General features: G+C 44.9%; 111 protein-coding genes and 2 rRNA genes (1 of these 113 running past the window's edge). 80 read left to right on the top strand and 33 right to left on the bottom strand.

The features are described 5' to 3' along the window. Nucleotides 1-189 precede the first annotated feature (189 nt). Together rrf (MHN30_RS02185) and rrf (MHN30_RS02190) are read left to right on the top strand one after the other, a co-directional pair. Nucleotides 190-303 (top strand): 5S ribosomal RNA (rrf, locus tag MHN30_RS02185). A 41-nt stretch (nucleotides 304-344) separates the two neighbouring features. Continuing rightward, nucleotides 345-458, top strand: a 5S ribosomal RNA gene (gene rrf / locus MHN30_RS02190). A 351-nt stretch (nucleotides 459-809) separates the two neighbouring features. On the opposite strand, the gene MHN30_RS02195 is transcribed toward rrf (MHN30_RS02190), so the two are convergent. The 11 genes from MHN30_RS02195 to ettA all read right to left on the bottom strand — a co-directional run bounded on the left by MHN30_RS02195 (nucleotide 810) and on the right by ettA (nucleotide 12,993). Then, complete coding sequence (locus MHN30_RS02195; protein WP_239357713.1) at nucleotides 810-1,721, bottom strand: hypothetical protein; 912 nt, start codon at nucleotides 1,719-1,721, stop codon at nucleotides 810-812. Between the two features lie 175 nt (nucleotides 1,722-1,896). Next, nucleotides 1,897-3,360, bottom strand: a complete 1,464-nt coding sequence (locus MHN30_RS02200) for a HAMP domain-containing sensor histidine kinase (RefSeq protein ID WP_130164618.1) — start codon at nucleotides 3,358-3,360, stop codon at nucleotides 1,897-1,899. Then, nucleotides 3,357-4,088, bottom strand: a complete 732-nt coding sequence (locus MHN30_RS02205) for a response regulator transcription factor (protein WP_130164617.1) — start codon at nucleotides 4,086-4,088, stop codon at nucleotides 3,357-3,359. Before MHN30_RS02205 ends, MHN30_RS02200 begins: the two co-directional genes overlap by 4 nt. A 52-nt stretch (nucleotides 4,089-4,140) precedes the next feature. Continuing rightward, complete coding sequence (locus MHN30_RS02210) at nucleotides 4,141-4,848, bottom strand: spondin domain-containing protein (protein WP_039496099.1); 708 nt, start codon at nucleotides 4,846-4,848, stop codon at nucleotides 4,141-4,143. Nucleotides 4,849-4,857: 9 nt separating this feature from the next. Next, nucleotides 4,858-5,556 (bottom strand): spondin domain-containing protein, encoded by a 699-nt coding sequence (locus MHN30_RS02215; RefSeq protein ID WP_130164616.1) that lies wholly within the window; start codon nucleotides 5,554-5,556, stop codon nucleotides 4,858-4,860. A gap of 244 nt (nucleotides 5,557-5,800) precedes the next feature. Continuing rightward, entirely contained in the window at nucleotides 5,801-7,768 is a 1,968-nt protein-coding gene (locus tag MHN30_RS02220) for an FAD-dependent L-amino acid oxidase (protein ID WP_239357716.1), read from the bottom strand. Between the two features lie 364 nt (nucleotides 7,769-8,132). Then, on the bottom strand, nucleotides 8,133-9,302 hold the full coding sequence (locus MHN30_RS02225) for a glutathionylspermidine synthase family protein (protein ID WP_130164614.1): 1,170 nt from the start codon (nucleotides 9,300-9,302) through the stop codon (nucleotides 8,133-8,135). Nucleotides 9,303-9,415: 113 nt separating this feature from the next. Beyond that, nucleotides 9,416-10,012, bottom strand: a complete 597-nt coding sequence (locus MHN30_RS02230; protein WP_130164613.1) for a DUF1190 domain-containing protein — start codon at nucleotides 10,010-10,012, stop codon at nucleotides 9,416-9,418. Nucleotides 10,013-10,021: 9 nt separating this feature from the next. Further along, nucleotides 10,022-10,426 carry a DUF350 domain-containing protein gene (locus MHN30_RS02235; protein WP_010378315.1) on the bottom strand — a complete coding sequence of 135 codons (405 nt, stop codon included), beginning with the start codon at nucleotides 10,424-10,426 and terminating at the stop codon, nucleotides 10,022-10,024. Between the two features lie 44 nt (nucleotides 10,427-10,470). Next, a complete protein-coding gene (locus MHN30_RS02240; protein ID WP_010378318.1) occupies nucleotides 10,471-10,836 on the bottom strand; it encodes a PilZ domain-containing protein in 366 nt (121 codons plus the stop codon). 492 nt (nucleotides 10,837-11,328) lie between these two features. After that, nucleotides 11,329-12,993: an energy-dependent translational throttle protein EttA gene (gene ettA / locus MHN30_RS02245; protein ID WP_010604458.1), complete on the bottom strand. Its 1,665-nt coding sequence runs from the start codon at nucleotides 12,991-12,993 to the stop codon at nucleotides 11,329-11,331. 424 nt (nucleotides 12,994-13,417) lie between these two features. On the opposite strand from ettA, the gene MHN30_RS02250 reads away from it, so the two are divergent. The 50 genes from MHN30_RS02250 to MHN30_RS02485 all read left to right on the top strand — a co-directional run bounded on the left by MHN30_RS02250 (nucleotide 13,418) and on the right by MHN30_RS02485 (nucleotide 54,897). Beyond that, complete coding sequence (locus MHN30_RS02250) at nucleotides 13,418-13,696, top strand: helix-turn-helix transcriptional regulator (protein ID WP_010378322.1); 279 nt, start codon at nucleotides 13,418-13,420, stop codon at nucleotides 13,694-13,696. Next, on the top strand, nucleotides 13,671-14,033 hold the full coding sequence (locus MHN30_RS02255; RefSeq protein WP_039496108.1) for a hypothetical protein: 363 nt from the start codon (nucleotides 13,671-13,673) through the stop codon (nucleotides 14,031-14,033). The genes MHN30_RS02250 and MHN30_RS02255 overlap by 26 nt, the downstream gene beginning before the upstream one ends. A gap of 20 nt (nucleotides 14,034-14,053) precedes the next feature. Then, complete coding sequence (locus MHN30_RS02260) at nucleotides 14,054-14,473, top strand: glycoside hydrolase family protein (RefSeq protein ID WP_017218911.1); 420 nt, start codon at nucleotides 14,054-14,056, stop codon at nucleotides 14,471-14,473. Continuing rightward, nucleotides 14,470-14,868, top strand: a complete 399-nt coding sequence (locus tag MHN30_RS02265) for a 3TM-type holin (RefSeq protein WP_010378328.1) — start codon at nucleotides 14,470-14,472, stop codon at nucleotides 14,866-14,868. Before MHN30_RS02260 ends, MHN30_RS02265 begins: the two co-directional genes overlap by 4 nt. Further along, the gene (locus MHN30_RS02270; protein WP_010378331.1) at nucleotides 14,865-15,113 is read left to right on the top strand and encodes a hypothetical protein; all 249 of its coding nucleotides are present in this window, start codon (nucleotides 14,865-14,867) and stop codon (nucleotides 15,111-15,113) included. The genes MHN30_RS02265 and MHN30_RS02270 overlap by 4 nt, the downstream gene beginning before the upstream one ends. 60 nt (nucleotides 15,114-15,173) lie before the next feature. Further along, the gene (locus tag MHN30_RS02275; protein ID WP_239357721.1) at nucleotides 15,174-16,016 is read left to right on the top strand and encodes a baseplate J/gp47 family protein; all 843 of its coding nucleotides are present in this window, start codon (nucleotides 15,174-15,176) and stop codon (nucleotides 16,014-16,016) included. 8 nt (nucleotides 16,017-16,024) lie between these two features. Next, nucleotides 16,025-16,936 (top strand): phage tail protein I, encoded by a 912-nt coding sequence (locus MHN30_RS02280; protein WP_239357723.1) that lies wholly within the window; start codon nucleotides 16,025-16,027, stop codon nucleotides 16,934-16,936. Nucleotides 16,937-17,291: 355 nt separating this feature from the next. After that, nucleotides 17,292-17,837, top strand: a complete 546-nt coding sequence (locus MHN30_RS02285; protein WP_239357725.1) for a phage tail protein — start codon at nucleotides 17,292-17,294, stop codon at nucleotides 17,835-17,837. A 9-nt stretch (nucleotides 17,838-17,846) separates the two neighbouring features. Further along, the gene (locus MHN30_RS02290; protein ID WP_239357727.1) at nucleotides 17,847-18,623 is read left to right on the top strand and encodes a phage tail protein; all 777 of its coding nucleotides are present in this window, start codon (nucleotides 17,847-17,849) and stop codon (nucleotides 18,621-18,623) included. 10 nt (nucleotides 18,624-18,633) lie between these two features. After that, entirely contained in the window at nucleotides 18,634-18,948 is a 315-nt protein-coding gene (locus MHN30_RS02295; RefSeq protein ID WP_130164609.1) for a hypothetical protein, read from the top strand. Nucleotides 18,949-19,076: 128 nt separating this feature from the next. Then, nucleotides 19,077-19,847 carry a hypothetical protein gene (locus MHN30_RS02300; protein WP_130164608.1) on the top strand — a complete coding sequence of 257 codons (771 nt, stop codon included), beginning with the start codon at nucleotides 19,077-19,079 and terminating at the stop codon, nucleotides 19,845-19,847. A gap of 11 nt (nucleotides 19,848-19,858) precedes the next feature. Next, a complete protein-coding gene (locus MHN30_RS02305; RefSeq protein ID WP_039496121.1) occupies nucleotides 19,859-20,323 on the top strand; it encodes a hypothetical protein in 465 nt (154 codons plus the stop codon). Between the two features lie 59 nt (nucleotides 20,324-20,382). Continuing rightward, nucleotides 20,383-21,339, top strand: a complete 957-nt coding sequence (locus MHN30_RS02310; RefSeq protein ID WP_239357731.1) for a baseplate J/gp47 family protein — start codon at nucleotides 20,383-20,385, stop codon at nucleotides 21,337-21,339. After that, complete coding sequence (locus MHN30_RS02315; protein ID WP_239357732.1) at nucleotides 21,320-22,066, top strand: phage tail protein I; 747 nt, start codon at nucleotides 21,320-21,322, stop codon at nucleotides 22,064-22,066. Before MHN30_RS02310 ends, MHN30_RS02315 begins: the two co-directional genes overlap by 20 nt. 62 nt (nucleotides 22,067-22,128) lie before the next feature. After that, nucleotides 22,129-22,260, top strand: a complete 132-nt coding sequence (locus tag MHN30_RS23775) for a hypothetical protein (protein ID WP_275446458.1) — start codon at nucleotides 22,129-22,131, stop codon at nucleotides 22,258-22,260. Nucleotides 22,261-22,287: 27 nt separating this feature from the next. Next, a complete protein-coding gene (locus MHN30_RS02320) occupies nucleotides 22,288-22,665 on the top strand; it encodes a phage tail protein (protein ID WP_239357733.1) in 378 nt (125 codons plus the stop codon). A gap of 1 nt (nucleotide 22,666) precedes the next feature. After that, nucleotides 22,667-23,425, top strand: a complete 759-nt coding sequence (locus MHN30_RS02325; protein ID WP_239357734.1) for a hypothetical protein — start codon at nucleotides 22,667-22,669, stop codon at nucleotides 23,423-23,425. 2 nt (nucleotides 23,426-23,427) lie between these two features. Then, a complete protein-coding gene (locus MHN30_RS02330; protein ID WP_239357736.1) occupies nucleotides 23,428-23,796 on the top strand; it encodes a hypothetical protein in 369 nt (122 codons plus the stop codon). An 8-nt stretch (nucleotides 23,797-23,804) separates the two neighbouring features. Beyond that, a complete protein-coding gene (locus MHN30_RS02335; protein ID WP_039496136.1) occupies nucleotides 23,805-24,647 on the top strand; it encodes a baseplate J/gp47 family protein in 843 nt (280 codons plus the stop codon). Nucleotide 24,648: 1 nt separating this feature from the next. After that, complete coding sequence (locus tag MHN30_RS02340; RefSeq protein ID WP_239357738.1) at nucleotides 24,649-25,575, top strand: phage tail protein; 927 nt, start codon at nucleotides 24,649-24,651, stop codon at nucleotides 25,573-25,575. A 26-nt stretch (nucleotides 25,576-25,601) separates the two neighbouring features. After that, the gene (locus MHN30_RS02345; protein WP_128728022.1) at nucleotides 25,602-26,150 is read left to right on the top strand and encodes a hypothetical protein; all 549 of its coding nucleotides are present in this window, start codon (nucleotides 25,602-25,604) and stop codon (nucleotides 26,148-26,150) included. A gap of 3 nt (nucleotides 26,151-26,153) precedes the next feature. Further along, complete coding sequence (locus tag MHN30_RS02350) at nucleotides 26,154-28,937, top strand: hypothetical protein (protein ID WP_239357740.1); 2,784 nt, start codon at nucleotides 26,154-26,156, stop codon at nucleotides 28,935-28,937. Between the two features lie 10 nt (nucleotides 28,938-28,947). Next, a complete protein-coding gene (locus MHN30_RS02355) occupies nucleotides 28,948-29,652 on the top strand; it encodes a hypothetical protein (RefSeq protein ID WP_239357741.1) in 705 nt (234 codons plus the stop codon). Between the two features lie 60 nt (nucleotides 29,653-29,712). Beyond that, on the top strand, nucleotides 29,713-30,195 hold the full coding sequence (locus MHN30_RS02360) for a hypothetical protein (RefSeq protein ID WP_138581748.1): 483 nt from the start codon (nucleotides 29,713-29,715) through the stop codon (nucleotides 30,193-30,195). Between the two features lie 10 nt (nucleotides 30,196-30,205). Next, nucleotides 30,206-32,170 carry a DUF4815 domain-containing protein gene (locus MHN30_RS02365; protein ID WP_239357742.1) on the top strand — a complete coding sequence of 655 codons (1,965 nt, stop codon included), beginning with the start codon at nucleotides 30,206-30,208 and terminating at the stop codon, nucleotides 32,168-32,170. Then, nucleotides 32,167-33,363 carry a hypothetical protein gene (locus tag MHN30_RS02370; RefSeq protein WP_239357743.1) on the top strand — a complete coding sequence of 399 codons (1,197 nt, stop codon included), beginning with the start codon at nucleotides 32,167-32,169 and terminating at the stop codon, nucleotides 33,361-33,363. Before MHN30_RS02365 ends, MHN30_RS02370 begins: the two co-directional genes overlap by 4 nt. Before the next feature lie 8 nt (nucleotides 33,364-33,371). Next, nucleotides 33,372-33,593, top strand: coding sequence for a hypothetical protein (locus MHN30_RS02375; RefSeq protein ID WP_130164598.1), 222 nt, complete (start codon nucleotides 33,372-33,374; stop codon nucleotides 33,591-33,593). 20 nt (nucleotides 33,594-33,613) lie between these two features. Then, nucleotides 33,614-35,095, top strand: a complete 1,482-nt coding sequence (locus tag MHN30_RS02380; RefSeq protein ID WP_239357744.1) for a hypothetical protein — start codon at nucleotides 33,614-33,616, stop codon at nucleotides 35,093-35,095. Between the two features lie 9 nt (nucleotides 35,096-35,104). After that, nucleotides 35,105-35,524, top strand: a complete 420-nt coding sequence (locus tag MHN30_RS02385) for a hypothetical protein (RefSeq protein ID WP_239357746.1) — start codon at nucleotides 35,105-35,107, stop codon at nucleotides 35,522-35,524. A 249-nt stretch (nucleotides 35,525-35,773) separates the two neighbouring features. Next, nucleotides 35,774-37,171, top strand: a complete 1,398-nt coding sequence (locus tag MHN30_RS02390; protein WP_239357747.1) for a hypothetical protein — start codon at nucleotides 35,774-35,776, stop codon at nucleotides 37,169-37,171. Nucleotides 37,172-37,325: 154 nt separating this feature from the next. Further along, nucleotides 37,326-38,234, top strand: coding sequence for a baseplate J/gp47 family protein (locus MHN30_RS02395; RefSeq protein WP_239357752.1), 909 nt, complete (start codon nucleotides 37,326-37,328; stop codon nucleotides 38,232-38,234). Then, nucleotides 38,227-39,336: a phage tail protein I gene (locus MHN30_RS02400; RefSeq protein ID WP_239357753.1), complete on the top strand. Its 1,110-nt coding sequence runs from the start codon at nucleotides 38,227-38,229 to the stop codon at nucleotides 39,334-39,336. The genes MHN30_RS02395 and MHN30_RS02400 overlap by 8 nt, the downstream gene beginning before the upstream one ends. Further along, on the top strand, nucleotides 39,336-40,088 hold the full coding sequence (locus tag MHN30_RS02405; RefSeq protein ID WP_239357754.1) for a phage tail protein: 753 nt from the start codon (nucleotides 39,336-39,338) through the stop codon (nucleotides 40,086-40,088). Before MHN30_RS02400 ends, MHN30_RS02405 begins: the two co-directional genes overlap by 1 nt. A gap of 9 nt (nucleotides 40,089-40,097) precedes the next feature. Beyond that, nucleotides 40,098-40,925, top strand: coding sequence for a hypothetical protein (locus MHN30_RS02410; protein ID WP_239357755.1), 828 nt, complete (start codon nucleotides 40,098-40,100; stop codon nucleotides 40,923-40,925). 2 nt (nucleotides 40,926-40,927) lie between these two features. Then, the gene (locus MHN30_RS02415) at nucleotides 40,928-41,155 is read left to right on the top strand and encodes a phage tail assembly chaperone (protein ID WP_239357757.1); all 228 of its coding nucleotides are present in this window, start codon (nucleotides 40,928-40,930) and stop codon (nucleotides 41,153-41,155) included. 78 nt (nucleotides 41,156-41,233) lie between these two features. After that, nucleotides 41,234-41,812 carry a hypothetical protein gene (locus MHN30_RS02420; protein ID WP_239357758.1) on the top strand — a complete coding sequence of 193 codons (579 nt, stop codon included), beginning with the start codon at nucleotides 41,234-41,236 and terminating at the stop codon, nucleotides 41,810-41,812. Next, on the top strand, nucleotides 41,809-42,546 hold the full coding sequence (locus MHN30_RS02425; RefSeq protein WP_239357764.1) for a phage baseplate assembly protein V: 738 nt from the start codon (nucleotides 41,809-41,811) through the stop codon (nucleotides 42,544-42,546). The genes MHN30_RS02420 and MHN30_RS02425 overlap by 4 nt, the downstream gene beginning before the upstream one ends. A gap of 6 nt (nucleotides 42,547-42,552) precedes the next feature. Next, complete coding sequence (locus MHN30_RS02430) at nucleotides 42,553-42,855, top strand: PAAR domain-containing protein (RefSeq protein WP_239357766.1); 303 nt, start codon at nucleotides 42,553-42,555, stop codon at nucleotides 42,853-42,855. Nucleotides 42,856-42,861: 6 nt separating this feature from the next. Next, complete coding sequence (locus tag MHN30_RS02435) at nucleotides 42,862-43,197, top strand: GPW/gp25 family protein (protein WP_017218947.1); 336 nt, start codon at nucleotides 42,862-42,864, stop codon at nucleotides 43,195-43,197. 116 nt (nucleotides 43,198-43,313) lie between these two features. Continuing rightward, entirely contained in the window at nucleotides 43,314-44,477 is a 1,164-nt protein-coding gene (locus tag MHN30_RS02440) for a phage tail sheath subtilisin-like domain-containing protein (RefSeq protein WP_045988655.1), read from the top strand. Continuing rightward, a complete protein-coding gene (locus MHN30_RS02445; protein WP_010378397.1) occupies nucleotides 44,477-44,986 on the top strand; it encodes a phage major tail tube protein in 510 nt (169 codons plus the stop codon). Before MHN30_RS02440 ends, MHN30_RS02445 begins: the two co-directional genes overlap by 1 nt. A 3-nt stretch (nucleotides 44,987-44,989) precedes the next feature. Next, nucleotides 44,990-45,247, top strand: a complete 258-nt coding sequence (locus MHN30_RS02450; protein WP_010378399.1) for a phage tail assembly protein — start codon at nucleotides 44,990-44,992, stop codon at nucleotides 45,245-45,247. A 5-nt stretch (nucleotides 45,248-45,252) separates the two neighbouring features. Next, nucleotides 45,253-45,378, top strand: a complete 126-nt coding sequence (locus tag MHN30_RS23780; RefSeq protein ID WP_017218950.1) for a hypothetical protein — start codon at nucleotides 45,253-45,255, stop codon at nucleotides 45,376-45,378. A 124-nt stretch (nucleotides 45,379-45,502) separates the two neighbouring features. Next, a complete protein-coding gene (locus MHN30_RS02455; RefSeq protein WP_239357768.1) occupies nucleotides 45,503-48,661 on the top strand; it encodes a phage tail protein in 3,159 nt (1,052 codons plus the stop codon). A 14-nt stretch (nucleotides 48,662-48,675) separates the two neighbouring features. Further along, on the top strand, nucleotides 48,676-49,107 hold the full coding sequence (locus MHN30_RS02460; RefSeq protein WP_010378403.1) for a phage tail protein: 432 nt from the start codon (nucleotides 48,676-48,678) through the stop codon (nucleotides 49,105-49,107). 25 nt (nucleotides 49,108-49,132) lie between these two features. Beyond that, a complete protein-coding gene (locus tag MHN30_RS02465) occupies nucleotides 49,133-49,348 on the top strand; it encodes a tail protein X (protein ID WP_128728003.1) in 216 nt (71 codons plus the stop codon). A gap of 1 nt (nucleotide 49,349) precedes the next feature. Further along, the gene (locus MHN30_RS02470; RefSeq protein ID WP_239357770.1) at nucleotides 49,350-50,360 is read left to right on the top strand and encodes a contractile injection system protein, VgrG/Pvc8 family; all 1,011 of its coding nucleotides are present in this window, start codon (nucleotides 49,350-49,352) and stop codon (nucleotides 50,358-50,360) included. Between the two features lie 272 nt (nucleotides 50,361-50,632). Further along, entirely contained in the window at nucleotides 50,633-52,561 is a 1,929-nt protein-coding gene (locus MHN30_RS02475) for a LodA/GoxA family CTQ-dependent oxidase (RefSeq protein ID WP_239357779.1), read from the top strand. Between the two features lie 11 nt (nucleotides 52,562-52,572). Then, entirely contained in the window at nucleotides 52,573-53,652 is a 1,080-nt protein-coding gene (locus MHN30_RS02480; RefSeq protein WP_239357788.1) for a tryptophan 7-halogenase, read from the top strand. A gap of 105 nt (nucleotides 53,653-53,757) precedes the next feature. Then, nucleotides 53,758-54,897, top strand: coding sequence for a PAS domain S-box protein (locus MHN30_RS02485; protein ID WP_069020233.1), 1,140 nt, complete (start codon nucleotides 53,758-53,760; stop codon nucleotides 54,895-54,897). Between the two features lie 27 nt (nucleotides 54,898-54,924). On the opposite strand, the gene MHN30_RS02490 is transcribed toward MHN30_RS02485, so the two are convergent. From MHN30_RS02490 to MHN30_RS02530, 9 genes are all read right to left on the bottom strand, one after another. Next, a complete protein-coding gene (locus MHN30_RS02490; protein ID WP_239357798.1) occupies nucleotides 54,925-56,220 on the bottom strand; it encodes an ATP-binding protein in 1,296 nt (431 codons plus the stop codon). An 8-nt stretch (nucleotides 56,221-56,228) separates the two neighbouring features. Then, nucleotides 56,229-57,599 carry a sigma-54 dependent transcriptional regulator gene (locus MHN30_RS02495; protein WP_239357806.1) on the bottom strand — a complete coding sequence of 457 codons (1,371 nt, stop codon included), beginning with the start codon at nucleotides 57,597-57,599 and terminating at the stop codon, nucleotides 56,229-56,231. Nucleotides 57,600-57,667: 68 nt separating this feature from the next. After that, on the bottom strand, nucleotides 57,668-60,055 hold the full coding sequence (locus MHN30_RS02500) for an FtsX-like permease family protein (protein ID WP_239357816.1): 2,388 nt from the start codon (nucleotides 60,053-60,055) through the stop codon (nucleotides 57,668-57,670). Further along, nucleotides 60,052-60,759: an ABC transporter ATP-binding protein gene (locus MHN30_RS02505; protein WP_039491072.1), complete on the bottom strand. Its 708-nt coding sequence runs from the start codon at nucleotides 60,757-60,759 to the stop codon at nucleotides 60,052-60,054. The genes MHN30_RS02500 and MHN30_RS02505 overlap by 4 nt, the downstream gene beginning before the upstream one ends. Before the next feature lie 18 nt (nucleotides 60,760-60,777). After that, nucleotides 60,778-62,025: an HlyD family efflux transporter periplasmic adaptor subunit gene (locus MHN30_RS02510; RefSeq protein WP_239357825.1), complete on the bottom strand. Its 1,248-nt coding sequence runs from the start codon at nucleotides 62,023-62,025 to the stop codon at nucleotides 60,778-60,780. A 235-nt stretch (nucleotides 62,026-62,260) separates the two neighbouring features. Further along, complete coding sequence (locus MHN30_RS02515) at nucleotides 62,261-63,199, bottom strand: polysaccharide deacetylase family protein (protein WP_239357843.1); 939 nt, start codon at nucleotides 63,197-63,199, stop codon at nucleotides 62,261-62,263. 2 nt (nucleotides 63,200-63,201) lie between these two features. Next, entirely contained in the window at nucleotides 63,202-63,753 is a 552-nt protein-coding gene (locus MHN30_RS02520; RefSeq protein WP_239357845.1) for a YbhB/YbcL family Raf kinase inhibitor-like protein, read from the bottom strand. Continuing rightward, entirely contained in the window at nucleotides 63,750-64,871 is a 1,122-nt protein-coding gene (locus MHN30_RS02525) for an alkene reductase (protein ID WP_239357847.1), read from the bottom strand. Before MHN30_RS02525 ends, MHN30_RS02520 begins: the two co-directional genes overlap by 4 nt. A gap of 13 nt (nucleotides 64,872-64,884) precedes the next feature. Continuing rightward, complete coding sequence (locus MHN30_RS02530; RefSeq protein WP_039491082.1) at nucleotides 64,885-65,304, bottom strand: lactoylglutathione lyase; 420 nt, start codon at nucleotides 65,302-65,304, stop codon at nucleotides 64,885-64,887. 112 nt (nucleotides 65,305-65,416) lie between these two features. Between MHN30_RS02530 and MHN30_RS02535 the strand changes: the two genes are divergently transcribed. Together MHN30_RS02535 and MHN30_RS02540 are read left to right on the top strand one after the other, a co-directional pair. After that, nucleotides 65,417-66,343, top strand: coding sequence for a LysR family transcriptional regulator (locus tag MHN30_RS02535; RefSeq protein ID WP_239357857.1), 927 nt, complete (start codon nucleotides 65,417-65,419; stop codon nucleotides 66,341-66,343). Between the two features lie 96 nt (nucleotides 66,344-66,439). After that, complete coding sequence (locus tag MHN30_RS02540; protein ID WP_130164574.1) at nucleotides 66,440-67,057, top strand: HAD family phosphatase; 618 nt, start codon at nucleotides 66,440-66,442, stop codon at nucleotides 67,055-67,057. Between the two features lie 46 nt (nucleotides 67,058-67,103). On the opposite strand, the gene MHN30_RS02545 is transcribed toward MHN30_RS02540, so the two are convergent. Beyond that, nucleotides 67,104-67,316 carry a hypothetical protein gene (locus tag MHN30_RS02545; protein ID WP_069022722.1) on the bottom strand — a complete coding sequence of 71 codons (213 nt, stop codon included), beginning with the start codon at nucleotides 67,314-67,316 and terminating at the stop codon, nucleotides 67,104-67,106. A gap of 32 nt (nucleotides 67,317-67,348) precedes the next feature. Next, on the bottom strand, nucleotides 67,349-67,531 hold the full coding sequence (locus MHN30_RS02550) for a hypothetical protein (RefSeq protein WP_130164573.1): 183 nt from the start codon (nucleotides 67,529-67,531) through the stop codon (nucleotides 67,349-67,351). Between the two features lie 304 nt (nucleotides 67,532-67,835). Between MHN30_RS02550 and ggt the strand changes: the two genes are divergently transcribed. Further along, on the top strand, nucleotides 67,836-69,578 hold the full coding sequence (gene ggt, locus MHN30_RS02555) for a gamma-glutamyltransferase (RefSeq protein WP_239357859.1): 1,743 nt from the start codon (nucleotides 67,836-67,838) through the stop codon (nucleotides 69,576-69,578). Between the two features lie 226 nt (nucleotides 69,579-69,804). Here the strand turns inward: ggt and MHN30_RS02560 are convergent, their stop codons facing one another. Both MHN30_RS02560 and MHN30_RS02565 read right to left on the bottom strand, forming a co-directional pair. Beyond that, a complete protein-coding gene (locus MHN30_RS02560) occupies nucleotides 69,805-70,278 on the bottom strand; it encodes a hypothetical protein (protein ID WP_239357861.1) in 474 nt (157 codons plus the stop codon). Between the two features lie 6 nt (nucleotides 70,279-70,284). After that, the gene (locus tag MHN30_RS02565) at nucleotides 70,285-71,439 is read right to left on the bottom strand and encodes a PepSY-associated TM helix domain-containing protein (protein WP_239357863.1); all 1,155 of its coding nucleotides are present in this window, start codon (nucleotides 71,437-71,439) and stop codon (nucleotides 70,285-70,287) included. Nucleotides 71,440-71,766: 327 nt separating this feature from the next. Between MHN30_RS02565 and MHN30_RS02570 the strand changes: the two genes are divergently transcribed. The 5 genes from MHN30_RS02570 (at nucleotide 71,767) to MHN30_RS02590 (ending at nucleotide 76,615) form a co-directional block, all read left to right on the top strand. Next, nucleotides 71,767-73,893 (top strand): TonB-dependent siderophore receptor, encoded by a 2,127-nt coding sequence (locus tag MHN30_RS02570; RefSeq protein WP_239357865.1) that lies wholly within the window; start codon nucleotides 71,767-71,769, stop codon nucleotides 73,891-73,893. Between the two features lie 106 nt (nucleotides 73,894-73,999). Beyond that, nucleotides 74,000-74,581 (top strand): hypothetical protein, encoded by a 582-nt coding sequence (locus MHN30_RS02575; protein ID WP_130164568.1) that lies wholly within the window; start codon nucleotides 74,000-74,002, stop codon nucleotides 74,579-74,581. Between the two features lie 206 nt (nucleotides 74,582-74,787). Further along, entirely contained in the window at nucleotides 74,788-75,396 is a 609-nt protein-coding gene (locus MHN30_RS02580) for a hypothetical protein (RefSeq protein ID WP_130164567.1), read from the top strand. A gap of 79 nt (nucleotides 75,397-75,475) precedes the next feature. After that, the gene (locus MHN30_RS02585) at nucleotides 75,476-76,060 is read left to right on the top strand and encodes a hypothetical protein (RefSeq protein ID WP_130164566.1); all 585 of its coding nucleotides are present in this window, start codon (nucleotides 75,476-75,478) and stop codon (nucleotides 76,058-76,060) included. A gap of 12 nt (nucleotides 76,061-76,072) precedes the next feature. Then, nucleotides 76,073-76,615, top strand: coding sequence for a hypothetical protein (locus tag MHN30_RS02590; RefSeq protein WP_130164565.1), 543 nt, complete (start codon nucleotides 76,073-76,075; stop codon nucleotides 76,613-76,615). Between the two features lie 29 nt (nucleotides 76,616-76,644). On the opposite strand, the gene MHN30_RS02595 is transcribed toward MHN30_RS02590, so the two are convergent. Beyond that, entirely contained in the window at nucleotides 76,645-77,223 is a 579-nt protein-coding gene (locus tag MHN30_RS02595) for a TetR/AcrR family transcriptional regulator (protein WP_130164564.1), read from the bottom strand. 108 nt (nucleotides 77,224-77,331) lie between these two features. Here MHN30_RS02595 and MHN30_RS02600 point away from each other — a divergent pair, with 108 nt between their 5' ends. Continuing rightward, nucleotides 77,332-78,531 (top strand): MFS transporter, encoded by a 1,200-nt coding sequence (locus tag MHN30_RS02600; protein WP_239357866.1) that lies wholly within the window; start codon nucleotides 77,332-77,334, stop codon nucleotides 78,529-78,531. 16 nt (nucleotides 78,532-78,547) lie between these two features. Here the strand turns inward: MHN30_RS02600 and MHN30_RS02605 are convergent, their stop codons facing one another. From MHN30_RS02605 to MHN30_RS02615, 3 genes are all read right to left on the bottom strand, one after another. Beyond that, the gene (locus tag MHN30_RS02605) at nucleotides 78,548-79,993 is read right to left on the bottom strand and encodes a metallophosphoesterase (RefSeq protein WP_239357875.1); all 1,446 of its coding nucleotides are present in this window, start codon (nucleotides 79,991-79,993) and stop codon (nucleotides 78,548-78,550) included. A 91-nt stretch (nucleotides 79,994-80,084) separates the two neighbouring features. After that, nucleotides 80,085-82,073 (bottom strand): hypothetical protein, encoded by a 1,989-nt coding sequence (locus tag MHN30_RS02610; RefSeq protein ID WP_239357886.1) that lies wholly within the window; start codon nucleotides 82,071-82,073, stop codon nucleotides 80,085-80,087. Nucleotides 82,074-82,123: 50 nt separating this feature from the next. Beyond that, complete coding sequence (locus MHN30_RS02615) at nucleotides 82,124-83,725, bottom strand: hypothetical protein (protein WP_130164560.1); 1,602 nt, start codon at nucleotides 83,723-83,725, stop codon at nucleotides 82,124-82,126. Nucleotides 83,726-84,093: 368 nt separating this feature from the next. On the opposite strand from MHN30_RS02615, the gene MHN30_RS02620 reads away from it, so the two are divergent. Beyond that, nucleotides 84,094-84,564: a hypothetical protein gene (locus MHN30_RS02620; RefSeq protein ID WP_039491112.1), complete on the top strand. Its 471-nt coding sequence runs from the start codon at nucleotides 84,094-84,096 to the stop codon at nucleotides 84,562-84,564. A gap of 45 nt (nucleotides 84,565-84,609) precedes the next feature. Here the strand turns inward: MHN30_RS02620 and MHN30_RS02625 are convergent, their stop codons facing one another. After that, entirely contained in the window at nucleotides 84,610-86,217 is a 1,608-nt protein-coding gene (locus MHN30_RS02625) for a tetratricopeptide repeat protein (RefSeq protein ID WP_130164559.1), read from the bottom strand. 250 nt (nucleotides 86,218-86,467) lie between these two features. On the opposite strand from MHN30_RS02625, the gene MHN30_RS02630 reads away from it, so the two are divergent. After that, complete coding sequence (locus MHN30_RS02630; RefSeq protein ID WP_130164558.1) at nucleotides 86,468-87,199, top strand: Ig-like domain-containing protein; 732 nt, start codon at nucleotides 86,468-86,470, stop codon at nucleotides 87,197-87,199. Between the two features lie 46 nt (nucleotides 87,200-87,245). On the opposite strand, the gene MHN30_RS02635 is transcribed toward MHN30_RS02630, so the two are convergent. Next, nucleotides 87,246-88,136, bottom strand: a complete 891-nt coding sequence (locus tag MHN30_RS02635) for a DMT family transporter (protein WP_039491119.1) — start codon at nucleotides 88,134-88,136, stop codon at nucleotides 87,246-87,248. 177 nt (nucleotides 88,137-88,313) lie between these two features. Between MHN30_RS02635 and metA the strand changes: the two genes are divergently transcribed. From metA to MHN30_RS02700, 13 genes are all read left to right on the top strand, one after another. Then, entirely contained in the window at nucleotides 88,314-89,261 is a 948-nt protein-coding gene (gene metA / locus MHN30_RS02640) for a homoserine O-succinyltransferase (RefSeq protein WP_045961525.1), read from the top strand. Further along, complete coding sequence (locus tag MHN30_RS02645; RefSeq protein WP_130164556.1) at nucleotides 89,251-90,330, top strand: homocysteine S-methyltransferase family protein; 1,080 nt, start codon at nucleotides 89,251-89,253, stop codon at nucleotides 90,328-90,330. Before metA ends, MHN30_RS02645 begins: the two co-directional genes overlap by 11 nt. A gap of 9 nt (nucleotides 90,331-90,339) precedes the next feature. Then, on the top strand, nucleotides 90,340-92,967 hold the full coding sequence (metH, locus tag MHN30_RS02650; RefSeq protein ID WP_239357897.1) for a methionine synthase: 2,628 nt from the start codon (nucleotides 90,340-90,342) through the stop codon (nucleotides 92,965-92,967). A gap of 475 nt (nucleotides 92,968-93,442) precedes the next feature. After that, nucleotides 93,443-94,327 carry a hypothetical protein gene (locus MHN30_RS02655; protein ID WP_069022693.1) on the top strand — a complete coding sequence of 295 codons (885 nt, stop codon included), beginning with the start codon at nucleotides 93,443-93,445 and terminating at the stop codon, nucleotides 94,325-94,327. Beyond that, complete coding sequence (locus tag MHN30_RS02660; protein ID WP_239357907.1) at nucleotides 94,327-96,195, top strand: GGDEF domain-containing protein; 1,869 nt, start codon at nucleotides 94,327-94,329, stop codon at nucleotides 96,193-96,195. The genes MHN30_RS02655 and MHN30_RS02660 overlap by 1 nt, the downstream gene beginning before the upstream one ends. Before the next feature lie 76 nt (nucleotides 96,196-96,271). Further along, nucleotides 96,272-98,782 (top strand): ATP-dependent helicase HrpB, encoded by a 2,511-nt coding sequence (gene hrpB / locus MHN30_RS02665; protein ID WP_239357909.1) that lies wholly within the window; start codon nucleotides 96,272-96,274, stop codon nucleotides 98,780-98,782. A gap of 76 nt (nucleotides 98,783-98,858) precedes the next feature. Then, nucleotides 98,859-99,662, top strand: a complete 804-nt coding sequence (locus MHN30_RS02670) for an MBL fold metallo-hydrolase (RefSeq protein WP_130164552.1) — start codon at nucleotides 98,859-98,861, stop codon at nucleotides 99,660-99,662. 64 nt (nucleotides 99,663-99,726) lie between these two features. Next, nucleotides 99,727-100,830, top strand: coding sequence for a hypothetical protein (locus MHN30_RS02675; protein ID WP_130164551.1), 1,104 nt, complete (start codon nucleotides 99,727-99,729; stop codon nucleotides 100,828-100,830). 174 nt (nucleotides 100,831-101,004) lie between these two features. Then, nucleotides 101,005-102,261 (top strand): HlyD family efflux transporter periplasmic adaptor subunit, encoded by a 1,257-nt coding sequence (locus tag MHN30_RS02680; RefSeq protein WP_239357911.1) that lies wholly within the window; start codon nucleotides 101,005-101,007, stop codon nucleotides 102,259-102,261. Nucleotides 102,262-102,272: 11 nt separating this feature from the next. Then, nucleotides 102,273-102,995: an ABC transporter ATP-binding protein gene (locus tag MHN30_RS02685; protein ID WP_045988311.1), complete on the top strand. Its 723-nt coding sequence runs from the start codon at nucleotides 102,273-102,275 to the stop codon at nucleotides 102,993-102,995. After that, nucleotides 102,995-105,421 carry an ABC transporter permease gene (locus tag MHN30_RS02690; RefSeq protein ID WP_239357920.1) on the top strand — a complete coding sequence of 809 codons (2,427 nt, stop codon included), beginning with the start codon at nucleotides 102,995-102,997 and terminating at the stop codon, nucleotides 105,419-105,421. The genes MHN30_RS02685 and MHN30_RS02690 overlap by 1 nt, the downstream gene beginning before the upstream one ends. A 40-nt stretch (nucleotides 105,422-105,461) precedes the next feature. Then, nucleotides 105,462-106,796, top strand: a complete 1,335-nt coding sequence (locus tag MHN30_RS02695) for a sigma-54 dependent transcriptional regulator (RefSeq protein ID WP_239357922.1) — start codon at nucleotides 105,462-105,464, stop codon at nucleotides 106,794-106,796. Next, nucleotides 106,789-108,060, top strand: coding sequence for an ATP-binding protein (locus tag MHN30_RS02700; protein WP_130164547.1), 1,272 nt, complete (start codon nucleotides 106,789-106,791; stop codon nucleotides 108,058-108,060). Before MHN30_RS02695 ends, MHN30_RS02700 begins: the two co-directional genes overlap by 8 nt. A 43-nt stretch (nucleotides 108,061-108,103) precedes the next feature. Here the strand turns inward: MHN30_RS02700 and MHN30_RS02705 are convergent, their stop codons facing one another. Beyond that, a complete protein-coding gene (locus MHN30_RS02705; protein WP_239357924.1) occupies nucleotides 108,104-109,558 on the bottom strand; it encodes a hypothetical protein in 1,455 nt (484 codons plus the stop codon). A 237-nt stretch (nucleotides 109,559-109,795) separates the two neighbouring features. On the opposite strand from MHN30_RS02705, the gene MHN30_RS02710 reads away from it, so the two are divergent. From MHN30_RS02710 to MHN30_RS02720, 3 genes are all read left to right on the top strand, one after another. Next, on the top strand, nucleotides 109,796-111,169 hold the full coding sequence (locus tag MHN30_RS02710) for an MATE family efflux transporter (RefSeq protein WP_239357926.1): 1,374 nt from the start codon (nucleotides 109,796-109,798) through the stop codon (nucleotides 111,167-111,169). After that, nucleotides 111,153-112,118: a helix-turn-helix domain-containing protein gene (locus tag MHN30_RS02715; protein ID WP_130164544.1), complete on the top strand. Its 966-nt coding sequence runs from the start codon at nucleotides 111,153-111,155 to the stop codon at nucleotides 112,116-112,118. The genes MHN30_RS02710 and MHN30_RS02715 overlap by 17 nt, the downstream gene beginning before the upstream one ends. Before the next feature lie 103 nt (nucleotides 112,119-112,221). Next, the gene (locus MHN30_RS02720) at nucleotides 112,222-112,632 is read left to right on the top strand and encodes a GNAT family N-acetyltransferase (protein WP_239357928.1); all 411 of its coding nucleotides are present in this window, start codon (nucleotides 112,222-112,224) and stop codon (nucleotides 112,630-112,632) included. Here MHN30_RS02720 and MHN30_RS02725 read toward each other — a convergent pair. Continuing rightward, nucleotides 112,629-113,081 carry a pyridoxamine 5'-phosphate oxidase family protein gene (locus MHN30_RS02725; RefSeq protein ID WP_039491160.1) on the bottom strand — a complete coding sequence of 151 codons (453 nt, stop codon included), beginning with the start codon at nucleotides 113,079-113,081 and terminating at the stop codon, nucleotides 112,629-112,631. The two genes, MHN30_RS02720 and MHN30_RS02725, sit on opposite strands and share 4 nt — an antisense overlap. A gap of 199 nt (nucleotides 113,082-113,280) precedes the next feature. On the opposite strand from MHN30_RS02725, the gene MHN30_RS02730 reads away from it, so the two are divergent. After that, a complete protein-coding gene (locus MHN30_RS02730; RefSeq protein WP_239357930.1) occupies nucleotides 113,281-115,305 on the top strand; it encodes a methyl-accepting chemotaxis protein in 2,025 nt (674 codons plus the stop codon). Between the two features lie 15 nt (nucleotides 115,306-115,320). Here the strand turns inward: MHN30_RS02730 and MHN30_RS02735 are convergent, their stop codons facing one another. Beyond that, nucleotides 115,321-115,343, bottom strand: partial view of a YbaN family protein gene (locus tag MHN30_RS02735; protein WP_239357949.1) — the 3' end only. It continues 367 nt past the right edge of the window; only the last 23 of its 390 coding nucleotides appear in the window; its start codon lies beyond the right edge, outside the window — the gene reads right to left on this strand; its stop codon occupies nucleotides 115,321-115,323.

Consider the following 115,343-nt stretch of genomic DNA (forward strand, 5'->3'; position numbering starts at 1 on the left):
TTGATAGGCGAGATGTGGAAGTGCTGTGAGGCATTAAGCTAACTCGTACTAATTACCCGTGAGGCTTAACCATACAACGCCAAAGTGGTTTATAAGCGACAGAAGTTAATAGACTAAAGTAGACAAAGAATTTAATAGCTTTTTCCGGATTTACATTGATGAGGGAGACTTCATTGATGAACAGAATTTCCTGGTGACTATAGCGTTTTGGACCCACCTGACCCCATGCCGAACTCAGAAGTGAAACAAAACAGCGTCGATGATAGTGTGGATTACCCATGTGAAAGTAGAACATCGCCAGGGCCAAATTTAATATAAAAATAAGAACTAAAAAACAGTATTTTCCTGATGACCATAGCGTTTTGGAACCACCTGACCCCATGCCGAACTCAGAAGTGAAACAAAACAGCGTCGATGATAGTGTGGATTACCCATGTGAAAGTAGAACATCGTCAGGGCCTAATTAAAAAAACCCGTTACAGCAATGTAACGGGTTTTTTGTATCTGGGGTTCAGTACATCGCGAGATAAACTTGCCCTCACCAAAGCATAATACCAATCCGCCTTAATATTTGCTCAATTTGAAGGAGCAAATCTGACGCTAACCGCGTTAAAAATTTCTCATTTAGAGCAACTAAATAGCAAAATTTTCGCCTTGCCTACATAGATGTAGGTACCTTGGCGATAGCAGGACGCGGTAGCGGTGTTATCGACCAGGTTCTCTCGCCTCAAAATAGATCACTTAATTAAGCGAATTGGTATTACTTTAATATTGCGTTAGCGCCTTTCCATCTACGTAATGTCTCATCACTATGAGCCGTCGGCGATCACCCTTATCTCACGTTGTCTGTTCATAGAGTTATGCGATGTAGCTCCTCGTGATGGGAGTCTATTTAAAGTAGCCAATGGTGCATTCCCTAGTGCGATTTCTACCTCAAAGTGATATGCGTTAGGATTTTCTGGTGCATAGTTTTGTTTAGAGAAGAAAAAGCAAGGATCACCACTCACCCCCCATCGGACACCTTTTTTCAAAATATATGAAGCGCCAGGAATATTCTGCCACTGCCGGCCGGGTTGTTTGTATTGATAGCGCTGACGGATATCAATGGTTCTTCCCATGGTTAGCGGGCGTCTCACAATATAATCAGGATTGAATGTTGAGTGATCGTCAGTTACGGAGGCGCTTTGAGAACCATTTTGAGGCATAAAAAAACTTTGTGGTACTCTGCTTAATAGTTGGTTAAAAGGTGGATCATAAGCCCTAGCGGTAGGGTACCAGACATGCTCTCTAGTTAGGCAGTGTGTAAAGGTGTTAACATCACCATTAGTGCTGTCAAATGTGAATTGATGCTTAAAAATATACCTAGCATTATCAATCCTTATCAAGCCATGGGTGGGATCTCGAAATTGATACCATTGCAACTCAAAACCATGAAAAGCCATGTTGTAATTCGTTGGACGGGCAAAGCTATCGATATTTAATGCGTTGCCTAAATACACTAATGCAGTTTGATATTTTAGAAGTTTATCAACTGGCAGGCCGTGGATCTCGCCCTCTATATTTTCGGCCGTCCGATTATTGATATTTCGATTATTGGGGCTGTTTTGCGCATTACCACCTAGCAATAGAATAATATTGTTCAGCGAGGAAGCATTCTGGCGAAAGCTATCATTGGCAGTTCCAATGTGGTTCATAAAGTTACGCATAGAGACGACTGGCATAGCAAACTTTCCGTATTATGTTGCAACTAATTAGCGTGTTATTTTACTTTTAATTAAAATATAGTTTACTTGAGTAGAAAGCCAGAAAATATTTACATTGAAAATATATTGAAAGTGTACCTTAAGTAAAAGCCCAGACTAGTAGATGCCTAATTGGAGCTAGTTACTCCGAGTTTTATTTGTTCAAAGGTAAAATGACGGTGAATTGGCTGCCTTCATTGAGTGCACTTGCTACACTGATCCGTCCTTTAAGTATTTTGATAAGCTCACTGGTAATCGCAAGACCAAGACCCGCATTAAATTTACGATTACTATTACTATTTTTGGCTTGAAAGCTTGCTTCAAAAATATGTTGTAGGTCCAGCTCACTGATCCCAATACCCGTATCATTTACCTTAATATGTGCATAACCCTCATGTTCTTCTAGTACCAAACTAATTACTCCGCTAGCCTCTGTGTGTCTAATTGCATTATCTATTAAGTTTGACAACACTCTATCTAATTTCCCTATGTCACTGGTAATCACCAATGTACTTTGGGGTGGGGATATGGCTATCTGTAACTGGTTGGCTTCAGCTTTCAACTTGAACTTAGCTGCAACGTCATACATAAGTTCAAGTAGATTAAAGGGCTCAATATGAAGTTTGGTATGTCCAGCTTCTAGATGGGCGAGTTCAAAAATTTGTGCAATAAGATGATTGAGCTGATTTATATTTTTGCTGGCAATTTCGATGTGCGAAACGATATTTTTGTCACTCGTTTGTTTTTCTATCAGTTCAATGTAACCTTTAAGCGAGGCAAGTGGTGTGCGGAGATCGTGGCTTAGCTGTGAAAGTAGTTCTTTCCTTTGTTCATCTTTGAGGTTAAGTGTGGTTAATTGCTGCTGAATTTTATCCAGCATAGCATTGACGCTGCGACCCAGCTGATGGATCTCATCATGTTCTTCGGGCCAATTTATTTGGGCATCACGACTAATATTAAACTGGTTTTGGCTGACTTGATCTATATATTGAGTCAGTCTGGACACGGGCTTAGTGATTTTATTAAGCAGTAGTAGGACGACAACCAGCAAAAAGAACAAAGTGCCTAATAACCAACTTACCCCAAGCATTACCTTGTCTGAATTTTTTAGTTGCTCAATAATGCTATCGTATTTTGACGAGCCGATGATGATATATAGATAACCCTGCAAAAGATCTTGATTAAATACAGGAGCTACAGAGAAAATTTTACTGCCGTTAACACTCCTAGGATCGTCACCAAATACAGGTAGTTGGCTATCGCTCTTTAGGAGTTTTTTTAACGGGGTAACATCAATTTGCTGACGTTTAACCTCTCCAGGGGCTGCAGAGTAAGTTAATAGCTTACCTTCAGGGGAGACAAAGTAAAACTCGAATGAAGGGCCTAGGATCATCAAGGTGTGAAATAGATTACTCAAACCATCATAGTCGTACACTCCCTCTTTTATCAGGGGGTTATCGTCAACAAGATGGGTCGCAAGTGCGAGGTGTAATTGTTGTTCTGCTTGAGATTTAGAGACTTGAGATAGCGCTTGAGTCCACCACACAAAAATCGCTGCTATGACAACGAAAGTGACAAATAAGGTCAGTGCGAGTTTTTTGTAGAGTGAGAGCTTCATACGCTTTGCCCGTTAAGAGAGGCTGAATTTAATTTATAACCAACGCCCCATACTGTTTCTATCACCGTATTATTTGAAATAGCTTCAAGCTTTGCCCTCAGACGATTAATATGGGAGTTAACGGTATGCTCGTATCCTGAGTGTTGGTAGCCCCATACTGATTCTAATAACTGGGTTCGAGAAAACACGTGATTTGGGTGTTTAGCAAAAAACTGCAGCAGCTCAAATTCGGTTGCGGTAAGGTCTAATCTAACATTAGCCAACGAAATTTCATGACAACAGGCATCGATAACTAGGCTCCCAACTGCAATTTTATTGTTCGGGAAGTCCGCATTTTCAGTCTGCATTGGTTGCTTAAGTTGTCTGACATGGCGTAGCTGCGCTTTCACTCTTGCTTGCAACTCTCTCGTATTAAAAGGCTTGCATATATAGTCATCCGCACCAACTTCTAGTCCAATGATCCTATCGATATCGCTACTTTTTGAGGTGACGATGATGACACTACTCATAGGGTAAAGCGTCTTAAGCTCTCGACAAAGGGTTAGTCCATCCATATTAGGTAGCATTAAATCCAGTAAAATCACGGCAAAATCGTTCGCTTTAGCAGCCGACAATACTTGACTGCCGTCGGCAACATGCGTGACCTCTAAAGCTAACTCCTCTAAATGCACTTGGAGTAATCTCGCTATGTCTAAGTCATCTTCAACTAGCAACACGTTTTCTAACATAAATAGCCCTTTATGAAAGCGCAAACGCCTATGGCAGACGTTTGCGCATAGGCTATTTAACTCTCTCGATAGTGACTGCAAGCAGTGGGTTATCAAATTTATGGACACTAGTGAGCGTTGAACTTTGGAGTCCATCATCACTACCAACTACACCACTGTGCATCGTCACCATGTTGTGATTATCGTTGCGCTCTGCGTTAAAGCCCTCACCGCTATCTGCTGGGCCTGGTATGGTTCCCGCGGCTTCGCTATTCAGCTCAGTGCCAGCATCGTAGGCAAGTGTTCGATACATTTGCATCTCGCCTACTGGCAGCGCAGAGACGTCTATAGCATTTAGACCGGAGAATCCATCATTGGTATTCACCATCATGGTTAATAGCGATAACTTAAGCTCAGAAAGGTCTGTAGTTTTGATGGAAAGGTTGGTTGTCGCACCGGGGCCTAAAGGTCCATCCGTTGAGACGGATGCTTGTGTCATCTCTTCGGCTATGATGTCGCTGTTATTTCCGCCCTCTGCAAGTTGCTCTAATGCTTCACTCGCTGGCATGCCGACAGTAAAGTAATGACCAGACTGATGAAGCAGCGCTGCAATTGGTGACATAGGCTGTGCATGTGTAAGGTTCGTGATAGTGATGGCAAACTCATACTCAACTGGCTCTGGCTCAACCGGAGGCTCTGGCATCACCATATTATTGTCATTGTCTCCACATGCACTGAGCAGGAGCGCAGACATGGCAATTAATGCTAATTTCGCTTTCATAGCTCCCCCTTATTTTACGGTTACTGTTACTTTAGCTACGGGATTTAACCAACGGTGCACGGTGTTATGCAGATCGCTATTACCGCCGACTTGCTCGTCGTCACCTACGTTGCCTCTGTGAATATGGACCATGGTGTTTTCTTCACTTGCTGTGACGCCAGCACCTTGAGTTCCAGGAGTTGCACCTGGCGATGCCGGGATCCCTAAAATACCGGGTGCACCAGAGCCTTCGACAACCAATTCATTATTCGCTTCAGTACCCGCATCATAGGCATTAAGGTAAACTTCATAGGTGCCGGCAGCGCTTGGAATAGGCCACGCATTTAATCCTACAAATCCATCATTGGTAGGAAGTAGCATTGCCACAATTGAAAGGTGCGTATTTCCCTCACTGGTAGATATCATCGCCATTGTAGAGCCTGCGGGTGCAAGTAGCCCCTCAGCTGGGTTGGCGACCATATTGGCGTTTGAGCTTTCGAGGATTTGTCCTAAAGCTGAAATGTCACCGCCTTCGGCCATGGCTTGCAATGCTTCAGAAGCTTGCTCACCGAGTTTGAAAAGAGCGGTATCTTGATTATGAGTAGCCACCAGTAAAGGCGTATAGTAAATACCGTGAGTGAGGTTAGTGATTTTTACTTCAAGGTCTTGTGCCAACGCAGCGCTTGATAAACACGTTGCGACTAATGTTGTCAGGATTTTTGCTTTCATGATGTACTCTTCTTATTAGGATTAACAGTCTCCTTATCATGGCTGCAAGATATTGAGATAGGCTCACGGAGTTATCACGTTTTTATCACAAAAGCGTAGAATACTTATCACAGGGCTCAGATCAGCGGAGCTTAGGGTAACTTGAAGTACGCCGGAACGGTTCTAGTCGGTCGAGAACTATCAATTCGTTCTGCAAGGTAGGGATAATGAGGAGTAAAAAACTCCTCATTACTAGAGAGGCGGGTTAGGGCTTATCGAAATAACTGAGGTTGACGCCAAGCACACTATTGGCATCAGCAAGCGTTACTTTGTCTTTAGTGTTTGGTGAAAAGTTAGGATCGATATATTCCATAATCATTTCATTAGCAATTTTCCGATAGGCGATTTGTATTGCTTCTGACGAGCTACAGCCTTGGTCTGTTTCAAAGACCTCGCTTAGTGGCGCTAAACCAAACCCTTTTTGTAGCGCTAAATCTGTCGAACGTAACGCGCCTTCTACCCAGCCCTGATAATCAGAGTAAGCTTCACCGCAGGTAAATAGATTTGGCAACGGCTCCACTAAATCTTCGATGACGTCTTTATCATTCGCACCAATTGCCCATTGATGTACACCAAAACCAAATTGAAGATTTTCAGGGACATTGAAATTCACATTCCCTTCCCAAATTCGAGCGCTTGTGAGGGTGGGCTGAGGAACATAATGTGTATTAAAAATGTCTTTAAAGAATTGTGTCGCTTGTCGTACAACCGCTTCCGAGGCTGGAAAAATATCACTGGGAATAGATTCAACGAGTTCCGACTCACGAGGGTGATGATAAAGCTCACCTTTGTTTTGCAGTGCACTCCAAAAATTAATATTTAAATAATCACAGTAAATAGTCAATGCGGCTGGGCGACTGTATTTAGCGGCTTCTATCCCTTCGAGTTTGTGTTGAGTCTCAGAGTTAGGCTCTGCATGACGCTCGTTATACATAAGCGCGGCTGCGAGTTCATCATCTAAAGCATAAAAGGGATAAACAGAACCCGTTGGTAAATCGGCAAAGTTAGGTCCAAAGCTGACAGCTGGACGGCCTGTCATGCCGGTTCCCCACCATGCAGTGTCGTAGTATAAATTAATCTTCAGGAGCGGTTGGTTGCTTGTGCTTTGCAATGTATCCCATAACGCATCGCGCCGCTGCTTTGGTAGTTGTTTGAATACATCCGACGCTATGAACAACTTTTCAAGCGCGAGCCTTGGTAGCCCTAAAATAAGCTTTTCGGCTTTAAATGTTCCTTCGCTTATCTGTCCGTCTTGCTCGGTTTTGGTGTACTTGAGTACATATAAATTGTCTGCTTTATCAAAGGCTATGCTATCGATGCTCGTTTGCAGGTAAATCTTCTCTTTACCTATTTTATCCACCAGCGCGTTTGGCAGGGTGCTAAAGCCGTCTTTAAAAGTTCTAAATTCGACATCTGCAGGAAAGTCTTCCAAAAGCTGATAGGCAACCCCCGCATTCATTTTCGATAAGAAGGTGCCATTAAAGCCCAAAACACGATACAGCATGGTGATACATTCTTGGCTATAACCCATATCAGTGAGTAAATCCCACAAAGACCAATTATATAGCGGTTCACCTTGCCATTGACATTGCAGACGGAAATCTTGCCAAAACTCTGGACCGCGAACCTCTGGCCTTGAATCGAACTGTGGATTCACTTGCAAGATACGATTAAAAACAACATTAATAATGTCTTTGGGGTTAACACCTTGCTCGTTTGGGTCGAGGTTATAAAGTGCTGACCAAATATGATAGTCGTCTTGTTCGGCATCGTTTACCGAAAAGCTGGTACCACGAAAGTAGAGCCGGTTATTGCCGCCACTATTCATAGGGAAAGGGACTATCTGATCTTCTAGGCCTAACTTTAGAAAGAGGGCCATTAGGTCATCCATACCCTCAAATAGAAACCGCATACCACCTTGTTCTTCTTTGACTGTAATGGTGCTGTCAGGCTTTGCTCCTGCGCGGTTATCTCTGAAATGGATAAGATCTGAGTCTAATCTTCCACCTGTGCGGTTGCTGCGCTCAAAAATGGCGAAGTCATCAATGTTTGTTTCGCACTGTAATCGCCAAGCGCTATACAAACCAGACATACCAGCCCCTATCACTGCGACCTTCACTGCGTCTGGAATGGGTTTTTGACTAATATCTGTACCTATTTTGTAGTGAGTCATGTGAGTTCCTTAGTCGACTATGTCTCACACTTTTGAGGCTGACTGCTTTTATACCAGTTGGTATTACTTCCTAGCTCGCTAAGTGATCTATAACGTATCTATGCACTCCAACCTGTTGAGTGCACTTCCCAAAAATTTGTTGCAACAAGCCAAGTATTGCTTTCTCAACCTGATGCAAAACCCAGATACTACTTTAGTACACTGGTTAAGTTTGTGTTAATTTTTGCGGCAGGTTTTGCCAAGTGTTTGTCTAAAAAGTATGAATGGCATGAATTTAATAAGCTTTTATTCTTGGCTGAACACTAATTTGAGAGATGGAACACATTTGTTCCATACCGACTAAGTTATTTAGTGTTCAATGAGTTTAGCCAACAATGATATGGGGTAAGAAACGGCTAAGATCTTGGGTGATCAGGCTTTTATCTTCACGAACACCAATTCCAACTGCTTTATCACCGACAATCCATGAGCCGATGAGCGTATTGAAGCCCGCAAATTTGGGTAAAGGTGAGTAAGCTTGATAAATATAACCTTCTTCGCCATATCCACCAGCAGACTGTGCAAGTAGTTGTTGATCTTTTCGGATCTCAATATTCGCGCCTTCGCGAGAAAATAACGGCTTCTTCACATAGCCGGACTCGCTGTGTGCAATTTTATGCTTGTCCTGTTCAAAGTATGCCGGTAACAGATTTGGGTGGTTGGGAAAGGTTTGCCATAGCAAAGGTAAGATTGCTTTGTTAGATAAAATCGCTTTCCAAGCAGGCTCTAGCCATTGAACTTTTGCTTCCGATAATTGTTCGCTATATTCATCTTGAAACATAAATTCCCACGGGTATAGCTTAAACATCCATTGAATTTTTGAATCATCAAGATCGACAAAGTGTTGGTTATCAAATCCGATATCTTCGATAAAAACTTGTTTCGTTTTGAGTCCAGCTTCCATCGCGCAGCTGCGCATATATTGAATGGTGCCCAAGTCCTCAATGCTTTCTTTGCAGCAAGAAAAGTGTAGGGGAGCACCACGGTGGAATTTATGCAGTTGATAAAAGCGCTCTATCAGCGCTTCTTGAAGGCCATTAAATTGATCCGCATTACGCGGTAACTTACCGGCTTTTACCTGTTCTTCAAGCCATAGCCACTGCCAGTAACCCGTTTCGAATAAGCTGGTGGGCGTGTCATAATTGGCCTCCAGCAGCTTAGCTGGTGACTTACCATCGTAACTAAAATCAAAGCGACCATAGAGCGCTTGGTCTCGACGACGCCATGAGCGAGTCACTAATTCCCATTGAGACTCAGGAATAGCAAACTGTTGCAGAAGTGACTCGTCATTACACACTAAATCGACAAGGTGTAAGAGCATTTGGTGGAGTTCATCACTTGGGTCTTCCAAGTCTTGCTCAATTTGTTTTAACGTAAATTGATAATATGCACTTTCGTCCCAATACTTTTCACCATACATAGTATGAAATTCAAAGCCGTGGGCTTTTGCTTGTTCACGCCAGTGTGGGCGTTCATCAATAGAAATTCTTAACATGAGTGTAAAATCGATCCGTTTAATACCAATTGCATAGATACTTGGTAAATTACAGAATATGTAATAAAAAGCCGAGTGGACCTCGGCTTATCTTTTATCAAGCGAAGGTTGGCTTAGCTGCCCCAACTGCCACCACTACTACGAGAAGCTGTGCGGCCAAATCCACCACGACTGCGTGATACTGAGCTGGCGCGCGGTTTGTAATTTATAGTTGAGCTTTTAACCGATGTTGTACCCGAAGATTTTGCAGATGCGACAAACCCGTTTTGCGCATTTCGGTAGCTAAAGAAGTCATCACGAGAGCGATACAGTGGCTTTGCGCCAGAATAATAAGTGCCGCTTAAGTAAGCCGCTTTCTTCTTTTTGCGCTTTTTCATCATGTCTAGGCCTTCGTCTACTGCTTCTGCAAGTGCAGCAACCATAAAGCCTGCCATAATTGGACGCCAGATCCCACCACTCGAATTTTCACAGCGATCAAAGCCAAAGTCGCTTTCGCACAACTGCTCAGAGGCATATTTGGGCGCTTCTTGGCGATGGCTATCGAGAGCTTGTTGGTATTGAAACTGGCATGCTTCTTCTTCAATACCGAATGATGTACATTCATCAATGTTTTTAAAAAGTAACGCTGATTCGTCGCTATCACCACACGCAGTCAACCCTCCTGTGGCGCCCATTAATAAAGTCAATTTGATTGTTCTACTCCTTTTCATCTTGACTCCTTAATAGGTCATGCAAGCGGCATTCAAAATTCCGGTCGCAAGCGAGGCTCCACCTAAAAACAAACCAGCACTGATGTGATTGTTTTCGATTTTCTCAGATAGCTTTGGCATATACAGCCTTACCATGAAGAAGGTAATTAACTGCATGACTCCCGCAATAACACCCCAAACGGCAAAATCAATAAGAGAGACTGCATTGACAGCAGCACTGGCGATAGGTAAGACAAAACCAATTAAGGTACCGCAAAACGCAGTTGCAGCAGCAGGGTTGTTTTCTTTAACTAGTTTCCACTCACAATAAGGGGTAACTTTGGAGTAAATAAATAAAAAGACTAAGGTAAGTAAGTAGGCAAGACCGAAGTAGGAAATAAAAGGGACAAATCCTTGTAAAGAATCCAAAATCATAATTTTCTCTTTGTTATAGCATCGAATTTGAAATCCGATAGATATTAATCATCATCGTAGGTGAGCTGCTCCAGCTCGCGATGTAGTATATCATCATCTCCAAGGTTAAGTTCAATAAGGCGCTTTAAATGCGTCACACTATCGAGATCGATTTGGCGGCAATGTACACCTAGATGACCTTCTTCAACATGACGAACCTCTACCTCCATCGTAATTTGGATATCACTCCCTGGTAGGTAAAAGTTTAAACTTGCTGGGTCGTTTTTGAGTGGCACATAGCCATCGGGCAGGGTGAGTAACGCGCCATTGAGCGATAAATCCAAGATTTCGCAGCTAAAATCACCGCTTGAGGCCATAAACTGAGCCTCGTTTGAAAAAATAACTCTGGAAAAACGTCGACGTTCTTTCATTACTGATCCTAATAGTCCGTATAGGTAAAGAATAGCTTATATCATTGTGCTCGCTACTAAAAAATGACAATAAATTACGCTGGTTGGATAGGATTGCTGCTGCAGTTTGATTTGCTACGTACTTCCATAGTGCGGCATGAATAAAGAAAAGCAGGTATTAAAAATAATAAAGGCTCCTAACGAGGAGCCTCAGATTATCTATCGTCGATAGACTAGGGCCTGTTGACCTTTGCTGTTTGATTCTTGTTCTTCTGAGTGTGTTTTGGTCGCGACGCTCGACTTGCCGCCTAGTAATCTAGGCAAAAGTTGAGCAACAATGAACAAAGCGCACTCAGGTCAACCCAAAGGGCAGCGCTTGATTGGCATTTCTACTGTGTTATCGCCAGACTTACGTAGAATGACTACGCTACGCTGGCTCTGCCTTGTATAAATACCAATCAAACTGCTGCAAAAACAAACTTGAAAGATCAACAGGCCCTAATGTTTTAATTATTAGCCAATCTTCTTGTATTTGATACGTTTAGGCTCTGCGGCCTCAGCACCAAAGGTCTTCTTCAGCCACTCTTCGTATTCAGTGTAGTTGCCATCAAAGAAATTGATTTGGCCTTCATCACGGTAATCTAGAATATGGGTCGCGATGCGGTCTAGGAACCAACGGTCGTGCGAGATACACATAACGCAGCCCGGGAATTCCAAAATCGCGTTTTCTAGCGCTCGTAACGTTTCAACGTCGAGATCGTTGGTTGGCTCATCCAGCAACAGTACGTTACCGCCTGCTTTTAGTAGTTTTGCTAAGTGCAGACGATTGCGCTCACCACCAGAAAGCTCTTTTACAAACTTTTGTTGGTCATTGCCCTTAAAGTTAAAGCGGCCAACATAGGCACGGCTTGGTACTTCAAAGTTACCAATTTTAAGAATGTCTTGGCCGTTAGAGATCTCTTGGAATACGGTATTATTACCGTCCATGTCATCACGGAACTGTTCAACAGTGGCGATTTCAACCGTTTCACCAATAGTGATGTTACCACTATCTGGCTGCTCTTGACCGCTTAGCATTCTAAACAGCGTTGACTTACCCGCGCCGTTTGCACCGATGATCCCAACAATTGCACCTTTAGGTACGTTGAAGTTCAAATCGTCAATCAACAATCTGTCACCGAAGCTCTTACGTAAGTTGCTCACTTCAATCACTTGGTCGCCCAAGCGAGGACCAGGTGGAATGAATAGCTCGTTGGTTTCGTTACGCTTTTGATAGTCGTTTTGCTGAAGCTCGGTAAACTGCGCCATACGTGCTTTAGACTTAGCTTGGCGACCTTTCGGATTTGAGCGTACCCATTCAAGTTCTTTTTCAATCGACTTCTGACGTGCTTTCTCTGATTTTTCTTCTTGCTTCAAGCGTGCATCTTTTTGCTCAAGCCATGAAGAATAGTTACCTTCCCACGGAATACCGTGGCCACGGTCAAGCTCTAAAATCCAGCCAGCTACATTATCTAGGAAGTAGCGGTCGTGGGTGATCGCGACCACTGTGCCCTCGTAGTCATGAAGGAAGCGCTCCAACCACGCAACCGACTCGGCATCTAAGTGGTTAGTCGGTTCGTCAAGAAGCAGCATATCTGGCTTTTCAAGTAACAGTCGGCAGATAGCAACACGGCGTCTTTCACCACCTGATAGGTGCTCAATTTTCGCATCCCATTCTGGTAAACGAAGCGCATCGGCAGCGCGCTCAAGCGCATTATCTAGGTTGTGACCGTCATGTGCTTGGATGATAGCTTCTAATTCGCCTTGCTCTTTAGCTAGCGCATCAAAGTCAGCGTCTTCCATTGCGTATTCTGCGTACACTTCGTCTAATCGATTCAGGGCACGCTTAACTTCACCAACTGCTTCTTCAATCGTTTCACGAACGGTTTTGCTTTCATCTAGTACAGGTTCCTGCGGTAGGTAACCAATCTTAGTACCAGGTTGCGGACGTGCCTCGCCCTCGAATTCATTATCCACACCCGCCATAATGCGAAGTAAGGTCGATTTACCTGCACCATTAAGACCTAAAACACCAATTTTAGCGCCCGGGAAAAAGCATAAAGAAATGTCTTTCAGAATAGTGCGCTTAGGTGGCACAACTTTGCTCACCCGCGACATGGTATAAATATATTGAGCCATGAGTTTCCAATCTCTTTTTTAATTTAGATGTATTTTAGAGAAAGCCTTCCAGTGCTGCAATGTTGATAGTTCAGAACGAGGAAAAAACAATGCCCAAGCTAGTATTGGTTAACCATTGTAATTTTTTATTTACCTTTTAATAAGTTAAATAATCGAACTGTTTATTTATCCAGTTATAAATTGTAAGCGTATCATTCATAGGTCATTTTTGACCTGTTTCCAATCCGAGAAATCGCTATTATATCACTACGCTGAAGAAAGTTATCAGATGAATATGTTAACGGGCGTGGTGGGTTTTTACCGGAACTAAAAACTCAATGGCAAGGATGAACGGCTACGTTGTTTTCGCTTTTCAGCGATCCCCATTCAGCTAAGCAGAACAAATTTTCACTAGTCGTGTTTATTTTTTGAGGTAAGGAGAACAATGACACTTATAAACACAACCACATCCAGACTGGTGGGTCAAAGCAAACCAGCTCCAACAGGAGCCGAAATTCTTCGTGTTGCGCGAAAGCTCAGAGGTTACACGCAAGCTGAATCAGCCGCTCATTATGGTATTGAGGAGCGTACGTTAAGACGATGGGAAAATAGGGAATATAGCCCACGCTGGAATGATGTTATTGGCCTAGTTGAAGATGTGTACTTACTCGATATTTTAGAAGTGATAGGAAAAATCCATGACCAACAAGCAAGTGACAATTAAACAGGTACGTACTGCCCTTAAGCGCTGGGGTAAGTTTTGGTGTAGTAAAGAGCTAGGTAAGGGCTTTAGCCGTCAAGCTGCAACAGAAGCTATTGGCAGTTCATCAAGCAAATACGTGAGTGCAGAGCAGATGCATGTGCCAGATGAAATTGCTCAACTTACCGCATCAATTGAGTTACTTAGGCCAGAATGTAAGCGTGCAATCCGAGCTAAATACATGATGCATAACAAGGTGGTCGATGCAGCAAAAACATTGGGTTTTGACAGCAAGCGTTCAATGGAGTTTTGGTTATTGAAAGCTGAGCAAAGCTTGATGGTTAATATGTCGACACATTAGCAACAATAAAGGGGAATTGTATGTCCGTAATGAATACAGTAGAGCAACTCAAAAAACATGAGGGGTTTCGCCAATTTCCTTACCTTTGTACCGCGGGAAAGCTGACTATTGGCTATGGTCGAAATCTCGATGATAAGGGGATTGATGAAGAAGAAGCAGAATCACTGCTTGCGAGCGATGTAGAAAATGCTAAAGCGGCGGTGGCGCGCAGGATTGCAACCCAACACTGCAACGATGCACGGATGGCGGTGCTGGTAAATATGGCATTTAACTTAGGGATCACAGGGTTACTTAACTTTAGTCGAATGTTACAAGCGGTCGAAAAAGGTGATTTTGATACCGCTGCGCTTGAAATGTTAGATAGCCGCTGGGCAAGACAAGTGCCCAATCGCGCGCAAGAGCTTGCTCAACAGATGATCTCTGGGGAATGGCAATCATGAGTCTATTAGGTAGCCTATTTTCTGCAAAAACAGTGGCTCCGATAGAAGCAATTGGCAATATTCTTGATGAATTGTTTACCAGTGAAGAAGAAGTACTCAAGCAAGAGCATTTAAAGGCGAGACTGATAGCAAAGCATGCATTAGTACAAGCGCAGATCAATCAAGTTCAAGCAGCGCATCGCAGTGTGTTTGTTGCGGGGGCGAGGCCTTTTTTGATGTGGGTGTGTGGTCTAGGCTTTTTGTTTTCGTTCGTGATTAATCCAATTCTACAGTGGTTAATGCCTGAACATGGTACACCTGAGTTGCCGCTGGATGTGATGTTAGAGCTTACGCTTGCCATGTTAGGGCTTGCAGGGCTTAGAACCGTTGAGAAAGTAAAAGGGGTCAGCAAGTGAATCATCCTGAACAATGGCAAATGAAAAAGGAGTTTAATTTGGCCCACATTCTCACCACCATTGCGCTGTTGGTGTCTGGTGTTATTTACCTTGGCGACTTAGATAAAAGGATCACCACTAACTCCCAAGAGCTTGACCACCTCAAGCAAATTCGCCAAGAAGACCAAAAGCGCATCGAAAAGCGCTTAGATTCTATAGATAAAAAATTAGATACGTTGCTCGGTGCCCGCAGAGTGGGTCCGTAGCGCCGCTATTATCGGCCGTATTGGCTTTCTTTATCCAACCCCATTTAAAAGGAGAGTAGCATGAATAATGCTATCGATTTGACGCGCCTATCTGCACCTGATGTGTTGGAGACAGTCAGCTATGAAGCTATTTATCAGGAATTAGAAGCGCAATTGCAACAGCAGTTTCCAGATTTTCCATTTCTTCCCTCAGATCCAGCAATAAAGCTGATGGAGCTTTTTGCCTATCGTGAGGTATTGCTGAGGCAGCGTGTAAATGATGCCGCACAATCTGTGATGGTGGCATATGCTACGGGCAGTGACTTGGATCATTTGGGTGTTTTGTTCGGTGTAGCGCGAGAAGAAGCGGAATCGGATGAACGCTATCGTTTGCGGATCCCACTTTCTCTTGAAAGTCATTCAATGGGAGGCACGTCTGGTGCTTATCAGTACCATGCGTTTACCGCTTCTGCAAAAGTGAAAGACGTATTTGTTGAATCAACATTGCCGGGTATTGTTGAAGTCCATGTGTTACCAGTTGCTGAAGTGGTGACTTTGGAAGATAAAGAAGCACTGAGAACTGAGGTGTTACGTTATCTCAACGACGAAGATGTTAGACCGCTTACGGACCTTGTACGCGTGCATTTGGTAGAGCCAACGGCCTACACGATTGAAGCCGAGATTTACTTTAATGCAGGTATTAATACGGAGCAGGTTAAAGTGTCCATCCATCGTGCAATTGAAAACTTTATTCAATCGCATTACTTGCTCGGGAAAGAAGTACCCAGCTCGGGACTTATTGATGCCTTGCATCAAGGAGGAGTAAGAAAAGTGAAGCTTTGCTCGATGCATGACGACCTCTCACCAAGTGCTAAAAATGCCGCTTACTGTCGCGATGTGCAATTACATTTTCCAACGGAGTAAGGTGAGCTATGACAAGTTATTATAAATTACTGCCACCTGGCACATCAAAGCTGGTTCGCACTATTGCTGAGCAAGTTGAAGACTTACCGAGTAAGCTTGAGGTAACACCAACTATCCCAGAATATGTGGGCAAGCAATGGCACCCACAGACTTGCCCAGAGGCTTTATTACCTTGGCTTGCATGGTCTTTATCAGTAGATGAGTGGGATGAAAGCTGGCCGGTAGATACTAAACGGGCATTTATCGCCAATTCGGTCAAAGTGCATAAGCACAAAGGTACCGTTGGCTCAGTAAAGCGAGCATTGGCAGCGCTAGGGGTAAGCGTTGAGTTTTTTGAATGGTTTCAAGAAATTGATGATATAGCACTGGCGCCTTATCAATCAAAGCAGCCGCATACCTTTATGTTTATCGCGTGGGCGAATGAAATTCCGTATACCAGTGACGCTGTGATCTTAAGTCCAGAGCTTTACCAAGCCGTTAAAGATGTTACCGATAGTACTAAACCAAAACGTGCCCACTTCGATTTTCTAGTTGGTGCCAAAATGAGCCTAACACTGCAAACAGCCTCTATTGCCAGTGGTTTGCAGGTTGCGAGAAAGTCAGCGCAAACTGAGGCCGTAAAAGCACCCGCTGCCACCGTATCAGCGGCATTTGCATTGGCAAGCAATAAACAAATCGCAGCGACAGGCCGGTATATGAAAAGCCAGCATGTGAATGCGTATTTACAAAGCTCTGCGCGAGCAGGGCTTCACTTAAATAACCGCCGTCATGTGGTTAGCCGAATTTATTTAACCAATGAGCAAAGATTGCCTGCCGCCAAGTTTGACTTTACGACGGAACTTGCGAGCACTTTGCACTTTACTAATCGTCGTTTTCAAGTGGCTAGATTCTACTGCCACACTTATACCAATTTGTCTTAATACTTGCTCAATTTGAAGGAGTAAATCTGACGCTAACGGCGTTAAAAATTTCTTATTTAGAACAACTAAATAGCAAAATTTTTGCCTGGTTATCGACAAGGTTTTCTCGCCTCAAAATAGATCACTTAATTAAGCAAATGGGTATTAATCATCGCAGCAATTTAGCCTACAACCGCTATTGGAATAGCGAATATAAACACTTCAAATGATGTCATCAGCGTTTACCCAGCGGTAGTACCTATTGGTATAAAACCCATTGCTGTCATTTCATATCAATGTGCTTAATAAATCAGCTTATAAATCGAGTTGTGTATTGATGCGGGTTGATATCACTCAACAAAAGGAGACAGGTGCTGTGAGCACGATTTTACGGCCGACCATCACCACCGCGGGTTTGGAAGCAGTATTTAACGCCCAAAAAAATGGCTTTCAAGCGAAGATCAGCAAGGTAGGGCTTGGCACTGGCAACTATACGCCAGATCAAGGCCACCGCCAGCTACAACAAGAAGTCCACCGCATTATGGTGGCAAGTGGCGAAGATAAGGGGAATGCCCAAATCCATATGAGTGTGATTGATGATACCGATCACAACTTTTGGGTCAATGAAGTGGGCTTTTATATCGAAAGCGAGGCAAATGGCCAAACACAAGAGGTGCTATTTGCGGTGTATTCTTCACCAGATAGACCTATTGCTTATAAGTCGGCGGAAGTCGATTTACTTCTTGCTTTTGATTTGGTGCTAACGGGCGTACCTGCCGACGCTGTTACCATCGTCGATAACGGCGTTAATCTAAATATTCTTATCGCCCCTGAACTTGCCAAGCTAGGCGCAGCGCAAATTAACAATATGACTCGTCATCTTAAACAGAAGTTTGAGTTGATGGACAAAGGAATTTTATAGGAGCAACTCATGGCATTAGAACAAGATATTGCTAATCTCATTCAGTCTACGGATGCCTTAACAGCGGTGGTGGATAAAAAGGCGCAGCAGCTTGATAACCAAATGGCTGCCTTTGACACGCGTATTGCGAAAAAAGAGCAAGATGTCGACAAATTTATTCAAGAGGCGATGCCTGAAACACGCTATGTTCAGGATATTTTTATCGGTGGTTCAAAGGATTATTTTTATCCGGTGTGGTGGGCTACGCCTGGTAATGCTGCGGGAGTGAGTAAGTTAACGATTGCTCGTCAGTATTCTTGGAATAGTGACACACAACCCTTAAATACCACAAGCTCTCACCAAGCGGCACTTTTACTTGAGTTGGAAGGAAATGCAACGGCTTGGCACGGTGATTCAAATTTTCTACACGTTAAACGCTTCCATGAGCGTTATAACCCAACCGTAAGCCATGCCAGTTTTGCTATGTACTGCAAACGCGAAAAAGTTGTTTCAAGTTTAGATCTATATGGTGGCGGTGAAGAAGGTGCCTTTGGTGCATTCTGTGCTACTCATAGCGGGATTTATTTAAGAGGTGGCGGTCTGAAATATCGAATTATTAAAAACTGGAAAGGCGATGTAGGGTTCCATGACGGTAGCGATCAAGAAAGACGGAATCTATATGCAAGAAGCTGGGATAATTGGACAGTTCGTTGGTACGCAGAGCCAATTCCATTTGTCGAGCGTTTAGCCCCAACACTAAGCTCTATTCCATACGCAAACCATCCATATACACCACCAACAGCTTAAAGGAGTTACAATGGAAATTAAAACCTTAAAAATCGGTGATGATGAACTTATCAATGTACCGGCAGATGAAAAAACACTGGCAGATTTGGGTGTCGCCAGTGCTGATATTCCAAGCATTCTAGCTGAGGCAAAGCAGGCTCAGCTTGCAGCGCAATGTATGCACGCTAGAAGTTTTGCTTACCAGAGCGAGTCAGATGGTCTTGCCTTCGATTACTTAGCGGCAATGGCCGAATTTGGTGAAACGAGTGAAGCCGTACAAGCGGCAAAAACTGCGTGGCTGCAAGCGCGAAGCACCATTAAAAATCGTTATCCAAAACCGCAATAACACCAATCTACAACGACTTTAGGCTATTAAGCCCACCATTCGGTGGGCTTTTTTTGTGCCTGATTTACCGCTGGGATAACACTCGGCATTCCTTTTTACAAATTGTATTAACCATATGGAGAAAAAATATGGCATTAGAACAAGATATTGCCAAATTGATTGAGGCGTCAAACGACCTCACCGCAACCGTCGATAATAAAATTCAAGATATTACGGCGACTTTAGCTAGCAGCGTTGTTGATGCAAAAAATAAAGTCAACGCGGAGTTAGGCAAAATAGATCAAAGGTTTGACTCTGCCCGCAAAAAGCAGTCGCATTTTCGCGTGACTAAAAACCAAGCATTAATTCCCAATGAGGCAGGCACTTTTCCACACTCTTGGAGTGGTGGCTATGTAAAAGAAGCAAGACTTTTAGAAACAGTTACAACTGGAGTCGAAACAGACCAAAGAACACCGCTCGCAAGAGAGTTTTTACGAGCAATTAATTCCGACACCAAATACTTTGCAGGTAAATTTAATATTTGGGAGCTGGAATATTACCCAAACCGCCGGGGCGATAGTGCACATCTAGTTGCTTATTTAATGTACCAGTACTTTAGAGCACCAACTTTGGTCACTGTCGCGGCTATCGTAAAACATATTCGTGGAGTACTACCCAATGGGTTTTGGTGTGAGGGTTTAGAGGCAAATCAAGAAGCGAAGCTTTGTGGTAAAACCACTTATTTCGGTCGAAATAAATATAGCCACTGTCACCCTTATGTTCATGGTGAAGGTAAACCTGAAGATGAAACTGGCGTGATTCAAATTGCCCTTCCTGCAGTTGTGACAGGAGAAGTACCTTTGGATGACTGGGGACAATTCGCCTATTTAGGTGACGCTACACAAAATGCTTACGACTAAGGAGAATAAAAATGGCAAAACTAATAGTAAATAACCAAATTGTTGACAAGTTCTACGACGCCAATACCCCACATTTTGTAACGCAGGAGTTTGTTGAAGATACATTTGGAGTGGGAACAACATTCACACTAGAGCTAAGCGCAGTTGAGACAGCACTACAGAGCAAGCAGTCTGCGCGTGAGCAAATTGCTCAACAAGTTGCAGACACAGACACATTGCTCGGTACAACGGCAGATACGGCACAATTACTGCTGAAAGAGCTGAGCAGTTTGGTTACTTCACTTAGCACCGCGCAATCACTGGATGACGTTAGAGCTTCTGTGAGTGGACTTAAAGATAAGATTGGCCATATCCACGCTGATGTGCAATCGGGAAGCTTAACTTTTCCGTACCAAGTGAAAGGCGAAGCTCAGGTGATGCACGAAATCGCCGAGCGTGCAAATGGTGTCAGCCAAGCACTGCAAAGCAACGTTTAAACATACCTACCACAAGCACCCAGTCATTTTTGATTGGGTGCCTTACATCAGGCCCCATTATGTCTTTAACTAACTTCAGTGCGGTCAGTCTTAGTCAATTACCCGCATCCGATTTACTTGAACCCGTTGAGTTTAAAACGCTTTATAACGAACTAAAGCAAGCCGTAGAACACGCCTGCCCAGAACTTTCTGAGCTACTACCCAGCGACCCCATCGTCAAGCTGATGGAAGTCTTTGCTTATCGAGAGTTGCTATTACGTCAACAAATTAATGAAGGCGCGCAACAGGTGTTGCTGGCAAAAGCCACGAGTAGTGAACTCGATTATTTGGGGAATCGTTTTGCGGTGATACGAGAAGCTGGGGAGAGTGACGAGCGCTTTCGAGCGCGTATTCAATTGGCACTAGAAGGGTTTAGTACGGCAGGGCCAATTGGTGCTTATTGTTTTCACACGCTTAAAGCCTTACCTCAAGTTAAGGATGTTTTTGTTGAGTCTCCCGAATTTGAGCTGCTTCAGGCCGAGCCGCCATTATCAGACTTAGTACCAGAGCATACGAAATTGCTGCATTGTAGCCATGCCGCTAGGCTGCTAGATGCCGCACCGGGGGATGTTGCGATAACGGTGCTGACAGATAGAGGCAATGGTATACCAAATCAAGACGAAATCACAGCAATTACAGAGCATTTGTTTCAAGAAGACATTAGGCCTCTGACGGATAGGCCACGAGTACTCTCAGCTGAGGTAAAAGAATTTACCCTCCTCGCCACGCTTTATTTATATCCAGGCCCTGATGAAGAAAAAGTGAAATCTACGGTAGAGCAAAGCGTGCAGCAATGGTTAAAAACACATCATAAACTTAATCATGATATTCGGTTGTCTGGGCTTTATAGTGCGCTACACCAAGCAGGTGTGCAACGTGTTGAGCTGCTCTCACCTACCGCCGACATTATCAATACCCCTTGGCAGGCTGCGTTTTGTACACAAGTGGAGATAAACATTGCAGGAAGAGATATTTAATACACTATTACCGCACGCAAGCACTAAGCTTGAGCATGCGCTGGCAAAGGCGCTAAGCAAAGTTTCCACGACTCCCGTTCCACTTGGTAGCCTTTGGGATCCGTGGCGATGTCCCGAGCATTTTTTACCTTGGCTTGCGGATGCACTCAGTGTGGACTTTTGGGATAGCGCTTGGCCAATTGAAGTGAAGCGCAAGATTATAGCGAATAGCGTGCCCGATCATCGAATAAAAGGGACGGTTAGTGCGATAAAAAGCGCGCTCTCCACTCTAGCTGCAAAAGTTGAGCTTAAAGAGTGGTGGCAACAAGAAAATCCTCACGCGTTTACGCCGCATTCTGCACAGATCATTGCTTTGGCCGCTCAGAACCTAGATCCAGCAGGCAGCACGCTACTGACTCCTAAGCTGCAAGCACAACTTTGGCAAGCTGTGGTGATGTCAAAACCATGTCGCAGCCAAATTAGTTTGCATGTAGGCGTACAGCAAAGTGCAAATTTATCACTCAATACCGCCAGTCAGTCTGCGAGCCACCAGCGAACATGGATGTCTCAACAAACAGATAATGTTGCAAATTTAAGCCAGTTGTATCTTGCTGGTACTTCTGTTTTGCAAGGTGTGGGCAAAATATCCGGTGAAGTGCGCTCTGATCTCAAAAGTGCTTCCAGCCTTTATTTTCACGCTGCGCCTTTTGCTATCCAAATCCAGCGACAGTCGTTTTATTGCTATTAATACCTAAACAAAGCTGCTGCAAAAACAAACTTGAAGATTAACAGACTCTAAAGGAATGACTCATGGAACAATTTACGCCGCTTATTACGCAGGCGGGATTAAACGCGGCCGTTAATGCCAAAGCTAATGGTTTTACTATTGATATTAGCGCGATTGCGGTAGGCACTTCTGGCTATACGCCGTCTCGTAGCTAGACTAGGCTGCAAGGTGAAAAAAATCGAGTGGCGATTGCCGGCGGGCAAGTTGTTGGTGACGGGCAATTTCATATTACCGGACATTTTATTGACGATGCTGAGTACGCGGTGCGCGAAGTGGGTTTTTATCTTGCAGATGGCACTTTGTTTGCCGTTTGGTCGCACCCGCAAAATGTACTTTTTTATCAAACTCCAATTGCACAAATTGTACAAGGGTTTGATCTGCTGTTAAGTGCTGCACCCGTAGATGCTATCACGATTAATACTACAGGCGATTTAACGCTTTTCTATGCCGGTGAATTTCTCGACATGCTGGTGGCACAAACCCAACAACTGAGTGCGCAAATTCAAGCGAATCACCGACAAATTCAATTCAACAACAGACTACTACAGCTAGGAGTGTAATATGGCGGATTATCAGCCAATGACATTAGAGCAGCGCATCGCCGCACTGCAAGCCGAAAACGGCAAATTAATCGACTCAAATAATGCCCTCACACAAACCGTGATCGGCAAAATGGGAGAAATTAATCATGCGCTGAGTGACGCGCAGCAAGATATTAGCGAAGCGATTGTTTTGGCAGGAGCAAAAACAGATCAAGCGATCCTTAATTTTGCTGATAGTCACTCTGATTTGCGAATTAATTATTATGATAGGGCGGATCATTCTAAGAGCTCGTTAAATATAGAAGCTGAACCTGAAGCTCCACATATTTCAAAATGGGTTAAAGTACCTATCGCTACGCAGGGTTACTACACCTATCCAGCTCCTCAGGCGCTTACCAAAGTACATCTGACTCGTAGTTATAGTTATGCACCTGGTCACAGTGAAGAAGATCAATATAGTCATGATTGGTCTAGAAGCTTTCCTCAATTTGTATTAGCAAACTATGAAGCAACAAGTGACCAGATTAACGCTGAGGTTGAGCGTTTAGGCCTTCAGCCAAAAAGTACAGGTGGGTGGAATGCATGTGCAACCACTCAGACTATTGACACAATTAAGCTTCATGGTCTGCACCCTTATTCAATGCTATTTGTTCGCTTTGTCAACATACTCCCATCGCCAGTTAGCAGTGACAAAACACCACAAAACATCGTTGAATTTGGTGGTAACGCCACTTTTGCTGTTGACCGTGTTATTAACTACCCAAGAATCGAGGTGTAATTATGCAAGAACAAATTCCTTCACAACAAGACCATTTAGCGACACTCGCGTACCTAGACAAGCAAGTAAAGCGCGGGCAAATAAGCCGAGAAGTGGCAGATGTAGAATCTATTATTGGGACTACTGCAGATACAAGCCACCTAGTATTAGTTGAGTTTATTAAACTGCTTGATGGCCTCAGCAAAGCAACAACACTTGCCGAGATGCGTGCAGCGGCATCACAGGGGTGTGACAGCCTAGGTACATTAACCACAAAAGTGTTGAATAATGAAATTCAGTTTCCCTATCAAGGTAAAGGCGCTGAAAATGTTTACCAAGAAATTGAATCTCGCGCCACTGGTGTTGCAAGCATTTTAACTTCCTCAGAATAAGGCACTCTATGGCAAATCAATCAATCGATCTTTCCACTTTGCCAGCGCCAAACATCCTTGAACCACTTGATTTCGAAAGCCTGTTCCAAGCACGTAAACAACGTTTTATCGAACTTGCACCTGAATATGCCGAAGCGTTAGCACTCGAAAGCTCGCCGCTTGCGATTTGTTTGCAAGTTGAAAGCTATCGCGAGCTGTTATTACGACAGCGCGTCAATGAAGCCGCTGCGGCTAATTTGTTAGCTACCAGCCAAGGCGCCGATCTTGAGCATCTTGGTGCTTTTTATGGGGTGGCTCGGTTGCCCGATGAGCATGACGAAACCTTACGAATGCGTATTCGCAACAGCACCATAGCGTCCAGTACGGCAGGTAGTGCGGCGCATTATCGTCATCAAGCCATTGAAGCTGCACCGGGATTAATCAAGGATGTGTCGGTGCAAAGCCCAGGGGATGGGCTGGTGGTGGTAACGGTACTGGCAAAGTTTGACACTGATGCAGAACAGGTTTTAGCACAAGTTAAAGAGAGGCTATTTGACGACTCGGTGAAAATGCTAACGGACACGTTAGAGGTCAAGCTTGCACAGCCCATTTGGGTAGATGTTGAAGCTGAGCTTTATCTCAATACTCATGCTTCTGAACTTATTATCAATAAGCTGGAGCAAACGTTGCAAGACAACTGGCTCAAGGTCACGACACTTGGCTGGGATTTAACGCCAAGCTGGCTGCATGCACAATTACATAGTACGGGAATTAGGCATATCGAACTGCTTGCTCCAACACAGTTAATTGATGTGGCAGCCCACCAGTACGTTATGCCCAAGTCAATCTCGCTAACATTAAAGCGAGGCTAAGATGACGTTATTACCTCCTAATCACACTTTGCTGCAACGGCGATTGCAGCAAAGTGTTGCCGTGAGTGACGATATTCATTCGGGTATCTCAAGGTTATCTGGGTTTAAGGCCGAACCGCACGACAACTTGTTGATGTGGCTCGTTTGGGAGTATGGCTTAGAAGCTATTTTGCCCTACAGCCAAGATCTTCGCGAAACCATCAAGGAAGGTCTGGTTTGGCAGCGACTTCGCGGTACACCAAAAAGTGTAGACATTGCGCTCAATTGGCTCAACTTTGACGAGGCTGAGCTTGAGGTTGATAAACCCGGGCGTCACTTTTATCGCTATCAATTGGCATCTGGCAAAATTCCAGGGAACAAGGCGCTTAAAGATATACATCAGCTGCTTGGACTATCTGCCCCAGTAAGAGCCAAACTCTCACGTATTTATCATGGTTATGATGTGCGTGAACTGAAGTTATCTCAAAGTGGTTTTGGGGCGCTTCTATCTGATGTTTCTGGCGTGCCATTTCATGATGGCGATAACACGCTATGCAAAGTCAGCTTTGGTCGCAGCCACCAGCAAGGTGTGAGTCATAACGTGACGAATGCCTCTGTACACCTCAGTAGAACACATAGTCAGCGCAGTCATTACCTCACCACAAAACGCTTGAGTGAATACAAGCTCAGCGACAAAGAGCCTTCACAACTGCCTGTAAGCTCAGCCCGAATCAGGCTGCTTTCGCAGCATCGCGTGTGGTCAACTCGCTCGTGGCAGGGCGAGTGGCAACAAAGCTGGACTAAAGCCGACGCCTTTGTCGGTGATCCGCTTCATGCAACGACTGTACATTGGCAACATCGTCAAATGATGCCGCTCTCAGCTGCGCTCGCCACCACTGGACGGCTTAATGTTCATTGTAGTCGTTTCCAAGTGGTACTCCCAGAATAACACTCCTCAAATAAATGGAATTCTCAATGCAATCATCACAATTTGCCTCTGTTGTATGGACGACACCGGGGCTCGCCAAATTGACGCAGGCGCTAGAGCAAGGACAAGCTTTTACGTTGACGCATTTGTCAGCAGGAAGTGCAGGTTATATCGCGTCTCACTTGCAAACGCAGTTACGACAAGAGCGCCAAAAGGTCCCGATTTTACAGGCGGAGCAACTCACTGCAACACAAGTGCGTTTTAGCGCAGTGTTTGAGGGGGAAGCCGATTACCCAGTTAAAGAATTAGGAATTTGGTCTGGCAGCACCTTAGTTGCGGTATATAGCGCAGGGGGTGAAGTGCTGAATCATAAAAGCAAAGACGTAGCATGGTTAGAGGTCATTTCGCTTAACCTCGCAGCGCTGCCTTCACAGCAAGTCAGTTTTGAAACTGGGGTGCTTAACACCAATATTTTTATGGCAAAAGAGCTGGCTACATCTGTTTATGCACATCTTAGACAAGGTAAAAGCCTAATTCAGCAAGCTAACCAAACCATGCAACTGGCGATGCGCCTGCGCAAAGCAAACATAGGATAATACATGACCATAGAATCACAACTTGCTCAGTTGCAACAGGCTGCAACTGAGCAAACCGAAGCAAGTGTTCAACTTGCCAATAATATCACCGAAGGCTTACAGGAAATTGATCAGGTTAAGCAAGATATTGCCCAAACCTATCAAACGGTTAATCAGAACAACCAAGCGCTGAATGATTGGCAAACTCAGTCTGGCAGCGTCAACCTCAAAGATCTAAACGGCAACAGCCATACACTGCCAACACTTAAATCACTGATTGCAGACGCACAAAGCGTTAACCCGCATCCCCATGTAATGACCAAAGCCCAGTTTGATGCACTGCGCGATATGCGTAAACAGCAATATGCGGGAAGTGGGTTTGTGGAGTGGGGGAAGCATAATTACAGCGCAAATAATGTAAATGTGAATGAAGGAATTTGGCAGTATATAGCGCCTTCAGCAAGGAATACGCTGATCATGGGTGAAGCTGCATCAAACAAAATAGCAGGAACCTCTAATACAATATATCCGGTTGTGAATATCGACGGGGTTACACATCATGTTTCTAGAGTCGCGCACACTAGCACTCAATCTATTTTGAAATTTCCCTCTGCACCCGACGGCACCAAAACCTATGACTCAGCGTCTGGTACCGTAACCCAGCATAGTAATGCTGAAGCCGCATTTGCAGCAGAAACCGAGACCAATAAGGTTATTACCTCTCGTAAAGACTTAGTATTTCTGGAGTCTTGGCATGAGAAAATTGTTGATAAAGACGTCGTGTATCCACTCGGTAATGTGCAATATGGCGCAAATAACTATAAGGGCATTGCCCTTCGCAATAACCTCGTTGCTCAGGGGTATTCAGCGTTTGGAGAGTGGGATACTGGTACAAAGGGGCATGGCGTTAAATGGTCATCGCTAACAGAGCCGCAAAAGGCCATTTTCCTTGGAGAGCCCGAGCATAATATTTACTACGACCCAAAAGCCAAAGCGTATATTCAGGTTAGATATCGAATTAGGGTTGTTGAGGGTATGGGGACTATATGGAGCTACGAAGGGCGAAGTATAACTCCACAAATTGAGAGCTTCCTTGGCTATTTAGGGGAAGGTAACAGAGCTCTTTCGCGTATACAGACTCGAGGGAAATTAGATGATGTTATCGATTGGGGAACGGTTAGTTCGGGAGAATATATTAATGGTTATGTTAGTAAAAATTCGCAATATGAAATATTCAATGATAGAGACAGTTCTCAATGGGTACCGCGGTACAATCAAAATAGAGAATGTGCTTATAACAATTTATGCTTTGCAATACCGATAGCCCTTGTACAGCGTTTAAACCAAGGGGCATATCATCCTAGTTACAATCCAATGGGATGTGGTAATTTTACGCGTCCAGATGGTAATGGTATAACGCGTTGGTATAGGCCCAAGTTTTCAAATGTAGAGCCTACGTCTACTGTAGAATGCTTTACGCTGGATTACGGAAATCCAGACCACATGGCTGGCGCGCCAGCTCGAGGCAGCTGGAAATCCTTTGGCTCTATAGTGGGGGGGAGCGTTAATTCAGGCCGGCCTGATCAGTACAACTATCATGACACCATCTACGCAGGCCAAGTGGAAGATTTGCGTCTCAGTGCTAAGAAGTTGAATGTAAATGTTCTTCGTGAAAATGAAATGTACAAAGCGATTGCTGGTAAATTTCGAGGAAAAGGCAAAACTTTATTTACAAAGTTCAAAGCGCTTCATAAAGGTTACTACAGAGGTTCAAACCCGCAAAATGCAGTCTTTCGGAAAGGAGCAGATGGTTCGGCGATAGATTTTTACGGCAATGATTTTCCAAAAAATACTCCTGTTATGGTTTGGCAACCGGCCACAGGAACAACACTTTATGGCCGTATCTCTACATCTAACTCACATATGATGTTAGCAAGTGGGTCGCATAATCTTGAGAGTGGCAAACATATTCATCCCCTCGAAAGAGTTGGTCTAAATCAATCTGATATTTGTTATTTTGCCGAAGTATCAATGCTACCTGCTGAGTTCGACTCTCTCTCTTGGATTGATATTGTTGGCAGCCCTGAAAATATCGCTGCAACCTTCCCTGATGGTGTGGTTGGACAGTGGATCCCTGAAACTCCGGATGGAACATCAAAGAGCTATTCATTCAACAAAAAATTGATTGCTCCATATCATCGTTGTTTGACTGGAGATTTTGGTCAAACATGGACGTCTGAAAGTTTTACAATTGAGTATATTCCAAATAGTATTCGTAAACCTCATAACACAGAAGACGTCGCACTATATTGTTATGCCGCTAACGCTTCAGTTTCAGAGCCAGAGGCTAATTCTAAAATACGAGGAAATGTTGGGGGGGTATACGCATCAACGCACTCTAGTCCACGAGAAGGTAATAAGTTGACGAGCTCCTTAACAGAGTTAGTAGGAAAAGCAACGCTAGACCCTGCTCAAGAGTTTGCTGGAGAGATTAAAGGCTATAGGTTGGTAGAAGGCAAGTTAAATGCCAGTTATAAATACCAGCCTAAACACGATGAGATCAATATCCCTGCTCAAGAAAACCAATCGCCTCTCATTAAAGCGCTTTATTCTGTTACAGAAAAAAATGGCTTACTTTACCTTCAATTCCACGGTGCAGAGTTAAAGCATAATGGCACTGACTGGGGCGATGACCAAACGATCCCAATTATCGATGGCGAAAACACCAAAACCGATCTCAACGGCAATACCGTCAAAGTGTTCTGCCATCACACCCTATTCCCAATAGGGATTGCACACAATGGATAAGGAGATTGCAATGAATACTGAGGCTGAGAACCTCACGGCGGATGCAGTAGAGGTATTAACGCTGAGCTATACGGACGTGCAAACAAAAATAATGCTGCGTCATCCTCAAGAGCAGATTGACGAAGTGCTACAACTTGCCATTGAGCAAGAAGAAGCAGCATATCGCGAGGCGCATGCCGCGTGGCAGACTGAAACGACAGAAGTGCAAGCACAGATAGCAGAGGCACAAGCGCACAATGCTGCTAATCCAGATGAACTAATGCCTGTGCCATCGCTACCAGCGGAGCCAATGTTGGACTTGCAAGCGAGGAGAGCTTGCTATCGTGTTGAGCATGTGGAGGTGGATTTAGCATTAACCACTGAAACTGTTGAATCGCGCATAGAGTTCGACGACAAAGCGCGAGTGGCTTATCACCATCCTGCGACCATTTCGCATACTGAACAACAAATTGCAGACACTAAACGTGAACGCTTTAAAAGTCAGCGTGCAGCGAATGTGGCGTCAATCGCCGTTGAGGTTGACGGTCTGGTGTTTGATGGTGATGAACAAAGTCAGCAACGTATGGTTCGAGCCATACTACTGATGACAGACAGTGACACGCAGCGCTGGGTACTTGCTAATAACAATGTGGCCGAAGTAACCAAAGCACAACTTACTCAAGCTTGTTTACTAGCCGCAGAGCAACAATCCGACCTCTGGATTGAATCTTACTAAACCTCTACCTTCTCACCGAGCTTAATCTTTGGCTCGGTTTATTTCTTTAAGGAGCAGTCCTTGGCCACTTTAACACTTCAAGGCCGCAAGGCGCTTGCACGGCTAATGCAGCAGCAGGCTATTTATTTGGCATGGGGAAACGGCGCATCAAGTTGGGATAATACTTTACCGCCAACCCCTACCAATACCACACAACTCACTAATCTCATTGGTTATCGCAAGGCAAAGCAAATTCGCTTTTGTGAGCCGGATGAACAAGGCGAAATTCAGGTACCAACCGGAAAGTTCCGCTTAAGCGATACCGCCAGCCAACATCTATATTGCCAATTCACCTACGACTTCGAAGATGGCTTAGGTGAGCACATTCGCGAGCTTGGTTTAATGCTTGGCACGACACCGAAAACAGGCGTTCCAGCTGGAAAATATTACCTCTTACCAGACGAGGTTGCAGAGGCTGGTGAGCTTATTTTGCTTGAGCATCGTACGGCGCTATTTCGCGACCAAGGGGTACGCGAAACGTTTGAGTTTGTGATCAGTTTTTAAGAAGAAAGCAATGATAAAAGATTATTACCAGCAGTTTGATCCTGCAAAGCAATACAGTCAGCTATTATTTCGAGCGAGTAAAGGGTTGCAAAGTCGTGAACTTAACGACCTGCAACTGCAGTCTCAGCACCATGTAAAAGGCATCGCTGATGTATTGATGAAAGATGGGGATGTGGTTAAGGGGGGCGAGGTGGTTATTGACCAAGCTCATGCAGTTGCAACCATTGGCGCATCCTCAGTATATCTGCAAGGTGCGGTACATGATGTCGACACTAAACAGTTAGCCATTGCGCTAAATAAACTCGAAATTGTCGGAGTGTGGTTAGCAAAGGAAGTGGTGACAGAGCTTGAAGATTCAACACTTAGAGATCCAGCCATTGGCGCACACAATTTTGACGAAGCGGGTGCCGCGCGACTGAAAATCTCGGGCCGTTGGGGGCTGAGCGACAGCCTTGACTATCCCAATAGCGACTTTTTTCCCGTTTACCAAATCGATCATGGCACGCTTATCGTTAAGCAGCCGCCACCACAACTAGACTCAATTACCAGCGCACTTGCGCGTTACGACCGCGAGTCAAACGGTGGGAGTTATGTGGTGAGCGGGCTCAATGTTAGCTATCGAGAGAGCACGGCAAGCCACCAGCACTTTAATGTGCAAGAGGGAAAAGCGCATATCAATGGCTATGAAATAGCGTTTAACACCGCACTGCCTGTTACGCTGCCAAACGACCCTGATGTACGTGAGGTGATCAATGAGCCGAGCCGATTTAGCGCCAATACCCAAGGCGCTATGCGAATTGATTTAGACTTTGCACCGGTGCAGCGCATTGATCAGGTGACCGCAGAGGTGAAAAAGCGTACCTCTCTGACTAGAGGCCACGCGCAAACCGGCCAAAACACCGATCCCTTTGATGATGACTCTGTGATTGAAATTTTGCAGATCTCGCAAGGTGGCATTGAATATCAGCAAGGTATCGACTTTATTTTTACCCGCAATCATATAAGTTGGCGCGAAGGTGGCAATAAGCCGGCATCAGGCACGTCGTATGACGTGGTTTATACCTATCGCCGACTTATTGAAGTTGATGCGGACGAAACCGGGTTTTGGCTCGAGCAACAGTTAAACGAGGCTGAAGAAATGCTCGAAAATGGCCTTGTGGTCGTCGATTATCACTGGTTTATGCCACGTATCGACCTGCTCGTGCTTACCCCCAATGGCCATGTTGAGCGGATCAAAGGTGCACCCGACAGAATCAACCCGCAAGCGCCTTTAGTGCCTCATCAACATCTGGGGCTTGCCCAAGTGCAGCAACACTGGGGGAGTGCGCCGCCGCATATCCAAAATATTGCGATTGAAGCGGTACAAATGACAGATCTTGCATTGATGCAACAGCAGATCTCAGATTTATACCAATTGTTGGCCATTGAACGCCTACGTAACGATACCAATGCCCAGTCACCTGCGAGCAAATACGGCGTGTTTGTTGACCCGTTTTTAGATGACGATATGCGCGATATTGGACTTGGACAAAGCGCAGCTATTGTGGATGGCGAACTTATGCTGCCAATGGCCGCAGAAATAACTCAGTTGTCACAACCACAAGTCCAAACATTACCTTACGAACTCGAGGACGTCTTAGTACAAGAAAGCCGTACTGGGGAGATGAAAATTAATCCTTATATGGCATTTGAACCACTGCCTGCGGATGTCACGTTAACCCCAAGTGTTGACCATTGGACACAAACCCAGACTCAGTGGACAAGCCCTATTACTCGCCGCTTAACCCATGGTAGTGGGCGCGTGCGCCGTGTTGTTGAACATACTACAACAGAGCGAGTTGGTGTGCGCCGTCAGCAAGCCGAATTCTTGCGCACTCGTTGGGTCAACTTTGCTATTTCTGGGTTTGATTCAGGTGAGCAACTGGACTCACTGTTATTCGATGGCATTGAAATTATTTCAGAGGTGCAAGCATGATCCAAGCAAATACACGCGGTGAATTAGCAGGTCGATTTAAAGTGCCAAATAATGTTCCCGCCGGAACTAAATTGGTGCGATTTATTGGTAAGCAAGGCTCTTCAGGAAGCGCTAGTTATACTGGTAGTGGCGTGATTGAAGTGGAAACATTGAGGCGTGTAAATAACATTATTACTCAGCGTTTTGATCCACTCGCACAAACCTTTATTTTGGAGCAATCGCGATTTATTGCCGGTGTTGAATTATGGTTTACCGCCAAAGGACAGGAGGCGGTTGAAGTACAAATTCGAGAAGTTGTTCAAGGTATTCCTACACAAACTGTGCTGGCAAGTAGCAAGTTAGGCAGCGATGAGATAAAGCTAAATGACCAATCGACACTGTTTAACTTTACTCCAACCTTTTTAAATGCCGATCAGGAATATGCGTTGGTTGTGTTAACTGATGGGGCCGAGCACAGTGTTGCTATTGCAGAGCTCGGTAAGCTTGATCAGGCGCACAACTGGGTTACCTCTCAGCCGTATCAAGTAGGGGTGTTGTTATCATCAAGCAACGCTAGCACCTGGACACCACATCAGGATAAAGATCTCACATTTAGGTTAAAGGCCGCGAAATTCGCAGAGCAAAGTAGACGGATTGAACTCGGCGAGGTAGAAGTTGAACAAGTAACGGATTTAATGCTCTTAGCTGTTGTCCAGCGCCCAAGTGCAGATACTCAAGTTACCTTTGAACTCACGTATCCTACTGGCAATAAAGAAAAAGTGCTAAGCGTTCAAGAGTGGCAACCAAGCACGCTTGGGGAAACCATAACAGGCAAGGTGAAGGTCGCTGCTGTATTGACGGGAACACCAAGCTTAACGCCAGTACTTTTTGCGGGCAGCCAGTGCGTTCATGGGCAAGTCGCGCAAACCGGAGACTATATTTCTCGTGAGCTGCGCAGCCGTTTAGGCGGTGATTTAACGGTAAGCTTTGAAGCGAATATTCAAAGCCACTCAGAAGTACAAGCTTTGATGCAAAAAGGGGATGTTTGGCTACCGCTTGCACTAGATAGCAGTTCAGTGCTGAACGATGGTTGGCAGCAGTTCAACTACACCTTTAACGGTGTTGATACCGCCACGACACGCGTAAAATTAGTACTGAAGGGGACACCTGCTCAGCGCCCTAGAGTACGAAATCTTCGTACATTTACCTTGTAGGAGAAATTGTGGACATCAACCAATTTACTCCATTTCAGCATTATCCACTCCCTCACCCAGATAATCTACTTGAACAAGACGTACAGCGATTGATCAATGCGCTTAAGGCAATTGATGCAGATATCCACCAGCAGCAATTGGCACATCAACAAGCTCAAGTAGATATCGACAAGCGCTTCAGACGGCTTCGGCTCAATCAAGTGTTGGGTGAAACCCTGCTACCAATTTAAAGGATTTATAAGAGGAAATTATGGCAACAATTCAACAAGCCGTTCAGGTAATGGTCGACAAACTGGTCGCTGATATGAACGGCAGCACTCCGCTGAGTGCAGAGGAGCAAACCTTAGTCACGAATGCAATTGCACGGCTCACAGATAACGCTAAGCTTGAACAAGCCGTTGTGGCCGTTGCACAGGAACATTTGGATGACTCAACCCAGCTATTGCAACAGGTTGCAACTTCAGCGATCAACAATATTGATTCTGCTAAAGCTGATTTAACCGCGTCGACCGCTGAGCTGGTTACCAGGGCTGCAAAACTAGCGCTACTGGATCAAATAGGTCCATTGACGCAACAAATTAATGAAGTGGTCGCGAACAACACTGCAGCAACACCAAAAACCTTATTCGCGATAAAAAATATTGATACGGCGAATAATAATGTCAATTTCCGCCGCTCCACATCGGTTTTGGCTATCTATAATAGTGATGGTACTTCCTATCTCACTCGACCAAGTTATACCGCAAATGCCGCAACGGACACATGCCGGTTAGATCATCTGAAAATTAGCCAAGATGGCACGTCATCCACCGTACTAAAATCAAGCTTTGTCCATAATAATGCCTTTGAGCAAAACCCTGCGACTAAGGTATATCAACACGGCTCTAGTGCTATCGTGCCGTTGGGTTTAAAAGCACAACCTAATGATGTTAGTTTTGAAATCGTATATAGCACCCAAGAGTCTCAGTCAGCGAATGCGACAGAGTATGGTGGTATCTTCGTTTTAGGGCAGGGATTTACCTCGCGAACTTTGCCCAAGCAAAACCTAAATGCTCAAGATAAATTTGGTATTTCAACACGGTCTAGCTACAGCCATAACGAGGTAGCTGTGTTGTATAACAACCAAAAGCACTGCTTAGTGGTTATCGACTCGGGTACTAACTTGGTTGTGGAAAAGTATCGTGATGGCAATCACATTACCAACATCGCCATTGCGAATGAAGCTGAATATCAGAATTATGTGGATAGCGGTGACTTTACAACGATGGTATTTATCGCAAATACCTTAGCGCAGCCACATGGGATAAATCGCTATAACCACAGTGAAGCGGCGATGTCGAGCTATTCATATAATTACTACGGTTACTTTGGTCTACTTGGCAGTGAACTCAAAATGGCGGGTGATAAATTCAACGCACATTATCTCTTCACTGAAGAGCAGAAGCTTCAGCCTATCAATTATATTTTTACCAGTAATAGTGAGCCATACCGTACACAAAGTTCAAATGGTACAGAGAATAGTGAAGGTGAAGTGAATGTGGTCATGGAAACACTAGATGGCGAGTTACTGAGTTCGTATTGCTATCGTTCTAAGGCCGATAGCGTAGGGTATGATGGAGGCATAATGGCAACAGCCATTCAAGCGATGAATCCATACTCACATATCGGTGTTATTAATGAGCACTACCTATACAACCAGTATGGCCTTGCTAGAACCTGTCGCGCGATTTAAGGAGTGAAAATGAATATTTATTACGACGATAAAAAAGGGATGTCTATTGCGGGTAACTTTTGGTTGGTACACCCGCAAACGGGTGAGCAATGGAGTAAAGAGTCGGTAGCACAGTTTATTGCTGAGACTCAGTTAGAGACTGAAGAAAACTCTGAAGTTGAGTATTTAAAACAGCAAGTTATAACGCACATTAAGCAACTCGCTTATAGCAAATTGCAATCGGAGCAGTGGCGAGTAGAGCGCGCAAAAGAGCGTGAGTTGAGTGAGAGGTTGAACGGAAATGAAGAAGGTGCAGCAACAGAGCGTGCAAACCTACTCGCCATTTTGCAGCAAAGAGAAGTGGTGCGTGAAAAAAGCGGTGAGTTAGAAGCCGAGGTGCTTAGCCTTACCTCTCAAGCTGAATTACTAGAGTTTGTGATTGCGTTCTAATAATTTCACAGTAGGTCAGGATTGACCTGTTTTGCCCCCTAAAACTCAGTAAAATATACCTATGCTTGAGAAAGTTAACAAGCACACAGGTTTCCAATCTCCAAGGCCCACAAGCAAGTGTTTGCTGTGGGCTTTTTTATTTGGTGAGGGCTATTACTGTCAAGGTAAGAACTCTTAGCCTGAGTCCTAGTCAATTGGGAATTTCTAAACAATACACAAGTAATGCAAAAGTTAATTTAAGGATTGAATATGAAAGAAGACAGAACCTTTATAGCTGAGAGCAAAGCTAAAGCTAACCCTGAAACATTTGGTGTTAAGTATGGGATAGATATGAGCAGGGTAGATCAGGAAAACAACCTAAAGTTCCTGAATGAATGTCTTGCACAATGTGGAGAAATTGAAATAACTGGCGATATCGAAATATATGGCAGTGCAAAGGTGAGATCTGGACATCGTATTTCTGGCCAATCAAGATCAACATGTAGCATTAGGGGTAAACACCCTACGGCACCGACGATTATTGATAACACAATAGATAAGACCCCGACTCAGAATAATAACTCTCGAGATGTTGTAATTCGCCACCTCAAGGTTGAGTCTGAACATTCTCACTGCTTTCACGTGACGCCCTATCAATGGACTTGGGACTCTTGTCGCTTCTCTTGCGCTAAGTCCGCTATTAAGTTTTATGATGGCGGCTATCAAGTTGAGAACTATATTATCAACAATTACTTTATCCACTGCGGTCGAGGTATAGATTCATTTCTTGAAAAGAACGCAAGTGGTGATTACATCCAAAGAACGTTTAAAGCGACAGATCAATATGTTTTAAATAATGTTTTCTTTCGTGCGGGTGAAATTGACTCCGCTATCAAGATGTTCATCCCGTCAGGTTCTCGGTTTGATGGTAACCATTATTATGGAGGTGCGGCAGCTGAGTTTGTTTACTTTAGCGGTGGCTCTAATGTCAGGGTGTCGAACGAGTACTTTGAGAATATGAAAAACGCGAGAATGAGAATTAACTTTGGTGCACCTCATTCAGAGTATAATATTGTTGGTTGTTCCTTCTTTGGCGGAGATGGCTCTCAGCGAGACCATAATGGGAATCAAAGTCACTTGGTTACTTTGTCTTTTAATCCAGACAACTACTGTTCTGCGACCTTTGTCGGAAACTCATTCTCAGGAGCAAGTAGTAAAATCCCAGTTTTTGGTTTACTAAATGGACGTTATAGTAACTTAGGTGGAGCCAATGTTCAGTTTGATAAGTCCAACTTGATAAACTCACCTAATTACTCCAAGGCTGTAGCGCTCGATACAGGTGACAACGAAACGAGGAACGTCATCCTGTCTAATCATCCAAACTTTATTATTATGTTATCAGATGGAACGACAGACTTTACCAAAGGAGATGGAAGTGAATATATCTTCACATACTCAGGTGTGGCTGAAAAGGAAGTAAAATTGCCCGCGAGTCCTAGATGGAGTAAAAATAAACCTCTCACTATTCGAAATATGTCTAGTACAACGACTTTGAAGTTGACTCAAGGCAGGGTATTTGGAATGAAAGAGATCCCGACTGGTTGTTCAGCGAGTATTATGCAAAAACCAGATGAACCAAATTCGTACTTATGTGTCAAGTTAAGTTAATTCATAGGTGAGTCACCTTCTGGCAAGCAGGTCAGGATTGACCTGTTTTACTCCCTAAAAACCAGTAAGATAGACCTATGCTTGAGAAAGTTAACAAGCACACAGGTTTCCAATCTCCGAGGCCCACAAGCAAGTGTTTGCTGTGGGTTTTTTTATGGCGCAAAGCGAGGAGGTGATGATGGCATTTGAGCGGTTGGACTTATCGCAGTTGCCCATTCCTAAAGTATTAAAACCCATAAACTTTGAGCAGCGTTTAGAAGCGTTAAAGCAAGCATTGCTGCAAAAGGATAACGCACTCCAAGAGGTAGTAAACTTGGAAAGTGAACCTCTGACTAAATTGTTAGAAGTCATGGCATATCAAGGACTGACTCAGCAAAGCATGCTAAATGACGCAATAGAAGCGAACTTGCTCGCGAGTGCTTCAGGGAGTGATTTAGACGCAATCGCAGCGAGGTTTAATGTTGCAAGGCTTGGGAATGAGGATGATGAGCGTTTAAGAGCGAGAACGCAACTGGCGTTTGATGGACTGAATACCGCAGGGAGCGCGGCCTCTTATCGCTTTCATGCATTGTCGGTGAGTAATGAGATTTGCGATGTGCAAGTTCATAGTCCGAGGCCATGTGAAATAGAACTAACCGCCTTGAGTCGAATAGGTAAAGGTACACTAAGCGCGGAGCTGCTGAATAAATTACATGTCGCCTTTACCCCTGAATCGTCAACTCAGCCTGAAGTCTCTAAAGTGAGACCGCTTGGCGATAGAGTCACAATTAAGCAGCCACAGATATTGACGTTTAACATTGCAGCGGAACTTGAGATTTTACCTGGCCCGTCGCCTGAGGTGATTGTGGACAGTGCCTCAGCCGCGCTCGACGCTTACTTAACAGAAAGGCGTCAGCTTGGTCGGCAGATCACGCGAGCGGGTATTAGCAACGCTTTGTTTTTATCCGGTGTTGAAAACATTAGGTTGGAGTCGCCAAGTGAAGACATTATACCTCTAGATATTGAGGTGGCGTATTGTCAGCAAATGGATTTGCGAGTAAAGGTGAGGGGGCAGGATGACTAAGCTTTTACCTCATAATGCGTCAACGCTGGAGCAGTGGTTAGCAGAGCTGCAAGCCAAGCCTCGAACTATCCGAGCAGGCTTATTAGCGGCCTTAAAACTTGAGCAGCGCAGCGATGATGAACTAGTGGAAATTACGCGTTATCTCTCGTTGACTGAGGTCGGCTGCCTTGATTTACGCAGCGTACTTAAACGCTTATCAAGTAATAAGCTGCTGCCAATTATTTATTCTCAAGTATTCTTCCCAAGAGAAGCACTTGAGCGGCTAGCGATAAGTGTCGGACTAAGTGGGCTCTCCCTCAAGGATGATGAAGCAAGAACCCAATTGCGTGATGCTTGTGTACTGAACGATACTCGGCTGCTCTTAACGAGTCTTTGGCAACCAGAGCTTTGCCCCGAGCCTTTATTGCCTTTTTTGGCGTGGAACTACTCAGTGGATGAGTGGGATGAACATTGGCCTATGGCGATTAAACGTCAGGTCATTACGGATGCGTTCACGGTTCATCAGTGCAAGGGGACCCCATTTGCGCTGCAAAAAGCGCTCGATAGTCTCAATATTGAAACCGAGATCAAGGAATGGTGGCAGCAGGAAGATGGTTTGCCTGGCACTGTGCAGATCTGGGCGCTTATTAATCAGAATTTGGACGACCGACAACAAGGATTGTTGACCTCCCTGATGCTCAAACGTATTCGCCGTGTGGTAAACGCAGTGAAACGCGGTGCTATCCATGTTGATTTACAATTGGGTATTGCGCTTAAAGAGCAAATTGGTGCGGCAGGTCTTGGCAAAGCGCCTTTGAGTCTGAGCAATACCCAAGTGTTGGGGTTAGGGGTAAAACCTGAGCAAGGCAAAGCCGCATTAGGGGCATGTGGTCATATAAATCACTATGGCTATCAAATGCTTAATACCGAAGGTGCAGGCGTTTTACCTAGTGAAACGCAAGCGAGCTTAGGTCTCTTTGCGATAGCAAAACAGCTGAATGCACAAATGCATACCAGCCAAGGAATGGGCATTTATCCTGATGAGTTAATGCAAGGAGTGGTACTCGCCAGTGGTATGCACCGGCTTCAATATCAACATTATCATTTACAAGGAGCGACTTAATGTCTGCACTAACGCTGCAGTTTACCCATGCGGGGCTTGATGCCCTACTCAGCGCTCAAGCGCGAGGCTTTAAAGGACAAATCAGCCATATGGCGTTTGGCGATGCAGCTTATACGCCATCACAAAATCAAACGGAGCTACGCAGCCTTAAAGAGCGTGTAGCTATTGCCGACAGCGACTATCAAGACGGTGAAAGTACGAGCCTTAAAATTGCAGGCAAATTCGACGCACCACTTGAATATGCCATCAGAGAAATTGGCGTTTATTTAGATAGCGGCGCAGTAGACGCAAGCGGTGAGCCGGCGCTGATTTTGCTGGGGGTTTACTCAAAAGCCAACACCACACTTGGCTACCGTACACCTGACGTTAAAGTACTACAGTGGTTAACGTTAAGTTTGGCACAGCTGCCTAGTGAGAGTATTGAGGTAAAGCTGGGGGTCGACAATCTTAATCTGATTGTTGACAAAGAGCTTGCCGAAATGACGCTTACGCAGCTAGATACGATGCATCGGCAAATCAAGCAAGAATTTCGTTTGCAACAACAGGAAACAGCGCTAAGTGAGCTGAAACAATTGCTCACCAGTGAAGTGACACGATTAGATACAACACATGCCGCTCGGCTAGATAATCGCGTAGCAGCATTCCATGGCTTATTTAACGCAGAACTTGCCAATGTGACGACAGTACAGCTAGACACCATGAACCGCCAAACCAATCAAGAAATTAGATTAACCAATCTTGAGCATCAATAAGGAAACACTATGTCAAATGACAATTTAACCATGACGGAGCGCCTGAGCCAGGTTGCCACACGTGCCAATGCACTGTGCCAAACTGTTGAAGATCAGGTTGGGATTATTCAAAGTACTTTATCGGAAACGGTGACGCATACTAAAAATGTAGTAGCGGGTGAAATTACGAGTATTAATGATCAATTAGAGCAAGCCGAAGAACAGTTTAATCAATGGAAAGATCAATATACTCAAGAAATTAACGGTTTGCCAGTTACTGTAAATGGTAATGAAAAGAGCTTCTTTTTTCGAGGTTACTTAAGTGCTGGTAGCTATTCTTCAGACGCAACAGGTCCTGACTCTGACTTTCCAAGGTGTGGTACACCTAAGCCTCCATATTACGTAAACATGCTAGAGTTTTCAGGCAATGGTGGCTTTGGCGAACAAGGTGATTATTTTAAGTTAGACTTCATTATGGCTCATAGGGGGATGTTCGCCTCATCTAGTTATGCAGATCAAATTCAGTTTACAGGTACATCATATCATGACTGTGTGTCGGGTCAGCTTGAAATAAAAAAAGTATCTAGCAATGGAGCTCTGAAGTTGCTTATTTCAGAACCAGGCAACGAGGCTCAAGAAATAGCGATTTCTAAAGATTTGGAAGGGTCGACGATCCCTATCTACTTCAGAAAAATAGGCAACGGGTACAGTGGGCTTGCTCGGATCACCGTGAAAGTAGATACGCGTTATCACTGTGGCTCTACTAGAGCTGTGACTGTGAGTGGAAAGTACACATCAAGTAATGGCCAACCCTGTGCCGATCGGATTACTCATACACAACCTAGTTGGGAGAACTAAAAATGTTAGATCAAGTGAGCATTGAAGGAACTGAATTCGATGAATGGGAAACAACACGAGCTTTGCGTGATGCCTACCTCAGAGCTACGGATTGGATGGCATTAAAGTATCAAGAAATGGATGGTCAAGTACCTCAGTCTTTAAAAGACTATCGTCAGGCTTTGCGAGATTTACCTCAAAGTTTTGAATCTCCGGAGCAAGTGGTTTGGCCGGCAAAACCTGAACTCTAAAATCTCTAACCTTCTTTCGGGCGTTTCGTCCATCTTCGGCTTTTTAATCTAGCCAATTTATAATTTGAGAGCACAACTATGCATCGACAAACCTTGATAGCTAAGGTGTTGGCGTGCCTGAGTGCCGGTCTGTCTGAGCTTGCTCAAGTTGATTTACTAAAAGCAAGCCAGCCACAACCGGACTTAACAGAGCGTGCACAGCTTACCCTAGTCCCAATCGCTGAGCGGCAAGCCAGTGAACTGCAAGCGAAAGGCGCCGACAAAGGCGTGACTTATGGGCCTGCGTACAACAAGAACCTGAGCCCAAATGCACTCGACAGACGAGTGATGACATTGCAGCTTGAACTGGCGCTTGAAGAGGCTGAACCCTCGGCGTTGATAGCGCGGTTGGATAACTTGGTCAGTGCCGCTGAGGCTTCGATTATAAAGGACGAAACGCCTGTCCCTTGGCAACACTTTATTTGCGAAAAAAGCAGTTTTAGTTATAGCAACCAAGTCAATTCAATGCTCGCTAAGGCGACGCTGACTTGGCAGTTTTATTACCAAGTTGAGTACCCCGAGGAAGCCGGTGTTGAGGTAACAGAAGTGTATCTTGGCCCGCATGGTGGCGAGCATCGCTTAATTTACAAAACCCCAGAAGAAGGACCGATAGCGTGATAGCCAATCAACATTTTTCAGACTTAGCCATGTCCGACTTACAGCAGCGTCTTACTAAGTTAATTAGCCTAGGAACGGTGCATGAAGTGGACTACGAAACGGCGACCGTCAAGGTCAAAATGGGTGATTGGATCACGGCGAAGCTACCTTGGCTAACGGCGCAAGCTGCTCATGATATGACTTGGCAAGCACCTGAAGTTGGTGAGCAAGTGATGGTGTTATCTCCCTGTGGAGATACTTCCCAGGGAGTGGTACTTGGCAGCTTGTATTCCAGCTCGCAACCACATCATCATCAAGATCATGTTCTTGGTGCTGGTGAGGCATATGAGCAGGTGTCTGACAGGGAAGCGGTGGGTCGCACTAAGTATAAGGATGGTGCGATGGTGGAATACGACCGAGAGCAGCACATTTACCATTTGTACGTGCCTAACACCAGTGGCAACGAGGTAGCGCAAATTAAAGTGCACTCGGCGCGAGATATACACATTGAGTGTGGTAACGATGCCACGGTGATCGTTGGCAATGATGCTAACGTGCAGGTTGCAAACAATCTAACTGCGCAAATTGGTAATGATGCGGTGGTAAGTGCTGATAACAATATCAGTGTGGCAGCAGCGAATGAGCTATCGCTTGAGGGCAGCAGCATAACCATGAGCTCAACCTCAGGGAATATTGAAATAGCGGCCAGCGCAACGCTGAAATTAAACGGCGCAAACATCAGTGCACAGGAGTGATTGGATATGCCAGTGATAGCAGTGGATGGCGATATGACAAATGTTCACGCGCAATTTGTACCAGGGACGGCTAGTGCCACACAGTCGAGTTTTACCGTCGCAGGTAAGCCAGTACTTAGGGTTGGAGATCCCATCAGTGACCATGTATTTTCACCCGATCCAAAAGTAAAACACGTTGGCGTCACAATAGTTGCCGGTGCTGGTAGCTTCACCATTGCAGGAAAAGCGGTCGCGCGGATCAGTGATGCAGCCAGTTGTGGTGGCAAGCTTGCAGTTGCGGGCGTCGCGTCATTTAGTGTAGGAGGGTAACTCAGCATGATAGGAATGAATGCCAAAACGGGCAAGCCGCTCGGTGGTGTTGAGCATCTAAAACAGAGTATTCGCGATATTGTGACCACGCCACTTGGGAGTCGCGTGATGCGACGCGATTATGGCTGCGGTTTATATGAGCTTGTAGATAGGCCTTTTTCTCACTCTCTGGTAGGGGATATCACTATGACCATCGCCAATGCACTGGAGAAGTGGGAACCACGCTTTCAACTTGATGGTGTTGCGGTACATCCAGCAGGAGAGGGCAAGTTGTCTATCGAAATAAAAGGATTGTATTTAATCAACGGGGAGCCTGTCACCATCGAGGGTATCCAAATCTAAGTCATTTTTTATTCACCTTATCCGTTAGGTATAAGGTCAACAGACCCTGGGCCATACAAGGCAGCTTGTATGGCCTTTTTTATTCTCTAACTGACATGTCTTTAAAGGAGATAACTATGTCAAAATTTCTACACGGTGTAGAAGTCATTGAGGCGCAATCCGGCACGCGTCCAATCAAAACAGTAAAAAGCTCAGTAATTGGTGTGATTGGTACTGCACCTAGTGCAGATCCAGAAAAGTTTCCACTTAACACACCTGTATTGGTTGCTGGTAAACGTGCTGAAGCTGCACCGTTGGGTACAGAAGGAACACTGCCTGCGGCAATGGACGGTATTTTTGACCAAGCTGGTGCGGTAGTCGTTGTGGTTCGTGTCGATGGTGCTGATGAAGCGGCAATCATGTCAAACATGGTTGGCGGTGTGGCAGCAGACGGTTCTTATGAAGGTGTACAAGCTTTCCTTGGTGCTGAGTCTGTACTTGGCGTAACACCACGTATTCTTGTGGCGCCTGGTTATGCACATCAACGCCCTGAAGGTAATCGTAACCCAGTTATTACAGAACTTGTGAACGTGGCTGAGCGTCTTCGTGCGGTCATCATCGCAGATGGTCCAAACACCAACGATGAGGATGCAAAAACATATCGTGCAGACTTTGGTTCGCGTCGTGTGTTCGTTGTTGACCCTCATGTCAAAGTATTCCGCGATGGCAAAACAGAAGTTGAACCTGCAAGTGCACGTGTTGCGGGCATGATTGCTAAGTCGGACAACGACCGAGGCTTTTGGTGGAGCCCAAGTAATACCAATATGAACGGTATTGTGGCAACTGCACGTCCTATCGACTTCCAGCTGGGCGATGCTAACGCACGTGCGAATATGCTGAACGAAAAAGAAGTGTCGACCATTATTCGTCAAAACGGCTTTAAGCTTTGGGGTAACCGTACTTGTTCTGACGACCCTAAATGGGCATTCCTGTCAGTGGTACGTACCGCAGATATGATCAACGACTCACTACTGCGTGCGCACATGTGGGCGGTTGACCGCAATATCACCAAAACTTACATCGAAGATGTTACGCAAAGTGTTCAGTCATACCTAGATAGCTTAAAAGCACAAGGTGCAATTCTTGGCGGTCAAATTTGGGCTGATGAAGAGTTAAACACACCGGCCAATATTCAAGCGGGTAAAGTGTATTTTAGCTTTGACTTCACGCCGCCAACACCGGCTGAGCACATCACCTTCAAGAGTATTCTAACTAACAACTACCTAGAGGAAATCGTATAATGGCAATCTCTCCAAAAATTCTTAAAAAATTCAAGCTGTTTGTAGACGGTAAAGGCTATCTAGGTATCGCTGATGAAATCCAGCTACCAAAAGTAACCGTAAAAACTCGTGAAGTGACGTCGGGTTTCCAAGCGCCGGTTGAGCTTGATGTTGGCCAACTTGAAAAGCTAGAAGGCACAATCACGTTACTTGAATACAACGCTGACATGATGAAGCTACTTGGCGATTGGAGCGGTGCAACAACGCCATTAACGGCTCGTGGTGCTATCCAAGCGCAAGGCGAAGCGCCAGTACCAGTGGTGGTAACGCTTGAAGGCTTCTTCAAAGAAGTGGATATGGGCAGCTGGAAAGATGGCGAGGAAGCTAAGCTAACGCTGCAATATGCAATTCAGAAGTACAAGCTACAGATCGGTCAAGATGTAATTTACGAAATTGACCTATACAACGACGTTCGTACCGTTAATGGTAAGGACCAAATGGCAGCACTTCGCGCAGCAATCGGAGCTTAATCCATGAAAGAAATCATTACCTTAGCATTCCCAATTACGGTCGATGGGCATGAGTATGCAGAACTGACTATGAGACGACCAAAAGTACGCGATCGGTTAATGGTGGATAGAGCGGATATCAGCGAGTCTGAAAGCGAAATTCGTTATTTCTCGCACTTATGCGAAGTTTCTCCAGATATCATCGAAGAGCTTGATTGGAGTGATTTTGTGAAGCTGCGAGAAACGCTACAAGCTTTTCTCGTGTCCCGCCAAAGCGCTTAAAAGCCATGGTTATCGCTCTGGCCAAATATACTGGCTGGGGCTTGGCCGAACTCAACGCGCTGACCGAAGACGAACTTATCGAGTGGTTTGAAGCAGCGCTTGATTACAAACAAGCGACAGAAGCGGGCTAAACCGATGACCGCAACCGCCCCTTAACCCTTTAAGGGGCGCATTTCCATACTTTTAGACGCTTTAGCTTAGGCCTCAGCTTAAGCTAAAGCGTTTCACTTTTCTCTATTTTCCTCAGGTAACGCCATGACAAAACAAGGTAAACAGGTTCGTTCACGAGAGGCGAACAAAGTCAAAAATAAGTTGCCACAGGTAACTTCGCTTGCTAACCAAGTTGCACATTTAGGTAGTCTAGTTGCAAAGCTCAATGCCAATTCAGCGACTAGTGCGCAGATCCAGCAATTAATCTCCATCATGACTCAACTTAATGCCAGCGCGGTGTTAAGTCCACAGGCTTCATTCTCAGTACCTGAGTTTCAGGCACCTGCCACTGGTGAAAATGCTGTGCCTAGTAGCCAGCTGGTGCAGCAAGCTGAGCAGGTCATGTTGGCGTTGCCCGATTCTTTACAGCATGCGATAAGCGGCTTGTCTGAACGGGTTGCTGAACTAGATTTCAGCGCCGCAAGCCAAACCGTACAAGTTGAATTGGCGGCATTAGCCGAACACGTTCCTTCACTTTTTAACGCAATTTCCGTTGCACCAGCCGTGACTGCGGCGACAAATGCATCCAAGCAAGGTCAATCTGTAATCGATGCTCAGCAGCAATTTTGCCTAGATGCAGCGTCACTGGGTCAAGCTTTGCCGGAATTTGCATCGAGTTTAGATTTGGCTGCTTTGCCAAAGCAGCTGCTCGAAACAGGCAATTTGTTGAGCAATATTGAGTTTGCAGAGGTACTCAAAGGAGAGCTTGGTTCGTTAACAGAAGCTGCTCCTGCGTTATTAACTCAATTTGGCTTTGACGATGCGGCAAATGTGGTCACGCAGTTTGCGCCAGCTGTGAACCAATTGGATATTCCAGGACTTATTCAAGGCGATTTACAAAGTTTGCAGCAGGCTTTACCAAGCTTGCTAGAAGCCGTTGATCTTAAGTCATTAAACCAAACTCTTGCGCAAGAAATTCCAGCGCTTGCTCAACTTGACTTAGCTGGGCTTGCTAATGGTGAGCTGGGGTCGTTGGCCGCAACATTACCAAACTTACTTGAGGCGGCGGGACTTGATGGTGCCGCAAACTCGGTATCTGCGGCTTTGCCAGCGCTACAACAATTGGACTTGGGCGCAATTGCAGATGGTGATATCCAGTCGTTGCTACAAAGTGCTCCGGCATTATTAGATGCATTGGATATGCAAGGTGCGTCACAGGCTTTTGGTTCAGTTCTTCCTATCGCTGAAAAACTCGATTTTAAGGGCTTAATGGATGGTGAGCTGAGCAGCTTAGTGGATGCCGCACCTGAAGTGCTTAGAGCATTTGAACTTGGCGATGCTGCGGATAAGCTACAAGCTGCGGTTCCTGGCTTAAAACAACTGAATCTCAAGCAAATTGCCAGCGGTGACGTATCGAGCCTTATGGCGGCCGGTCCTTCGTTACTAAAGGCATTTGAATTAGACGGTGCAGCTGGCGTACTCGAAAGCGCATTACCGGCATTAGAAAAACTGGATGTCGACGCGATTTTGGGGGGCGACATCAAGTCCCTTGTAAGCGCTGGCCCCGAATTGTTGAATGCATTTGGGCTAAACGATGCGGCAAGTGTACTAGAGCAACACGCTGATCTACTCTCCAATATTGATTTAAAAGGCGTTCTCAAGGGAGATCTATCTTCACTTACCAACAGCTTACCAGATTTATTTGGTGAGTTTGGATTAGACGGTATTAGCGATGATTTATCTGAGTCGTTTGCTGAGTTAGAAAGTGATGTTGAGAAGAAGAAATCTACGCGTAAAAAAGGACGCAAGAAGCGAGGCAGAAAGCGTAACAAGCGAGCTAGGTCTTCTAATCTAGCGGATAAACGAGAAACGTCGGCGGATCGCGAGCACAAGCCGCGCAAAAGCAACAAACGAGGCGCTAATAAACCCGCTTTGAAACTGTTGGACGGCGGGAAAGCCCCCAGCGTAAAAGCACAGTTAGATAATCAAGCATCGCAAGCAAAATCCAAAGCAAAAGCCAAAAAAGTCAAAATGATGGCTGCCGCAAATGATGCTAGTTATCAAAAGCTTGGCAGTTTCTCTCCAGCTAAAGGTGGCAAACTTGGTCAGTTATTCAAGGGGTCTAAAAAGTTACTTGGGCGTGCGGCTGCACCGCTTGGCGTGGCGTTAGGGGCATTCGATGCGTTCACTGCATTAACTGATGACACGTTAACGACTAAAGAAAAAACCACTCAGGTTGGAGCGGCTGCGGGTGGCGCGGGCGGCGCACTCGCTGGCGCCGCTGCAGGCGCGGCAATTGGCTCGGTTGTTCCTGTAGTGGGCACTGCAATCGGTGGCTTAGTCGGTGGTGCACTCGGCGCGATGGGCGGTGAGTCAATCGGTGGTTGGTTTGGTGACAAACTTGGTGGTTGGTTCTCTGACGATGCTCAGGACTCAGCTTCAGGTACCTCGAGCCCTTCGGTGACAGAGCGCTTGCTCGATAGCGCAACGAGTTTTGCCACTATGGGGCCGCTGGGCTTAATTAGCGACACCCTAGGCGGTTGGTTATCAAAAGGCGATGAAAACGTTGCGCAAACAGACAGCAAAACGGCTGCGATTAGTACGCCTCAAAACAGTGAAGCAACAAAAAATAACGCACTCGACTTTGTTAAAAATAATGTCATTAATGAGCTGAATTTAGCCACCGGCACGGCTGCTGCGTTTGCTGCTAATCAGGGGATGACAACCGGCAAAATACACGGCGTCAGCAAGGCGGGTGATTTGGCAGGCAGAGCGCTAAACGCACACACGGTATGGGAAACGCTCAATAATGATGGGCTTTCTGTTAAAGAAAAGGCGGCTGGCATTGGTAGCACGCTAGGCGGCATGTTTTCTGCCGACGCGGTATCTGGTGCACTGTCAAAAAGCAAAAATCCCTATGTGAGAATGGCGGCCCCTATGGCGGGTTACCTTACCAACAACATGGTTGGTGATGCCATTAAAGGTTGGTTTAGCGAGGACAAAACATCAGCTACCAATGAGGCTAAAGCACCGGATCTAAATAGTTTAAATCAACTGAATGCGAGTGCGAATAAAGCGTCTGAATATTCATCTGCGCCGCAATCGAGCGCAGCATCGGTAACGGTGAACGCTAATATTACAGTCAATGCAAAAGATGGCCAACAGGCTTATGAGGTTGCGCAGCAAGTGAAGCAAATGCTGGATCAGCAGCAGCAACAAGCAGAGCAAGAGCTTAGTGCTCGATATTACAATCAAGTGGCATAACGATAGAGGACTAAATGAGCAAAGTTAATCATGCTAAACATATGATGCAACTGGGAGACTACAAGTTCTCAGTAAGCACCGCAGCGTTTAATAAGCTCCAGTACGATTCTCAATATCGCTGGGAAGCCCACAAATCTCAGACTGATAAGGATTCTCCGCCGATGCAATTTATTGGCGTAGGAGAGCAAACCTTAAACATTGAAGGGGTGATCTTCCCGCAAATTGTGGATAACGGCTTGAAGCAGTTAGACATGATGAGAGATGAAGCCGCCAAAGGGGAGCCGATGACGCTTGGCTATGTTGAAGAAAGTGGGAAATCTAGTCCAAGCGTAGGGCGCGTGATGGGTAAGTGGGTCATCAAGCGGATAAGTGAAACGCGGACCTTATTTTTTAATGATGGGATCCCACGAGAAATTCAATTTTCAATGGAGCTCAGCCGCTATTAAGCGCGCTGGGTGCTAAGGAGTCGTTATGAGCAAAGGGGTAACTTATATTACGCGAGATGGCGATTGTCTCGATCTCATCTGTTTTAAGCACTATGGCCGCAGTAGTGGCATGGTAGAAAAGGTGCTAGAAGCCAATCATGGCTTGGCAGAGCTTGGGCCAATTTATTCGGAGCAGATCAGTATTTTTCTTCCCGAAATCGCAAAACCTACTGCGTCTAAAGTGATCAATATTTGGGATTAATATGGACTTACAACCGCATTATTCTATTAAAGCAAATGGCAATGAGGTATCAAAAACACTGAAGAACCGCTTGGCTGAGCTTAGTGTTACAACACGCACGGGACTGGCGAGTGATACCTGCTATGTACGATTTGACAATTTGGCTGACGCGCCCATTGCCTTACCCGCACCAACGGATCAACTAGAAATTGCGATGGGATATAAAGAAGGCACCAAAGATCAGAGTGCTCCTTCAACCAAATTAGGTATTTTCGAAGTAGGTGCTTATGAGTTGACAGGCCCCAATCGCTCGTTGACGTTTTATGGTAATAAAGTACTTTGGGATCAAGATTTTAAGGCGTTAAAAATACGCTCTTGGCCAGAGCGGGGGAAGGATGAGCCGCTGATGCTGGACAAACTTATTCAAGACATTGCTGGTGAGTATGGGCTACAGGCAAAAATAGGCGATGCTTTTCAGGGCCGAGAAATACCGCACATTGAGCAAAGTGAAAGCGATATGCAATTGCTAAGCAAGCTTGCTGTGCAGTTTGATGCAATCATGAAGATTGCGGATGACAAGCTTATCTTTATGGCTAAAGGCACCGGAAAGTCGTTGACTGGCAAATCTTTACCTAGCGTGACGGTAAGTAAAAAGCAGCTGGTTTCATGGCAGCTTAATGCTAATCACAACAAGTTAGTTAAAGGGGTGCAGGCGTATTTTTACGATAAAGCATTAGCGCAAAAAACATTGGTAAGTGTCGGTGGCGGTTCGCCAAACACCACACTCTCTTACGTTTACCCTAACGAGGCGGAAGCACAAACCGCGGCGACGGCCATGTTACAGCGTTTAAATCGAGCGCATACCAGTGTGCAGCTTTGTGTGGTTGGCGACCCTAATTTATTAGCAGGTGGCGTGATAACTATCGAAGAGGTTGATGATAACCTCAATGGTGACTGGTTTGTCTGTGAGGTCAAACATGTAATTAATCACGCCGGCTTTAAAAGCTATCTAGTATGCGAAGCATTAGGTTAAGTTAAATCCCACACTTTTTATATTAGGCGTCAGCGATTATCGCGTTGAGCGCTTCCTTCCTTAATTTTTCCTTTCTCCCTGTGTCCCGCACAGGGTGTACTTCTATCTCATCCATCATAGGTGAGATATACCCTTTCTCCATGTGGGCCATCCTCATTTTGAGGCTCTGGCCTCTTTCCTACCTGTAATTTGATGTAATGGTGTAAGTCAGAAATAGCTTCTACACTGCAGTAATGCTTCATGAATTGAACCACTGCAAAAAGGATTACAACATGTCACATCACTGCAATCAAAATCCCATTGTTTCAGCTGCGATATACCCACCCATTGGAGTAATGCGGGTTGGTAATAGCCCAGATGAATTTTTTATTGGTCCTGAGGTCGATACCGCCATTCCAAGAGATATGAATTACTATCGCGATAGCACGGGGGCGTTGAAGCGCCAAGCTGCGCGTTTTCGTATTTATGGATTGGACGCTGAGGGCAACATCGTTAAAGAACTCACTTGCGACGACGGTGCTTCTATCATTTGGCATGCTCGCTTGGCTAATCAAAAAGCATCTTGGTATGAGTTTCAATTAGCGTTGGATATTCCAGAGGCGGCTGAAGCCGAGCCGAGTTTACTACGCAACCTCAATGTAAACGACCGTAACAGCTTGCTCATTGATGGTGGGGCGCAGCAGATCAGTGGTATGGCTTCAGGGTGTGGTTGTAGTCGCTTTGAAGGATGCTTTGCCGGTAAAAAAGTGTATTTAGGCGAAATGCGTACCGATGATAAGGGCCGCTTACTGATGCTTGGTGGGCACGGGGTGTCAGAAAACCCTCAAGGCCACGAGGCGATCACGTTCGGTAATAATGAAGGTTGGTACGATGATACTTCGGACGGCCCTATAACTGCTGAGGTGAAATATCAAGGCAAAGCACTAGATGTGAAATCTGCATGGGTTATTTGTGCGCCACCAGATTACGCGCCAATGCAAAAATCTCCGCGAACCATGTGGGATTTAATGCGTCAGGTTGCAGTTGACGCCAAGATGCTACCTGCACCTAAGGGTAAGCCTTCCTTTAGTAAAGACATTCTGCCAATTTTCCAAAGGTTAACCGATTTACAATGGGTTAATGCGGGATTTGCCGCAGGGTTTGGCTGGAATAGCCCCTTTGATTTTACTTCAGAGACTTGGATCAGCCGTTTAAATGACAACTCACGCACATGGCAAGAAGCAAGACGTAATCTCTTTAATAACTTTCGACAGATAGAAAAAGTCACCACAGCGGATGAAAAACATAGTTGGAATCCTAAATTTGCCGCTACCGCACCGCAGTTGTGGCCTTGGTTGTACGGCGATGCGATGAGCGTAGATGCCGATGACTCGCCAAGGCAGTTTGTCACCCTGACAGACATTCAGTTGAATATGTTACAGCAATGGTCGAATGGCGAATTTGATTCTGATTACGACCCTTGCTATCGCCCCCCAACCAGTATTGACGAAATTCCTGTTGCTGAGCAACCAGAGATGTTAACTAAAGCGGCGATGGAGTTCTGTTTAGCGGATGCTTTCCACCCTGGATGTGAAATGACTTGGCCAATGCGTACCGCGGGCATGTATAGCGAGGCTTTCCGTCTTAAACATTCAGAAGATACTGCACCGACCCACGGCACCAATTATGGCGTGGAAATGACATCAGAAATCGCGCTGCATTCGAGCGGCCCATTAAAAACGGGGCAGGTTGCTGGTGGCATTACACGTTGGATGGCCATTCCTTGGCAAACAGACACCGCGAGTTGTCGCGATGGCTACAATGAAGCGTACGACCCTTATTTACCGACCTTTTGGCCTGCACGAGTGCCAAATAATATGCTTAGCGAGCAAAACTATCACCGAGTAGTCGATGAAACAAAGCCATTTGCAGAGCGACAAGCAGCATTTAATGACCGGGAGCTGTGGCTAAACGATTTGCCGATAGGCCCTTCAACCAACTATATCGAGCAGATCAACAGTATGATCACTGGGTTTGGTCAATTGGCGGTGGTATTACCGAAGACAGAAAAAGGCGTAACTGGTTTTCCAACCACCATGCAAGTAGGGTTAACACCAGTCAAAGCGGAAAAACTGCTGGCTGCGGATAATAACGAAAGCATGCGAGATTGTCGTCCTGACTTGTCACAAACCGACAAAGCACACCGCCGGAATCGCAAATAATAAGGGCTAATATGGCTGAAAGGAAATCGGATATTGTCATTTTAGGTGCAGGCATTGCAGGATGCATTGCTGCACTTGCTTTGCATCCCCACTATCAGGTGATAGTAGTCGATAAGCTCGCTACAGCTAAAGACAAAGTGGGCGAGTGTTTACCGCCAGCGGCGTCTAGAATTCTCAAAAAGCTTAACCTGTTGCACTTATTACAAAGCCCGGAACATCTCACTTGTCACGGTATGATTTCGTTTTGGGGCAGTGAATCGCCTACCATAGTGGATAACGTTAAAAACCCCGATGGTTTGGGGTGGCACATTCATCGGCAGCATTTTGAACAGCAGCTTCGTGATCAATTAGTGCTTCGTGGTATCCCTTTGTTATCCTCTACAAAGCTCACTGATGTGGTGCAAACACAATCAGGGTGGCAAGTTAGGGTTGAAGGCTGCGACACTGACATGTCTATCACGACAACACTGCTTATTGATGCCACCGGTCGCGCCTGTCATCTGGCGAGGCGACTCGGTGCAAAACTACAACAGTTTGATAAGCAAATGGCACTGTGGCTTACCGCAGAGGTTGCCACGACGAAACAGTTTGCGGTGATAAGCGATGAAGAAAATGGCTGGTGGTATAGTGCGCCGAGCGCGGCATGCTCTTCACTCGACCCTAATATGCAGCCTCGGGTGTTTTCTTGGCAGGCTTGCGCTGATGCGATCAAAAAGTGCAACATCACCAACGCTCGAGATTTTTTAGCCAAAGTAAAGCAGGTGAGGGGATTTAACACCTTAGTGGACTTGGTGAATATAGAAACAGCACACCTGCACCCAATGGTAAGTGCAAATTCGGCCCGTTTGGATAGTTGTGCAGCAAAAGGCTGGTATGCGGTGGGTGATGCGAGCATGAGTTTTGATCCGCTCTCTTCGCAAGGCATGTTGCATGCCATGACTAGCAGCATGCAACTTGCGGATATGCTGCTGTTGCACGGCATGGATTACAAACATGGCGCAAAACTATATCAGTCGCAAATGGATAGAGTGTGGATGCGCTACCTTGAGCATCGACAGCACTTTTACGAGGGGTCAAAGTTAGTCGGTTAACACGTATTATTGCTTTGTTTTGATGCTGAAAAAGTAGCAGGTAACGATAATTGAGCTACTGTTTAAAGGTATATAAATAAGCCGCGTTTGGTTTAAGGAAGCTATATGCCTATCCAGCAAGATAACATTGAAGAAACCTTGTTTTTCAGCCAGTTACTAAAGCAAACCTCAGCAATAGAATTATTAAAACAAGTACTTATGCATTCTCATCATGCGGTGGTTGTCACCGATGCAGATAGGGAAAATGGCTATCGCATCGTCTACGCCAATAAAAAGTTTTGTACGCATACGGGTTATGAGCTCGCAGAACTTGTTGGCAATTCCCCTGCGATTTTACAAGGGCCTAAAAGTAATAAAAGCGTTATTGCTAAGCTAAGTGATGCCCTTGAGCGCAACGGCTTTTTCTATGGCTCCTCTATTAACTATCGTAAAGATGGCAGTATGTATCCGGTAGAGTGGAATATTTCCGCTATTCGTAATGAACAAGGAGAGGTGACGCATTATATTTCGATGCAAAAAGACTTAACTAATCTGCGTCGACTCGCAGAACAAATCCAAGAGTCGACAGAAGTCTTTAAGAAGTTTTACTTTAAAATCTCACATAATCAGGCATTTGTTGGGCCTGAAGCTCGACGCCAAAGAGATCGAGGAAAGATTGCGCCAGAGGCAATAGAGTTGTTTGATGAAACCCTCGAAGAGCTCAAGAAAAATGAAAAATTACTCAACGGTAATTTACGCTCAGAAGCCGCCAATGATCTATTCGATGATGCTTTTTTCGATATGGGCCCAGACGACCTCGGAGCATTTTCAAGTAAATTGCAAAAAGAGGCGGAATCTGCCAGCGAATTTTGGCTTGAGTGTCCGATAGAAGGCGATGATGTTGCATGTTTACTTGAAGCCGTAGAAGAGGTAGATGCCGAAGTTGGCCTTATTCAAGCCAACGGATATTCACAGCAACGTATTGAACTAATTGTAAAATTGTACAAAGAATTGGCTAATAGCTTGTATTTTTGTGTTGAGTTTAATGATGGCGCGTTATTAATTGATGAGGTTGCAGAATGTTTAACGGCGCATTTGCACGATAAAGATATTCCCGTTGAGATGCTGGTGATGTTTAACAAAGATTTATTTGTTTGGATTAAAGAAGTGTTTGAATCGAAAGAATGCGACAACATCTATAGTGGTGAAACCAATACCATTGCCGCTGGCCGTCAGTTGATTGCGATGCTTAAAATGTCTGAATAAATGTCGCCTAGAGGTGGCGGTGAACACTCACCTATTCGCTGCCGCCAGTGGAAGCTGAATATGAGCAATTGCGCCTTGCGAATCCTTACGATTGGTTAAGCTCAGTTTTCCGTTATGCTGTTCAACGATATTTTTAGCTAAGATGAGGCCAATCCCTTTACCCGCTGCTTTAGTGGTGTAAAAAGGTACAAATAGGTTGTCAGCGTTCTTTATGCCATGCCCTTCATCGAGTACTTCAATACCTGCGAATTTATGATTGTGATACGCTTTGACGTAAACAGCATTGCGCTCACCGCCAGCTTCCAAGGCATTTTTAATCAGGTTTACAAGTGCCTGCTCAAGTAAGCTTTGATCAATTTGCAGCGTAAAGTCCTGTTCAAAGGTTAATCTCACGCGATTGTCAAAAAGCCCTACGAGCGGTGTTAGTAAGTCATTTATGGATATCGCTTCTATATGAAGTTGATGCTGTTTTGCAACGCTTGCATAGCGATTAACAAATGACATCAGGCCATCGCTGCGCTGCACAATCACGCCAAGCGCTTGTTCAAAATCGGCTTGATTTTCTTGCGTGGTGGGAATTTCTATCAAGGTTTGAGCAAGTGACTTAATCGGCGAGAGAGAATTATGAATCTCGTGGCTGAGTACTCTGATCATTTTTTGCCAAGCGTCGCGCTGAGCTTGACTGACAACCGCTTGCACATCGGTTAGGATCACCAAGTGCGCCTGCATGCCTGCAATGGTAAGTTCGCTATAGCGAAGTTGCCACTCATCACCTAAGGTGGGGTGGTTAAAGTGCCAATGACCACTATGATACTCAAGGCTAAACTTATGCGCTTTTAATAAACGCTGGCTTTGCCATGGTTTGCCAATCCAATTTGAGAAGGCTTCATTGGCATGCACCAGTGCAGTATTGTTATCGAAAATCGCGATGGGGCTGGGCAGTTGTTCAATGAGTCTGAACAGTAATATGGCTTGGTGGTCTCGCTCTGATTTGAATGATTGCAGCTGCTGACATAATTGTTGTGTTTCTTGCTGCAAACTGTGAAGAATGCCTGAGCTGTCAGAGGTGTAAAAGCGCTGCCCATACTCTTCGTTTTTGATCGCCTCTATGGTGGTTGAGAGGTGATAAAAAGGTTGTATCAGGCGCTGTTTAAAATGATACAACAGCAATGCGAGCGGACAAAGGACAAGGATAAAGTAGGTGATAACACTGAGTGTTGACGCCTCAAGGATGACCATAAAAAAAGCGCTGAGCACGGTGAACAGAAGCCAAATTACCAGGCAAAAAATCTCGATAGTCTGTTCAAAGTTAGGCTTTTTCATAGGCAAGCTCATCGCGTTTTGATATCAAACTTATCAAGGCGACGGTATAGGGCACTTTTACTGATCCCAAGTAAAACCGCAGCATCTTCCACATTATCATGGCATTGGCACAGCGCCATTTTAATCAACTTTTGCTCGGCTTGATCTAGCGTCATCATTTCGGGCTCACTCTGCTCTGTGGTTGCCACAGATTTTAAAGAAAGCGCGCTTTCTTCAATTTCAGTGCCATCACACAGCAAAATCGCACGTTCCATCATATGACTAAGTTCACGGATATTACCCGGGAATGCGTAACTTTGTAGTCTTGTTTTTGCTGCACGAGACAAAGGTTTTACGTCTAATTCATAGGCCGTTGCGTGCTTTTGAATAAAAAAGTCGGCCAGTGGAACTATCTCAGTGCGACGCAAGCGCAGTGGTGGGATCTCAAACTCCATTGTATTTAGTCTGAAATACAGGTCACTACGAAATTGACTTGCTTGTTGTTGCGACTCTAAATCTGCATTAGTTGCGCTAATGATTCTACAGCTTGCATGCTGCGTTTTGCTCGAGCCAACAGCTTCATATTCCCCTGTTTCTAATACTCGTAGTAGCTTCGCTTGTTGAGGCTCTGTAAGTGTGCCTACCTCATCCAAAAACAAAGTCCCTTGCTCAGCCATTGAGAAACGACCTTGTCTATCCTGTTTAGCGTCAGTAAACGCACCTTTCACATGGCCAAACATTTCGCTTTCAAACAGTGACTCTGGAATGGCCGCCATATTGGTGCTCACAAAGTTGCCTGTGATGTTACTTTGCTGGTGGATGTAGCTGGCAATCTGTGATTTTCCCGTACCATTTTCTCCTCTAAGCAATATATTCGCTTTGGTTTTGGCAATGCGATCAAGTTGGCTTTTTAGCGCTTGCATCGTAGGGCTTAACCAGAGTAATGCATCAGCTGGTTCTGCATTTGGCGCTATTTTAGCTGTAGTTTGTTGGGGGGAAGCAGGTTGTTGTTTTGCAGCGATTTGCTTTAGCCCTAAATGCTTTTTCACCATCAATACTACAGCGTGATTGTCCCAAGGCTTGGCAAAAAAGTCTTTGGCGCCGCGCTGCATGGCTTCGACGGCGAGTTCGACGCTAGACCAAGCAGTCATCGCAATAAAGGTTGCACTACTTTGGCTTGCATACTGACTCAAAAAAGAGAGACCTTCATCGCCGGATGTTGTATCGAACTCATAGTTCATGTCTAGCAGTACAATATCAATGTCGTGCGCATTGAGCTGCTTAGCGGCACAATCGAGACTACTACTTTGGAAAATGGTAAAACCGTGGTTTTTTAGCAAAAACTGTAAGCTAAGGCGGATATCGGCCTTGTCATCAACGATTAAAATTGAACCTTGCATAGTGTGTTGTAGGCAAAGGGAGTTTACACGCCACGCTTTGCCTACTCATTCCTGTTGTTATTATTAACTTATTCGTTTCTTAGCGCTTTAATGGGATCTTGCCTTATCACCCTTTGCACAGGTAAATAGCTTGCGATGAGCGCAATCAGCAGCATGATAGGGATTGTCACGATAACAGCGAACCAGCTCACGGAAATAGCAGTTGTGCTTATCTTTGTCAGTATCCCATATCCGATTGCAACGGTTAATGCACTCACTCCAAGGCCAATCATTACCGGTGTTAGACTCTGCTTGAGCACTTGTGCTATCAGTTTGTGTGTATGTGCGCCCAACGACAAGTGAATGCCAAGCTCATAGCGACGCATTTGTACACTGTAGTTGAGCACGCCGTAGATCCCAGCGCCAGCTAGACTTAAGGTAAGGGCTAATAGGGCGACAGTCAACATTGCTTGCAGCCAAGTTTGTCTTAACCGTTGGGTTAGCATGTCATCAACAGGCTCAAAAAAGGCAAAGTTTAAACTCGGATGAATGGCCTTGAGAACATGAGTTAATTGGACTTTTGACAGTTCTGCATTCCCCTTGATAATAAAAGATGTGCTGCCTTCTGTGACAGGCAAGTAATAGCGCTCTAAGGTATAGCCTCGGTTGCCCGTAGGCACGTAAATATCACTCACAACCCCAACCACTTTTCTTGGCACCTCTCTGTCAGCATAGAGGGTTTGACCGATAGGGTTTTCATCTTTGTACAAACGCTTAGCGAGTGAGGCTGAGAGAATTATTTCATTGTTGTCTGAGCCTGAGGCCATGATTGGTGTAAACCGGCTTCCTTGCTCAAGTGGCAGTGAAAGCGCAGTGAAACCGTCTTCGTCGTAAAAGGACAAACTGACGATACCGATCAGCGCGATATTTTGATCATACAAATAGTTTTGCCATCCCATTTGTAGTGGTGAAGTGTAACTTGCTGATACCGATGCGATGCTCGCTTGATTGGCTAAAAGCTGTTTGATTTGTTTGCCAAGCTCAAAGTTATCGATTTCTGTGGCACTACCATCGATACGAACATAGTACAAATGCTCAGTATCAAACCCTGTGGGATGAGTCATTTGCGCGTATGCGGGAACTAATTTGTTGGCCGCTAGAAAGAGTAAAATACTGGCAAAGCATACTTGTAATGCCACCAACACTTGACGAGTACGCTTGGAAATTTGCGCGCCAGTGCCTTTACCGCTGCTGTGTAGCGCATCTGTCAGGGCATGATAGTTTACTTGTTTGCTGGTAAACCAGGCGATGAGTAGCGCTATTATCAGACTCAGTGCACAAGCAACCACTATGGTTGGCCAGTCCAGAGTTAAGCCTTGCATGCGACTAAATAAATAGCTCAAGTCGTTTGCTAACCAAACATTCAACCACTCGGCAAGCAATAATCCGAGTATAGTGGCTGCGCCCACTAACAGGATGCTTTCGCAAAACATACTGACAAAAATGTGAGTAGGCTTTGCCCCCAGTGCCGCTTGAATTGCCATGGTGCGCTGCTTTTGCGCAGCCCTTGAGAGAAATAAATTAACCACATTGGTCAGGGCAATGAGCACCAAAACCGTTGCTGAGAACAACAAGGTAATGGCGAGTTCATCACTTCGTGCAACGATTTTGTCACGCAGTGGTGTAAACTGAGCGCCAATTCGCGTGTTAGGCGCTACGTTTTCACGGGATTGGTAAAGCGTGTTAATCTGTTCGCCCAGCGCATGATTCATCTGCTCTATGTTTACACCCGCTTTCAGTCGAGCGATACCGTTAAACTGGCTACTGATGTTATTCCAGTGCGAGGTGGTGGTGACAGGCTCCGGAAAGCTACTAAAGCCGCTAACGGGAAAGCCACCAAAGATCTCAGGCACTTCAAACGCTTCTCCCGTTACTCCGATAATTTGATAGCGCTCACGATCTATGGAGGTGTAGCTACCAACGATATCTGGATCGGCATTAAAGTGCGTTATCCAAGACTGGTAACTCAGGACTAAAACTTTTTGTTCATCGCTGACGCCTTCGTCTTGCTTTAGCGCGCGACCAAGATGCAGTGGCGTACCTAGCAACTCAAAGAATTCGGGAGTCACTCGAATAATGTCTACCGTGGGCATATCCTTAATGTCCATAAAACGAGATGATACGAAATGCATCATCGTCATTTTGTCGATAAATTGCTTATCTTGATATAGCTGAAACTGGGTGGAGAGCAGTTGGAATCCATATTGGGTTTCTCCATTAATGGTTTCGCTTTGATCGGTCACCCACAGCTTATCTGCATCAGGGTAGGGAAGCGGTTGCGTGATCAGTCTATGGTTGATATTAATCACTACCGTTAGCGCTGCTAAGGTTAATGCTAGGGTGACAAGTACGGTAAGACTAAATCCCGGAAGCTTCCTAAGATTTGACAGTGCGAGCTTACATTCCTCTTTTATCATCCCACCATCTCCAAATTCATTTCATCCACCATCACCCCATCTAACAAGAACAGTTTACGTTTTGCCATGTCTGCATACCTAGGGTCGTGGGTAACCATACACATGGTTGTGCCTTGGGTGTTTAGGTCGCTCAGCATGTTCATTACCGCATCGCCATTTTTTGAGTCCAAGTTTCCTGTAGGTTCGTCAATAAGCAGAATATCTGGCTGATTGGCGAGTGCACGGGCGATGGCGATACGTTGCTGCTGTCCGCCTGACAGTTGATTGGGCTTATGTTCTGCTCTGTGGGTCATTTGTACTAACTCCAAGCAAGTCATTACCCGTTCTTTTAACGCAGTACTTGAAAGAGCGGTGCTACTGTACTTGATAGGTAAGGCGATATTGTCAAAGACGTTCAATTCATCAATGAGATTAAATGACTGAAACACAAAACCGATATGTTTATTTCTTAGTGTGGCTCTTTGGTTGACGTCAAGGTTACTGACATCGTTACCCGCAATTGTGTAGGTGCCGGTGCTTGGGCTGTCTAATAAACCAAGAATACTTAGAAGTGTTGATTTGCCGCAGCCTGATGGGCCTGAAATTGACAGATATTCGCCCTGCGCCACATTGAGGTTTACGCCACGCAGTGCCAGTGTTTCCATTCCGCCGAGGACAAACTTTTTAGTGATGTTTTTAAGTTCAATAACGTGTTTATTATTCATTGTTCTTCCTTTGGTTTGTTATTTGCTCAAAGTCACTATGGGTGTGTCGGCATAAGATGCCATATCCGACAAAATAAACTGCTGATTTGTCGAAGCGCCACTGAGCAGCTGAATATGCTGTGACGTTTCTGCGCCATAGTGTACTTGAATTGCATGGGCTTGTTGTTTTTCTTTATCAACAAGATATAAGGTTGCTTGGCTATAAGGTTTTGCACCGACGGGTTTGTCGATGAACAGTGCGGAACTCAATTTGTCGATAGAGACTTTTCCCTCAATATTTAGCTCGGGGCGAGCACTCGCGGGCAGACTTTTAGGCAGTGTCACCTCAACTTCAATATTGCCATTTTGTACCATTGGATTAATGCGCGACACTTGGCCTTCAATTAAGTCGTTACGGGTATTGATGCTCACATGCTGAGCCAGCTTTATTTGCTGGGCATAGGCTTGTGGGATCTGCAATTGCGCATATAAATCTGTGGTGCTACCAACTAACACCAATTGAGTGCCAAGAGAGACACTTTGTCCAAGTTCCACATGAAGTTGCTGCAATACTCCTTTGATCCCAGCCCGTACAGTGAGCTTATTCACCCTATCTTGCACCAATAAAAATGCTTCATTACTGGCATCAATATTTGACTGCGCAAGCTGCAGGTTGGCTTTGTGTAAGGTCTGCAATTGTGATATTCGCTGTTGTTCAATATTAATGCGACGTTTCAGCTGGCGATGGGTAAGTACCGCGCGTTGGTAGTCGAGTTTAGAAACAACCCCATCTTCAACCAACTCTCCTTGAGCGGTAACCTCCAGCTCAGCACTTTCTAACTCAGATCTCAGAACTTCCAAATCCGCCTGATGAGACAGCAGTTCTCGTTGTTGATTGATATCGAGCTGTAGATATTGGTCTTGCGATTGCGCCAAACTGCGTTTGGCATCTTTTAAAGATTGGGCCAAATTTGCATCTTGTAACCTTATGATGATGCTGTCGGGGTTAACTTGTGCACCTGGGCGCAGCAAAATTTCTTCAACAGTGGCATCGCTTGCGGCACTTATCAAACGCGGCGTTCTCGATTTAAGCTGACCATATCCAGATACACTGACCTCTAAATCCCCTTGCTGGACCTCCGCAATCCATGTTTTTGCCATAGGCAAAGATGCCTGCGCTGAGGGTTGTAATAGCAGCCATATAATAACTACGGCGAAAATAGTTCCGCCAACGGCCCACAACCAGTTAACCTTGTTGCGTTTTTTATGTTCGACTTGTATATCCATGTTGATATCTCTGGTGGAATGAAGGTTGTTATTACTCAGTAGATAACAAGTCACATGCCAAAATTTAATTCACTGAAATTATTGGATTTTTTACTTTCTCTGTTTGCAGGGAAGGAGTGCTTTTTGCGGTTTCGAAAATAAAAATTGTGGATTTGGGAAGCTCGATTGTATTTGCAAGTGCGCAGAAGAAAATAGGCTCATCAATAGAGCCTATGAATTGCAGCGTTATTATTTGTTAAAACACACGTTCTGGGTTGGTTGGTACGTCTTGCTGTTTTAGGGTCCATTTCGCTATGTCTATTTTGCGCATAAACTTAACCTTTGGATGCGATTTCGCGTAACGAATAAAGTCGTCAAGTGCTTTTACGCGAGCAGGGCTGCCTGCGAGCCTGTCGTGTGCGCTGATAGACATCATCCGGCGCTGGGATTTTCCTTCTTCATAAAGCACATCAAACTCGTCTTTTAACTCTTGCAAATAGGCTTTTGCTGTCATTGCGGAGCTGCCGCCATAGCGTACGATATCGTTATTTCTAAAGGTATAAGGCACCACCACGAAGGGTTTGCCATTGACCGGGGTAAACGAAGGCTCGTCCCGAGATAAGTCATCAATATGATAGATAAATCCAAGGGACTGCAAAATAGTTAAAGTTTGCTCAGAGTGGCGCATCCAAAATGCATTAAAGCCTTGTGGTCTTTGCCCGGTGATCTTTTCAAGCACATCTGCACTGTGAATATAAGATGCACGTTCCTCTTCGGGTGTCATCGAGTATTGTGGTGTCCAGTTTTGTCCATGACCTGAAATTTCATGCCCTTTTTCTGCCACCATTTTGGCAAGTTTAGGGTTAAGCTCTGCAGCTTTTCCTACCATGTGGGACGTCACTTTGATGTTGTGCTTATCCCAAAGCTTAAGTAATCGAGGGATCCCTTCATTCATGCCATACTGATACCAAGTAGGAGCGACGGTGTCGGGATAGCCCGCTTCTTGCTGAGGAAATGGCCCAGGATCGCTTGGGTCTTGCGCGGTTGCTTCAAACTGCATGGAGATAGAGATCACCAATTGAGCATCATCAGGCCAGTAATGGCCAGGCTCTATTTCAGCGCCGTGGGCTGTGCCTGCAAGCAGGGCGGTTGCTGTTAGTAGTGCTCGAATACTTGTGGTCAACGTGGTACGCATGGTTATTCTCCTGCGGCTCTTGGGCCTGCATACACAGAAAGTGTTGCCTGCGCTAAGCTATGCTGGTGGATAAAAAATCCAGTAAGTGGTGCCGTTGCACCAGCTTGCACGGGGAGTGTATCTACGTCTAGCGCATGCACGGTAAAGGTGTATTTATGTTTGCGGCCAATAGGCGGGCACGGGCCAAAGTACCCAGGCTTTCCTAAATCCGTATTACCTTCAATGGCTTGGCTTGGTAAAGTTTCTGCAAGCCTAGTCGTGTCTTTGGGCAAGTTATACACTTGCCAGTGCCAAAATCCGCTGCCGCTTGGCGCGTCTTGATCGTAAAATGTCACCGCAAAGCTCTTGGTTTGTTTAGGTGCATTTGACCAAACTAAGGTTGGTCGTGTGCTGTTTCCCTCGCAGCCAAATTGATCCCAGTATTGAAATGGCCGAATAGATTTTTCGGCAACAAGATCTGGGCTTTCTAGTGTAAACTCAGGTGCTGAAATTGCATTGGTTGCACCGAGTAATGCCATGGAGGCTAGGGATAAGTTCAGTAATAATGGCTTCATATTGCACCTTTTGCTCTTAATTGTTGAAAATCTGCATAGTCGGTGTAGCCCTGCTCGCTACCACCAAACAAAGGCGCATCAGGGTTGATTGGACTCAAAGGTAATTGATGAGTCAGACGGTATACGAGATCTGGGTTGGAGATAAACTTGCGACCAAAAGCCACAAAGTCAACTAGACCTTGTTCAATAAGGGCTTCGGCTTGCTCTGGTTCGTAATTTCCCGCCACAATAATGGCGCCGTGAAATTTTCTTCTTAGTGCTTGCCTAAAACTCTCCGTCACGACCGGCGCATCATCCCAGTCCGCTTCTGCTAAGTGCACATAGGCAATGCCTAAGCGGTTAAAGTGCTCCGCGGCGAGCAAAATAGTATCAATGGCTTCTTCGTCTTGCATGCCACGTTGGGTAATAAAAGGCGCTAATCGGATCCCTACTTTTTCAGGCCCAATTGCTTGGCTAATCGCAGTGATAACTTCAACCGCAAAGCGAATTCGGTTTTCCTTCGAGCCACCATATTGATCATGACGTTGATTAGAGCTGCGGCGTAAAAACTGGTCGATTAAGTAGCCATTACCAGAGTGGATCTCGACGCCATTAAACCCCGCCATCATGGCATTCTCAGCCGCATGGACATAATCTTCGACTATGCTCTGTATTTCTTGGGTTGCCAGTGCGCGTGGTGTTGGGCAATCGACCATTTCACCCACTCCTTTTTCATTGACCACCCACACTTGTGCGTCGGGCGCCAGTGCTGAGGGGGCGACGGGTTGGCCATCTTCATGAAAAGTGGAGTGAGACATACGACCGACATGCCAAAGCTGACAGAAAATACGGCCACCTTTTTGCTGCACTGCATGGGTGATTTCCTTCCATCCAGCAACCTGCGAAGCGGTATAAATTCCGGGAGTAAATGAATATCCTTTGCCCTGACAAGAAATTTGTGTGGCTTCACTGATGATAAGCCCTGCCGAAGCGCGTTGGGCGTAGTACTTTGCCATCAACTGATTTGGAATATCTCCCGGTTGTGTTGTTCTAGAGCGGGTCATTGGTGCCATCAAAATGCGGTTTGGTAAGATTAAATTACCGAGTTTTTTCTGCGTAAATAACAATGGATCAGACATAGTATTCTCCTAATTATTGGACAAGTGAGTTGATGTGGCGTGGGAACAGCACTTCAATTTTTAGAGATTCAGGTGCAAAGATAAAAACCTGATGCTCATTGCTTATAGGGACATCTCGTTCCACGTAGCGAACGCCAAAATGCTCTAGTCGGGCGATTAACCCGGGGTAATCGTCACCACGAAATGCAATATGATCTATGTTGCTAGTACTCATGCTTGTGTTTTGCACAGAACCAAGGTATTCAGCCTGTGCTTGGGTATGTGGTGATTGTTCAACCAGATGAATGAAAGGTTGTTGTTGGTCGCCATAGAACCACTTTCCTGGAAATGGAAAAGGTGGACGTAAGCCTTCTTTAAGCCTAAGCACCTGCTCAAAAAAGGTCGCCATTTTTGCCATGTCATGTGCTCTAAACAAAAAGTGATCTAACTGCATGGTGTGTTACCTCCATTGGTGTTAGCGATTTATGCGTTGAGAACAGTCTATTTGTTTATTAATATTTGATAATTGGCTTTTATATAAAATTACTTTTCATAAAAGGTGAATAATGAAAAGCAAAGCAGACGATATGGCGCTTTTTGTTCAAGTGGTGCGTTCTGATGGCTTAGCTGCGGCAGGGCGAGTATTAGGGCTTTCTCCAGCGAGCATGACCGCACGGCTCAATGCACTTGAAGCGCACTATAAAACCCGTTTACTGACTCGAAATACCAGAAGTATCAAACTGACCGAAGCGGGAGAGCGGTTTTATCAGGGCTGTGTGCGAGTTATTGAGGAGGTTGCGGCGGCGGAGGCACTACTGCAAGATGCCGATCCTGATTTGAGAGGCACACTCAAAATTGCAGCAAGCTCTGACTTTGGCCGTCAGTACGTGGTTCCCGCCGTTGCGGAGTTTGCCACGCAGCATCCACAGGTGGTGGTTAACTTAAGCCTAGGGGAGGGCTTAGTCAAATTAGTTGAGTCTGGCACTGATATCGCCATTCGTTATGGTAATTTAAATGATAGCAGCTTGATATCTCGGCCTCTGTTAAACAACCGCAGAATGCTGGTAGCAGCTCCAAACTATCTCGAACAGTATGGTACACCAAATTGCTATCAAGCATTACAGCAACATCGCTGTTTAGTACTGAAAAGAGCTGGACAGGCGCTAAACGATTGGTATTTTATCGACAGAGACACGCAAGCAACCATCATTGAAACCGTGCCTACCTGTTTAGTGAGTTCAGATGGAGAAGTATTGCGGAACTGGGCCATTCAAGGGCTTGGGATCACCATCAAGTCGTGGCTGGATGTTCACAAAGATATTAAAGCGGGGCGATTGGTGGAGTTGTTGCCAACTCAAACATTGGGATTTAGTCCAACGGACTCAGATAAAGTCGCGCTGCAAGCTATTTATCCATCTAGGCAGTTTCAACCTCGCCAAGTCAAAGCGTTTCTAACCTTTTTTAGCGAGTATTTACAACAAATGCATGATTGATTTTATTTCAATGAAGTCTAACGAATTAGCAGTGCGTAAGTGATAAAGATATGCATAATAAACGCTCATATTTAAACTAACTAAAGAGGTTCAAGGATGGCAATTGGCAATATTAAACACGTAATTTTTGACGTCGGTAACGTATTTGTGAGGTGGTCACCGGAGGAGATAGTTCGGCTTACCTTTGGCAACCAATGCGACGTTGAGAGTCTAGCTAAGCAGCTGTTCCACAGTGAGATTTGGTTTGCGATTAATCGAGGCGAACTGACTGAAGCAGACACCAAGCACGCTTTTATGCAAACCTGTCACTTAACCTCTGAGCAAGCTGATGAACTGTTCTTTTATATCAAAGAATCGCTGATCCCACTTTATGGCACGCTTTCACTGATGCAGCGCCTAAAGGCGGCTGGATATAGTGCTTATGCCCTGACCGATAATGTGCACGAGATTGTGAGCCACCTAAAAGCGCGTCATACTTTCTGGCAACACTTTGACGGAGAAATCGTTTCTGCTGAGCTTGGCTGCATGAAGCCCGGCAAAGCTATTTTTACTCATTTACTGGAGCGCTATCAACTGGTGGCAGATGACTGTGTTTTTCTTGATGATGTCTTAGCGAATGTTGAAGGTGCAAAGCAGGTCGGATTGCATGGCATTCAGTTCTTTAATGCGGCGCAAGCTGAGCGCGAGTTACGTGAGCTAGGATTAGTGTTTTAAGCAGATCGAGACTCCAAAATAGGCCCAAGTACGGGCCTAAAAAGAATTAATCACACATATACTGTCTATTTGTGAAAGCGCAGTCGTGATCACCGTAACAAGAGATAGCACCTGTACGGCAATCGTGGCGGTTAGTCGGTACACAGTCCAAATCAGTCAAACGGTTTATACCACCACCAATTTGGGGGGTTGCTTGTGGTGCAATAGCTTGAGCATTGTTTAAGTTTTTAAGCGGCTTTTTATTCAGTTTAATTTTCATTTTTCATTTCCTTTGGGTGGTAAGAAAGCGTATTAACAGCGAAGAGAGCCACAGTTAAAGCAAGAACCAAATGCTTTCGTGTTGCATAACTCGGTTATTTCTCTGTCACAACCCGCGGTTAAATAACCTCCCGCGATGTTTGGTGTTTGGGCTTTTTCCAAGCCTGCAGTATGGTTCAGTTGTTTTATCTTTCTTTTTGTTAGTGTTAATTTCATCTTATTTTCCTTATTGCGAAAGCGTGAATTGTCGTACAAAAAACAAACTATATTATTGACTGTACCCAACATAAATTATTTGTCAAATATGTTTTTTAAAGGTTAAATTTATGTTTTTTCTCAATTGCCTTATTTCAACCCTGTGTAACTTCAACGTTCGACAACATGCTGCTTGTTAGCCTTGAGTGCAGTAACTATGGTGTAATGTAAATTTGCACTGTCAGTCGCCCAACGCATCGATATTGTTTGGTCTTTTTAATCATGCAACACTGCAACATGAGAATAATTAAAAAACGGGATGAAGATGCGTAAATTAACAGCCTTGGTGTGGACTTGCTCTGTTTCCTTGTGCGTGGGTGTTGCGTTTGGTAACACGGCGCAAGCTGACGAGTCACCAATATTTAGTTCTAAAGCCACAGCACAGCCAATATGGGCTGAGCATGGCATGGTATCTAGCCAAGAGGCACTTGCCAGTCAGGTTGGGGTGGAGATTTTAAAGCAAGGTGGTAATGCCGTTGATGCGGCTGTCGCAGTAGGTTTTAGTCTTGCTGTGACTTTGCCAAGGGCCGGAAATATCGGCGGTGGTGGTTTTATGCTAGTGCATCTGGCAAAAGAGAATAAAACCATCGCGATTGATTATCGCGAAATGGCACCGAGCCGTGCGCACAAAGATATCTTTATTGATGAAAATGGCGAGGTAAACCCAAAGCTAAGCCTTCAGCACGGCCTTGCCGTGGGTGTTCCCGGAACTGTTATGGGGATGGAGTTAGCACTCGAAAAATACGGCACCATGACACTTAACCAAGTTATTCAGCCTGCAATAAAATTGGCGCGAGATGGCATTAAAGTGACCTCTGATTTAGCTAATTCGCTTTCTCATAATTATATTAAAGAACGAATGCTGAGTGTGCCGGCGTCTAAGGCCGTGTTTTATAAAAAAGATGGTAGCAGCTACAAGCCAAATGAATGGCTGGTGCAAGCAGATCTTGCCCACTCTTTAGCGCTGATCGCTGAAAAAGGCAGCGCGGGCTTTTATCAGGGCGAGACAGCAAAGAAAATTGTTGCTGCGGTAGAAGCAGCTGGTGGCATTATGTCGCTGGATGATTTAAAAGGCTATAAAGCGGTAGAGCGTGAGCCGGTAAAAGGCACATACCGCGGCTACGACATCGTTTCTATGCCGCCTCCTTCATCTGGTGGTGTGCATATCATAGAGATGCTGAACATGCTGGAGCAATATCCTATTGGTGAGCTTGGGCATAATAGCGCTGCTACCGTCCATTTAATGGCTGAGGTCATGAAGCGTGCATATGCTGACCGCAGTGAATATTTGGGCGACCCCGATTTCTACGACGTACCCGTTAAAGCATTGGTGGATAAGCAATATGCAATGCAGCGTAGTAAACAAATAAACGCAGACAAAGCGACACCAAGCCGTGAGATTAAGCCCGGTAAATTATTACCTTATGAGAGTAACCAAACCACGCATTATTCCGTGGTAGATAAGTGGGGCAATGCGGTGAGTAACACTTACACGCTCAATTTTAGCTATGGCTCAGGTATTGTCGCGGCTGGCACAGGCATTCTACTTAACAACGAAATGGATGATTTCTCGGCAAAGCCCGGCACACCAAACGGTTTTGGCTTGGTTGGTGGAGAAGCTAACGCCGTTGAAGGCAAGAAGCGCCCGCTGAGCTCGATGACACCTACGATTGTAATGAAAGAGGGTAAGCCCTTTTTGGTAACGGGTAGCCCGGGTGGCTCACGTATTATCACCACCACGCTACAAATCATTATGAATGTTATTGATCATGGCTTGAACATCGCTGAAGCAACCGTGGCTCCGCGTATTCACCACCAATGGTTACCAGATGAAATTCGTATTGAACGTAGCTTAAATGTGGATACTCGACGTCTACTAGAAAACAAAGGGCACACACTTTCGGAGCAGAATGCGATGGGCTCAACCCAGTCAATCATGCTTACCGATAAAGGTCTATTTGGCTCCTCAGATCCAAGGCGTGCAGATAGCGCTGCGGTGGGGTACTAATACCAATTGAATTAATTCTCTAATCAATTTGAAGGGTGAAATAGCATATTAGCTTCGTTAAAAATTTCTCATTTAGAACAACTAAATAGCAAAATTTTTGCCTTGCTACTCAAGCTATTTCCCCGCTTCAAGATAGATCATTTACTTAATACAACTGGTATAATATCCTGATTTCCATTGAGTCTTAAGTGTAATTTAAATCGAGTAGGGGCGAGGTGCCCCTTTTCTATGCACTTTCTTTGATTAAATACTCTGGCAGTGGCCAATTCATGACGATGACTTCGCCTTGCCAAGTTTCAATCGTCAGCCAAACCCTGTCGTCTTTTGATAATGTTTTCTTTGCTAAAGCATGTACGTGTTGACCGTGTTTTGTGCCGTGAAGGATCCCGAGCTCATGCTCCATAAGCTGTGCAAGTGGCATCGCGTTGGGGCCGATATTGAGATAGCCTTGACGCATAGAATCAACATCGCCTTTATTAAATAGCAATAAGAAGTCTTTGACGTATAAGTTATCGTGGATGTATGGCGGCTTGTCGTCAAAAGGCATTGGTGTAATGCTGTACTTTCCAAGTGTTTGCTTCGCCAATGGTGCGGGAAATTCTGGATGTAATGATTGATAATAAAACCAAGCTGGCAATACCAGCAATAGGGCATTTAACCAATATTTATTGTGTTGTATAAAGTGTTTGACTGCATTCATGGCGATTTACCCTTGCTGTGCTTTTAGTTGTCTTGTCTTGCTCCGTTCCTGGCTACGCGCGCGTTTGGTCCGAAGCTGATACATGATAAATCCAGTGACAGACATCCCGGATAAAATACAGCCAAAAATAAACCAGATGACTTTGGTCCAGATCCCTCCTATGGTGCCGTAGTGCAGTGGATCTGTGATGTGCATAACCGTTTGTAAGCCTGTCATTGAATCAGGGTTTGCATGATGAACGACAGTATCATTCCAAGTGTTGTAGGCAATATTTATGCTGTAATCGTCATAGAGTACGTAGTCGTTTGCGCCACTGATTTTGAGCGTATCGCGGTTATGCTCAGGTAGCATGATGTAACTTGGGCGAAAGTCAGTGTACTGTTGTTGGATTTCACCGAGCGCTAGGTCAACACTGGTTTCCACTGCATTCGCGTTTATTGTTGAGTTGGGTATATCCGCTGCATTTAATGTTTCATGATGTTCGAGTTCAACACCAGCATGCCACAGCACCGCTTGCGTTAAATACCACAGTCCGGTGAGGCTCATTACGGTCATAAACCAAAGCGACCATACTCCGCTGAGTTTATGGATGTCAGCGGCAAGGGTGCGACCACCTTGTGATTTACGCAGCTTAAACTGAAAAAACGCTAACCAAAACTTTTTGTATACCATAAGACCTGTGATCAACGCACCCAATAGGATCAGTGACATAAACGCCACTAAATAGTAACCAACACTGTAGCCATTTTGCCATGGAAATAGCAGCCAGCCATGTAGTGAACGCATAAAGTTAATAAACGTATTGCCGTCATTTATTTCCTGAACAGCTCCTGTGTACTGGTTTACGTATGCAAGCGCATAGGGCTTGTCGACGTCGGTAAACATCACCACATAGGTCAAATAGGGCTCTCTCACATTGAGCCCCATGACATCTGCACTTGGGTGCTCATCCTTAAACGCGCGTAACACTGAGCCCGCTGACATCTCACTTACCTGACTGGGGTTATGTGCCCGAGAATCAGGGTTGGTAAGCCATGTAAGTTCATGGCTGAAAACGGAAATGGTACCTGTGATACAAATAAAGCAAAACAGTAGCCATATTGGCAGTGAAAACCAACCATGCAACTGAAACCAAAACTTGTTGCTTATTTTCTTTGCCATTGTGTGTTCCTAGTTTTTTGAATGACGGCGACAAATTAAAGCTGAGGGAGTATTTGCGCAAAAATGTAAATAAAGTATATCTTTTTAAAAGTGTAAATAGCAATTATATTCATTTGGATGTACGTTAAATGGCATGTTTTATTCGTTTAGCGGTTTATCTTACTTGTTTCGTTTATAGGAAAATCTTTTTAAATTAGTTGGTTACTGTTTTTAGGAACGTTCCTTAAATCGGGTTCGAAACAGGTTGTAATTCACCTTAATGTTATTGCTAATGGTTATCATCTGCATTATTATCGTTTCAATTTTTACAATATTAGGATGAACCCAGTGAACACTCTGCCTCTCAAAACGCTCTCATTTGCTGTTATGGCAGCGCTCGGCACGTCAGCATTACAGGTGCAAGCAGCACAGCAAGATAATGAAGAAATTGAAAAAATAGTTGTGACGGGAAAATACACCGTCAATGAAGTGATAGACACCGCAACTGGCTTAGGGTTATCTCTTCTTGAGACGCCGCAATCTGTTAGCGTTATTACTGCTGCACGGATCAAAGAGCAAAAACTCGATACATTAACCGATACCGTGTTAAATGCGATTGGGGTGTCAGCGAAAGAAATTGATAATGTTCGTAATACGTTGCAGTCTCGTGGCTTTGACATTACCAACTATCAAATTGACGGCGTTCCTTTGTCATGGAGTTTAGCGGGGGATTCAGGCGAAACCATCGCGGATGTTGCTATATACGAGCGCGTGGAGTTTGTGCGTGGTGCAACCGGGTTATTAACCGGCGCGGGCGATCCTTCAGCTTCAATTAACCTAGTACGCAAACATGCAAATAGCACCGACCTCACAGGTTTCACTAGTGTCTCTTTGGGGAGCTGGAACAATAAAGAAGTGATGGTGGACGTTGCCAATGGATTAACTAACGATGGCAGTGTGCGTGGACGAGTGGTCGCGAAGTATGAAGAAGGTGACTCGTATCAAGATCTCTTCTCTGACGAAAGTACCGTGCTTTATGGGGTATTAGAAGCGGATTTAAGCACGCATTCGACAATCCGCGTTGGTGCAAGCTATCAGCGAAACGATCCTACCAGTCCAACTTGGGGGGCACTACCTACTTTCTTTACTGATAGAAGTAAAACAGACTGGGAAGTCGAAAAAACCACGGCTGCAAATTGGACTGAGTGGCAAACTACTGGCACTAATGCTTTTGTGAACTTTAGCCATAACTTTGCGAATGGCTGGGAACTGGTCGCTAATTACAACAAGCTGAAATACGAGCAAGATACAGAGCTTTTATACCTTCATGGTCAATTAGACAAAACAACAGGCGAAGGTCTAGCGTCTTTGCCTTATAAAAGTACTGGTGAAAGTAACCAAGACAGCTTTGATATCCGGCTTCAAGGTTTTTATCAACTCGCTGGTCGTGAGCATGATTTTGTAACCGGCGCGCTTTACAGTGAGCAAAGCGCCGATACCCTCACTTTTGCTGCGCTCGATAATGCCTTTTTGCCTGTTGGCAATTTTTACGAGTGGGATGGGAATTTTCCTGAGCCGACGTGGGGCACAGAAACCTCAGTTGCTCAAGATATGGATACCGAGCAAACAGGGTTTTACGCCGCAACAAGGCTAAACCTTAGCGATGAGCTTAACGTGATAGCGGGTGGTCGGTTGTCGAGCTGGCAGCGCGAAGGCGAAAGCTATGTCATCATCACTGACTTTGGCGACAATGGCGTATTCATTCCTTACGCTGGCGCCTTATATGACATGTCGACAACGCAGCGAGTGTATGCAAGTTACACTGAAATATTCCAGCCGCAAAATGCCCAAGACCGTAATGGTGATTTCCTGGAGCCAATCAAAGGCAAATCATACGAAGTGGGGTTAAAAAGCACCTATCTAGATGATGCGCTGCAAACCACATTGGCGATTTTCCAAATCGAACAAGATAACCTAGCTCAAGATGATATAGGATACATAGTTCCAGGTTCGGCAAATACAGTCGCGCAATATGCTGCTGAAGGCACAACCAGTAAAGGCTTCGAATTTGAAGTGGTGGGTCAGTTAACTGACGGTTTTGATGTGCATTTGGGTTATTCACAATACAAAGCCGAGGATGCCAAAGGCATTGAAGTGAATACCGATAACCCAAGAAAGCAATTTAAGTTGTATGCGACTTACCAATTTGTGAAAGCTTTACCTGAGTTGACGATTGGTGGTGGCGTGAACTGGCAAGATGACACGTATTCAGTAACGGGCAACAATAGGCTAGAACAAGATGCCTATGCACTGGTTAGCTTGATGGCAAACTACGCACTGGCAGACAATATGGCGCTACAACTCAACGTAGAAAACCTCTTCGATGAAAAGTACTACAGCCAAATTGGCTTTTTTGATCAGTATCGTTATGGCGCGCCGAGAAATTACAGCTTAAGTTTCAGCTATGATTTTTAGCAGACTGTAAACTAACTAAGCGTGGCTGGTGGGCCACGCTGTTGTTCATTGTCTATTTATTGCAAGTTGTGTATGCTTGCAACACATCATTTAAAAGGAATTTATAATGAGTTTATCCCCATTACTGCTGGTCGTTGGCTTATTGGTAAATATAAGTACAGCCTCAGCCACACCCAACAATCAATATGTGATTAGCCAACTACAACCGCTGACTGGTGAACTTCCCACGATACAGAGTGACGTTGATAGGCAAGCTCTTGCGCTGCAGGTTATGGCCGAGTTAGATGAAAGTAATCGCCGACTGCGCAGCAAACGTGAAGAATGCAACAAGGTTACGACGGTTCTAAACAACTCGCAATTTAGCACGCTCAACATTGAGGTAGACTATTATCTTCCTGTACTCACTTATTTTAACTACTTAAACAAAAATCAGTGTGAATCTGCGGAGTTTAGTGATTTTTCACGAAGGTTTGCTGTCAATTATGTAATGTTAAAAGATGAAAGAAGCTTCGAAAGGTTAAAGTTAATGAGTCTAGTACCTTCTCTCAGTTACAAGGAGCTCATGGAGGCCGATGAAACATTCAATACCTTACCCCAACCCGTGAAAGAGGCTGCGCTGAAAGCTGATTTTCTAAAAAACAACTTTAATTATGTTGAAAGCTTATTGCCAGTTTTGACATTTAAGTGATTAAAGGTGTCTGTGGTGAAATCTCGTTATTCGTTTTGATACTGTTTGGGTTTCACGAATAAGTTGTCGTAGCGTCTCGTAAGATAACCTCGTGTAAGGCGACTCAGCGTAAACCGAGGTGAATGGTGTTGTTCTAGCGCCAAAAATACATGGTTTATCATTGCGGCGACTATATTTTGAAGATCGGTCATTAACAGGAGGGAGTTTTGGAAAGTGACATCAAAAGGACACGAAGCTTAATAAAGCATTTAGTAATAGCGCTACTATCAGTCGCTGCTATGGGTATTGTTAATGCCAAAACTTCAATGACTTACACTGAATTGTATAACAAGCTACCGCTAAGCGAATCGGAGTTTACTTCTTTACAGAGTGAGTTTGATTTAAAGTCGAGTGAGCACGCGACGATGATGGAGTTATTATCAAGCTATAACTCGCTACATAAAAGAAGAATGAGCTGTCGAGCTGTCGACAACATACTTACAGTAAAACAAATGGATGCATTGAGCATTGACAAAACACATTACGTAACAGTGTTATTTTACGTCGATAGTGTAAACAAAAGTCGGTGTGAGCGAGCAGCGTATGAGCACTTTTTGAGATTGCTTGCAGTCAATTTGGTTGTTCAAAAAGAGCCAAAAAATGTTGAGCTAATAAATTCCATGAACACTTTATCATCTCGCCTTTATGGTGATTTTAGGGAGTTTAAAGCCGAGTTTAATCTCTTACCGGAACAAGTTCGAGAAACAGCTCTTAACGCTGACTACTTAAACAAGAACTTCAATTTATTTGCTACGCTTGACAGTGTGATGGAATAAACCAGGGCTGCAGGCCATGCCTCTGCAGGGCCTGTATGCTGCAGAAACTATAATAATATGATTGAAAAGGAATTTTACAGTGAATTTATCCTCAGCATCCTTAGTCGTGGGCTTATTGCTAAATGTGAGCACAGTGGCCGCTACACCTGATTATCAAGAGATACTTAACAAGCCACCTGTGCAGCCCAGCGAACTCAACACGCTACTGGACAATTTTGGAATAGAAGGTTTTGAACGACGGGCAATGTCAGCGCTTATAGAGAGCTATAACCGATTACAGAGTAAGCGCAAGGAATGTGAGAACGTTGATAATGTGTTGAACAAGTCGCAATTGAGCCCGCTAAAAATCAATATGAAGCACTACCCCTTAGTTCTTCATTACTTTGACGGTCTCAACAAAAATCAGTGCGAATCAGCAGAGTTTAGTGAATTTTCAAAGTTACTTGTCGTCAATCATGCAGCGAAAGGGCAGCATAGTGATTTCACCTTTTTAGAGGCCATCAATGCTGCGTCTTCTTCTCGCTATGCACACTTTATTGAAGCTGAAGCAAGGTTTAATGCCTTACCTGAGACGGTAAAAGAGGCCACACTAAAGGCGGGTTTTCTTCAGATCAACTTTAATTATCTTAAAAGCATAGAACAGATCTACGGATTCGAACGATAGAAGGAATAGTTGATGAATCGCCAGTTATTCATTTCGATATTGTTTGGACTTGTATTCGCACAACAAGCGAACGCTGAATCAATGTCAGTAGATCTTACGCCGACCATTGAGTATCCAGTTGAACAATTAGCACCAGTTCAAAAGGCGCTGCTTAGTGAGCTGTTAAATAGCGTAACACAACTGGGTGATAGAAAAGCGGCATGCGAAAATGCGCGTGTTATTACACCAAAACAATTACACAGTCTTAATATTACCCCGCAGCAGCGAAGTATCGTTTTATCTTATTTTTATATTCACCAAAAAAGAGAATGTGAAGCCGAAGAATATGGCGAATTCGCCAGACTTGTTGCTGCGAATTTAGCGGTGCAAAAGCAGCCAGAAGTCTTAAGGTTCGTCAATGCGCTAAACACGGTAAGCTCCAGCGTTTATTTCGATTATGTTGAAACGGAGCTGGAATTTAACCAGCTACCAGAAAGTGTTCGCAATAAAACCTACCAAGCCGAGTTTTTACAGCATCCGTTTAGTCTTATGCATACGCTAGAACAGTTCGAATGATTCGGCGTGCTGTTCTTATTAAGTAAAATCTAAGCTGGCATAATACGGTTTAATAATTCGTATGCGGTACGTTTTGCATCATCTACGGCTTGATCGGGTACTTGATGATTTGCAATCCAAAGTGCGAGACTCGTTAATCCACCATTGATAAATTGAGCGCTAGTTTTATGCGCTTGAGAACTCTGTTGCGGTGCGATTACACTTAGTAACTGTGTGATTGATGCCACACACCCTGACGCTGCCTTTTCGAGTTGTTCAGGCTCTAATACCGACTGCGCATCACGTAATATGATACGCTGTATCTCGGGCTCCGTAGCCATATCCAAGTAAGTTTCTGCACGTTTCAAAAGCGCTTGCTGAGGTGAGGTTTCACTACGTTCAATATCACGGAGCCGGATATCCATTTCACTATCTAGTTGCTGTACGACAGCGTAAAACAACCCTTTTTTGTTGCCAAAGTGATGATACAGCGCTCCTCGAGTGAGTCCTACGTCCGCTGTCAGCTCTTCTAACGCCGTCCCTGCAAATCCTTTACTTGCAAAAAGTACTCTGGCTTGGGCCAATAGCTCGCTGCGGGTTTTCTCCATCATGCTGCTTCTTGTTGTCATTTTGCGATCCTTATTAAAAAACTACACAATTTATAATTGACATACAGTGTGTATGTCAATTATTTTTACATACACACTGTATGTGAAAATAATCTCAAGGAGAGATCAATGAATAATCCTTACTCCGAAATTTTTAAGATAAAAGGAACTAAGCATTTTAGCTGTGCTGGTTTTATTGCTCGTATGCCGCTCTCTATGATGGCGATTGGGTTAATCACCATGCTTTCGCAACTCTATGACTCATACTGGGTTGCAGGTTCCATCGCTGCGCTATTTACCTTCACCATGGCATTTGCTGCGCCGCAGTTGTCGCGACTGATTGATAGGGTAGGGCAACGCAAGGTTGTGATCCCTGCGACCTTGTTCAGTGCTGTATCTGCGCTGGCATTGTTGCTATTAAGTCACTTGCAAGCGCCACTTTGGAGCCTCTATGTTTTAGCCATGTGTGCGGGCATTATGCCAAGTGTTCCGGCTTTAGTTCGGGCCAGATGGAGCGCGATACAATCAGATCAAGATTTACTTAATACGGCATATTCTTTTGAGTCGGTACTGGATGAAATTACCTTTGTGATAGGACCTCCACTTGCGATTGCACTGAGCAGCTTGCTCTTTCCTCAAGCCGGTCCGTTGCTAGCGGTTATTTTGTTTGTGATAGGCAGTATCTGGTTAGTGTCGCAAAAGGACACCGAGCCAAAAATAGAACAAAGTGAAAATCAGACCCGCACTTCCGCACTGGCTAACTCCACGGTTAAGTTGCTTAGTTTGGTGTTATTGGCGCTCGGTGTAATAGTTGGTGCTATCGATGTATTAAGTATCGCTTTTGCTCAGCTGCAAGGGATGCCAATTGCGGCCAGCTTAGTATTGTCGATGTACGCGCTTGGTTCTTGTATTGCTGGGTTTGGATTTGGGGCCGTTAAGTGGCGTGTGTCTATGCCAGTACTGCTTGTACGTTTTGCGATATTCACATTGATCGCGAGCGTGCTATTACTCAGTGTTAAACACGTTTATGGTCTGGCAGTAGTGATGTTTATTTCGGGACTCGCGTTTGCTCCAACCATGATCATTGCCATGGGTCTGGTTGAGCAAAGCGTACCAAAACACTTACTCACTGAAGCCTTAACTTGGCTAATTACCGGGCTCGGTGTAGGGATCGCAGGTGGGGCTGCGTTGACCGGATGGGTCGTTGAACACCTTACCGTGGATCTTGGATTTGGGGTTGCAGTCGTCGCTGCTGCTACCGTGGTGTTACTCGCCTGGTATCAAAAACACCACGATACAAGGCGAGTAACTCAAGTTGTCAGTGAATAGGATGTAAGAGTCGCGCTTACTTCGCGCGACATACCGCTTGTTTATCTGTAGTTTCGCTGCTGCAGGTTAGAAAAGCGGCACCACTTTCATCCAAAAATTCCCCTTGCCACGCGCCATCTTTGCCAAGCTTGATGGATAAAAAGCCGAACTTACCTTGCTCGTTAACGATTGCGTTTTGGCTATCAAGTGCATAATCAAATTCACTAAAGGCATTGGTATCACTGAGGCTGACGCCGCTATTGCCGACAACGATTTGCGCAGGGCGCGCGGTACTGGCAGCAAAGGTTGAAGACTGATAAATATGCATATGTCCTGCGAGTGATAAAGTTACGTGAGCAGGCAACTTACCTTGTCTGGTGCTCTTCAGCGCGGTTTGCAACATCACATTTAGTGTGTCTTTGGTTGTTGGGTCTTCAACGCCCCAAATGGGTCTGTGGCTCATAATCCACATGGGTTTGGCTTTGAGCAGTTCGCTTCTGACATTAAGTCGTTGATATTGCTGTTGGTAGACTTTTGTCAGGCCATTATCAGCACTGGCATCACAGGCATTGGCGCTATCCATTACCCACACACTGAGCGGTTTTAAGTTGATGGTATAGGAGTTTTGCACAATGATATGGGCACTTGCAGATTGTGGCGGTTGATTATAATCCCCTTGAGATGGACATTGCTGTTGGTCAATGGCATCAGGAAGATTGGCTCCCGGGCCAAAAAAGTAAAACCAGCCAATTCCTGCGCGGCTACAAAGTTCATGATTGCCTCGCGCAAAAATCCATGGTGCGGTTGCTGAAAGATCCGTTGTTGCGGCAAAAAAGTCGGCTTGCCAGTTGCTCCATGTATCTGGTCTTGGGCTATTTAACGCGTTTTGACTGTAGTAGGTATCGTTAAGACCGCAGCTAGTACCACCATATCCACCATCGCCTGCGTCATAAGCATAGGTATCACCGGAAATCGCACCACCCGTGCCTCGGTAGTTGAAATCCCCCATATGGAGCAACAATTGTGGTTGTTGCTTTGCCCCTTGCTCTGCGAGGGTTTTAAACGGCTCGGCAGCAGTGTTGTTTTCGCAAACGGATGACTTACAGCCAGTGTCGCCAAAAACCGCAATTTTATTCGGATCGAATGTCACGGGTGCTAACGAGAATTGGCTACCACTGACGGTATAAGCCGTGTTTGGGGAGATTTTTGCTTCACATACTGAAACCGGAAAGTGTGTTTGGTCTGGACGCATTGCTCGCAACTGCATCGGCATGGATTTTTTACCAAAGAGCAAGCTTGGGCATTGATTGGCGTCGCTGAGCACGCCGTCAACAACAACGCGCGCGTAAATATTTGGGGCTTCAGTAGTGGAAGGCGCGAACATTGAGTAAGCGCCTAATACTTTGGTATTTGCTTGTTGGACTGCAAACGTGCTGCTACAAGCAATTAAATTGAGCGTCGCAATGGCGATGATGATGCGCATGACTTCATTCCTTTTTGAACAGTTGAATGAAGTTTAATGCATTGTTAACAATTTGCGAGTCTCGAATACGAATATCCTTATTCTTAGCTGATTATTGGTGGCTGCAGCGGTAGAAGCCGGTGACTGTGTCTTGGCTAAAACGTGTGCCGTTAACATAGGTGTCTTGGTTGATTTTACCAAACTGCGCTAGGTTAAATTGCAGCCGTGCAAGCATTTCAACACTCGAGGCCTGCTCAAAGATTTCTGTTACTGGTGGATCACCAACAAAGTTGGTATACCAAGGAAACCAAGAATTATCCTGCCCGCTGACTGTTTGATTCGGATAATAATTCCCCCCTTGCCAACGGTCGAAGGTAAGATCTTCGAGGCTAAATAGGCCAAAACCTGGCTGTGTCATACAAGCATCAGCCGCCTGATACTCAGGATAACCTGAGCTGGCAGCAAAATGATTACAAACATTATGTGGCAAATTACTGCTATTCGCCGCTTGATATTCCACCTTTCTAAACATCACAGGATGTGCGGGGCTTCCCGATGGGTAGACGATATTCGCCGCGACAGGCGAACCCCAGCGATAATGGTACATGGCCACAGCCAATCCTAAACCTTCCTTACTGGTGGCAACATTATCTGGATGAGTCCACACTCCACCCGGATCGGTTGGCGTTGCCCCATTTTTAAAAATAATCCCATATTGATTGTTTTCTAATTGATTCATTAGATTTGGCGTTGTGTTGTCAACCACAGTCGTTGGGATCATTGTACTTGCGGCATTGGGGGTGTAGGTGAGTGTTGGGTTATTTAACGCCTTCCAGCATAGCAAGCCATAACCATAGCCACTGGCTATCATCGGGCAGCCAGACATTGCTGATGCCGATTGGTTGCTTTCATACGCATGTGTTGTTGAACGTGCCGAAACTTCGCCGGAGCTAACCAATATTCCCCAAGCATTGCGAGTAATGCGAATATCAGCAAACTCAGTGTCAGGAATAAATACCGTTGTGGCCGAAATAACCTGTAGCCCTAAATCTAGTTCTAGTAGAGAGGTGGCAACGAGGGCGTCTTCATGAAGCTTTGGATATTGCGTCATAATCGTTTGCTGCGATGGTTTAATCACAGCGTCTCTTGGTGATAATCCCAATAGATATAAGCGATCGTTATCAAGATAGCTTGCCAGTAAGCGTGACAGCTCAAGTTGTGCGATTGGACGCTTGGCTTGTATATTTGAGCGGGTATCCGTGAGGGTGAGGTCGGTATTTTGAAGCAGCAACCAATGCTTATCACTTAGGCCAACAACCTGAGTTTGATTAAGGATGTGGCGAGATACGCTATCAGCTTGGCGAGTAACAATTAAACTATCGTCATTCAATGAATAGCTAGACTGTGTGGTGTCATTGTGGTGATGGCGCAGCGCCGGCGGCTGATATTGTCCGATTAAGGTGGTCAGTTCAATGCGAATGGCGTCGCGAGTACTTTGAATAAGCCAGTTTCCTGTTTCATCTCGAACAAAAATAGCCGGGATATATTGGCCAGATTTATCCACGCTAAATGCTTGCCAAGTGGTATTACAGGCTTTAGCGCAGGAGGGGGAACTTCGTGTAAGGGATGACTTGTCTTTTGTCAGAGATTCGTCATAGTTATCATTAAACACAAAGGGTAACTCAGCTTTACCCGAGGCGAGTTGCAACGTGAACAGTAAACGCCGTTGATTGCCGCTGGCATAGAGTCTGTTTTCTTTTAGATAACCGAGCTGGAGTTGAGAGTAACTCTCTAACTTTTTCATGTTTCCAGCTTCACCTTGATAGCTGGGCTCATACGTCTCGCTATTGAATGGTGCAGTTTGCTCTAATTGGGGAAATTGCAACGTTTGTTTGCAGGCATCTTCTGCGCATGTTTGTAAGGTGATCCTTTGGTCCTGATATTGAAAAGAATACCAAGGTGAAAGGGCTTGATAACCTTGTTGACCAGCGTGAAATAATAGCGGTAGGGTTGATGTGTCGTAGTGCTCTGACTCTGCTGAGGCGTTAACGCTTAAAGACAAAGCCCAGCAGGTAAGCGTGGTGGCGATGAACTTATTCATAATCTTTCCTTATTGGAGTAGGGCAGCGCATAGCCGCCCTTAACAAAAACCTAGTGAATGATGCCTTGGCGTTGGCCCGCATTAACGGGTTTGTTGAGTTGGACAGAGAGCCAGTTTTCAACGTCACTACGTAACGACGCGTCGCTATCAGGACCGGATTGTGACGAATAGAACCATAACCCTGTAGGTGCTGGGGCATTGACATTGCTGCCGCAGGTAAAGTGATTTGCCGCATACATCACCGCGCCTGAGCTACCATATTCGTAATGACTGTCCGAATAACCACCGTAGCCTCTGGCTTGTACCCGACCTTTTGAATCAAGGGTAAAGTGATACACCTCATTGGGTTGCAACAGAAAAGGACTGACGTCGGACGAATCGAAGCGCGCGCGCATTGTGGTGGTAACACTGGCTTGATTACCCGAACGCGTGATCATGGCTGCCAAGTTGGTGATAAGCGCATCGGCCAATTGACCATCCAGCAAGCTGCCTGGGTTGCCATTGACGATTGCAGAAGTAATGCCAAGTGCGGCTTTGACGACTCCAATGGTGGAGTTTAAATTCCATGTGGTGTTGTATCCCATGGCTGCGCCACCGGCTTTATTAAACAAGATGACTTCAGGTGCCGCTCCTGGCAAATCGACCGCAAATTTTGCGCCGTCAGTTGCATGTGAGTTGGTACCTTTTGACCAGATTTTTTTAGCTTGCCCGGTTACATGGTAGCGAGCTGAATAAGTGCCTCTGACTTCTAAATTGCCCGAACAGGCATTACTTTGATTACATGCAAATCCCCCCGTGTCTGCACATAACATTTTGACGTGGAACTCTGTCGAGTTGTGGGCTGAGGTGTTATCGAAACTGAGCGCTTTATTTTTTGACCAACGCTTCCCCTTAGCTGAGTGAAAGGCGCCGTAGGCTGAGGTATTGACATAAGCATGGTGCTTAGAGAAACCACTACCATCGCTGGTGGATGTGCTCCAAGGCGTTTGGGTTGATGGGTAGTTCGTTACCACTTGGCCTGTGCTGGTTGAAGGGGTCACCATTTGACATGAGCATTGTGACTTAGGTCCGAAGATGGGTTTTTTAGTCAGCAATTCTTTTAATTCGGCAAGAATATCTGACGGTAGCGTCCTATCGTATTCAAGTACCGAGAGCCCTTTACGTTTCGGCGCTGCGTACTCCTTATGCCAAGTGTTGTAAAGCTGCGGTGCATTTAGCTCTAAATGTTGGCTGAGTGTTGGCACTTTTTGCTGTTGTGTCCATTTTTCGAATACCGTCGGTTTAAATTGAATAAGATATCGAGAAAAGAAAAAGTTATCTTCAGGCGCTTGCTCGGTAAAAGCATTTTCCCATGCTGATAACACGTTTTGATCGATAGCTTTTGCTTGGCTTAGCATCTCGCCATCTCGATAGTCGCGGATCAAGCTATCGACGTAGCGGTCTAATTCATATTCTTCGTCGTTGTCGGAGATATATTCAAGCAAGGAAACACGGTCTTGAGACCAGTTTGAAATGGCTTGCCACGCTTCTGGGCTTACTTGAGAGGGAGCCATTTCTCCATATTCTTCTGCGGCTTGTAGCGAAATACTACCCAGTAACAACGTGCTGGTAACTAGGCTGACTAATTTGGGGGTGAAATTTCTCTGTTTCATTTTTCTATTCCTTCATCGTTGTGCTGAGTCAACATGCCTCATGCATTGTTAACTTGCCTTGTGATGTTGGAAACTTTTTCAGCGATTGAATAGGAGGTTGTAGGGCCAGTTAGGGTCAACTTGGGTAAAACCTTTGATATTAAACGGACGCCTTGGGTTAGGTAAGTTTTGATATCAAGCTGTGGTAAATAAAAACTTAAATATCAAAGGTCTACTTATATTTTTACCCAAATTTACCCAATTGCCCCGTAACTTTTGCTGCAATCAATATTCGCTTGAGGCAGGATTTTGCTATCGCCGTTATTGGAGTCTCAGCGTGAGTACATTCGCAATCGAATAACGGTGTCATAACCAATAAGGAGACAGTTATGAGACGAGTAATAGTATTGGGAGCAACTTTGATTGCGAGCTTTGTACAAGCCCATAGCCCAGAAATGATAGCGCAGCTCGAAGTTGCTGATGGGGCGAAATGTCCAAAGCGGCAAACGATTCTGCTAGGTAAAATGACATTAACAGCTGGGACCTTTAAATATTTACACAGTGAAGGAAGTAACGTTTGCACCAGTCCTAAGCAAAGTATTTCTGGTCGCATTACACCACAACTAGATTGTGGCCAGTTTGATGATTGGCGGCTTGCTTATGATATGGGTAATAAAATGTGTCAATCTCTACATCAAAATATGAAAGGCTTTAGTAATAGCTTAAAACCTGATATGGCAGTGTATCCACGCTTTGAAGGGCCTTTTGAATTCAAAGGAGACCGTCATCATCAAGAGTATGAGGCCGGTATGGGCGTGACCTTAGCATGTTATTTATGTGAGACCGCCACGGTTAATTAGGGCCTGTTAATACCAGAAGGGGCGAAAGCCCCTTTGTTGTAGACATCAAGTAGCGTTGGAGCACGCTAAGATTTGCTCCAGTTGTGCAACTTTTTCACAAAGAGGTGCTGTATCGAAATTAGCGTCTTGGCATTGAGTGAGTACATATTGTGCCGTGGTAACAATATTTCGAATACGCGGCTTTTTGGGCAGCGTTTTGATATTTAGATAGCGTTCAAGAGTACGCACTCGTAAGCGACCATCATCGATATTCACTTTCCACACTTTGCTTTCTTCCGCTAATTCGACACGAGTTTTGCCACTACCTTGCTCCCAAAGCGTCAAAGTGAGTGTCATTACTTCAACCATCAATTGTCTAGCGGCCTGTTCGTCAATGCTCATATGTCCACCGTGCAATCCATTAGTACCCGTGCGGGCGGTATAGCGAGCAAAGCTGTAAGTAACCAGCACACCCACTACAAATGCGATAAACCCGACGAGTACATGAGACAAAATACTTGTCTCTGTTTGGTGCTTAGGCGCGGCCAAGACGTTAGCGCTTTGAAGGCGAAATTGATAAAGGTTTTCACTTTGTACACGACTAGTTTTAAGCATGTCATTATAACGCTGTGCGGTCTCTACCGCTTCTTTATAAGCGTGTGTTTGTAGTTGGGACTGCAATAAGGCAATGTAAAATAACTCCGTAAGCTGACTATTTTGCTGATTATGCGCTTCAAGCCCCTGTTTAAGTATCGTTTGTGCTGTTAGGTTATCGCCCTCAAGCTGCTTGAGTTTGGCTTCAATAAGCAGTGCTCGCTGATCCACTTTACCGTGTTGAATTAGTTGCCGAGTACGTTTAAATGAAGCAAGTTGCTGTTGTGCCTGAGCGATATGATTTTGAGCAATGGCAATTTCGGCCAATAATAAATAGGCTCGAGACAATTGGGTATAGGCGCCACTTTGTGTCAAAGGTTGAAGTAAATCTTCAATGATTTCAATTGCTTTGTTGTAGTCGCGCTTTTTGTAGAAGACTTCCGCTATGCTTAGCAAGGTGTGGTTCGCTTTGACCTGGTCGCCGGCTTGTTGGTGGAGCGCATGGGCTTGACGAAATGAGAGAATGGCATCATCCAACTGATTAATATCCCTCGACACATTCCCTAAATTATTAAGTGTGATCGCTTGTCTTTGCTGGTTATTTGTTGCTTTCGCTATTTGGTAGCTTTCTAAAAATAAAGTAAGGGCGGTATCTAGATCTCCGAGTGCCTGATAAGCATTAGCTAAATCGTTTGCCGATTTACCCAGGAGTTCGTTTTGTTGCAACTTAGCCGCAAGCGTTTGCGCTTCGTGGAAGCTCTCCAGCGCTTGAATATAATTGCGCTGGCGGTAACGATTAATACCACTTTGTCTTAACACCTGAAAGCGCTGAAGTGTGGTTAACTTCCATGCCATCAACTCATCCAGTATTTGATTGCTGAGCTTTATGTCACCCGCTCGACGATACAAGCTCACAAGCTCAAGATGTGCATCAAAAGCTTGAGCACCGTTGGGTTCAAGCGTTTCAAGATGTTGCTTACAAGACAAAATTTGGCTTGTGAGGTTAGCATTATTAGCACTTGGGCATTCTGAACCATGCGCCGGTAACACAACGAGCAGTAAAGCTAAAAGCAAAGGCATAAATATTAGTCTAGATACATTGTTTTTACATATTAATATAGTGGTAACAAAAAGTCGTGTCTGCCTTTAATAAATCTCAGGTGGACTATTTTTTGTATTTTGTTGCTGTCTAGCTGCTGTTGTTTAACTTTGCCAGTACGACCAAGTCTCGATTTGTTAATATTGTTAGTTGAATGTGTTTTTGGTATGGTCTTGTTGCTAATTAAGGCCCAGCTGAAGAAGCTGGAAATCAATCCATAAGGAAATAAAAATGAAGTTAAATACAATGTGGCTAAAGTCACTTAGCGTCGGTGTCGCGTTATTTGCACCATTAGTGAGTGCCGCTCCTCAGCTTGATAAAGCCATATTTGAGTACAATGCTGGATTAAACATCCAAGAGGAATTTAATATCTTTGCCGATGGTAACGTGACTGATCCAAATTATCCAAATAGTGAGCTACGTATTCAATTGGATAGTAGCAAAAGCTACGATCAAATTGGCTTTTATGACAAAGTTTACACTACATACGGTCAGGCGGTTGCATACAACACATTAGACAGACGTTGGGTTAAATTTAAGGGTAAGGTGCTTTATTTTTCAGGCGAAGACAACGGTAACCAAAAGATAGATACGATTGCTTTTCGCATTGTTAATCCCGCTGGAGAAACATCGGAGTGGGGAGAGATCAGAGTTAGCTTAGACCAAGCGTTTGGTGGTAATTACGATGTGTATCCGAGTGATGACTCGGCACAAACCTTTGCTGGTCAATCTGTTGATGTGTACGTTAAAGATAACGATAGTGGCGTACCATATTATTATGGTGTTGAGATTTTTAGCTCACCAGCTAACGGTACAGTATCTGTTAACAGTGACTATTCCATTACCTACACACCAAAAGCAGGGTTCATTGGCCAGGATTCGTTCCAATATCGCATTAAGGGTAACAACCTTTATGATATTACAAGCGCGCCAGCGACAGTTTCTATTTCGGTAGCAAATTAACCCCAAACTCAGGTCAATATGCACACATATTAAGTGTGTATATTGGCTATCCTTTTAGCAATAAAAATACTCCAGCCAAAGCAATTAGGCCTCCAAACATCATAGACTTAGTAATAGCTTCTCTGCGCAGTAGTCCAATCGTCATGACCATGAGCGGTGCCGTTGCAAAGATGGTTTGTGCGATAGCGGGATCAGTATGATTAACGGAAATCAACTGTAGCCAAAGGCCAATAAAGGTGCCAAAAAACACTGCAACGAATAACCAGTTTTTACTGTCGATTTGTTTAAGTGTGAGTGCTTTAAACAGGCTTTGTGATTTCAAATAAACAACAATAAAGGCCACAAATAGGGTGCCGGACCCTAAGCGGATAAGTGCCGCCCACAGACTACTAATGCTTTCGTTATTTAGCGCACCTTTGGACAGTACCATACCCGCCGCTTGGCAAATGGCAGCCGTGAGTGCAAAACAGACTCCCAAGAGATAATGTTTTTTGTCTAATACCGGCTGGCTTCTACTTGGCTTAATCGCCAACATCACACCAACGGTCGTCACTGCAATGCCGAGCCAAGCGGATGCGCTGAGATAAACACCAAGGAGCACAATGTTTAAGATCCCCGCGATGGCAGGTGCAAGACTTTCAATAACCAAAGTGCGAGCAGGGCCTATATTTCTGAGTGCGGCAAAGTAAGCGCTGTCACCAATCGCTATGCCCAGTATCCCACTGGCTATCAGCCAGCCCCAGCTCGAGAGTAAGGTCGGATACATAGCATCACCTGCGATGAGCAAACACAAGATCATCAAAGCAGAAGCGATGACGCCTTTGCTAACGTTCAACTCAAATGGACTAAGGTGATGGCTAAATCGTTTATACAGTATGGTTGAGCCAGCCCATACCCCAGCCGCCGCAATCGCTGCCGCTTCGCCAATACCAATCATAAATATCAAGTTTCTTGTGTTTATTTATATGATGGCAAGTATACATAAATTGAAATAATCAGTGAGAGGTGAGACATCAAATTATTATCACAAATGTTTAGACGTCCATACATCTAGAGGTTGAAATTTTCCAGTTTTTGTCCATAATAATGCCATTCGATTAGTCTGGAGCAGCGCATGCCAATCACCGTCACCGACGAACTCCCAGCCATTGCCCAATTGCGTCATGAAAATGTGTTCGTGATGCCACAAAGTCGTGCATCAACGCAAGAGATCCGCCCAATGCGGCTCGCGATATTAAACTTGATGCCGAATAAGGTGGAGACTGAGGTGCAATTTATCCGATTACTGGCAAATACCCCTTTGCAGGTGAATGTTGATTTGTTGCGACTAGACACCCACCGCAGCTCTGAAAACTCAGAGCAGCATCTAGATATGTTTTACCGCTATTTTTCGGATGTGAAAGATCAAAACTATGATGCTTTGATAGTCACCGGTGCGCCGCTGGCGCATCTTGAATATGACGATGTGGTGTATTGGCAGGAATTACAGGCGTTTTTTGATTGGGCTGAGCACCATGTTACTTCAACCCTGTTTTCTTGTTGGGCCGCACATGCCGGTTTGTATCACCATTATGGGTTAAAGCGAGCACTCAAAAATGACAAACTGTGTGGCGTATTTAAGCACCACTGTTATTTTGATCACGGGGCGCTCACTCGCGGCTTTGATGATGAGTTTTTGGTGCCACACTCACGTTATGGTCATATCGACATCGACAAAATTAACGGGTGTAAAGATCTAGTGGTGTTAGCAGGCTCTGAAAAAGTGGGCGCTTACTTAATTAAAAATCACTCAGGTAGCCAAGTATACATTACCGGTCATCCTGAATACGACGCCGATACGCTACAAAAAGAATACCTTCGCGATTGTGAAAAAATGGCCAACGCACCGCAGCCTGAGAACTATTTTCCTGAGAATGACACCAGCAAACGTCCATCTAAGACATGGCAAAGCCATGCATTCTTGTTATTCTCAAATTGGTTAAACTACTATGTTTACCAAACCACACCTTATGATATTAACTTAGTTAGCCAAGATGTAAGGACTAACAATTATGCCGAATAATGTAGCCGTAAACGGTGAGCAAATAGCAGAGCAGCTTAAGCAAGCGATGCAGCAACGTATTCTGATCTTAGATGGTGCAATGGGAACCATGATCCAAAAGCACAAATTAGAAGAAGAAGACTATCGCGGTGAGCGCTTTAAAGATTGGCATGTCCTTATCAAAGGCAACAACGATCTGCTAAGTTTGACGCAGCCTGAGATAATCAAACAGATCCATCGCGATTATCTAGCTGCTGGCGCGGATATCATTGAAACCAATACTTTTAATGCTACCACCATCTCGATGGAAGATTATGATATGGCAAGCCTAAGCCGTGAGATTAATCTTGAATCGGCGAAGCTTGCACGTGCGGTGTGTGATGAATTTACCGCCAAAGATCCTAGCAAGCCTCGCTATGTGGCTGGTGTGCTTGGTCCAACGTCAAAAACCTGTTCGATTTCTCCAGATGTAAACGACCCAGGTTTTCGCAATATCACTTTTGACAAATTGGTTGCAGCCTATGTTGAATCAACGCTTGCTCTTATCGAGGGCGGTGCTCACCTTATTTTGATTGAAACTATTTTTGATACGCTCAATGCCAAAGCCGCCTCTTACGGTGTAGAAGAAGCGTTCGAGCAAGCGGGTGTCACTCTGCCTGTTATGATCTCGGGCACGATCACCGACGCTTCCGGTCGCACGCTATCAGGGCAAACCACCGAGGCGTTTTATAACTCTATTCGCCATATTAAGCCAATCTCTATCGGCCTCAACTGCGCGTTGGGCCCCGATTTATTAAGACAGTATGTAGAAGAGCTGTCACGGGTTTGTGAGACCTTTACCTCTGTGCATCCAAACGCAGGGCTTCCTAACGAGTTTGGTGAATACGACCTAGAAGCCGACGACATGGCAAAAGAGATTATCGATTGGGGCAATGAAGGGTTTATCAATATTGTTGGCGGCTGCTGTGGCACCACGCCTGAACATATTCGCGCCTTCGCGAGAGGCCTTGAGCAAACCCAGCCGCGTAGCTTGCCTAACATCGAAGTGCGGATGCGTTTGGCAGGTCTTGAAGCCTGTAACTTAAATTAGGAATTCACCATGACACAAACAGCAGTATTTACCAATGTCGGTGAACGTACCAATGTAACGGGATCGGCAAAATTTAAGCGCTTAATTTTAGAAGAAGATTACGAAACCGCGCTGGATGTTGCCAGAGAGCAGGTTGAAAGCGGCGCGCAAGTGATCGATATCAACATGGATGAAGCCATGTTGGACTCAAAAGCTGCGATGGTGAAGTTTCTTAATCTGATAGCGTCAGAGCCGGATATTTCTAAAGTCCCCATCATGGTCGACTCGTCTAAATGGGAAGTCATTGAAGCGGGTCTGAAATGTATTCAAGGTAAAGCCATTGTAAACTCAATCTCCTTAAAAGAGGGTGAGGCACCATTTATCCACCAAGCCAAAATCATCAAGCGCTTTGGTGCAGCTGTGGTGGTGATGGCATTTGATGAAGTTGGTCAAGCGGAAACCGCAGAACGAAAGTTTGAGATCTGTCAGCGTTCTTACAAAATCTTGGTTGACGAGCTTGGGTTTCCGCCAGAAGACATTATTTTTGACCCTAATATTTTTGCGGTCGCTACGGGTATCGAAGAGCATGATAACTACGCCGTAGAATTTATCGAGGGCACGCGCAGAATTAAACAAAACCTGCCGCACTGTAAAGTGTCAGGGGGCGTATCGAACGTCTCTTTCTCTTTTCGTGGTAACAACCCGGTGCGTGAAGCGATCCACTCTGTGTTTCTTTACCATGCGATTAAAGCGGGCATGGATATGGGGATCGTCAATGCGGGTCAGTTAGCCGTGTATGACGATATTCCAAAAGAGCTCCGTGATGCCGTTGAGGATGTGATCCTCAATACCGACGCCGGTGCTGGCGAGCGATTGGTTGAAATCGCGCCTAAATACTCGGGCATGGCGCAAGCCGAAAAACAGGAAGATTTAGAGTGGCGTTCTTGGCCAGTTGAAAAACGCTTGGAGCACGCCTTAGTTAAAGGGATCACCGAGTTTATCGACGAGGATACCGAGGCCTGTCGCCAACAGTTTGATAAGCCAATTCAAGTGATTGAAGGGCCTCTGATGGATGGCATGAACGTGGTTGGCGACTTGTTTGGTGCGGGCAAAATGTTCCTGCCTCAAGTGGTGAAATCTGCTCGAGTGATGAAGCGCGCGGTTGCCTATCTTGACCCTTACATTGAGGCCGAAAAAGAAGAAGGCTCTAGTAACGGTAAAGTGATCATGGCCACGGTTAAGGGCGATGTACACGACATTGGCAAAAACATCGTGGGCGTGGTATTGCAATGTAATAACTACGAAGTTGTGGACTTGGGTGTGATGGTGCCGGCAGAGAAAATTCTGCAAACGGCCATTGATGAAAATGCTGATGTCATTGGCTTGTCTGGCCTTATTACGCCTTCCCTTGATGAAATGGTGCATGTCGCTAAAGAAATGACACGCCGCGGCTTTGATATTCCATTGCTTATTGGTGGTGCTACCACATCGAAAGCCCATACCGCAGTTAAAATTGAACCTCAGTATGATAAAGGTGTGATTTACGTCAATAACGCCAGTCGTGCGGTTGGTGTGGTATCTAGCCTGTTAAGTAAAACCCAAAAGCCTGAATTTTTGGCAAAAACCGCGGATGAATACGTCAAAGTACGAGAGCAGCAAGCGCGTAAAAAGCCACGCTCAAAACCGGTTACCTTGGCGCGTGCGCGCGATAATGCGGTAAAACTTGATTGGCAAAGCTACACGCCACCGGTCCCAAGTAAATTAGGGATCACTGAATTTAAAGACGTGAGCATTAAAACGCTACGCGATTATATCGACTGGACGCCATTTTTTATGACCTGGTCATTGGCCGGTAAATATCCACGTATTCTACAAGACGAAGTGGTTGGTGAAGAGGCGCAAAAACTGTTTCATGATGCCAATGCCATGTTAGATCAGTTAGAACAAGAGGGTACTTTGCAGCCACTGGGTGTGATTGGGTTATTCCCTGCTAACCGCGTGGGTGATGATATTGAAATTTATACCGATGAGTCGCGCAGCGAAGTCTTGGTTACGTCATGTCAGTTACGTCAGCAAACCGAAAAAACTGACTTCCCTAACTATTGTTTGTCTGATTATGTTGCACCTAAAGGCACACCTGATTATTTCGGTGCATTTGCCGTTACTGGTGGTCTTGAAGAAGATGACTTAGCGGACGCATTTGATGCCAAGCAAGATGATTACAACAAGATCATGATTAAAGCGGTCGCAGATCGCTTAGCCGAGGCATTTGCCGAATACTTGCATGAGCAAGTGCGTAAAGTGCACTGGGGATTTGCGGCGGATGAGGCGCTAAGTAACGAAGAACTTATCCGTGAAAACTATCAAGGGATCCGTCCAGCGCCAGGCTATCCTGCGTGCCCTGAACACACCGAAAAACAAAAAATTTGGCAGCTGTTAGATGTCGAAAACCGTATTGGTATGAAGCTGACTAGCTCATACGCCATGTGGCCGGGAGCGGCGGTGTCGGGTTGGTATTTCTCACATCCAGATTCTAAGTACTTTGCCGTTGCGAGTATTCAAAGAGATCAAGTAGAAGACTATGCCGCGCGTCAAGCGATGTCGCTAGAAGAAGCGGAGCGTTGGCTTGGTCCTAACTTAGGATATGAACCCGCATAATAGCTGAATTAAAGCCTAGCTTAACTTAATTCAAGACTAGGGCCTGTTGACCTTTGCTGTTTGATTTTTGTTCTTCTGAGTATGTTTTGGTCGCGACGCTCGACTTGCCGCCTAGTAATCTAGGCAAAAGTTGAGCAACAATGAACAAAGCGCACTCAGGTGAACCCAAAGGGCAGCGCTTGATTGGCATTTCTACTTTGTTATCGCCTGACTCACATAGAGCAACTATGCTACGCAGGCTCTGCCTTGTATAAATACCAATCAAACTGCTGCAAAAACAAACTTGAAAGATAAACAGGCCCTAAGGTAACCTAGGTTTTTTGTTGCCTTCACTTTTTGAGTTTTAACGGTTATTTGCGGGCTGATAAATTTCAAATCCAAATTCATTAGAATATGTTGTTTAGTGGTTAACAGAGCGCGCTAAATTCAAGTATACTGAATTGAATAACTGTTAATAATAAGGCTTTACTCAACAATGAAGATGAAGTGGCTGTTTTCACTCCTTTTTATTTCCAATCTCTGTTGGGGGAGTAATCAGCTGGTTGTTGATATAATCAGTAGCGAAAATTTCAGTCAGCGTTATGAGCACTTTCTTGCTGGTCGTGACGTCTTAGACGTTGATTCTTTCTTTCCTACCACCAAAGGTTCTCATATTGAAATCATCGAAATGGTACTATTACAGCAGGCTCTATTTCTTGGTGGTGAAACACGTAAAGTCGTATTTAATCCAAAACCTTCGGTGAATATTCTAGAGTTTTCTGATCTGATCGCTGGGGAAAGTTTAATCCTTGCTCGTAGTGTTTGGCATGAAAATATCGTGGACTATCGCGGCTCATTATTTATCTCAGATCCGCTTGTTGAAGTTGGAGATTACGAAGCAGGACTTTACGTCACCAAGCGTAACGTCGCACTGCAGCAAACGCCGCTTTCACAGCTTCGGCAGTTGAATGTTGTTTCTAACCCGCAATGGGAAGTGGATTGGCGTGCCTTGATGAATACAGACTTACACATGGTGAGCTTTATTGGCCCGTGGGAAACCATGTTGGCAATGGTAGAAAGCGATGTCGTTGACACTATGTTGATTAATTTTAGCGTGAGTGATTCTTTAACTCTAAATTTTGAAGGTAAAGAATATGTCCCAATCGAAAATATTAAGGTTGTCTTGCCAGACTCTCGGCATTTTGTCGTCAGTAAAAACCATCCTGAAGGCGTGCAAATATTTGCGGCACTCAATCGTGGGTTAAAAATACTTAAACGACGAGGCGTGCTAAAACGGGCGTTGACAGAATCTGGTTTTATCAACAAAAAAGTGGCGAATTGGCAGGTGGCTAACGCTGAAATGCTGGTGGGGGGAGACTAATGCAGCCAGCTGTGGTATCGCTTTGCATATTGGTAAGTGCGCTAATTACATTTTGTGGTTTTGCTTACGAATCTTCGGAACAAATACAGCGCAATTTAAATGCGCTACAAATGTCGGCTGAACAAGATTATGACTTGTCTTTATTACCGGACATCAGAGCGCTGCGAGAACAAGCGCGTGCGCAAGGTAATAAGCCGCTGCAAATCAAAGCATTACTGTTAGAGGGTAGTATAGTTCAACACTTTGGTGAGTTTGAGGATGGTTTGGACTTGCACCAACAAGCATTGCAGTTGGCCGAAGCAGATAACAATACATTTTTAAAGGCAAACACCTATCTCGCCATCGCTCACCTTGATATTGACTTAGAGAGCTATGAGTTAGCACAGCGTTATTTAGATAAAGCCTCATTGCTGGCTGAGCAAATTGATGATAATGCCCAGATAAAAGCCGATATCAGTTTATGGCAGTCGCGCTTGAATATGGATAAGGGCGCTTATCGTTTAGCGCTCAAGTCCTCTTTCGTACCAGAGATTTCAGGTATTCGACAGGAGACACTAGCGCAGTTAAAGCTGACGCGTTCTTGGGCTCATTTACAGATCGGTGAATATTTACCAGCTAAACAAATTCTAGATGAGTTAGACAATGCAGGTTATTTGGTTCAAAACCAAAGAATGCGGATTATGGCAGCGGTGCAGCGTGCCAGAGTCGCTTTACAAAGTGGTGATTTTGCAGTTTCAATTGATTTAGCTCAGGCAGGGCTGAGAGATACACTCGGCACACGTTTTTTACTTTTTCAATCTCAGTTGCAATGGATACTGGCTTCAGCCTATGCCCAGCTTGGAGACTATCAGCAAGCGCATCGTTATTTAAAACGCTATGCCGTTACTGAGCAGTCACTGAATTTGCAAAAGCGTAATAACAAACTACTTAAGCTAGAAGCGCAATATTCTCTCGCACAACAAAAGCAGGCGCTTAATGAGCTTGAGCGAGACAATGCCCAGCAGGCAAAGCAGATTATGGCGCATCGGCAACAGATAGAAAACGCAAGATTAAGTCAGCAGCGTTGGTTGTTGATAGCCTTGCTTGCATTTACCTTGTTGCTGGTTTTTTATTGGCGCTGGCAGAATCGTCGATACACTAAGCTGTTAGAAAGTCAGGTTGCGCAGCGGACCGAGGAACTGGCGGAGCGAAACAAACGTTTGCAAACCCTCAGTTTCACCGATAGCTTAACCGGGCTGAGTAATCGACATCACTTTTTTAGCGTCATTGATGGCACCATTGAAGTATACAAACAAAGATGGCAAACACCTGAATTACAACAAAATACCGATCTGATTTTTGTGATTATTGATATCGATCACTTTAAAAATATCAATGATAGTTTTGGTCATGCAGCAGGAGATATCGTGCTGCAAGATTTTGCTGAAATCCTTAAGCAATGCACACGTGAGTCAGATATTATAGTGCGCTGGGGTGGAGAAGAGTTTCTGCTGGTGATGCCGGATATGGACAGGGCGGCTGCGCACGAAGTGACAGAGCGGATCCGTCGCCAAGTGGAGAGCTATCCATTTGTGGTGAACGATCAATCTATCAACTGTACTTGCTCAATCGGTTTTGCTCCATTTCCGTTTGATCCAACGCAACCAGATAAGCTTAGCTGGGAGCATGTGTTGGAGTTAGCCGACGGTGGTTTATATCTAGCGAAGGAATCTCATCGTAATGCTTGGGTTGGTGTCCACACTGGAGACGAGGAAGTGCAAAGTCCGGCAGAGCACATGGTGCAAAATTTACGCTCATACTTACAAGCTGGCAAATTAAAAACGTGGTCAAATCTATCCGATCTTATTTATGCTTGTAATACCCGATAAGCGAATTCGGCTGTTTGGAGACATCCAGTTTAGGTGTATCATATTGAGCAAGATAGAATAATAAAGCGTTATAGTTTTGCTGCCGATTGAAGCCTTCATCCCCGAGATTATTTCCACCTTAACCAATGATAACCGTCTGGTATTACAGGCCGAACCCGGCGCAGGTAAATCGACCTTAGTGCCGCTACGTTTACTGCAAGCTGATATTTTTTCAGGTAAAAAAATAATTATGCTTGAGCCACGTCGTGTGGCGGCAAAATCTATTGCAACCTATTTAGCCAAACAGCTGGGAGAATCGGTCGGCGAGCGAGTAGGCTATCAAATTCGAAACGAGCAACGTGTTTCATCCAACACCCGCTTGGAAATCGTCACCGAAGGCGTGTTGACTCGCCGTCTTCAAGCGGATCCTGAACTCAGTGATGTTGCACTTATTATTTTCGATGAATTTCATGAGCGTTCGATTCATGCGGATTTAGCTTTAATGCTCTCGTTTGAAGTGCAACAAGCATATCGCGATGACCTCAAATTGCTAGTGATGTCCGCCACCATAGACACTGAGCTATTATCGAATTATCTGGATGGCGCACCAAGGTTATCTTGCCCTGGTAAAACCTATCCTGTTGAAATTGAATATATCGGTAAAGCGAGTCGTTACTTGGCGGATCATGTGTTAAGTGCGCTGCGCCATGCTTTCACTCTACAAAGCGATGGCGATGTATTGGTATTTCTCCCCGGGCAGGCTGATATTCAGCGCTGCATTCAGGCGTGCCAAGTGCTTGACCAAAGTAATATTGAGCTTCTGCCTTTGTACGGCGGATTACCCTTATCTGAACAAGAAAAGGTGCTGAGTAAAAGCGCCAGTGCATCCAGACGTGTTATTTTTGCGACCAATATTGCTGAGACCAGTTTGACCATAGCAGGGATCACTATGGTTATAGATTCTGGCCTTGAAAAACGCTTAACCTATGACGTTAAAAGCGGTCTCTCTCGGCTCGATACGGTGATGATCTCAAAGGCATCAGCAACACAACGAGCCGGGCGTGCGGGTCGCCTACAAGCGGGCCATTGTTTACGTCTTTGGCGCGAAAGTGAGCATAATAATTTAAGTGACTTTCAGCCTGAAGAAATAACCACCACGGACCTTTCTGATTTAGCGTTAGAGCTAAGCGCGTGGGGAGTGACACAATACAAGGACGCGAATTGGCTAACACCGCCACCGACGCAACATTTTTCGGTGGCCTGTCAATTGAATCAGTCGCTTGGCTTGGTCGATCCGTATAATAAAGTGTTAACTACTGGGCAGCGTGCACTACAACTGGGTGTTGCGCCTCGTCTTGCCAGCATGCTGCTGCGATGTGAAACGCTAATTTCGCAACAACTTGCTTGTTTTTTGGCGGCAATATTGAGCGAGCGCGATATTGTAGTACAAGCCAACACAAGCGATATATGTGAGCGAGTCTTGGCGTTGATTGAGTTTGTTCAAGACCGTACCCGTGCCGCCAAAGCCTATCGCTTGCATAGAGCTGCCGCAGAGCAGGCCGTAAAATTGGCCAAATCATTTGCACACAAACTGGGAGTTAAGCTCAAGAATGAAGCAATCACCCTTGTAGATATTCAAACCTTAGTGCCTACTTTATTGCTTCATGCCTTTCCTGACAGAGCTGCGCAAAAACGTCCTCAAGGGGATAACCGCTACTTGCTTGCAAATGGTCGGGGAGTAACATTACGTGAAGGCGATCCGCTGCAAGGTCAGGCCTACTTGATCGTTTGTGACGTGGATGGCAAAAATAAGGATGGCTTGGTATTTCTAAGCTGCGCAATCGAAAAGGGCACATTACTAGAGCAACTGGCGCCATACTTGAGTGAAGTGATGCAGTATCAACTGGATAGTAAAAAAGAAACGGTTCAGGGACGTCAACAAGTTAAATATCATGCTCTGGTATTAAAAGAGCAAAATCTGAGTCAAATTCCCAAAGAAGCGTTTGCCCAATGTGTGAAGGATATTCTCACATCGGAAGGGCTTGGTCTGCTCAGTTGGTCGGCAAAAAGTCACGCTTGGCTCGCTCGAGCTAAATGGTTAAGTGAGCACTTGAATACCTTCCCACAGATATCTGAGTCAAGTTTGATAGCGCAGCTTGATACTTGGTTATTGCCCTATTTGACGGGCGTAAACACTATCAGACAACTGAAGCAACTGGATATTTTTAACCTGCTTCAAGCGACACTCACTTGGGAGCAGCAACAGCAACTCGAAGCGCAAGCACCTGAGTTTTATGTTACGCCAAGCGATAAGCGAGTCGCGATCCGCTACGATGAGCACCAAGGGCCAACCGTTTCTGTGGTGTTACAAGAAATGTTTGGTCAATTGACGTCGCCAACGCTCGGCAATGGTCAAGTCGCAGTGCGATTTGAGCTGTTATCTCCAGCGAAAAGGCCAATCCAAACCACCAGTGATTTAAGCAACTTTTGGCAAACTTCTTATTTTGAGGTGGCCAAAGAGATGCGTGGTCGATATCCAAAACACCGATGGCCAGATAAACCGCTTGAGGAAAAGCCTGGCCGCTCCATAAAACCGAGAGGAAAGTAGGCTGGTGGAGCAATAGGCTTGTAAAGAAGTCATAATGGCTATAACGTGAACAGTCTAATGTAGAAAGGAGTGTGAAATGCGGTCTATTACGGGGTTCATCTTATTGGGCTTAATTGTTGCTCAGCCAACTTATAGCGGTGAGTTTGAAGTGCTTTATCAATCTGACACAGCAAAAGTCGTTAGAGATAAAAGTTACGGCACAAACATTGGGATCTTTGCAACGAAAAGGGGAGTGGTGATCATTGACCCCACAGCTGAAGATGCGGATTTGCCAAAGCTCAATGATTTGATACAGAATAGCTTTCAGACCGAGAAAAAATACCTGCTAAATACGCATAGTCATTCGGATCATACTGGTGGTAATGCTTTTTTCCAACAGCAAGGTTTTACACTTATTGAGAGCCCGCAAGGGTTAAAGGAGCTCGGGGTGATAAAGCATACTCAAGCCGTTTCACATACCGCAAATGACAACATTCTCTATCACCCCACGAGCAATACTTTGTTTACCGGAGACATTTACACTACAAACTGGCATCCAACATTTTATGCTGGGGGCTTAACGGGTTTTAATAAAGCGGTCGATTTGATTTTGTCGATTGGCGATCAAAATACGCTGATTGTGCCAGGTCATGGCAAACCCACATCGAAAAGTGAACTCGAACAACATAGAATTCAGACATTCGCTTGGGTTGAGCGGGTTAAGATTCTGAATCAGGCGGGTAAGTCGGTTGAGCAAATAAAGAACGATGCTAAGATCAAGCGCTTATTAGCGCAGTTTAATCTTGAAGGGCGACAACCCTTTCTTCCAGAACGAGCGCTTACCCGTTTTATTGAGCGGACATTATCTGTGGTAGCTCATTATCCAGAAAACCACAATTAAAATCAGTTTTAGTTAAGCTTTGTTCATCAATACTAAACCTTTAGCATTCTAGGTGTGTATGTAGATGGTCTGGGCTAAAATAGGTAAATTTGTATTACTTACTATCTTGGTGGTATTAAGTTGGTCATCAGCTTTCAATCTCACCATGACGGAGTTCATTGATGGAGCGCTGCTACAATCTTCACTCGTCTATGCTTCAGCACGTACGGTCAATGGCGCAATTTCTTTGCTGCAATCTGCCGAGGTTGGGATTGGTGTTGCAAGCATTCAGCCTGCGCAGCTACTCGACCCTATCAATGATTTAGCCGAATATATTTCTGATGTGATGCAATTAGCCATTGGCTCTTTGTTTATCCAACGTATTCTCTACACTATTTCTACTCATATATTATTCAGTGTTGCTTTTACCGTCACCGTAATTGGATATTTCGTGTGCTGCTATCTAGGACTTTGGCAAACGGTAAGGACTAAAATATTAGCCACGATGCTACTGATCCGTTTTGTGGTTCCCTTTGTAATTCTATCGACGGGTCTCACTAGCCAACTGTTACTGGACCAAGAAATAAATAAACAAAGTGAAGTGGTGTCGAGCAGTGTTGACCTCTTTCAATCTCAAGCAACAAAGACCAGCACGCAAAGTGCAAAAATAAAGGCTCAAATCACCAGTCAAAAGCAAAGCCATAGTGAGCAAATAGCGCTATTGACGAAACAACAGATCCAACTTCATGGTGAAGCTACCGAGCTACATGCTGAAATTACCGCTTTAGAAGGTGATATTAAAGCGGCTCAAGCGAACCGAAGTTTATCCGAGTGGCTAACATTTACCAAAAGTGAAGAGGCTAAGCCACTGATTGAAAAGCAACAGCGATTGGCCAGCGATAAAACAAAACTCGACACGCAAATAGCGCTTATCAATAGAGAAAAAGACCAACATCAACACGCAATCGAAAAGCTCAATGAGCAGCTTCACGGTAGCAATGAGGGGACGCTAAGCCGAGCAATTAAAGCGGTTTCTAGTGGTATTAGCGATATGCTCGACGCTGCTGAGTCACTCTTTATCGACTTCTTAAACGTGGTATCGCTTTTGGTACTGAAGTTAGTATTGATGCCGCTGTTATTTTTCTATTTGGCGAGTAAAACCTTTAAAGCAATTTGGCGAATTAAATAGGCTATCTAAACCAGTTGTTCTTTGCTGAGCGGCAGGTTTCCCATAACTGATATTACACAGTCCCAAGTTAGGGAAAGTTCATACAGGCGAATTATTTTAACTTTATAAAAATCAATAGGTTAAATTTGGCCTGAATATCGTATTACCGTATAAAAATAATAACATGGTAATTCGATGGATATTCACACTAGCCTTGCCAAAACGGCTAAAAAGCCATTTCGTCGGTGGTGGCTGTTAACGACCCTTATTGTGCTCGCTGCAATGGGCGTATGGATGGTGCCTCACGACCAGCAAATAGATGCTGAAATGCTTAAATTTGCCACTGTTCAATCCGGACCGATACAGTTTAGTGTTAAAGGCTATGGCCGATTACGTTCAAAGATCAGTAGAGAGCTCACAACCGCATTTGCAGCGCAAGTTGAAACCGTACTGCATCTTCCAGGCAGCAGGGTAGCGCCAGACACCGTTATTTTACAGTTAACCAATCCTGAGTTAACTCAGCAACTCCACCGAGAAAGACTGGTACTCGCTAGGCAAAAAGCCAATGTTGAAGCATTAAGGCTAAGCCAAGAAAGTGAGCGACTTGTATTGAAAGGGCAAAATACTCTACTCAGCAGTGAGCTTGAAAATGCCAAATTGCGAGAGCAGGCTGAACGCCAACTAGTCACCCAAGGCATAGTTTCAAGCTTAGATCATCAGCGCTCAATCTTAACGGTCGCTCAGTTAAGTGAGCGAGTAAAGCTCGCTCAGCAGCAGCTTAGCCAAACCAGTGCATTACATAAGCAAAGAATTGAGATTGAGCTAGAGCTATTAAAAGAATATGAGCTGAGCTATCAGGTCGCGCTTCAGGCGGTGGAGCAATTACAAGTCACTGCGGGGATCAGCGGCATGTTGCAGCAAGTACATGTCAGTCAAGGTCAAGCAATTACACGCGGAGAGGCGCTAGCCGTGGTGGGCAGTGAGCGAACTTTGGTAGCCGATTTACTGGTGCCAGAGCGAGAAGCAAGCGAGATTATCTTAGGTCAACGAGCGCTAGTAGACACCTTTGTTGGTCAGGTTGAGGCTAAGGTTAGCCGCATTGTGCCCATAGTACAAGACGGGCGTATTGCGATAGAGTTGACATTGCTTGGGGAGCTGCCAAGCAATGCTCGCCCACTTTTGACTGTTGAAGGGCAAATTTTTACAGCAAAAAAGACCGCCGCACTTTCACTGATTAAACCACCGCGTGCAACTCCACAATCTCAGAGTCAATTATTTGTTTTAGATAAACAAAACAACATGCTTATCAAAAAAAGTTTTAAGTTTGGTAAACTAGCCGGCAATGCCATAGAAGTACTCGAAGGCGGTTTATCCGGTGAGCAAGTGGTGGTGTCAGAAATGTCTGATTACCAGCACCTAGAAAAAATAACAATTAAATCACTCAATCGGTAAAGGAAGAACAAATGGACAAGACAATTTTGGCATTACATCAAGTGAGTAAAGTGTTCTTTGGCGAGGATGTTGAAACTCACGCCATTAGCAACATTAACCTTGAAATTGAAAGGGGCGATTACGTTGCGATAACTGGTCCTTCAGGATCGGGAAAATCCACTCTATTGAGCATTCTTGGACTATTAGATGACATCACGTCAGGCAGCTATCGCATCCAAGATATAGAAACCAGTACGCTAGATGCAGACACGCAAGCAGAGCTGCGTAATTTGCACATCGGTTTTGTCTTTCAGTCATTTAATCTACTCGATGGGTTAACAGTATTTGATAATGTGGCTTTACCGCTTCAATATCGTGAGCCTGCGCTTGCGACTGACGAAATTGAGCGCCGTGTGATGGGCGCACTTAAGCAAGTTGAAATGTCTCACCGAGCAAAACATAAACCAAACCAACTATCTGGTGGGCAACAACAGCGAGTGGCTATTGCGCGTGCGCTTGCAGGCGAGCCAAGTATCTTATTAGTTGATGAACCAACTGGAAACCTCGATTCTAAAAATGGTGATGCGGTAATGGCCTTGCTGGGGGAGTTGAATAGGCAAGGCACAACCATTTGCATGGTGACGCACGATATTCGCTATGCAGGTTATGCCAAGCGGCAAATTCAGCTTTTAGATGGGGTACAGGTTTCATCAAGCGTTGCAAAACGCGATATTTGTACTGCGGAGGTGGTGTAATGGGGTTTTTGCAACTTCGGCGTCAATTAGGGCTGGCAATCAAAAGTTTGCTTCAAGTACCGAATTTTTGTATCACGCTAGTACTGACGTTGGCACTCGCGTTAAGCTGCTTTTTTGTCGCATTGAGTCTGTTTAGTGGCTTTTTTATTAAGCCGCTTGAGATTGAAAATGAATCGCGATTTGTGGTGGTAGAACAAAAAAACGTATACCAAGACAGGGCGTCTGAAGGGCTGCAAAGCTTTCAAAATATGCTGAACTGGTATCAGAACCCCTCCATGTATGAAAAACGAGCTTTGATCAGTAGCTTTTCCGATGTGGTTGAAAATCTAGCTGGCAAGCCAAAGCTTACGCTGACTTTTGCAAGTTCGGATTATTTTAGTATGGTGAAAATGCCGCTAGCACTGGGACGATACCTAACACCAACGAAAAGCATTAGCCAGAAAAATCCAGAGGTCATTATTTCCTTTCAACTTTGGCAACAATACTTCAATGGTGATGACAATGTGCTTGGGGAGAGTCTGCGGATTGTTGGCAGACTGTACACCATCGTCGGTGTTGCTGCACGTACGCATGTTGATCCTTACTTTTTAAGTGAAGGAAATGGGGCGCTGTGGCTTAGTTTTTCTGAAGATGAGCGATTTTTTGGTGATCAGCGCGGCGAGTATCATCCTTGGAGTAGCAGACTAAACAACTTGAAGTTACTGGCGATACTACCAGCCAATAGTGGTCTGGATATCCTCGCAGAGCAGCTATATCAAAATGCTCAACTGCACCAAAGCGAATGGAAATCGGCTGACGAAGCGTTACTTGATATTGAACCTATAGTACGTTCGTACCGTGACGTAGAACTGGCGGGACATGACAAGCTTGCCATTATCGTGTTGTTGAGTGTGTCATGCTTGGTACTCATCGCAATTTTTAATGTGAGTAATTTGTTTATCTCTCGAGCTCACACCATCCAACAGCAACTGGCCTTACAAGCAATGCTCGGCGCGAAGCGTAAGCTGTTGTTTCGTGGCATTTTACTAGAAGCGCTGTTATTGGTGTCAGGCGCTGTGCTGGTGGGGTTATTTATCGCCGCGTGGGAGCTGAGGTTAGTTAAATCGCTCACCAGTGGTTATTTGCCGCTGATTGACACTTTAACCTTAGATACCACAGTGCTGTTCAGTGCTATCCTAACCGTACTGTTATTAGCTTTATTGTTTGCGTTTGTCACCTCACGCATGATTGATTTTAGCCAACTAAAACAAAGCATGCAGTCGTCAGGTAAAGGCAGCGTAAAAGCGGTACGCATAGCGACGACAAAAACACTGGTTGCGGTACAGCTGTTTTTTACCACTGTGCTGGTGCTTGGGGCGACCTTGGTGTTGTGTAAAAGCGCCGATACCTTGCTTAGACCGCTCGGAACAAAGTTGGACAATATGTATAGCGTGATGCTACATATTCCCGCAGATCCCACTCCATTTCCCGCGCGTTACGCCAATATTGAAGGATTCAAACTCGCGTTGGCTAACATTCCGGGCGTGTTAGGCGTCGCCCATGGAGAAAGTCCATTACAAAGCGATGTCCCTGTGGTTGCTATGCAGGATATGGCGGGTGAATGGACACCGAGTATGGTTAGAGGTAACGTTGGGTCGGATTATTTTGCATTAACTGGGCTTGAGCTCGTTGCCGGACGCACTTTTAGCGAAGCTGCAATTCGAGGCGAAAAGGAAGAGGCTATTGTTTCTTGGGCTGCGGCACAGGCGTTAAAGCCAGGCGGTGATGTGATTGGTGAAACGTATTTTATTTTTAACCCAGATGTACCTGCTGAAATCGTAGGAATTTCAAAAAACTTCAATCACCCTAAACGTCATCATGAACTTCAAGGTAAAACCGTTTGGCTACCCGCGCTGCCTTTGGGATATCCATTTATGATAGAAATGGAACCGGGAGCATCACTTACTCGCGCTCAGATCCAAAATGCCATCAGCGCCGTGAATGGTCAGGCGGGAATATGGCGTTTTTCAAACTTAACAAAGACATATCAGAGCATTACCTATTTAGAGCGCCTGACTTTACTGCTAAGCTTTGCGCTTTGTGGTTTTTGTTTGTTGTTATCTGGGGTGGGCATTTACGGTGTGCTTAACTATAGCTTTCAACAAAGACGCTACGAGTTTGGGATGCGAATGGCACTTGGTGCCAAAAGGCACCGTTTATATCGGTTGTTATTGTCAGATACCATCGCACCCATGCTGGTGGCGATGTTGGCTGCCATTATGGTTGTTGCGGGATTTTATATAAGTGTTTCGTCAGATTGGTTGTTGGCAAAATCCAGTTGGTTGTTTGTAGTGATTGTTACCATGTTGGCTTTTGCGTTAGCCACGGCGATTTACCCAATGAGACAGTTAATAAACTCGACACCAATGCGAGCATTAAAACATTAAAGTTTGGGCGTAAGCCCAAACAGAATATAAGTAGGAAGTGATGACGCCAGTTTTAATCATCGACGACAACCCTGACGTACGAATGTCAGCCACCATAGTGCTACAAAGTCATGGTTTTATGAGTCTTGAAGCCGCACACCCAGATGAAGCCAAGGCTATGTTATCAGAGCAGCCCGTTGCGCTTATTTTGCTTGATATGAACTTCAATAGAGATACAACCTCAGGAAAAGAAGGGCTGCAATTTCTTAGTTGGTTGAGACAAGCGCAAATAAGTGTGCCTGTGGTTGTTATTACCGCGTGGGCCAAAGTTGAACTTGCGGTCCAAGCAATGCAGTTGGGCGCATGTGACCTCATTGAAAAACCTTGGCACAACCTGCGGCTGCTGAACACCGTTAGACGCTACACCAAAAGTGCTGAAGCACTATCGTCAGCACATGAACCACACGCAGACAATAACGCAACCACTCAGTTATTTCAGCAAGCTCAGCGCGTTGCAAAAACCAATGCCAACGTACTTATTCTGGGAGAAAATGGCTGCGGAAAAAGTCAGTTGGCTAAATATATTCATGATAATAGCGGTCGCTCTGAGCACGCTTTTGTGAGCGTGAATATGGCCGCTATTCCAACGGAATTATTTGAAAGTGAGTTATTTGGCCATTGCAAAGGCGCATTCACCGATGCAAAGGCAAATCGCATTGGGCGGTTTGAAATGGCTGAAAATGGCACTTTGTTTTTAGATGAAATCGGCAGCTTGCCGTTGCCACTTCAGGGCAAGCTATTACGCGTGCTCGAAACGGGTGAATATGAAGTCGTGGGAGATTCTGAAACGCGTCGCAGTAATGCGCGGATCGTTTCTGCCACTAATACGGATTTGTCTGAAGCGATTAACGCTGGGCAGTTTCGTCAGGACTTACTTTATCGCTTAAATACGGTGGTGCTAAAGGTACCGCCACTCAGAGCGAGATTAGCAGAGCTCCCAAGCTTAGCGGCCCATTTTTTAGCAAAGCACACTAGGCGCCATGGTAATGATACCGGACGGGAGCGCACGCTAACTGCAGAGGCGCTAGACAAATTATTGAGTTACAGCTGGCCTGGTAATATTCGTGAGCTATCTCATGTCATTGAACGAGCAGTGATCTTAGGACTTCAGCCTGAGATAACTGCGGATGATATTGAGCTTGAGGAAGGTGTACCAGAGCAAGAGCTCCCACTTTTGAGCCTTGAAGAAGCCGAAAAACGCATGATTGCAAGAGCGATCCGCCATTTCGATGGTAATGTAGTGGCCGCTGGAGAGTTTTTGGGCTTGAGTAAATCTGCAATTTATCGACGCCTAGAAAAGCATGATATTAGCCCAAAGGCAGAGCTTGATGGCTAAGTTGGCATCACTTGAGCACAAGTTACTTGTTGGCTTTGCGATACCTATAATTACACTTGCTATGCTCGCGCTTGGGATGATCTACTATTTTGAGCTTACGCTGTTAAGTGCAATCACTTTGTTGCTCGGTGTGATGCTCCCCTCTGTATTCGCACTGAGCTACGGCTATCGGGCAGTAATGCAGGTGCTTGAAAGTTTGGCTGTTCAGTTGGACGGTGTAACCAATGAAGAGTTTGGTGTATGGCAGTTAGCGCAATACCGCAAGGGTCGGGTTGAATTGCTCAAGGCTGAGCTCAAAGAAGCTGCCAAGCGATTACAGCAAAAGCGTCAAGAATATGGTCAGAATGAAGCTTTTGTATTTAATTTTATTAGCGAACTCACTCTGCCAATAGTGGTACTTGATGCGCATCATCATGTGTATTTTGCTAATCATGCCATGAATACCGTGTATCCAGAGGAGGTGTTACATGGTGCACATGTGAAAGCACTGGCGCTTCAGTATGTGGATGAACAATGGCAGCATACGCAGCACATCTCTCGATTTAGCATTGCAGCTCATAAACTATATCGGGGGCAGCGGGTCTATCAATTACTGGTGTTTTTCTCAGTAGAGCAAGCGCTGCGAGATAATGAAAAGCAGGTATGGCAAAAGCTACTATCGGTACTCAATCATGAGGTGCGAAACACCTTAACTCCGGTCTACTCAATGGCGCAATCTCTACAACAAGATGGCAATATCATTTCACCTGAGATGCAGCAAACTATGCTCGGGGTAATAGAAAGTCGTGCAGCTCATTTACAGCAATTTGTTGCAAACTACGCACAAGTAGCGCAGCTTCCACCCGTTGATATGCAAAACATTGAGGTAGAGTTGCTGGTATCGCGCTGGCAAGCTTTATTTCCCGGTGTTGAGATAAAGGCGCTTAATAAGGGCTTGGTTTATTGTGATGAAGATCAGCTAACGCAGGCTATGATCAACCTTGTCAATAATGCTGAGCAAGCAAATCAATCTGCGGGGAATGATGGCATAACGCTAACCCTAGATAAACCAAAAAATTGGCGCTTTACCCTAGAAGATAACGGCGCTGGTATCGCCAATCCAGATAACCTTTTCGTACCATTTTATTCCACTAAACCAAATGGCTCAGGTATCGGCTTGGTGTTGAGCAGGGAGCTTATTCGTATTCAGCAAGGGGAGTTGCATTTAGCGAATTTACCGGACAATAAAGGGGCTCAAGCTGTGGTTACTTTGCTTTCGCGTTAATAATAAGTGGTGATAACTTGGTCGTTATCACCACTTGGCAGGTCTAATCGTTGAGTGTTTTTTTAATGAACAAACCTGCCATAGAGATATCGGTAGAATGTGTCATGGGCGCATTCTCAAGTCCCACAGCGCTTAACACGCCATTTTGAATGGTTAAATCCTGGAAACTGGCGGAACGTGCTGTGCTAGTGGTTTCAACAGCAATATCGGCTAGGTTTTCAAGGTTGATTTTTCCAATAAATGCCTTGCTATGTTCAACCCAGCTATTTGTGTCCACTTGTACACCACCAGTATGGCCGTACACAAATAATGTGTCGTTGCTGATCTTTACTCCACGTAGCACATCTTCTTTATCTAAGTCATACCAATAACGCTCGGCAGCCCTTTCACCATGGTAAACTTTTACTAAGCCAATATCCCATTCGCTTGAATATCTTGTTTTACCCGTTTTGCTGCGGCGTGCCGATACACCAACAAATACACTGTCTTGATGTACTTGAACATCCTCAACTAACGATGAGTCAGTGTCACTGATAAATTGTTCATTGAGTTGTTCACCGTCTACATTAAAGGTTTTTACAATCATGTGCATCGCACTTTGCTCTGTGTTATTGGGTATCGGATGGTTGGTTGAAAACTTATGATTGTAGGCAGGAATTGCATCAGTACTAATATTTTGCACTGTGTATAAAAATCCGTTCTCAGAGAGCGCCATTTCAATTGCTTCAGACGCACGCGAACTGTTAGCCCAGTAACGAATATCGATCAGCTTTTGCCACTTAAGTTGGAGGTTTACGTCGTATTTCGCAATCTTTTGACCTCCGTTGTTATAACTGACGTACAAGTTGTTGTCATGGCAGGAGAATTTTACATTGTTAAAGCGCCACCATGTAATGCTAGTTTGCGTATATGGAATCTCGCTCAATGGATTGTCTGTCGGAATAATAGTGAATGGCTTTTTAAGCCAAGCACTCTTATCAGCTGGGATATCATATTTAACGTCCATTGATAACGCCTTCATTTCAGCACTTTGTAGCAAAGTACCAGAGCCATCGTAGCGTTCAAGTTGTACACTGAACCGATCAGTATCTTCACGTTTAAATCGGCCTATGACGTATTCTCCTGAGTCAAAAACACAGGCATCAACAAATCCTTCTTGCGTTTGTTCATATTGATAAGTTTGGCCATCTAGGTTCGTGATCGCATAAAAACCTTCTTTATTACCCAGTTCTTCAACACTTGATGTTTCTCCGAGCACTAATAGTTTGTTGTCTTTTAAGTTGAAGACGCGCTCCAAAGTCGTGGTGTAACCCAAGTCGCTCGAGTAAACATGATTGTTTTGGTCCAGTGCTGTGATATTGAGTTTGTTTTCTGTGGGAGTGGGTGGTGGCGTGACCGTTTTGGGTGGTTGTGCTTGGTCTTTTGAGTCAGTTGAAGAGCCACCGCAACCAGTTAATAGGGTAATAGTTGCAACTGCAATAGTTAATCCTAAACGCATAGTAAAATCCTTTCAAAAGTGAATCAAAGAAGTAGAGGTTACAAAATATACTAACTTAGGAACAAAATAGAGTTGTAAAAGAATGTTATCGTTGCGGGATTTTTTGTTATGCCAGTTTTTGTGCGTTAATTTCATCAACTTCGCAATATTTGAATATTTATCTTTGTTTGGAATTTGTAACCTCTCCAGATAAGTAGTTTTACCTTGCCATATTATGGCTACTGAGGATTAGTTTACATGAAAGATAAAAATCAATTAGGGCTCGTGCAGCTCGCTGAGATGCCCATATTAGCGCTGTTTATTCGAACCTGTATTCCCATTTGCATCGGTTTACTCGTTGTGGGTTTATATGCCTTGGTCGACGGCTGGTTTATTAGTCGCTATGTGTCAGAGATGGCATTTGGCGCGGTGGCCATGGTTTACCCACTGCAAGTGTTAATGATAGCGCTAACCGCTATGGTATCTGCAGGTATGGCGGCCACTATGACAAGATTAATCGGAGCAAAGCAAGTAGATAAAGCCGCGGAGGTTATCGGTCATGGACTGATAATTGGCGGTATAGTTAGCGTGGTATTCTTGGTACTTGGTTGGCTTTATCCACTTGAACTCTTATCACTTTTGCAAGTGGAAGCGGTTTTTGTAAAGGATGCGCTTAGCTACATACAGCCGTTATATCTTTGTGCCATTACCGGGGTTTTATTACCCATTGTGGCTGATATGTTCCGTGGTCAGGGTAAACCGCAGTTGATGATGCTGTTGTTATTAGTCTCGGCTGTGCTCAATATACTGCTTGATTATCTATTTATCGCGCAATTTGGTTTGGGGGTTGCAGGTGCAGCATATGCGACAACCGCAGCGCAATTGGGGACATTGATTATTGCGCTTCAGCTCAAAAGAAAGCGTAGTGACTTGCTTGCGGTTAAGGTGTGTTGGAAACCTCGTGCTTGGCTACCGATCCTCGCAATCGGTATGCCTATCTTGATCACGCAATTTTGCCTTGGCGTGCAAACTGCGGTGGTTAACTGGCAGCTGTTGTCTTTTGCAAACGAAAATTGGGTAGTCGCCCACGGCATGCTGGGACGTATTATTAATTTCGCAATTCTACCCGCGATTGCAATGTTGATCGCATTTCAAACTATTGTCGGCTATAACTTAGCGGCAGGACATAGTGGGCGAGTAAGAGCGTGTACGCGTGTTGCTTTTTTAGGTATGACAGGATTTGCGCTGTTATTGACGCTAGGGTTGATGGGATTGCCGAGGCTATGGCTGAGCCTGTTTACCGAAGCGAGTGAATTTCTCGAAATAGGAGAGCGCGTTTTTCGCTCAGCACTTTGGGGGATGCCGCTGTTTGGTGTGGTAATTTTAGCGTCTGGATTTTATCAAGCGAAAGGTGATGCCAAACGCGCTTGTTTTTACAGTGCCTTGAAGGTGATGTTTATTCTAGTTCCATTAATCGTTATTGCGCCACACTATTTTGGCTTAAATGGTGTATTTATGGCACTTGTGGGAGCTGATTTTATAGCGGCAGGGTTAACACTTATACTGTGTTGGCGACACTATCAACAAGCTAAGAGCCAATCGGGAGAGATACAGCTTGCATCAATCAACTGAGCAAAAGTTAAGCGCTGAAGAGGTATATTTAGGGCGGTTACAGCCTGTCATTGAATGGGTGCATAGCAATCCAAGTTCGCCGCTTTCGTTACAGCAAGCGGCGAGCCTGAGCCATTTTTCTAAGTTTCATTTCCAGCGCATTTTTGCAGCTGTGATTGGTGAGTCTTTGAGCCAGTACACTAATCGCGTGAGGTTGGAGCGCGCGGCCAATATGCTGTTGCTAGCCGAAGAGTACAGTGTGACAGATATTGCGCTACAGTTTGGTTTTTCTGGTAGCGCAAACTTTTCGCGAGCGTTTAAAGAGCACTTTGGTGTGACTCCTTCAAGTGTGCGAAAAACAGAACAACTACGTAAGCTGGTGGCAAACAATAACTTTGAGCCGGCCCTTAACACGACACAACTTACCCGGATACACGCATTAAGAGCTGAGCGACACAGTGTTATTCAGCCGGTTAAATTACACTCTATTTCACAGCTATCCTTATGTACATTACGCGCGTCACAAGGCTACCAATTGCAAGGAATTAGCGCCTGTTGGCAGCAGCTTGCAGCGTGGGCTAGTGCACATGGACTGGATTATAGCCAAGTACAAAAGTTTGGTTTTGGTCATGATAATCCCGTTTTTACGCCACTAGATAAAGCGCGTTACGATGGCGCAATTGTGATTAACGATGAATTAAAATCTGCGGTGACTCGGCCATATCAACTCAATGTGCTCAGTGCGGGAATATACGCAATTTTTGACTACCGTGGAGCAATTAAAGACTTGTTGAGTTTCCAATTAGATATTTTCGCAAAGTGGCTGCCACAAAGCGGGTACGAGCCAGAAGATGCGCCCTTAATAGAACATTATCCTGAAGTAATTTCACAAGAAAATGGAGGCTCGCCAAGTGAAAAGGTGATTGCGCTGGAAATTTGGTTAAAGGTCAAGCCGCTAAAATTCAAATAAAATTAAATTGTTAAAATACTTTATTGGTGTTTTTTTTAAACTTCACAATTCGCCCACAAACTTTAAGCATGATCAACCGTACACCAAGCGGGAGATTAGAAAAGTGGTTGAACTAGAGTTAATTCGAGTTGATAAATACAGCGAGCAGACTTTTACACAATTGCTAAAAGCGAGCCATTATCAAAAGCAAGTGGGCTCGTTTGAACTGTGTAGCGCAACCAATATCGCTTATCTTTTTTATGCAGATGGTAAGCTGGTTGGCTTTACCGTAATTGGTATTTCAAACCGCCGAGAGTTTGAAGTCTACGCGCTTTATATTACCCCTTCCGAGCGCAGAAAGCGTTACGCCACTGAGTTTATGGCACACATTTGGTCGGTATACAAAGGTCGTTGGAAAGTACGTATGCAAGATAAGATTGAAAGTTCGTGCGGGTTCTGGCGCAAAACCTTGGCTGACATGACCAATCAATCGCTTGGACGAGAAAGCGAGTTTGAACACGCTTTTGCTGTTTAGTACCATTCCTGCTTTTCTAGCCAAAATGCACGGCCAAAACCGCCTACATATCGAACCCTAGCCACTTCAATTCGCCACAGGTGAAAATCACCGAGCATGGCATATTGCTGAGCTTTTTCGTGCTTTATTACGAATTGTGCAATCAGGCTTTCGCTATCCGCTCTTGGCAGTTTGTGTGCATGCCCAAGAATAGTAACTCGCGCATTTTCAACATCTTCAACCGCGCCATCACCAAGCACCATAAACGAAAGTGCCGGGTGCTTGGCTAAATTCTTGGTGTGCTGGGCGATATCACTAATAAAGAAGTAAAAGTGATTATCTTCAAGAAAAACATATTGAGCGATAGAAGAAAACGGAAAACCCTTTTGATTGTTAGAGAAGGTAGATAAAAATGCGCTCTTATGGCTTTGGCATAAGGCCTTTGCTTCGTTGATTGCGGTTTCTCTCATCTTGTTATGCGCTTAAAATAATACAACTCCTAACTGCTATGATCGCTAAAACTAAAAATAAAATCAAAAACTAAGTAAGCAAAACTGCAAATTTGAAGCTACCTTTTTAAAAGGTATGTTGGTAATTTTTAGAGTGTTTACTTGGTTTTTTATCTCGTTTGTAACATAGTTTGTTTACTCAAAATAGAGCAATGACATTATGCTAAGTAAACTAACAATAAAACAAAAAATTACTTTAGGCTTTAGTGCATTAGGCGTGCTGCTGTTACTTGCGTGCGTGCTTGCCTATCTAGCATTGGCGCAAATAAAGTCAGCTAATCAAAATATGGGGCAAGTCACTTTACCTATTCAGCGCAGTGCTGACGCCTTGCAACTTGAGCAGCTTAAGCTCAGCAAATTGATTTCCCAAGCTTATACCCTCGAAAACGAGCAAGATATTAATCGGGCTCGACAGCAATTTACCTCACAGCAGCAACTGTATGTTGAGCGCCAGCAGCACTTAACGTCATTGACGCAAGCCATGCCTGAATTTGTCACACCATTACAGCAAACTCTGGCGCTGGGTGAGCAGCTCAGTCGTGCCGCAGAACAAATGTTGCAGGCTAAGGCAGACGTTGTACAGGCGCAGCAACGGATCCAATCTCAATATCAAGCACTTAAACAGGATAAAGAACAGGCCAGTAACGCCATGCTGGATCTTGAATTAATCGAGACAGACAAAACACGGCAGTTGGAAGAAATGGTTGGGACCGGCGTTCGTATTGACGACATGTTGTTTACCTTGGAAAACAACAGTCAGCGGATCAGCGGGTTAACGCTAGAGCAAGTAGAGCAACATCAGCAAGACATGCTGTTTTTGTTAGATAATATTGAAAACAACTTAACGTTTTTGAAGCGTCAAGCCTATGGTATGGATGCAGATGATTTGTTAAATCAGTTTAGTGAGGGTATGACTAAGCTCAGAGAAAAGCTGGGTGAGCCAGGTCATCTTTATATTGCGGTACAAGAGAAACTGCGTCAGCAGCAGCAAGCTGCAATGTTATATAAGCAGTCAGAGCAGCATGCGTTTGCCATTTTAACCGAGCTTGAGAAAATGCAGCAAAGCGCCAATGCGGCGTTTAATCGTTCTCAAAATAATGCTGAAACCCTTATCGAGCGGGCGCAAAATACCGCCATCTTATTGGTGATTGTCTTTATTGCTTTAGGTGCGTTTATCTCGGTTTCAACCAGCCGAGCAATGCTTGGGCCGTTGGCTGCGGTGAATAAAATGCTCAAATACCTTGCTGCTGGAGACTTTTCGAAGCAAATGAGTAAGCGCAGTGATGATGAATTTGGTCAGTTAATTGATAATATTAATCAGGTTAAAGACAATCTTCGTGCTTTGCTAGAGTCAATCAATAACCAAGTTCATGAGTTAGAAGGACTATCGGAGTCATCATTAAGCGAAAGCAAACAAATAGCCAATAATGCGACCGAGCAAATGCGCCGCATGGAGAATGCCAATCGCTTAGCGCAAAGTATTTCAGCTAGCGCTTTGGCGGTTTCCGAGCGCTCGTCAGATAGTCTCGCAAGTATCCATACCGCTAACCAGCGTAAAACCGAGGTCAGTAAATATACGCAAGACAACAAACAACATATTCTATCGCTCAGCACACGCATGAGTGAAGCGGTAGAGAGTATGACCAAGTTGACCACACATAGCGAGAACATCGGCAGTATCTTGGACACCATTGTTTCTATCGCTGAGCAAACCAATTTGTTGGCGTTAAACGCAGCAATAGAGGCGGCCCGTGCTGGTGAGCAGGGAAGAGGGTTTGCGGTGGTCGCCGATGAGGTTAGAACGCTTGCGTCTAGGACGCAGGAGTCGACCAATGAAATTAACCAAATGATCGCAGCACTGAGACAGGATACACATACCGCCTCTGAGGCCATTAATTCCGGCCAGCGTGATGTAGCCTCATGTGTTAAACAAAGTGAGGCGCTTGCCAGTGCCATGGATGAAATTGCCAACGCTATTTTACAGGTTACGCAGTTGAGTGAAGAAGTCAGCCAAGCCGCTGATCACCAAGCGACGGATTGTCAGCAAATTGAGCAAGTGATGCTAGATGCACAAAGTACCGCAAACGACAACGCTCAGGCGATGCAAAGCTTGGCGAAAGGAAGTGAGTCGCTCAGTAGCTTCTCGCATCGTCTTGCAACACTGGTTGAGCGTTTTAAATTGTAAAAATGTAAATTGGCATTACACACGCTTTGATGGTCTGG

The organism is Pseudoalteromonas sp. OF7H-1 (assembly GCF_022347825.1).
Classification (GTDB): Bacteria; Pseudomonadota; Gammaproteobacteria; order Enterobacterales; family Alteromonadaceae; genus Pseudoalteromonas; species Pseudoalteromonas maricaloris.

Bases quoted from the DNA above. Each gene is read 5' to 3' on its own strand.
- MHN30_RS02195 (WP_239357713.1), bottom strand. From the start codon at position 1,721: ATGCCAGTCGTCTCTATGCGTAACTTTATGAACCACATTGGAACTGCC.
- MHN30_RS02200 (WP_130164618.1), bottom strand. From the start codon at position 3,360: ATGAAGCTCTCACTCTACAAAAAACTCGCACTGACCTTATTTGTCACT.
- MHN30_RS02205 (WP_130164617.1), bottom strand. From the start codon at position 4,088: ATGTTAGAAAACGTGTTGCTAGTTGAAGATGACTTAGACATAGCGAGA.
- MHN30_RS02210 (WP_039496099.1), bottom strand. From the start codon at position 4,848: ATGAAAGCGAAATTAGCATTAATTGCCATGTCTGCGCTCCTGCTCAGT.
- MHN30_RS02215 (WP_130164616.1), bottom strand. From the start codon at position 5,556: ATGAAAGCAAAAATCCTGACAACATTAGTCGCAACGTGTTTATCAAGC.
- MHN30_RS02220 (WP_239357716.1), bottom strand. From the start codon at position 7,768: ATGACTCACTACAAAATAGGTACAGATATTAGTCAAAAACCCATTCCA.
- MHN30_RS02225 (WP_130164614.1), bottom strand. From the start codon at position 9,302: ATGTTAAGAATTTCTATTGATGAACGCCCACACTGGCGTGAACAAGCA.
- MHN30_RS02230 (WP_130164613.1), bottom strand. From the start codon at position 10,012: ATGAAAAGGAGTAGAACAATCAAATTGACTTTATTAATGGGCGCCACA.
- MHN30_RS02235 (WP_010378315.1), bottom strand. From the start codon at position 10,426: ATGATTTTGGATTCTTTACAAGGATTTGTCCCTTTTATTTCCTACTTC.
- MHN30_RS02240 (WP_010378318.1), bottom strand. From the start codon at position 10,836: ATGAAAGAACGTCGACGTTTTTCCAGAGTTATTTTTTCAAACGAGGCT.
- ettA (WP_010604458.1), bottom strand. From the start codon at position 12,993: ATGGCTCAATATATTTATACCATGTCGCGGGTGAGCAAAGTTGTGCCA.
- MHN30_RS02250 (WP_010378322.1), top strand. From the start codon at position 13,418: ATGACACTTATAAACACAACCACATCCAGACTGGTGGGTCAAAGCAAA.
- MHN30_RS02255 (WP_039496108.1), top strand. From the start codon at position 13,671: ATGACCAACAAGCAAGTGACAATTAAACAGGTACGTACTGCCCTTAAG.
- MHN30_RS02260 (WP_017218911.1), top strand. From the start codon at position 14,054: ATGTCCGTAATGAATACAGTAGAGCAACTCAAAAAACATGAGGGGTTT.
- MHN30_RS02265 (WP_010378328.1), top strand. From the start codon at position 14,470: ATGAGTCTATTAGGTAGCCTATTTTCTGCAAAAACAGTGGCTCCGATA.
- MHN30_RS02275 (WP_239357721.1), top strand. From the start codon at position 15,174: ATGAATAATGCTATCGATTTGACGCGCCTATCTGCACCTGATGTGTTG.
- MHN30_RS02280 (WP_239357723.1), top strand. From the start codon at position 16,025: ATGACAAGTTATTATAAATTACTGCCACCTGGCACATCAAAGCTGGTT.
- MHN30_RS02290 (WP_239357727.1), top strand. From the start codon at position 17,847: ATGGCATTAGAACAAGATATTGCTAATCTCATTCAGTCTACGGATGCC.
- MHN30_RS02295 (WP_130164609.1), top strand. From the start codon at position 18,634: ATGGAAATTAAAACCTTAAAAATCGGTGATGATGAACTTATCAATGTA.
- MHN30_RS02300 (WP_130164608.1), top strand. From the start codon at position 19,077: ATGGCATTAGAACAAGATATTGCCAAATTGATTGAGGCGTCAAACGAC.
- MHN30_RS02305 (WP_039496121.1), top strand. From the start codon at position 19,859: ATGGCAAAACTAATAGTAAATAACCAAATTGTTGACAAGTTCTACGAC.
- MHN30_RS02310 (WP_239357731.1), top strand. From the start codon at position 20,383: ATGTCTTTAACTAACTTCAGTGCGGTCAGTCTTAGTCAATTACCCGCA.
- MHN30_RS23775 (WP_275446458.1), top strand. From the start codon at position 22,129: ATGGAACAATTTACGCCGCTTATTACGCAGGCGGGATTAAACGCGGCC.
- MHN30_RS02325 (WP_239357734.1), top strand. From the start codon at position 22,667: ATGGCGGATTATCAGCCAATGACATTAGAGCAGCGCATCGCCGCACTG.
- MHN30_RS02330 (WP_239357736.1), top strand. From the start codon at position 23,428: ATGCAAGAACAAATTCCTTCACAACAAGACCATTTAGCGACACTCGCG.
- MHN30_RS02335 (WP_039496136.1), top strand. From the start codon at position 23,805: ATGGCAAATCAATCAATCGATCTTTCCACTTTGCCAGCGCCAAACATC.
- MHN30_RS02340 (WP_239357738.1), top strand. From the start codon at position 24,649: ATGACGTTATTACCTCCTAATCACACTTTGCTGCAACGGCGATTGCAG.
- MHN30_RS02345 (WP_128728022.1), top strand. From the start codon at position 25,602: ATGCAATCATCACAATTTGCCTCTGTTGTATGGACGACACCGGGGCTC.
- MHN30_RS02350 (WP_239357740.1), top strand. From the start codon at position 26,154: ATGACCATAGAATCACAACTTGCTCAGTTGCAACAGGCTGCAACTGAG.
- MHN30_RS02355 (WP_239357741.1), top strand. From the start codon at position 28,948: ATGAATACTGAGGCTGAGAACCTCACGGCGGATGCAGTAGAGGTATTA.
- MHN30_RS02365 (WP_239357742.1), top strand. From the start codon at position 30,206: ATGATAAAAGATTATTACCAGCAGTTTGATCCTGCAAAGCAATACAGT.
- MHN30_RS02370 (WP_239357743.1), top strand. From the start codon at position 32,167: ATGATCCAAGCAAATACACGCGGTGAATTAGCAGGTCGATTTAAAGTG.
- MHN30_RS02380 (WP_239357744.1), top strand. From the start codon at position 33,614: ATGGCAACAATTCAACAAGCCGTTCAGGTAATGGTCGACAAACTGGTC.
- MHN30_RS02385 (WP_239357746.1), top strand. From the start codon at position 35,105: ATGAATATTTATTACGACGATAAAAAAGGGATGTCTATTGCGGGTAAC.
- MHN30_RS02390 (WP_239357747.1), top strand. From the start codon at position 35,774: ATGAAAGAAGACAGAACCTTTATAGCTGAGAGCAAAGCTAAAGCTAAC.
- MHN30_RS02395 (WP_239357752.1), top strand. From the start codon at position 37,326: ATGGCGCAAAGCGAGGAGGTGATGATGGCATTTGAGCGGTTGGACTTA.
- MHN30_RS02400 (WP_239357753.1), top strand. From the start codon at position 38,227: ATGACTAAGCTTTTACCTCATAATGCGTCAACGCTGGAGCAGTGGTTA.
- MHN30_RS02405 (WP_239357754.1), top strand. From the start codon at position 39,336: ATGTCTGCACTAACGCTGCAGTTTACCCATGCGGGGCTTGATGCCCTA.
- MHN30_RS02410 (WP_239357755.1), top strand. From the start codon at position 40,098: ATGTCAAATGACAATTTAACCATGACGGAGCGCCTGAGCCAGGTTGCC.
- MHN30_RS02415 (WP_239357757.1), top strand. From the start codon at position 40,928: ATGTTAGATCAAGTGAGCATTGAAGGAACTGAATTCGATGAATGGGAA.
- MHN30_RS02420 (WP_239357758.1), top strand. From the start codon at position 41,234: ATGCATCGACAAACCTTGATAGCTAAGGTGTTGGCGTGCCTGAGTGCC.
- MHN30_RS02430 (WP_239357766.1), top strand. From the start codon at position 42,553: ATGCCAGTGATAGCAGTGGATGGCGATATGACAAATGTTCACGCGCAA.
- MHN30_RS02435 (WP_017218947.1), top strand. From the start codon at position 42,862: ATGATAGGAATGAATGCCAAAACGGGCAAGCCGCTCGGTGGTGTTGAG.
- MHN30_RS02440 (WP_045988655.1), top strand. From the start codon at position 43,314: ATGTCAAAATTTCTACACGGTGTAGAAGTCATTGAGGCGCAATCCGGC.
- MHN30_RS02445 (WP_010378397.1), top strand. From the start codon at position 44,477: ATGGCAATCTCTCCAAAAATTCTTAAAAAATTCAAGCTGTTTGTAGAC.
- MHN30_RS02450 (WP_010378399.1), top strand. From the start codon at position 44,990: ATGAAAGAAATCATTACCTTAGCATTCCCAATTACGGTCGATGGGCAT.
- MHN30_RS23780 (WP_017218950.1), top strand. From the start codon at position 45,253: ATGGTTATCGCTCTGGCCAAATATACTGGCTGGGGCTTGGCCGAACTC.
- MHN30_RS02455 (WP_239357768.1), top strand. From the start codon at position 45,503: ATGACAAAACAAGGTAAACAGGTTCGTTCACGAGAGGCGAACAAAGTC.
- MHN30_RS02460 (WP_010378403.1), top strand. From the start codon at position 48,676: ATGAGCAAAGTTAATCATGCTAAACATATGATGCAACTGGGAGACTAC.
- MHN30_RS02465 (WP_128728003.1), top strand. From the start codon at position 49,133: ATGAGCAAAGGGGTAACTTATATTACGCGAGATGGCGATTGTCTCGAT.
- MHN30_RS02470 (WP_239357770.1), top strand. From the start codon at position 49,350: ATGGACTTACAACCGCATTATTCTATTAAAGCAAATGGCAATGAGGTA.
- MHN30_RS02475 (WP_239357779.1), top strand. From the start codon at position 50,633: ATGTCACATCACTGCAATCAAAATCCCATTGTTTCAGCTGCGATATAC.
- MHN30_RS02480 (WP_239357788.1), top strand. From the start codon at position 52,573: ATGGCTGAAAGGAAATCGGATATTGTCATTTTAGGTGCAGGCATTGCA.
- MHN30_RS02485 (WP_069020233.1), top strand. From the start codon at position 53,758: ATGCCTATCCAGCAAGATAACATTGAAGAAACCTTGTTTTTCAGCCAG.
- MHN30_RS02490 (WP_239357798.1), bottom strand. From the start codon at position 56,220: ATGAAAAAGCCTAACTTTGAACAGACTATCGAGATTTTTTGCCTGGTA.
- MHN30_RS02495 (WP_239357806.1), bottom strand. From the start codon at position 57,599: ATGCAAGGTTCAATTTTAATCGTTGATGACAAGGCCGATATCCGCCTT.
- MHN30_RS02500 (WP_239357816.1), bottom strand. From the start codon at position 60,055: ATGATAAAAGAGGAATGTAAGCTCGCACTGTCAAATCTTAGGAAGCTT.
- MHN30_RS02505 (WP_039491072.1), bottom strand. From the start codon at position 60,759: ATGAATAATAAACACGTTATTGAACTTAAAAACATCACTAAAAAGTTT.
- MHN30_RS02510 (WP_239357825.1), bottom strand. From the start codon at position 62,025: ATGGATATACAAGTCGAACATAAAAAACGCAACAAGGTTAACTGGTTG.
- MHN30_RS02515 (WP_239357843.1), bottom strand. From the start codon at position 63,199: ATGCGTACCACGTTGACCACAAGTATTCGAGCACTACTAACAGCAACC.
- MHN30_RS02520 (WP_239357845.1), bottom strand. From the start codon at position 63,753: ATGAAGCCATTATTACTGAACTTATCCCTAGCCTCCATGGCATTACTC.
- MHN30_RS02525 (WP_239357847.1), bottom strand. From the start codon at position 64,871: ATGTCTGATCCATTGTTATTTACGCAGAAAAAACTCGGTAATTTAATC.
- MHN30_RS02530 (WP_039491082.1), bottom strand. From the start codon at position 65,304: ATGCAGTTAGATCACTTTTTGTTTAGAGCACATGACATGGCAAAAATG.
- MHN30_RS02535 (WP_239357857.1), top strand. From the start codon at position 65,417: ATGAAAAGCAAAGCAGACGATATGGCGCTTTTTGTTCAAGTGGTGCGT.
- MHN30_RS02540 (WP_130164574.1), top strand. From the start codon at position 66,440: ATGGCAATTGGCAATATTAAACACGTAATTTTTGACGTCGGTAACGTA.
- MHN30_RS02545 (WP_069022722.1), bottom strand. From the start codon at position 67,316: ATGAAAATTAAACTGAATAAAAAGCCGCTTAAAAACTTAAACAATGCT.
- MHN30_RS02550 (WP_130164573.1), bottom strand. From the start codon at position 67,531: ATGAAATTAACACTAACAAAAAGAAAGATAAAACAACTGAACCATACT.
- ggt (WP_239357859.1), top strand. From the start codon at position 67,836: ATGCGTAAATTAACAGCCTTGGTGTGGACTTGCTCTGTTTCCTTGTGC.
- MHN30_RS02560 (WP_239357861.1), bottom strand. From the start codon at position 70,278: ATGAATGCAGTCAAACACTTTATACAACACAATAAATATTGGTTAAAT.
- MHN30_RS02565 (WP_239357863.1), bottom strand. From the start codon at position 71,439: ATGGCAAAGAAAATAAGCAACAAGTTTTGGTTTCAGTTGCATGGTTGG.
- MHN30_RS02575 (WP_130164568.1), top strand. From the start codon at position 74,000: ATGAGTTTATCCCCATTACTGCTGGTCGTTGGCTTATTGGTAAATATA.
- MHN30_RS02590 (WP_130164565.1), top strand. From the start codon at position 76,073: ATGAATCGCCAGTTATTCATTTCGATATTGTTTGGACTTGTATTCGCA.
- MHN30_RS02595 (WP_130164564.1), bottom strand. From the start codon at position 77,223: ATGACAACAAGAAGCAGCATGATGGAGAAAACCCGCAGCGAGCTATTG.
- MHN30_RS02600 (WP_239357866.1), top strand. From the start codon at position 77,332: ATGAATAATCCTTACTCCGAAATTTTTAAGATAAAAGGAACTAAGCAT.
- MHN30_RS02605 (WP_239357875.1), bottom strand. From the start codon at position 79,993: ATGCGCATCATCATCGCCATTGCGACGCTCAATTTAATTGCTTGTAGC.
- MHN30_RS02610 (WP_239357886.1), bottom strand. From the start codon at position 82,073: ATGAATAAGTTCATCGCCACCACGCTTACCTGCTGGGCTTTGTCTTTA.
- MHN30_RS02615 (WP_130164560.1), bottom strand. From the start codon at position 83,725: ATGAAACAGAGAAATTTCACCCCCAAATTAGTCAGCCTAGTTACCAGC.
- MHN30_RS02620 (WP_039491112.1), top strand. From the start codon at position 84,094: ATGAGACGAGTAATAGTATTGGGAGCAACTTTGATTGCGAGCTTTGTA.
- MHN30_RS02625 (WP_130164559.1), bottom strand. From the start codon at position 86,217: ATGCCTTTGCTTTTAGCTTTACTGCTCGTTGTGTTACCGGCGCATGGT.
- MHN30_RS02630 (WP_130164558.1), top strand. From the start codon at position 86,468: ATGAAGTTAAATACAATGTGGCTAAAGTCACTTAGCGTCGGTGTCGCG.
- MHN30_RS02635 (WP_039491119.1), bottom strand. From the start codon at position 88,136: ATGATTGGTATTGGCGAAGCGGCAGCGATTGCGGCGGCTGGGGTATGG.
- metA (WP_045961525.1), top strand. From the start codon at position 88,314: ATGCCAATCACCGTCACCGACGAACTCCCAGCCATTGCCCAATTGCGT.
- MHN30_RS02645 (WP_130164556.1), top strand. From the start codon at position 89,251: ATGCCGAATAATGTAGCCGTAAACGGTGAGCAAATAGCAGAGCAGCTT.
- metH (WP_239357897.1), top strand. From the start codon at position 90,340: ATGACACAAACAGCAGTATTTACCAATGTCGGTGAACGTACCAATGTA.
- MHN30_RS02655 (WP_069022693.1), top strand. From the start codon at position 93,443: ATGAAGATGAAGTGGCTGTTTTCACTCCTTTTTATTTCCAATCTCTGT.
- MHN30_RS02660 (WP_239357907.1), top strand. From the start codon at position 94,327: ATGCAGCCAGCTGTGGTATCGCTTTGCATATTGGTAAGTGCGCTAATT.
- MHN30_RS02670 (WP_130164552.1), top strand. From the start codon at position 98,859: ATGCGGTCTATTACGGGGTTCATCTTATTGGGCTTAATTGTTGCTCAG.
- MHN30_RS02675 (WP_130164551.1), top strand. From the start codon at position 99,727: ATGGTCTGGGCTAAAATAGGTAAATTTGTATTACTTACTATCTTGGTG.
- MHN30_RS02680 (WP_239357911.1), top strand. From the start codon at position 101,005: ATGGATATTCACACTAGCCTTGCCAAAACGGCTAAAAAGCCATTTCGT.
- MHN30_RS02685 (WP_045988311.1), top strand. From the start codon at position 102,273: ATGGACAAGACAATTTTGGCATTACATCAAGTGAGTAAAGTGTTCTTT.
- MHN30_RS02690 (WP_239357920.1), top strand. From the start codon at position 102,995: ATGGGGTTTTTGCAACTTCGGCGTCAATTAGGGCTGGCAATCAAAAGT.
- MHN30_RS02695 (WP_239357922.1), top strand. From the start codon at position 105,462: ATGACGCCAGTTTTAATCATCGACGACAACCCTGACGTACGAATGTCA.
- MHN30_RS02700 (WP_130164547.1), top strand. From the start codon at position 106,789: ATGGCTAAGTTGGCATCACTTGAGCACAAGTTACTTGTTGGCTTTGCG.
- MHN30_RS02705 (WP_239357924.1), bottom strand. From the start codon at position 109,558: ATGCGTTTAGGATTAACTATTGCAGTTGCAACTATTACCCTATTAACT.
- MHN30_RS02710 (WP_239357926.1), top strand. From the start codon at position 109,796: ATGAAAGATAAAAATCAATTAGGGCTCGTGCAGCTCGCTGAGATGCCC.
- MHN30_RS02725 (WP_039491160.1), bottom strand. From the start codon at position 113,081: ATGAGAGAAACCGCAATCAACGAAGCAAAGGCCTTATGCCAAAGCCAT.
- MHN30_RS02730 (WP_239357930.1), top strand. From the start codon at position 113,281: ATGCTAAGTAAACTAACAATAAAACAAAAAATTACTTTAGGCTTTAGT.